111 protein-coding genes, 1 tRNA gene and 3 riboswitches (2 of these 115 cut by a window edge) are annotated in these 111,283 nt (G+C 69.3%); of the genes, 66 read left to right on the top strand and 46 right to left on the bottom strand.

The features are described from left to right. The 11 genes from GTO19_RS07640 to tolA all read left to right on the top strand — a co-directional run. A protein-coding gene (locus GTO19_RS07640) for a PilC/PilY family type IV pilus protein (RefSeq protein ID WP_291019931.1) crosses the window boundary here: on the top strand, positions 1–1,591 show its 3' portion. The gene continues 2,279 nt to the left of window position 1, outside the view; the window shows 1,591 of its 3,870 coding nt (coding positions 2,280–3,870); the start codon falls outside the window, past its left edge; its stop codon occupies positions 1,589–1,591. Continuing rightward, on the top strand, positions 1,588–2,052 hold the full coding sequence (locus GTO19_RS07635; protein ID WP_291019928.1) for a type IV pilin protein: 465 nt from the start codon (positions 1,588–1,590) through the stop codon (positions 2,050–2,052). The genes GTO19_RS07640 and GTO19_RS07635 overlap by 4 nt, the downstream gene beginning before the upstream one ends. A gap of 70 nt (positions 2,053–2,122) precedes the next feature. Then, positions 2,123–2,770, top strand: a complete 648-nt coding sequence (locus GTO19_RS07630; protein ID WP_291019926.1) for a riboflavin synthase — start codon at positions 2,123–2,125, stop codon at positions 2,768–2,770. Further along, complete coding sequence (gene ribBA / locus GTO19_RS07625; RefSeq protein WP_291019923.1) at positions 2,767–3,897, top strand: bifunctional 3,4-dihydroxy-2-butanone-4-phosphate synthase/GTP cyclohydrolase II; 1,131 nt, start codon at positions 2,767–2,769, stop codon at positions 3,895–3,897. Before GTO19_RS07630 ends, ribBA begins: the two co-directional genes overlap by 4 nt. A 29-nt stretch (positions 3,898–3,926) precedes the next feature. After that, positions 3,927–4,391: a 6,7-dimethyl-8-ribityllumazine synthase gene (gene ribH, locus GTO19_RS07620; protein ID WP_291019921.1), complete on the top strand. Its 465-nt coding sequence runs from the start codon at positions 3,927–3,929 to the stop codon at positions 4,389–4,391. Between the two features lie 4 nt (positions 4,392–4,395). Continuing rightward, positions 4,396–4,893, top strand: coding sequence for a transcription antitermination factor NusB (gene nusB / locus GTO19_RS07615; RefSeq protein WP_291019919.1), 498 nt, complete (start codon positions 4,396–4,398; stop codon positions 4,891–4,893). Next, the gene (locus GTO19_RS07610; protein WP_291019917.1) at positions 4,890–6,110 is read left to right on the top strand and encodes a pyridoxal phosphate-dependent aminotransferase; all 1,221 of its coding nucleotides are present in this window, start codon (positions 4,890–4,892) and stop codon (positions 6,108–6,110) included. Before nusB ends, GTO19_RS07610 begins: the two co-directional genes overlap by 4 nt. Further along, positions 6,107–6,535, top strand: coding sequence for a tol-pal system-associated acyl-CoA thioesterase (ybgC, locus tag GTO19_RS07605; protein WP_291019916.1), 429 nt, complete (start codon positions 6,107–6,109; stop codon positions 6,533–6,535). The genes GTO19_RS07610 and ybgC overlap by 4 nt, the downstream gene beginning before the upstream one ends. A gap of 54 nt (positions 6,536–6,589) precedes the next feature. Further along, positions 6,590–7,297, top strand: a complete 708-nt coding sequence (tolQ, locus tag GTO19_RS07600) for a protein TolQ (protein ID WP_291019915.1) — start codon at positions 6,590–6,592, stop codon at positions 7,295–7,297. A gap of 11 nt (positions 7,298–7,308) precedes the next feature. Further along, the gene (locus tag GTO19_RS07595) at positions 7,309–7,746 is read left to right on the top strand and encodes an ExbD/TolR family protein (RefSeq protein ID WP_291019912.1); all 438 of its coding nucleotides are present in this window, start codon (positions 7,309–7,311) and stop codon (positions 7,744–7,746) included. Between the two features lie 20 nt (positions 7,747–7,766). Next, a complete protein-coding gene (tolA, locus tag GTO19_RS07590; RefSeq protein WP_291019910.1) occupies positions 7,767–8,726 on the top strand; it encodes a cell envelope integrity protein TolA in 960 nt (319 codons plus the stop codon). Here tolA and GTO19_RS07585 read toward each other — a convergent pair whose 3' ends face one another. From GTO19_RS07585 to GTO19_RS07555, 7 genes are read right to left on the bottom strand one after another with little or no spacing between them, the layout of a single operon-like run. Further along, positions 8,727–9,113, bottom strand: a complete 387-nt coding sequence (locus GTO19_RS07585; protein WP_291019907.1) for a type II toxin-antitoxin system death-on-curing family toxin — start codon at positions 9,111–9,113, stop codon at positions 8,727–8,729. Next, complete coding sequence (locus tag GTO19_RS07580) at positions 9,110–9,334, bottom strand: AbrB/MazE/SpoVT family DNA-binding domain-containing protein (protein WP_291019904.1); 225 nt, start codon at positions 9,332–9,334, stop codon at positions 9,110–9,112. Before GTO19_RS07580 ends, GTO19_RS07585 begins: the two co-directional genes overlap by 4 nt. Before the next feature lie 56 nt (positions 9,335–9,390). Then, complete coding sequence (gene dnaE, locus GTO19_RS07575; protein WP_291019901.1) at positions 9,391–12,960, bottom strand: DNA polymerase III subunit alpha; 3,570 nt, start codon at positions 12,958–12,960, stop codon at positions 9,391–9,393. A 46-nt stretch (positions 12,961–13,006) separates the two neighbouring features. Continuing rightward, positions 13,007–13,702 carry a DUF599 domain-containing protein gene (locus GTO19_RS07570; RefSeq protein ID WP_291019899.1) on the bottom strand — a complete coding sequence of 232 codons (696 nt, stop codon included), beginning with the start codon at positions 13,700–13,702 and terminating at the stop codon, positions 13,007–13,009. A gap of 35 nt (positions 13,703–13,737) precedes the next feature. Beyond that, positions 13,738–14,292 (bottom strand): flavodoxin family protein, encoded by a 555-nt coding sequence (locus GTO19_RS07565; protein ID WP_291019897.1) that lies wholly within the window; start codon positions 14,290–14,292, stop codon positions 13,738–13,740. Between the two features lie 37 nt (positions 14,293–14,329). After that, the gene (locus GTO19_RS07560) at positions 14,330–14,737 is read right to left on the bottom strand and encodes a DoxX family protein (protein ID WP_291019895.1); all 408 of its coding nucleotides are present in this window, start codon (positions 14,735–14,737) and stop codon (positions 14,330–14,332) included. Positions 14,738–14,776: 39 nt separating this feature from the next. Further along, complete coding sequence (locus tag GTO19_RS07555; RefSeq protein WP_291019894.1) at positions 14,777–15,478, bottom strand: pirin family protein; 702 nt, start codon at positions 15,476–15,478, stop codon at positions 14,777–14,779. Between the two features lie 127 nt (positions 15,479–15,605). Here GTO19_RS07555 and GTO19_RS07550 point away from each other — a divergent pair, with 127 nt between their 5' ends. The 7 genes from GTO19_RS07550 (at position 15,606) to GTO19_RS07520 (ending at position 26,766) form a co-directional block, all read left to right on the top strand. Further along, positions 15,606–16,556, top strand: coding sequence for a LysR family transcriptional regulator (locus GTO19_RS07550; protein WP_291019892.1), 951 nt, complete (start codon positions 15,606–15,608; stop codon positions 16,554–16,556). Between the two features lie 25 nt (positions 16,557–16,581). After that, complete coding sequence (locus tag GTO19_RS07545; protein ID WP_291019888.1) at positions 16,582–17,673, top strand: NAD(P)/FAD-dependent oxidoreductase; 1,092 nt, start codon at positions 16,582–16,584, stop codon at positions 17,671–17,673. Between the two features lie 14 nt (positions 17,674–17,687). Continuing rightward, the gene (gluQRS, locus tag GTO19_RS07540) at positions 17,688–18,575 is read left to right on the top strand and encodes a tRNA glutamyl-Q(34) synthetase GluQRS (RefSeq protein WP_291019885.1); all 888 of its coding nucleotides are present in this window, start codon (positions 17,688–17,690) and stop codon (positions 18,573–18,575) included. A 414-nt stretch (positions 18,576–18,989) separates the two neighbouring features. After that, positions 18,990–23,978 carry a hypothetical protein gene (locus tag GTO19_RS07535; RefSeq protein ID WP_291019882.1) on the top strand — a complete coding sequence of 1,663 codons (4,989 nt, stop codon included), beginning with the start codon at positions 18,990–18,992 and terminating at the stop codon, positions 23,976–23,978. 68 nt (positions 23,979–24,046) lie between these two features. After that, positions 24,047–24,787 carry a tRNA (guanosine(46)-N7)-methyltransferase TrmB gene (gene trmB, locus GTO19_RS07530; protein ID WP_291019878.1) on the top strand — a complete coding sequence of 247 codons (741 nt, stop codon included), beginning with the start codon at positions 24,047–24,049 and terminating at the stop codon, positions 24,785–24,787. A gap of 22 nt (positions 24,788–24,809) precedes the next feature. After that, the gene (locus GTO19_RS07525; RefSeq protein WP_291019875.1) at positions 24,810–25,742 is read left to right on the top strand and encodes a pseudouridine synthase; all 933 of its coding nucleotides are present in this window, start codon (positions 24,810–24,812) and stop codon (positions 25,740–25,742) included. 127 nt (positions 25,743–25,869) lie between these two features. Beyond that, a complete protein-coding gene (locus GTO19_RS07520; protein ID WP_291019872.1) occupies positions 25,870–26,766 on the top strand; it encodes a hypothetical protein in 897 nt (298 codons plus the stop codon). A gap of 12 nt (positions 26,767–26,778) precedes the next feature. Here GTO19_RS07520 and GTO19_RS07515 read toward each other — a convergent pair whose 3' ends face one another. Together GTO19_RS07515 and GTO19_RS07510 are read right to left on the bottom strand one after the other, a co-directional pair. After that, a complete protein-coding gene (locus GTO19_RS07515) occupies positions 26,779–29,874 on the bottom strand; it encodes an FAD-binding and (Fe-S)-binding domain-containing protein (protein ID WP_291019870.1) in 3,096 nt (1,031 codons plus the stop codon). After that, on the bottom strand, positions 29,871–30,554 hold the full coding sequence (locus tag GTO19_RS07510; RefSeq protein WP_291019867.1) for a GntR family transcriptional regulator: 684 nt from the start codon (positions 30,552–30,554) through the stop codon (positions 29,871–29,873). Before GTO19_RS07510 ends, GTO19_RS07515 begins: the two co-directional genes overlap by 4 nt. 130 nt (positions 30,555–30,684) lie before the next feature. On the opposite strand from GTO19_RS07510, the gene GTO19_RS07505 reads away from it, so the two are divergent. From GTO19_RS07505 to GTO19_RS07480, 6 genes are all read left to right on the top strand, one after another. Then, positions 30,685–31,935 (top strand): aminotransferase class V-fold PLP-dependent enzyme, encoded by a 1,251-nt coding sequence (locus GTO19_RS07505; protein WP_291019864.1) that lies wholly within the window; start codon positions 30,685–30,687, stop codon positions 31,933–31,935. A gap of 79 nt (positions 31,936–32,014) precedes the next feature. Beyond that, complete coding sequence (locus GTO19_RS07500) at positions 32,015–33,031, top strand: TRAP transporter substrate-binding protein (RefSeq protein WP_291019861.1); 1,017 nt, start codon at positions 32,015–32,017, stop codon at positions 33,029–33,031. Positions 33,032–33,043: 12 nt separating this feature from the next. Then, entirely contained in the window at positions 33,044–33,580 is a 537-nt protein-coding gene (locus GTO19_RS07495; RefSeq protein WP_291019858.1) for a TRAP transporter small permease, read from the top strand. Continuing rightward, a complete protein-coding gene (locus GTO19_RS07490; protein WP_291019856.1) occupies positions 33,577–34,860 on the top strand; it encodes a TRAP transporter large permease in 1,284 nt (427 codons plus the stop codon). Before GTO19_RS07495 ends, GTO19_RS07490 begins: the two co-directional genes overlap by 4 nt. Next, on the top strand, positions 34,857–35,645 hold the full coding sequence (locus GTO19_RS07485) for an enoyl-CoA hydratase/isomerase family protein (RefSeq protein WP_291019854.1): 789 nt from the start codon (positions 34,857–34,859) through the stop codon (positions 35,643–35,645). Before GTO19_RS07490 ends, GTO19_RS07485 begins: the two co-directional genes overlap by 4 nt. Next, the gene (locus GTO19_RS07480; RefSeq protein WP_291019852.1) at positions 35,642–36,862 is read left to right on the top strand and encodes a CaiB/BaiF CoA-transferase family protein; all 1,221 of its coding nucleotides are present in this window, start codon (positions 35,642–35,644) and stop codon (positions 36,860–36,862) included. The genes GTO19_RS07485 and GTO19_RS07480 overlap by 4 nt, the downstream gene beginning before the upstream one ends. A gap of 13 nt (positions 36,863–36,875) precedes the next feature. Here GTO19_RS07480 and alaS read toward each other — a convergent pair whose 3' ends face one another. After that, the gene (gene alaS / locus GTO19_RS07475) at positions 36,876–39,500 is read right to left on the bottom strand and encodes an alanine--tRNA ligase (protein ID WP_291019850.1); all 2,625 of its coding nucleotides are present in this window, start codon (positions 39,498–39,500) and stop codon (positions 36,876–36,878) included. Between the two features lie 182 nt (positions 39,501–39,682). Here alaS and GTO19_RS07470 point away from each other — a divergent pair, with 182 nt between their 5' ends. Continuing rightward, positions 39,683–41,161 (top strand): NAD-dependent succinate-semialdehyde dehydrogenase, encoded by a 1,479-nt coding sequence (locus GTO19_RS07470; RefSeq protein WP_291019848.1) that lies wholly within the window; start codon positions 39,683–39,685, stop codon positions 41,159–41,161. Between the two features lie 8 nt (positions 41,162–41,169). After that, positions 41,170–42,777, top strand: coding sequence for a gamma-glutamyltransferase family protein (locus GTO19_RS07465; protein ID WP_291019845.1), 1,608 nt, complete (start codon positions 41,170–41,172; stop codon positions 42,775–42,777). A 36-nt stretch (positions 42,778–42,813) separates the two neighbouring features. Here the strand turns inward: GTO19_RS07465 and GTO19_RS07460 are convergent, their stop codons facing one another. Both GTO19_RS07460 and GTO19_RS07455 read right to left on the bottom strand, forming a co-directional pair. Further along, positions 42,814–43,254, bottom strand: a complete 441-nt coding sequence (locus tag GTO19_RS07460) for a TA system VapC family ribonuclease toxin (RefSeq protein ID WP_291019841.1) — start codon at positions 43,252–43,254, stop codon at positions 42,814–42,816. Then, the gene (locus tag GTO19_RS07455; protein WP_291019838.1) at positions 43,251–43,481 is read right to left on the bottom strand and encodes a CopG family transcriptional regulator; all 231 of its coding nucleotides are present in this window, start codon (positions 43,479–43,481) and stop codon (positions 43,251–43,253) included. The genes GTO19_RS07460 and GTO19_RS07455 overlap by 4 nt, the downstream gene beginning before the upstream one ends. A 208-nt stretch (positions 43,482–43,689) precedes the next feature. Here GTO19_RS07455 and GTO19_RS07450 point away from each other — a divergent pair, with 208 nt between their 5' ends. Next, entirely contained in the window at positions 43,690–44,457 is a 768-nt protein-coding gene (locus GTO19_RS07450) for an alpha/beta fold hydrolase (protein WP_291019835.1), read from the top strand. Between the two features lie 3 nt (positions 44,458–44,460). Here the strand turns inward: GTO19_RS07450 and GTO19_RS07445 are convergent, their stop codons facing one another. After that, positions 44,461–45,435 carry a LysR family transcriptional regulator gene (locus GTO19_RS07445; protein ID WP_291025854.1) on the bottom strand — a complete coding sequence of 325 codons (975 nt, stop codon included), beginning with the start codon at positions 45,433–45,435 and terminating at the stop codon, positions 44,461–44,463. Positions 45,436–45,527: 92 nt separating this feature from the next. Between GTO19_RS07445 and GTO19_RS07440 the strand changes: the two genes are divergently transcribed. The 7 genes from GTO19_RS07440 to GTO19_RS07410 all read left to right on the top strand — a co-directional run bounded on the left by GTO19_RS07440 (position 45,528) and on the right by GTO19_RS07410 (position 50,989). Beyond that, positions 45,528–46,772, top strand: coding sequence for a Rieske 2Fe-2S domain-containing protein (locus GTO19_RS07440; protein WP_291019831.1), 1,245 nt, complete (start codon positions 45,528–45,530; stop codon positions 46,770–46,772). Continuing rightward, a complete protein-coding gene (locus GTO19_RS07435) occupies positions 46,769–47,236 on the top strand; it encodes an aromatic-ring-hydroxylating dioxygenase subunit beta (RefSeq protein WP_291019830.1) in 468 nt (155 codons plus the stop codon). The genes GTO19_RS07440 and GTO19_RS07435 overlap by 4 nt, the downstream gene beginning before the upstream one ends. Before the next feature lie 31 nt (positions 47,237–47,267). Next, positions 47,268–48,251 (top strand): tripartite tricarboxylate transporter substrate binding protein, encoded by a 984-nt coding sequence (locus GTO19_RS07430; protein ID WP_291019827.1) that lies wholly within the window; start codon positions 47,268–47,270, stop codon positions 48,249–48,251. A gap of 9 nt (positions 48,252–48,260) precedes the next feature. Beyond that, on the top strand, positions 48,261–49,643 hold the full coding sequence (locus tag GTO19_RS07425) for an MFS transporter (RefSeq protein ID WP_291019824.1): 1,383 nt from the start codon (positions 48,261–48,263) through the stop codon (positions 49,641–49,643). Between the two features lie 13 nt (positions 49,644–49,656). Then, positions 49,657–50,514 carry a sulfurtransferase gene (locus GTO19_RS07420; RefSeq protein WP_291019821.1) on the top strand — a complete coding sequence of 286 codons (858 nt, stop codon included), beginning with the start codon at positions 49,657–49,659 and terminating at the stop codon, positions 50,512–50,514. Positions 50,515–50,542: 28 nt separating this feature from the next. Next, a tRNA-Gly gene (locus GTO19_RS07415) sits at positions 50,543–50,616 on the top strand. A 73-nt stretch (positions 50,617–50,689) separates the two neighbouring features. Next, entirely contained in the window at positions 50,690–50,989 is a 300-nt protein-coding gene (locus GTO19_RS07410; protein WP_291019819.1) for an I78 family peptidase inhibitor, read from the top strand. Between the two features lie 34 nt (positions 50,990–51,023). On the opposite strand, the gene dkgB is transcribed toward GTO19_RS07410, so the two are convergent. Both dkgB and GTO19_RS07400 read right to left on the bottom strand, forming a co-directional pair. After that, positions 51,024–51,827: a 2,5-didehydrogluconate reductase DkgB gene (gene dkgB / locus GTO19_RS07405; RefSeq protein WP_291019817.1), complete on the bottom strand. Its 804-nt coding sequence runs from the start codon at positions 51,825–51,827 to the stop codon at positions 51,024–51,026. Positions 51,828–51,851: 24 nt separating this feature from the next. Further along, positions 51,852–53,036, bottom strand: coding sequence for an MFS transporter (locus tag GTO19_RS07400; protein ID WP_291019815.1), 1,185 nt, complete (start codon positions 53,034–53,036; stop codon positions 51,852–51,854). Between the two features lie 102 nt (positions 53,037–53,138). Between GTO19_RS07400 and GTO19_RS07395 the strand changes: the two genes are divergently transcribed. The 3 genes from GTO19_RS07395 (at position 53,139) to GTO19_RS07385 (ending at position 56,096) form a co-directional block, all read left to right on the top strand. Beyond that, the gene (locus GTO19_RS07395; protein ID WP_291019813.1) at positions 53,139–54,041 is read left to right on the top strand and encodes a LysR family transcriptional regulator; all 903 of its coding nucleotides are present in this window, start codon (positions 53,139–53,141) and stop codon (positions 54,039–54,041) included. 256 nt (positions 54,042–54,297) lie between these two features. Next, positions 54,298–54,747 (top strand): hypothetical protein, encoded by a 450-nt coding sequence (locus GTO19_RS07390; RefSeq protein WP_291019810.1) that lies wholly within the window; start codon positions 54,298–54,300, stop codon positions 54,745–54,747. 68 nt (positions 54,748–54,815) lie between these two features. After that, on the top strand, positions 54,816–56,096 hold the full coding sequence (locus tag GTO19_RS07385; protein ID WP_291019808.1) for an FG-GAP repeat protein: 1,281 nt from the start codon (positions 54,816–54,818) through the stop codon (positions 56,094–56,096). Here GTO19_RS07385 and GTO19_RS07380 read toward each other — a convergent pair. The 3 genes from GTO19_RS07380 to GTO19_RS07370 all read right to left on the bottom strand — a co-directional run bounded on the left by GTO19_RS07380 (position 56,090) and on the right by GTO19_RS07370 (position 58,226). Continuing rightward, positions 56,090–56,671 carry a TMEM165/GDT1 family protein gene (locus GTO19_RS07380; RefSeq protein ID WP_291019806.1) on the bottom strand — a complete coding sequence of 194 codons (582 nt, stop codon included), beginning with the start codon at positions 56,669–56,671 and terminating at the stop codon, positions 56,090–56,092. The genes GTO19_RS07385 and GTO19_RS07380 overlap by 7 nt on opposite strands. 4 nt (positions 56,672–56,675) lie before the next feature. Beyond that, positions 56,676–56,855: riboswitch (yybP-ykoY riboswitch) on the bottom strand. Between the two features lie 26 nt (positions 56,856–56,881). Next, on the bottom strand, positions 56,882–57,517 hold the full coding sequence (locus GTO19_RS07375; protein WP_291019804.1) for a 3-oxoacid CoA-transferase subunit B: 636 nt from the start codon (positions 57,515–57,517) through the stop codon (positions 56,882–56,884). Between the two features lies 1 nt (position 57,518). Continuing rightward, on the bottom strand, positions 57,519–58,226 hold the full coding sequence (locus tag GTO19_RS07370) for a CoA transferase subunit A (RefSeq protein ID WP_291019801.1): 708 nt from the start codon (positions 58,224–58,226) through the stop codon (positions 57,519–57,521). A gap of 97 nt (positions 58,227–58,323) precedes the next feature. Here GTO19_RS07370 and GTO19_RS07365 point away from each other — a divergent pair, with 97 nt between their 5' ends. The 3 genes from GTO19_RS07365 to GTO19_RS07355 all read left to right on the top strand — a co-directional run bounded on the left by GTO19_RS07365 (position 58,324) and on the right by GTO19_RS07355 (position 59,459). Further along, complete coding sequence (locus GTO19_RS07365) at positions 58,324–58,878, top strand: PAS and helix-turn-helix domain-containing protein (RefSeq protein WP_291020135.1); 555 nt, start codon at positions 58,324–58,326, stop codon at positions 58,876–58,878. 78 nt (positions 58,879–58,956) lie between these two features. Further along, complete coding sequence (locus GTO19_RS07360) at positions 58,957–59,241, top strand: nucleotidyltransferase family protein (protein WP_291019799.1); 285 nt, start codon at positions 58,957–58,959, stop codon at positions 59,239–59,241. Positions 59,242–59,279: 38 nt separating this feature from the next. Continuing rightward, complete coding sequence (locus tag GTO19_RS07355; RefSeq protein WP_291019796.1) at positions 59,280–59,459, top strand: HepT-like ribonuclease domain-containing protein; 180 nt, start codon at positions 59,280–59,282, stop codon at positions 59,457–59,459. Positions 59,460–59,568: 109 nt separating this feature from the next. On the opposite strand, the gene iaaH is transcribed toward GTO19_RS07355, so the two are convergent. Then, on the bottom strand, positions 59,569–61,071 hold the full coding sequence (gene iaaH / locus GTO19_RS07350) for an indoleacetamide hydrolase (RefSeq protein ID WP_291019794.1): 1,503 nt from the start codon (positions 61,069–61,071) through the stop codon (positions 59,569–59,571). A 199-nt stretch (positions 61,072–61,270) separates the two neighbouring features. Here iaaH and GTO19_RS07345 point away from each other — a divergent pair, with 199 nt between their 5' ends. Further along, a complete protein-coding gene (locus GTO19_RS07345) occupies positions 61,271–62,008 on the top strand; it encodes a helix-turn-helix transcriptional regulator (protein WP_291019792.1) in 738 nt (245 codons plus the stop codon). A gap of 9 nt (positions 62,009–62,017) precedes the next feature. Here GTO19_RS07345 and GTO19_RS07340 read toward each other — a convergent pair whose 3' ends face one another. Together GTO19_RS07340 and GTO19_RS07335 are read right to left on the bottom strand one after the other, a co-directional pair. Further along, positions 62,018–62,980, bottom strand: coding sequence for a Bug family tripartite tricarboxylate transporter substrate binding protein (locus GTO19_RS07340; protein WP_291019789.1), 963 nt, complete (start codon positions 62,978–62,980; stop codon positions 62,018–62,020). A gap of 36 nt (positions 62,981–63,016) precedes the next feature. Next, complete coding sequence (locus tag GTO19_RS07335; RefSeq protein ID WP_291019786.1) at positions 63,017–63,403, bottom strand: carboxymuconolactone decarboxylase family protein; 387 nt, start codon at positions 63,401–63,403, stop codon at positions 63,017–63,019. Between the two features lie 101 nt (positions 63,404–63,504). Between GTO19_RS07335 and GTO19_RS07330 the strand changes: the two genes are divergently transcribed. Both GTO19_RS07330 and GTO19_RS07325 read left to right on the top strand, forming a co-directional pair. Then, a complete protein-coding gene (locus GTO19_RS07330) occupies positions 63,505–64,095 on the top strand; it encodes a peroxidase-related enzyme (protein ID WP_291019783.1) in 591 nt (196 codons plus the stop codon). Between the two features lie 116 nt (positions 64,096–64,211). Further along, positions 64,212–64,508 (top strand): DUF5666 domain-containing protein, encoded by a 297-nt coding sequence (locus tag GTO19_RS07325; protein WP_291019780.1) that lies wholly within the window; start codon positions 64,212–64,214, stop codon positions 64,506–64,508. 16 nt (positions 64,509–64,524) lie between these two features. On the opposite strand, the gene GTO19_RS07320 is transcribed toward GTO19_RS07325, so the two are convergent. Genes GTO19_RS07320 through GTO19_RS07285 form a run of 8 tightly spaced genes read right to left on the bottom strand, consistent with a single transcriptional unit; the run spans position 64,525 to position 72,369 of the window. Then, on the bottom strand, positions 64,525–65,778 hold the full coding sequence (locus GTO19_RS07320; protein WP_291019778.1) for a PQQ-dependent sugar dehydrogenase: 1,254 nt from the start codon (positions 65,776–65,778) through the stop codon (positions 64,525–64,527). 9 nt (positions 65,779–65,787) lie between these two features. After that, positions 65,788–66,741, bottom strand: a complete 954-nt coding sequence (locus GTO19_RS07315; protein WP_291019776.1) for an SMP-30/gluconolactonase/LRE family protein — start codon at positions 66,739–66,741, stop codon at positions 65,788–65,790. Between the two features lie 6 nt (positions 66,742–66,747). Beyond that, a complete protein-coding gene (locus GTO19_RS07310; RefSeq protein ID WP_291019774.1) occupies positions 66,748–67,707 on the bottom strand; it encodes a tripartite tricarboxylate transporter substrate binding protein in 960 nt (319 codons plus the stop codon). A 14-nt stretch (positions 67,708–67,721) separates the two neighbouring features. Next, positions 67,722–68,693, bottom strand: coding sequence for a tripartite tricarboxylate transporter substrate binding protein (locus tag GTO19_RS07305; protein WP_291019772.1), 972 nt, complete (start codon positions 68,691–68,693; stop codon positions 67,722–67,724). A gap of 42 nt (positions 68,694–68,735) precedes the next feature. Further along, positions 68,736–69,809 (bottom strand): cyclase family protein, encoded by a 1,074-nt coding sequence (locus tag GTO19_RS07300; protein WP_291019769.1) that lies wholly within the window; start codon positions 69,807–69,809, stop codon positions 68,736–68,738. 6 nt (positions 69,810–69,815) lie between these two features. Beyond that, entirely contained in the window at positions 69,816–70,748 is a 933-nt protein-coding gene (locus GTO19_RS07295; protein WP_291019766.1) for an NAD(P)-dependent oxidoreductase, read from the bottom strand. Next, positions 70,745–71,428 (bottom strand): RraA family protein, encoded by a 684-nt coding sequence (locus tag GTO19_RS07290; RefSeq protein WP_291019764.1) that lies wholly within the window; start codon positions 71,426–71,428, stop codon positions 70,745–70,747. Before GTO19_RS07290 ends, GTO19_RS07295 begins: the two co-directional genes overlap by 4 nt. 20 nt (positions 71,429–71,448) lie before the next feature. Further along, complete coding sequence (locus GTO19_RS07285; protein WP_291020132.1) at positions 71,449–72,369, bottom strand: tripartite tricarboxylate transporter substrate binding protein; 921 nt, start codon at positions 72,367–72,369, stop codon at positions 71,449–71,451. A gap of 170 nt (positions 72,370–72,539) precedes the next feature. Between GTO19_RS07285 and GTO19_RS07280 the strand changes: the two genes are divergently transcribed. Further along, positions 72,540–73,295: an IclR family transcriptional regulator gene (locus GTO19_RS07280; protein ID WP_291019761.1), complete on the top strand. Its 756-nt coding sequence runs from the start codon at positions 72,540–72,542 to the stop codon at positions 73,293–73,295. 24 nt (positions 73,296–73,319) lie between these two features. On the opposite strand, the gene GTO19_RS07275 is transcribed toward GTO19_RS07280, so the two are convergent. From GTO19_RS07275 to GTO19_RS07265, 3 genes are read right to left on the bottom strand one after another with little or no spacing between them, the layout of a single operon-like run. Continuing rightward, positions 73,320–73,742: a thioesterase family protein gene (locus GTO19_RS07275; protein ID WP_291019758.1), complete on the bottom strand. Its 423-nt coding sequence runs from the start codon at positions 73,740–73,742 to the stop codon at positions 73,320–73,322. Further along, positions 73,739–74,719: a DMT family transporter gene (locus GTO19_RS07270; protein WP_291019755.1), complete on the bottom strand. Its 981-nt coding sequence runs from the start codon at positions 74,717–74,719 to the stop codon at positions 73,739–73,741. Before GTO19_RS07270 ends, GTO19_RS07275 begins: the two co-directional genes overlap by 4 nt. Continuing rightward, positions 74,720–75,502: an SDR family oxidoreductase gene (locus GTO19_RS07265; RefSeq protein ID WP_291019751.1), complete on the bottom strand. Its 783-nt coding sequence runs from the start codon at positions 75,500–75,502 to the stop codon at positions 74,720–74,722. It lies immediately after the preceding gene. A gap of 133 nt (positions 75,503–75,635) precedes the next feature. Here GTO19_RS07265 and GTO19_RS07260 point away from each other — a divergent pair, with 133 nt between their 5' ends. The 5 genes from GTO19_RS07260 to gcvP all read left to right on the top strand — a co-directional run bounded on the left by GTO19_RS07260 (position 75,636) and on the right by gcvP (position 82,764). Next, positions 75,636–77,321 carry an electron transfer flavoprotein-ubiquinone oxidoreductase gene (locus GTO19_RS07260; RefSeq protein WP_291019748.1) on the top strand — a complete coding sequence of 562 codons (1,686 nt, stop codon included), beginning with the start codon at positions 75,636–75,638 and terminating at the stop codon, positions 77,319–77,321. A gap of 134 nt (positions 77,322–77,455) precedes the next feature. Beyond that, the gene (locus GTO19_RS07255) at positions 77,456–77,962 is read left to right on the top strand and encodes a hypothetical protein (RefSeq protein ID WP_291019745.1); all 507 of its coding nucleotides are present in this window, start codon (positions 77,456–77,458) and stop codon (positions 77,960–77,962) included. A gap of 63 nt (positions 77,963–78,025) precedes the next feature. After that, positions 78,026–78,122: riboswitch (glycine riboswitch) on the top strand. A 12-nt stretch (positions 78,123–78,134) separates the two neighbouring features. Continuing rightward, positions 78,135–78,238, top strand: a riboswitch (glycine riboswitch). Positions 78,239–78,295: 57 nt separating this feature from the next. After that, positions 78,296–79,432: a glycine cleavage system aminomethyltransferase GcvT gene (gcvT, locus tag GTO19_RS07250; protein WP_291019742.1), complete on the top strand. Its 1,137-nt coding sequence runs from the start codon at positions 78,296–78,298 to the stop codon at positions 79,430–79,432. A gap of 18 nt (positions 79,433–79,450) precedes the next feature. Continuing rightward, the gene (gene gcvH, locus GTO19_RS07245) at positions 79,451–79,828 is read left to right on the top strand and encodes a glycine cleavage system protein GcvH (RefSeq protein ID WP_291019740.1); all 378 of its coding nucleotides are present in this window, start codon (positions 79,451–79,453) and stop codon (positions 79,826–79,828) included. Between the two features lie 26 nt (positions 79,829–79,854). Then, positions 79,855–82,764, top strand: coding sequence for an aminomethyl-transferring glycine dehydrogenase (gene gcvP, locus GTO19_RS07240; RefSeq protein WP_291019737.1), 2,910 nt, complete (start codon positions 79,855–79,857; stop codon positions 82,762–82,764). A gap of 16 nt (positions 82,765–82,780) precedes the next feature. On the opposite strand, the gene GTO19_RS07235 is transcribed toward gcvP, so the two are convergent. Further along, positions 82,781–83,617, bottom strand: coding sequence for an Ivy family c-type lysozyme inhibitor (locus GTO19_RS07235; protein ID WP_291019734.1), 837 nt, complete (start codon positions 83,615–83,617; stop codon positions 82,781–82,783). A 108-nt stretch (positions 83,618–83,725) separates the two neighbouring features. Between GTO19_RS07235 and GTO19_RS07230 the strand changes: the two genes are divergently transcribed. Further along, the gene (locus tag GTO19_RS07230) at positions 83,726–85,660 is read left to right on the top strand and encodes a radical SAM protein (RefSeq protein ID WP_291019731.1); all 1,935 of its coding nucleotides are present in this window, start codon (positions 83,726–83,728) and stop codon (positions 85,658–85,660) included. Between the two features lie 6 nt (positions 85,661–85,666). On the opposite strand, the gene GTO19_RS07225 is transcribed toward GTO19_RS07230, so the two are convergent. From GTO19_RS07225 to GTO19_RS07210, 4 genes are all read right to left on the bottom strand, one after another. After that, positions 85,667–86,041 carry a type II toxin-antitoxin system VapC family toxin gene (locus GTO19_RS07225; RefSeq protein ID WP_291019728.1) on the bottom strand — a complete coding sequence of 125 codons (375 nt, stop codon included), beginning with the start codon at positions 86,039–86,041 and terminating at the stop codon, positions 85,667–85,669. Beyond that, positions 86,038–86,235, bottom strand: a complete 198-nt coding sequence (locus GTO19_RS07220; RefSeq protein ID WP_291019725.1) for a type II toxin-antitoxin system VapB family antitoxin — start codon at positions 86,233–86,235, stop codon at positions 86,038–86,040. The genes GTO19_RS07225 and GTO19_RS07220 overlap by 4 nt, the downstream gene beginning before the upstream one ends. Positions 86,236–86,325: 90 nt before the next feature. Continuing rightward, entirely contained in the window at positions 86,326–87,741 is a 1,416-nt protein-coding gene (locus GTO19_RS07215) for an NAD(P)-binding protein (RefSeq protein WP_291019723.1), read from the bottom strand. Between the two features lie 55 nt (positions 87,742–87,796). Beyond that, positions 87,797–88,621, bottom strand: coding sequence for a class I SAM-dependent methyltransferase (locus GTO19_RS07210; protein ID WP_291019721.1), 825 nt, complete (start codon positions 88,619–88,621; stop codon positions 87,797–87,799). Between the two features lie 202 nt (positions 88,622–88,823). Between GTO19_RS07210 and GTO19_RS07205 the strand changes: the two genes are divergently transcribed. Further along, the gene (locus tag GTO19_RS07205; RefSeq protein ID WP_291019719.1) at positions 88,824–89,825 is read left to right on the top strand and encodes an AraC family transcriptional regulator; all 1,002 of its coding nucleotides are present in this window, start codon (positions 88,824–88,826) and stop codon (positions 89,823–89,825) included. Between the two features lie 9 nt (positions 89,826–89,834). On the opposite strand, the gene GTO19_RS07200 is transcribed toward GTO19_RS07205, so the two are convergent. Next, entirely contained in the window at positions 89,835–90,830 is a 996-nt protein-coding gene (locus GTO19_RS07200) for a porin (RefSeq protein ID WP_291019716.1), read from the bottom strand. Between the two features lie 135 nt (positions 90,831–90,965). Between GTO19_RS07200 and GTO19_RS07195 the strand changes: the two genes are divergently transcribed. Continuing rightward, positions 90,966–91,208 carry a glutaredoxin domain-containing protein gene (locus GTO19_RS07195; RefSeq protein WP_291019713.1) on the top strand — a complete coding sequence of 81 codons (243 nt, stop codon included), beginning with the start codon at positions 90,966–90,968 and terminating at the stop codon, positions 91,206–91,208. A gap of 94 nt (positions 91,209–91,302) precedes the next feature. After that, entirely contained in the window at positions 91,303–92,409 is a 1,107-nt protein-coding gene (locus GTO19_RS07190; RefSeq protein ID WP_291019711.1) for a mechanosensitive ion channel family protein, read from the top strand. Positions 92,410–92,424: 15 nt separating this feature from the next. Here the strand turns inward: GTO19_RS07190 and GTO19_RS07185 are convergent, their stop codons facing one another. Then, complete coding sequence (locus tag GTO19_RS07185; RefSeq protein WP_291019710.1) at positions 92,425–93,090, bottom strand: DsbA family oxidoreductase; 666 nt, start codon at positions 93,088–93,090, stop codon at positions 92,425–92,427. A 76-nt stretch (positions 93,091–93,166) separates the two neighbouring features. On the opposite strand from GTO19_RS07185, the gene aroE reads away from it, so the two are divergent. From aroE to GTO19_RS07170, 3 genes are read left to right on the top strand one after another with little or no spacing between them, the layout of a single operon-like run. Beyond that, complete coding sequence (gene aroE, locus GTO19_RS07180; protein ID WP_291019708.1) at positions 93,167–93,988, top strand: shikimate dehydrogenase; 822 nt, start codon at positions 93,167–93,169, stop codon at positions 93,986–93,988. Between the two features lie 31 nt (positions 93,989–94,019). Next, complete coding sequence (gene aroQ, locus GTO19_RS07175) at positions 94,020–94,475, top strand: type II 3-dehydroquinate dehydratase (protein WP_291019706.1); 456 nt, start codon at positions 94,020–94,022, stop codon at positions 94,473–94,475. Next, the gene (locus GTO19_RS07170; RefSeq protein WP_291019704.1) at positions 94,472–95,362 is read left to right on the top strand and encodes an EamA family transporter; all 891 of its coding nucleotides are present in this window, start codon (positions 94,472–94,474) and stop codon (positions 95,360–95,362) included. The genes aroQ and GTO19_RS07170 overlap by 4 nt, the downstream gene beginning before the upstream one ends. Here the strand turns inward: GTO19_RS07170 and GTO19_RS07165 are convergent. Together GTO19_RS07165 and aroC are read right to left on the bottom strand one after the other, a co-directional pair. Further along, positions 95,319–96,503, bottom strand: a complete 1,185-nt coding sequence (locus GTO19_RS07165) for an MFS transporter (protein WP_291019702.1) — start codon at positions 96,501–96,503, stop codon at positions 95,319–95,321. The genes GTO19_RS07170 and GTO19_RS07165 overlap by 44 nt on opposite strands. Next, positions 96,490–97,590, bottom strand: a complete 1,101-nt coding sequence (gene aroC, locus GTO19_RS07160; protein ID WP_291019700.1) for a chorismate synthase — start codon at positions 97,588–97,590, stop codon at positions 96,490–96,492. Before aroC ends, GTO19_RS07165 begins: the two co-directional genes overlap by 14 nt. Positions 97,591–97,712: 122 nt before the next feature. Between aroC and GTO19_RS07155 the strand changes: the two genes are divergently transcribed. Then, positions 97,713–98,138: a cupin domain-containing protein gene (locus GTO19_RS07155; protein ID WP_291019698.1), complete on the top strand. Its 426-nt coding sequence runs from the start codon at positions 97,713–97,715 to the stop codon at positions 98,136–98,138. A gap of 102 nt (positions 98,139–98,240) precedes the next feature. On the opposite strand, the gene GTO19_RS07150 is transcribed toward GTO19_RS07155, so the two are convergent. Then, on the bottom strand, positions 98,241–98,678 hold the full coding sequence (locus tag GTO19_RS07150; protein ID WP_291019696.1) for a helix-turn-helix domain-containing protein: 438 nt from the start codon (positions 98,676–98,678) through the stop codon (positions 98,241–98,243). A gap of 116 nt (positions 98,679–98,794) precedes the next feature. On the opposite strand from GTO19_RS07150, the gene GTO19_RS07145 reads away from it, so the two are divergent. Beyond that, on the top strand, positions 98,795–99,286 hold the full coding sequence (locus tag GTO19_RS07145; protein ID WP_291019694.1) for a hypothetical protein: 492 nt from the start codon (positions 98,795–98,797) through the stop codon (positions 99,284–99,286). A gap of 97 nt (positions 99,287–99,383) precedes the next feature. Here GTO19_RS07145 and GTO19_RS07140 read toward each other — a convergent pair whose 3' ends face one another. Further along, a complete protein-coding gene (locus GTO19_RS07140) occupies positions 99,384–100,001 on the bottom strand; it encodes a YdeI family protein (protein WP_291019692.1) in 618 nt (205 codons plus the stop codon). Positions 100,002–100,512: 511 nt separating this feature from the next. Further along, the gene (locus GTO19_RS07135) at positions 100,513–101,172 is read right to left on the bottom strand and encodes a glutathione S-transferase (RefSeq protein ID WP_291019689.1); all 660 of its coding nucleotides are present in this window, start codon (positions 101,170–101,172) and stop codon (positions 100,513–100,515) included. Between the two features lie 143 nt (positions 101,173–101,315). On the opposite strand from GTO19_RS07135, the gene GTO19_RS07130 reads away from it, so the two are divergent. After that, positions 101,316–102,527, top strand: coding sequence for a polyhydroxyalkanoate depolymerase (locus GTO19_RS07130; protein WP_291019687.1), 1,212 nt, complete (start codon positions 101,316–101,318; stop codon positions 102,525–102,527). A 2-nt stretch (positions 102,528–102,529) separates the two neighbouring features. Here the strand turns inward: GTO19_RS07130 and GTO19_RS07125 are convergent, their stop codons facing one another. Beyond that, complete coding sequence (locus GTO19_RS07125) at positions 102,530–103,009, bottom strand: CBS domain-containing protein (protein WP_291019685.1); 480 nt, start codon at positions 103,007–103,009, stop codon at positions 102,530–102,532. A 93-nt stretch (positions 103,010–103,102) separates the two neighbouring features. Between GTO19_RS07125 and GTO19_RS07120 the strand changes: the two genes are divergently transcribed. The 5 genes from GTO19_RS07120 to dapA all read left to right on the top strand — a co-directional run bounded on the left by GTO19_RS07120 (position 103,103) and on the right by dapA (position 108,753). Continuing rightward, the gene (locus tag GTO19_RS07120) at positions 103,103–104,413 is read left to right on the top strand and encodes an O-acetylhomoserine aminocarboxypropyltransferase (protein WP_291019683.1); all 1,311 of its coding nucleotides are present in this window, start codon (positions 103,103–103,105) and stop codon (positions 104,411–104,413) included. Continuing rightward, entirely contained in the window at positions 104,413–105,231 is an 819-nt protein-coding gene (locus GTO19_RS07115; RefSeq protein WP_291019681.1) for an alpha/beta hydrolase, read from the top strand. Before GTO19_RS07120 ends, GTO19_RS07115 begins: the two co-directional genes overlap by 1 nt. Beyond that, on the top strand, positions 105,228–106,505 hold the full coding sequence (locus tag GTO19_RS07110; protein WP_291019680.1) for a cytochrome P450: 1,278 nt from the start codon (positions 105,228–105,230) through the stop codon (positions 106,503–106,505). The genes GTO19_RS07115 and GTO19_RS07110 overlap by 4 nt, the downstream gene beginning before the upstream one ends. A gap of 80 nt (positions 106,506–106,585) precedes the next feature. Continuing rightward, positions 106,586–107,815, top strand: coding sequence for an MFS transporter (locus GTO19_RS07105; protein WP_291019678.1), 1,230 nt, complete (start codon positions 106,586–106,588; stop codon positions 107,813–107,815). Further along, positions 107,812–108,753, top strand: coding sequence for a 4-hydroxy-tetrahydrodipicolinate synthase (dapA, locus tag GTO19_RS07100; protein ID WP_291019677.1), 942 nt, complete (start codon positions 107,812–107,814; stop codon positions 108,751–108,753). Before GTO19_RS07105 ends, dapA begins: the two co-directional genes overlap by 4 nt. Positions 108,754–108,780: 27 nt before the next feature. Here dapA and GTO19_RS07095 read toward each other — a convergent pair whose 3' ends face one another. Further along, positions 108,781–110,022, bottom strand: coding sequence for a YihY family inner membrane protein (locus GTO19_RS07095; RefSeq protein WP_291019676.1), 1,242 nt, complete (start codon positions 110,020–110,022; stop codon positions 108,781–108,783). A 38-nt stretch (positions 110,023–110,060) separates the two neighbouring features. Between GTO19_RS07095 and GTO19_RS07090 the strand changes: the two genes are divergently transcribed. Both GTO19_RS07090 and GTO19_RS07085 read left to right on the top strand, forming a co-directional pair. Beyond that, positions 110,061–110,507: a DUF2069 domain-containing protein gene (locus GTO19_RS07090; RefSeq protein ID WP_291019674.1), complete on the top strand. Its 447-nt coding sequence runs from the start codon at positions 110,061–110,063 to the stop codon at positions 110,505–110,507. Beyond that, positions 110,504–111,283 carry the 5' portion of an FAD-binding oxidoreductase gene (locus GTO19_RS07085; RefSeq protein WP_291019672.1) on the top strand. 642 nt of this gene lie beyond the right edge of the window, so only the first 780 of its 1,422 coding nucleotides appear in the window; the start codon lies at positions 110,504–110,506; its stop codon lies off the right edge, out of view. The genes GTO19_RS07090 and GTO19_RS07085 overlap by 4 nt, the downstream gene beginning before the upstream one ends.

Genomic DNA, 111,283 nt, shown 5'->3' with positions numbered 1-111,283 from the left:
GGGAGCTGCCTACATGGGGTACGACCTGCATGGAGATGTCGATGGCAAGATCAGCTACGCCAGCTTCCGCTCACAGGTGGACAGCGCGCCGAATGCCCTGGTGGTGGCCACCAACGCGGGCCTGGTGCACCTGCTGGACGCCAGCAAGGGCAAGGAACTCGGCGCCTTCATGCCCCGTCGCAGCATGGGCCGGCTGATCGGTCAGGCGGATCCGGACGCGCCCTTCCGCTACGTGCTCGACGGCCCGCTCTCACTCCACGACATCTACCACGAAGGTGCCTGGAAACAGATCGCCGCCGGTACAGGCGGGCGCGGCGCGCAGTTGATCTATGGCCTGAACGTGCCTCTCAATGGAAGTCAGCCGCGCACACCGTCGGCCAAGGACTTTCTCTGGGAAACCGGGGCGGATCTCATCAACGACGCGCCGTTCACGGCGGGGCACATGACGACGCCGATCCGGAGCGGGCAGACCGATAGCGGCGCATGGGTACTGATCACAACGACAGGTCACCACAATGGCGTTGCCAACGGCAAGGGCCACGGCCTGTTGGTGCTCGATGCCGCCACCGGCGCCGTCTTGCGCCGGCTGGCGCTGCCGACCGGTTTCGACGCCGGACGCGGCATGGGCGCCGTCTCCCTGATGTCGGACCATCGTCAGCGCATCGTGGCCGCCTATGCGGGCGATGCCAACGGTCAACTGTGGCGCTTCGACTTGCGGGGCCGTCCCACGGAATGGCGCGTTGCCTACGACAAGCCCTTGTTCGTCACCGAATACCGTCGCCCCATCTACGCGGGGCCGGCCTGGCAGCCTCACCCGCGCGGTGGCCACATCGTGGTGATCGGCACCGGCATGCTGCTCGATGACAGTGATCTCATCGCATCCACGCAGCCTGAAAGCATCTACGGCATCTGGGACCCGACGCCGCGGGACAAATCCTCGGACGGACGGAGTCTGGAGCCCGTCCAGGCGTCGGAGTTGCTGGAGCAGGCCGTGGAGTCGCTCGTCACAACGAGCGGTCAGAACAACTTCTTTGGCACCACGCGCCGCGTCATCGACTGGACCCGGCACCGCGGCTGGCGGCTGCAACTGGGCAAAGCCACACCAGGCGAGCGGGTCATCGAGCAAGTGGCCAACATCAGCACCAGCGTCAGCGTCACCACCGTCGGCATCGACCGGGGGCAGAGTGCAGCCGAAAGCTGCACGGACGACAGTGTGCCGCCGACCCGGACCTACATTCTCAATGCACTTGACGGCCAGGGCAGGCCGGCGTTTGACGTCGACGGGGACGGCAAGCTCGAACCCGCGTCCATGGTGGAAGTCCTGTCGGGCGGCTATCCACGAGGCCTGGCCTATCGCAACGCCACGCCATCGAGCGACGCCACGGCCAAGGTATTCGTGCACGACCTCAATCTGGGTTCACAAGGTGGCACCCTTGTCCCGCCGCCCGAATCGCCCGGGTCGACCGACTGCAAGGAGGTGGAAACCGAGGTCTATGGCACCAAGGACGGCAAATTCAAATTCAAAGTGCCGTGCAACAAAGTCCGTTCCTGGAGCCGCCAGCAATACCAACTCTCGAGGGTGCCGCAATGAAACCCTTGCGCGCCCAGCGCCGGCAGCCTTCCGGCTTCACCCTGCTCGAGCTGATGGTCACCTGTGCGATCGTCGCCATCCTCGCCAGCATCGCCTACCCGAGCTACACCGAGCACGTGCGCAAAGGCCGGCGCGCCGACGCACAGCGCGCCCTCGAAGAGGCCAGCCAGTTCCTGCGTCGCCGCTACAGCAGCATGGACACCCACGTGGGCGCGACCTTGCCCACGGCGCTCAGCCAAAGCCCGCGCGAGGGCTCCGCTGCCTACACCATCACCCTGGTCGAGGACGGCGCGGCTGTGGCCGCGGCCACCGAGGCGCACCGCTACACCCTGCGCGCCGTGCGCGCGGGCGCCATGGCCGATGACCGCTGCGGCGACCTCGATCTCGCCCACACCGGCGCGCGAGCGCAGCACAACGCCGCCGCGACTGCGGCACTCGCGGACTGCTTCCGCGGCAACTGACCCCGTGTCCTAGGGGGCTGCCGCCCCCCCCGCGACCGCCGGCCCTACCAAACCCTGCGAAAATAGCCGGATGTTCACCGGCATCATCACCGGCGTGGGGCGCATCGCCGACTCCCATGCGCTGGGCGGTTCTTTGCAGCACGGGCGGCGCCTCACCATCGAGGCCCCGGCCGGGTTTCTGGCCGACGTCGGCCTGGGAGACAGCATCGCCCTCAACGGCGCCTGCATGACCGTCACCACCCTCGACGCCCCGCAGAACCGCTTCACCATCGACATCTCCGCCGAATCGCTGGCCCGCACCGCCGGGCTCGACGCCGTCGGCGGCCGCCTGAACCTTGAAAAAGCCCTGCGCGCCCATGACCGCCTGGGCGGCCACATCGTCTCCGGCCACGTGGACGGCACCGGTACGGTGACCCGCTTCTCCCCTGTGGGCGAAAGCCACGAACTCGCCGTGCTCGCCCCGCCCGAACTCGGCAAGTACCTCGCCTACAAGGGCTCGATCACCATCAACGGCGTGAGCCTCACCGTCAACCGCGTCGCCGACCGGCCCGACGGTTGCGAGTTCAGCATCAACCTCATTCCCCACACGGTGCAGCACACCACGCTGGGCGACCTCGCCGCCGGCAGCACCGTCAACCTCGAAATCGACACCGTGGCCCGCTACGTCGAGCGCATGCTTGGCGCGGGCCTGCACCCGGCCAAGGAGGCCACACCATGAACGCCCCGGAAACCCTGGCCCCTGTGGCCATCTCCCCCGTCGAAGCCATCGTCGCCGACATGCGCGCCGGCCGCATGGTCATCCTCGTGGACGACGAGGACCGCGAGAACGAGGGCGACCTCGTGCTCGCGGCCGAGCACGTCACGCCCGAGGCCATCAACTTCATGGCCCGCTTCGGCCGCGGCCTGATCTGCCTCACGCTCACCAAGGAGCGCTGCGAGCGCCTGAACCTGCCGCCCATGGTGCCCCGCAACGGCACCAAGATGGGCACGGCCTTCACCGCCTCCATCGAGGCCGCCGAGGGCGTGACCACCGGCATCTCCGCCGCCGACCGCGCGCGCACCGTGCAAGCCGCCGTGGCGCCCAACGCCAAGGCCAGCGACCTGGTGCAGCCCGGCCACATCTTCCCGCTGCAGGCCGTGGAAGGCGGCGTGCTCATGCGCGCCGGCCACACCGAGGCCGGCTGCGACCTGGCCGCCATGGCCGGCTGCTCGCCCGCCGCCGTCATCTGCGAGGTGATGAAGGACGACGGCACCATGGCCCGCCTGCCCGACCTTCAGCAATTCGCCGCCGAGCACGGCATCAAGATCGGCACCATCGCCGACCTCATCGAGTACCGCAGCCGCACCGAATGCCTGGTGCAGAAGGTCGGCAGCCGCCCGCTCAAGACAGCCTTCGGCGACTTCACCGCCCACGCCTTCCGCGACCAGCCCAGCGGCGCCGTGCACATGGCCCTGGTGATGGGGCAGTGGCAGGCCGAGGAGGCCGTGCCCGTGCGCGTGCACGAGCCCCTGTCGGTGCTCGATGCGCTGGAGGTCGGCCGCGCCATGCACAGCTGGAGCCTGGAGTCCAGCCTGCGCCACCTGGCCAAGGCGGGCCGCGGCGTGGCCGTGCTGCTCAACTGCGGCGAAAGCGCCGACCAGTTGCTGGCCCAGTTCGACGGCACCGCGCGCTCGGCCCAGGCGCCCGAGCGCGGCCGCATGGACCTGCGCACCTACGGCGTGGGCGCCCAGATCCTGCGCGAATGCGGCGTGACCCGCATGGAGCTCATGGGCACGCCGCGCCGCATGCCGAGCATGCAAGGCTACGGCCTCGAGATCACCGGCTTCATCGGCCACCCCAACTGACCCCACACCCCACGGAAACGGACGCCCCCATGTTTGGCGCAGACAAAGGCACAGCCGACCTGCTCGACGGCAAACGCCTGCACATCGGCATCGTGCAGGCGCGCTTCAACGAAGCCATTACGGACACCCTGTTCAGCGCCTGTCAGGCCGAACTGCTCGCCCTCGGCGTGCAAGAGAAGAACATCGCCCACGTCAAAGTGCCGGGCGCGCTGGAGGTGCCCGTGGCCCTGCAGGCCATGGCCGAGCTCGACGAGTACGACGCCCTGATCGCCCTGGGCTGCATCATCCGCGGCGAGACCTACCACTTCGAACTCGTCGCCAACGAGTCCGGCGCCGGCGTCACCCGCGTCGCCCTGGACCACCAGATCCCCGTGGCCAACGCCATCCTCACCACCGAAAACGAGGCCCAGGCCCTCGCACGCCAGGTCGACAAGGGCCGCGACGCCGCGCGCGTGGCCGTTGAAATGGCCCTGGTGCTGGACCGCATTGGCTGATTCCATGAGCACCTCTCCCGATACCGCCTCCAACAAGCCGCGCAAGGCCGCCGACAAATCGGCCCGCACCCGCGCGCGCGAATTCGCCCTTCAGGCGCTGTACCAGCATCTGGTGGGCCGCAACCCGATCGATGACATCGACACCTTCACCCGCGACCTCTCCGGCTTCCACAAGTGCGACAGCCTGCACTTCGACGCCCTGGTGCGAGGCTGCATCGAACAGGCCGCCGAGCTCGACGCATTGATCACCCCACACCTGGACCGCCCGATGGCCGAGATCTCGCCCATCGAACACGGCGTGCTGTGGATCGGCACCTACGAGTTCCGCCAATGCCTGGACGTGCCCTGGCGCGTGGTGCTCAACGAGTGCATCGAACTCGCCAAGTCCTTCGGCGGCACCGACGGCCACAAGTTCGTCAACGGCGTGCTGCACCCGCTGGCCGAGCGCTTGCGCCCCGCCGAAGTGGCCGCCTCGCCGCGCGCCGGCGGCGCCCGCCGATGAGGGTCTCGCGCAGGGCCGAACGCATCGAGCCCTTCTACGTGATGGAGCTGGCCAAGGCCGCCACCCGCCTCGCGGCCGAGGGCGCTGCCGGCCAGCGCCCGATGATCTACCTCAACATCGGCGAGCCCGACTTCACCGCCCCGCCGCTGGTGCAGCAGGCCGCCGAGCGCGCCATCCGTGATGGCCGCAGCCAGTACACCCAGGCCCTGGGCCTGCCCGCGCTGCGCGAGGCCATCGCCGGCTGGTACGGCACGCACTTCGGCGCCACGGTCGATCCGTCGCGCATCGTCGTCACGGCTGGCGCCTCGGCCGCGCTGCAACTGGCCTGCCTGGCCCTGATCGACGCGGGCGATGAAATCCTCATGCCCGACCCGAGCTACCCCTGCAACCGCCAGTTCGTGCAGGCGGCCGAGGGCACGGCGCGCATGGTCCCCTGCGGCCCGGAACAACGCTTCCAGCTCAGCGCCGAGCAGGTGCGCACGCACTGGGGCGAACGCACGCGCGGTGTGCTGCTGGCCTCGCCGTCCAACCCCACCGGCACCTCCATTGCGCGCGACGAGTTGCAGCGCATTGCCGCCACCGTGCGCGAGCGCGACGGCGTCACGCTGATCGACGAGATCTACCTCGGTCTGAGCCACGACGCCGCCTTCGGCCAGACCGCGCTCACCCTGCCCGAGGGCCTGGGCGACACGGTCATCAGCGTCAACAGCTTCAGCAAGTACTTCAACATGACGGGCTGGCGCCTGGGCTGGCTGGTGCTGCCACCGGCCCTGGTGCCCGCGGTCGAACGCCTGGCGCAGAACCTCTTCATCTGCCCCAGCGCCATCTCGCAGCACGCCGCACTGGCCTGCTTCGAGCCCGACAGCCTGGCCGAGTACGAGCGCCGCCGCGCGGCCTTCAAGGCCCGGCGCGACTACTTCATCCCCGAACTCAATCGCCTGGGCCTCACCGTGCCCGTCATGCCCGACGGCGCCTTCTACGCCTGGGCCGAGGTGCGCGCCCTGTGCGAGCGCTGGGGCATCCCGCCGACGGCCGACACGCCCGAAGCCGGCGGCAGCTGGCCCCTGGCCTTCGAACTCATGCGCCGCTGCCAGTTGGCCGCCACGCCGGGGCGCGACTTCGCCCAGGCCGAGCCCGGGCGCTACCTGCGCTTCTCCACCGCCAACTCCATGGAGCAACTGCAGGAGGCCGTGGCGCGGCTGGAGGCGGCCTGGTGAGCGGGGACCCACTCACCACCCCCTTCGAGTGGCGCGTGCGCGTCTACTGGGAAGACACCGACGCTGGCGGCATCGTCTTCTACGCCAACTACCTCAAGTTCTTCGAGCGCGCCCGCACCGAATGGCTGCGCGCGCTCGGCGTCGAACAGCAGCGCCTGCGGGAGGCCGAAGGCGCCATGTTCGTGGTGAGCGCCACCGACGTGCGCTACCTGCGCCCCGCCCGCCTGGATGATTTGCTTCTGGTTACCGCCCAGGTCACGGAAGCGGGCCGCGCCTCGCTCACAATCGCGCAGTCGGCACGCCGGGACTCCCCGGCGGGGGACTTGCTGTGCGAAGGCACCATCCGCATTGGCTGGGTGGACGGCGGTACCCTGACACCCCGGCGCATGCCGCCTTCCCTGCGCCAGGCCCTGGGCCTGGGCTGAGCGCTGCACCGGTGACAGACCGAAACCTTTTTCACCTGTTCCGATCCCTGCACCATGACCCCAGAACTCTCCATCGTCCAGCTCATGCTCCACGCGACCTGGGTGGTCCAGGCCGTGGTCGCGCTGCTCGTGCTGATGTCGCTCATCAGCTGGGCCGCCATCTTCCGCAAGATGGGCACGCTCAAGCGCGTGCGCTCGCGCAACGAGGCCTTCGAGCGCGAGTTCTGGTCGGGCACCAACCTGAACGAGCTCTACGCCGCCGCGGCGCAGAACGCGCGCAGCGCGGGCCCCATGGAACGCATCTTCGCCAGCGGCATGCGCGAGTTCAACAAGCTGCGGGAGCGCCGCATCACCGACAGCGGGGCCCTGCTCGACGGCGCGCGCCGCGCCATGCGCGCCAGCTTCCAGCGCGAGCTCGACATGATGGAGTCCAACCTCTCCTTCCTCGGCACCGTCGCCTCCGTCGCCCCCTACGTGGGCCTGTTCGGCACGGTGTGGGGCATCATGCACGCCTTCACCGGGCTGGCCTCGCTGGCCCAGGTCACGCTGGCCACGGTGGCGCCCGGCATCGCCGAAGCCCTGGTGGCCACGGCCATCGGTCTCTTCGCCGCCATTCCCGCCGTCATCGGCTACAACCGCTTCGCGCACGACATCGACCGCGTGGCGAACAGCCTGGAGACCTTCATGGAAGAGTTCTCCAACATCCTGCAGCGCAACCTCGGTTCGCACCACCCGCAGGCCGCCACCGCGTCCACCTTCTGAGGCACTGAACCATGGCCAAGCTCGCCGCCCGCGGCCGGGGCCGCCGCACGATGAACGAGATCAACATGGTCCCGTTCATCGACGTCATGCTGGTGCTGCTGATCATCTTCATGGTCACGGCCCCACTCATCACGCCCAGCCAGATCGCCCTGCCCACCGTGGGCCAGGCCCAGCGCCAGCCCGACCGCTTCGTGCAGGTCACCATCGACAAGTCCGAGCAGTTGCGCGTGCGCGAAGGCAGCGCCAGCGGCGAGGGCGCGCTGGTGCCGCTGAACCTTCTGGCCGCTCGCGTGCTCGAACTGCAGGGCACGGGGGCCGACCAGGCCGGCGTGCCCGTGATCATCAGTGCCGACAAGACCGTGCAGTACGACGCTGTGGTGCGCACCATGAACGAACTGCAGAAGGCCGGCGTGCAGCGCGTCGGCCTGTCGGTGCAGACCACCCGCTGAGCCTTTGCCCGAACCACCCGATGCGATCCACCGCCGACCACCTCGACCTCGCCCCGCCGCCGCAAGGCCGCTGGGGCGGCGCGCTGGGCAAGGCCATCGGCGTGCACGCCCTGCTCATCCTGGCGCTCACCTGGGGCGTGAGCTGGCGCCGCGACGCCGACACGCCGGCCGTGGAGGCCGAACTGTGGTCGCGCCTGCCACAGCAGGCGGCGCCACGCGCCACCGCGCCACCGCCGCCGCCCAAGCCCGCACCGGTGCCACCGCCCCCGGCGCCTGTGCCGCCGCCGCCCCCTCCACCCGCACCGGCCCCCGCGCCGCGCCCGGCTCCGCCGCCCCCGCCCGCCCCGGCGCAGCAGCAGGCCGACATCGCGACACAGAAAGCCAAGGAGAAGGAAAAGGCGGAACGCGAACGCGCGGAGCGGCTGGCGGCCGAGAAGAAGGCGGCCGCCGAGAAGGCCGCCGCCGAAAAAGCCGCGGCGGAGAAGAAGGCCGCGGCGGACAAGGCCGCCGCCGAGAAGAAGCGCGCCGAGGCCGAGCGCCAGGAAAAGCTCGCCGAAGAAAAACGCGAAGCCCAGCGCAAGGCCGCGCAGGAAAAGCGCCAGGCCGAGCTGCAGGAGCAACTGCGCAAGGAGCAGCTCGCCCGCATGATGGGCCAGGCCGGCGCCAGCGGCTCGCCGCAGAGCACGGGCGCCGCCCAGCAGTCCAGCGGGCCTTCGGCCAGCTATGCCGGCAAAGTGGCCGCGCGCATCAAGCCCAACGTGGTGTTCACCGAATCCGCGCCGGGCAACCCGCGCGCCGAGGTCGAGGTGCGCGTGGCCCCCGACGGCACCATCACCAGCCACAAGCTCGTCAAGAGCAGCGGCAACGCCGCCTGGGACGACGCCGTGCTGCGCGCCATCGACCGCACCGGCACCCTGCCACGCGACGTCGACGGCCGGGTGCCGTCATCGCTCGTGATCGGCCTGCGGCCGCTGGACTGATCAGCGGCGCCGCTCGCTGTTTCGCCTGATCCACTCGGCGAGTGCCGGCTCCGGCACCGAGCCGTCGGCCACCCCCAGCATCGTCAACGTGGCTTCTGCCTGCGTGGCAACGAGACGATAACCGTTCAGATAGAGGAACAGACCCATCGCCAGGAAAGCGGCTCGCTTGTTCCCATCGACGAAGGCATGGTTCTTGGCCAAACCGAGCGCATAGCTGGCCGCCAGGTCGGCCACATCCGGCGATCCATATGAGGCCAGGTTCCTCGCCCGCCCCAGGGCGGATTCGAGGAGGCCTTCATCGCGGATACCCGCCCGTCCGCCATGTTCCGCCAGGCTTTCGTCGTGCAACAGCACCAGGGCACTTCTGTCCACCCAGCGCCAGTTCATTTGGCCAACTGGTGAAAGGTGTCTCGATAGTCCCGCATGAAGGCCCTGCCAGCCTCGATCTGCTCTTCGAGAGCAGGGTCATAAGGCGTCAGCACCAGCCCCTCGGGAGTCTCCGTGAGGAACACTGTCTGGCCTTTCTCAAGACGCAATTTGGCCAGTGCTTCCTTGGGCAGGATGACGCCCACGGAATTGCCGATCTGGGTGAGTTTGAGCGTGTGCATGGCGGCGCCTCATTCGTTATAACGAACGTAATACTACGTTCAATTGCCGCACCCCGTCAATCGAACACGATCTCCGCCCGCTGCTCGTGCGCCTGCGCCGTCCAACTCGCCAGCGCCGCGTCCGTGGGGAAGAACAGCGCCCGGTCATCCAGTTGCAGTTCACAACGCGCGCCGTCGCGCTGCAGCGCCAGGCGCACCGGCAGACCGCGCACGAACTCGCCCTGCTCGCTCATCTCGCGCCTGGGCGGAAACTCGCGCACCAGTTGCGCCACCGCCGGCGCGTGGCCGTTGACTGCCACCCGCAGGTACTTGCCGAAGCGGCAGCGCGCGCTGGCCAGATCCCAGATCTGCTGGATCTTCAGGCGCAGGCCACCCGAGAAGCGGTCTGGCTGGGCCACCGCCTGCACCACGATCAGCTCATCGTCCTTCAGCAGCGCGCGGTGCGCATTGATCAGGTTCTCGTCGGCGCTGGTCTCCAGCACGCCGGTCTTGTCATCGATCTTGAACAGCGCGAGCTTGCCGCGCTGGCCGTTGATGACGCGGAAGTCGGTGACGATGCCCGCGAGGATCACTGGGTCGCGGCTGTCCACCACGTCCACCAGGCGCGTGCGCGCGAAGCGCCGCACCTCGCGCTCCACCTCGTCGAACAGGTGGCCCGAGAAGTAGAAGCCGATCGCGCTCTTCTCCAGCGTGAGCTTTTCCTTCACGCCCCAGGGCAGGGTCGCCACCAGCTCGGGCTCCTGCGTGCTGGAGCCGTGGTCGTCACCGCCCAGCATGTCGAACAGCCCGCCCTGGTGCGCGTTGGCCTGCGTGGTGGCGGCGTACTCGAAGGCGATGTCCAGCGTGGCCAGCAGTTCGGCGCGGTTCAGGTGCAGGGCGTCGAAGGCGCCCGCCTTGATGAGCGCTTCCACCGTGCGCTTGTTGATGCGCGTGCGGTCCACGCGCAGGCAGAAGTCGAACAGGCTCTTGAACGGGCCGCTCTCGCCGCCATTGGGGCCTTCGCCGCGGCCTTCGCGGGCCGCCACGATGGCCTCGATCGCCTGCTGGCCCGTGCCCTTGATGGCGCCCAGGCCGTAGCGGATGAGCTTGTCCGTCACCGGCTCGAAGCGGTAGCCGCCGCGGTTCACGTCGGGCGGCTCGAAGGCCATGCCCATCTTCTGCGCGTCCTCGAACAACACCTTGAGCTTGTCGGTGTCGTCCATCTCCACCGTCATGTTGGCGCAGTAGAACTCCGCCGTGAAATGGACCTTGAGCCAGGCCGTGTGGTAGGCCAGCAGCGCGTAGGCGGCGGAGTGCGACTTGTTGAAGCCGTAGCCCGCGAACTTCTCCATCAGGTCGAAGATCTCGTCGGCCTTGTCCTGCGGAATGTTGTGGGTCTTGAGCGCACCGGCGCGGAATTTCTCGCGGTGCTCGGCCATCTCCTCGGCCTTCTTCTTGCCCATGGCGCGGCGCAGCAGGTCGGCGCCGCCAAGCGAATAGCCGGCCAGGATCTGCGCGATCTGCATGACCTGCTCCTGGTAGACCATGATCCCGTAGGTCTCGCTGAGCATGTCGGCCACGGCCGGGTGCGGGTACTCCACCGCCTCGCGCCCGTGCTTGCGCGCCACGAAGCTGGGGATCAGGTCCATCGGGCCCGGGCGGTACAGCGCGTTGAGCGCGATCAGGTCCTCCAGGCGCGTGGGCTTGGCGTCGCGCAGCATGCCCTGCATGCCGCGGCTTTCAAACTGGAACACGGCTTCGGTCTGCCCGCGCGAGAACAGCGCATAGACCTTGGGGTCATCGAGCCGCACGTCCTCGAAGCGGAAGTTCTCGCGGCCCTTGTGGCGCTTGACGATGAACTCGCGCGCGATCTCCAGGATGGTGAGCGTGGCCAGCCCCAGAAAGTCGAACTTGACGAGGCCGATGGCCTCCACGTCGTCCTTGTCGTACTGGCTCACAGCCGATTCGCTGCCCGGCTGCGCGTACAGCGGGCAGAAGTCGGTGAGCTTGCCCGGGGCGATCAGCACGCCACCCGCGTGCATGCCCACGTTGCGCGCCATGCCCTCGAGCTTCTGCGCCAGCTCGATGAGCGTCTTGACGTCCTCTTCCTGGCGCACACGCTCGGCCAGCACCGGCTCCATCTCCAGCGCGTAGTTGTTCTTGTCGCCTTCCTTCTTGGGCACGGGCGGGTACTGCAGCGTCACGCTCATGCCGGGCTTGTTGGGCACGAGTTTGGAGATGCCGTCGCAGAAGCCGTAGGACAGGTCCAGCACGCGGCCCACGTCGCGGATGGCCGCGCGCGCGGCCATGGTGCCGAAGGTGGCGATCTGGCTCACCGCGTCCTTGCCGTACTTCTGCTTCACGTAGTCGATGACGCGGTCGCGGTTGCCCTGGCAGAAGTCGATGTCGAAGTCGGGCATGGACACCCGCTCCGGGTTCAGGAAGCGCTCGAACAGCAGCTTGTACTGCAGCGGGTCGAGGTCGGTGATCTTCAGCGCATAGGCCACCAGCGAGCCCGCGCCCGAGCCCCGGCCCGGGCCCACCGGGCAGCCGTTGTTCTTGGCCCAGTTGATGAAGTCGCCCACGATCAGGAAGTAGCCCGGGAAGCCCATCTTCAGGATGGTCCCGATCTCGAACTCCAGGCGCTCGACGTAGCGGGGCCGCTGCCGCTCGCGTTCCGCCTCGTCGGGGTACAGGTGCTTCAGACGTTCCTCCAGGCCCTCGAAGGACGACTGGCGGAAGAAGTCCTCCATGGGCATGGGCACGCCGTCGATGAGCGGCGTGGGGAAGTTGGGCAGTTGCGGCTTGCCCAGCACCAATGTGAGGTTGCAGCGCCTGGCGATTTCAGCCGTGTTGGCCACGGCCGACGGCAGGTCGGCGAACAGCGCGGCCATGTCGGCAGCGGGCTTGAACCACTGCTCGCGCGTGAAGCGGCGCACGCGGCGGTTGTTGGCCAGGATTTCGCCCTCGGCGATGCACACGCGCGCTTCGTGCGCCTCGAAGTCGTCGGGCTCGAGGTACTGGACCGGGTGCGTGGCCACCACCGGCAGGCGCAGGCGCGCGGCCAACTGCGCGGCCGCCACCACGTGGCGCTCGTCGTCGGCGCGGCCGGCGCGCTGCACCTCGATGTAGAAGCGGTGCGGGAACAGAGCCGCCAGCGTCAGCGCCGTGTCGCTGGCGCGCTGGGCGTCGCCGGCCACCAGTGCCTGCCCCACGGGGCCGGCCTGGGCACCCGACAGCAGGATCAGGCCCGCGTTGAGTTCCTCGAGCCACTCGCGCTTGAGCACGGCCTGGTCGCGCACCACGTTGCGCGTCCAGGCGCGCGCCAGCAGCTCGCTGAGGTTGAGATAACCCTGCTTGTCCTGCACCAGCAGCAGCACACGCGGCAGCGGCGGCTGATGGGCACCGGGCATCGCATTGGGCGTCTCCTCGGTGAAGCCTTGCAGCAGCACCTCGGCACCGATGATGGGCTTGACGCCGGCGTCGCGCCCGGCCTTGTAGAACTTGACGGCGCCGAAGAGGTTGTTGAGGTCGGTGATGGCCAGGGCGGGCTGGCCGTCGGCCGCGGCGGCGGCCACGACCTCGTCGATGCGGTTGGTGCCGTCAACGACGGAAAACTCGGTGTGCAGGCGCAGGTGAACGAACATGCGCCTGATTCTAGAAGGGGCCTTCTGTCCCCTTTTCAGAGCCCGATCAGTCCTTGAGGATGTGCAGCACCTCGGAGCGGAACTCCCGGCTGTACAGAATGGCGGCCACCACGGCCGTGGCGATCACCATCGCCAGCGGCGAGACGAACCAGCCCAGCAGGGCGAATGAAAAGTAGTACGCCCGCAAGCCGTCGTTCATGGTCTCGGCCGCCGAGGCCACGAGCGAGGCCGCCCGGTCCACGTACGCGATGCGGTCGAATCGGCCAGACGCGAAGTCCTCGGGCGGCGGCATGGACCCGATCACCAGCGCCACGAAGGTGTACTGCCGCATCGACCAGGAAAAGCGGAAGAACGAGTACACGAAGATCGCCACCAGCACCAGGATCTTGAACTCGAAGACGATCAGCGTGGTCGCCTGCGCGAACGGGATCTCGCTCATCAGCTCGGTCGCCTTGTCGGTGGTGCCCAGCAGGGCGAACAGGGCACCGACGATCAGGATCGAGGTGGACGAGAAGAAGGCCGGCGTGGTCGACAGGTTCTGCGTGATGATGCCGTCGAGCATGCGCGGGTCGCGCTCGATGGCCTGCTCCATCCAGTAGCGGCGGTAGCGGTTGGTGGTGCGCAGCAGCGAGGGCCGGGTCTTGGCCCAGGCTTTGGCGAACACCGCGTAGCCGATCCAGATGGAAAAAAAGCAGACCAGCGCGAGCCAGTCTGCCCAGGGAAGGATGCTGAAGATCTTCATGAGGCCGCGATGCTACGCCTCATGAAGACCGGTGCTCAAGCCGTGAACCGGGCGGCCACCGCCGCGATGCGCTCACCGAACAGGCGCGCCGTCTCCAGGTCGCCCGGCAGCATGTCCTGCGCGCCCGCGTCGGACGGGCTTTGCGCGATGGCGCCGCTGTACGACACGAGGTAGTTCACGTCGTTGCGCTGCGCGCCCTTGGTGTTGGCCGGCATCAGGCCCTGGCTCACCCAGAGCATGCCGTGCTGCATGGCCAGGGTGAACAGCGCATTGAGCGTGGACTGCTTGTCGCCGTTCATGCCGGCGCTGTTGGTGAAGCCGGCGGCCAGCTTGTCCTTCCATTTCTGCGCGAACCAGGCCTTGCTGGAGGCGTCGGCGAACTTCTTGAACTGCCAGCTCACGCTGCCCATGTAGGTGGGTGTGCCGAAGACGATGGCATCGGCCGCATCCAGGGCTTCCCAGCCGCCCTCGGGGAGGTTGCCATCGGCGTCGATGGCGATGAGCTCTGCCCCCGCGCCGTCGGCCACCGACTGCGCCATGCGCTGGGTGTGGCCGTAGCCGGAGTGATAAACGACAACTACCTTGGTCATGGAATGGTTCGCAAAAAGTGTCAGGAAGGGAAGGCAATCAGCCGCCGCGCTTGGCGTCCAGGCTGAAGGCGCCGGCACCGTGGGCCGCGATCGCGAGCAGGCCGCCGACGACGGCGATGTTCTTGTAGAACATCAGCGACTGCATCATCTGCGCCTCGGCCGGCATGGACCAGAAGGCGTGGAAGAAGAACGAGGCCACCAGGGTGAACACCGCCAGCACCAGCGCGGCCGGGCGGGTGAACAGGCCGATGATCAGCAGGATCGAGGCGCCCACCTCCACCAGGATCGCGATCGCCGCGCCCACCTCGGGCATGGGAAGGCCGACCGAGCCGATGTAGCCGGCCGTGCCCGCGAAACCGCCGATCTTTGAAATGCCGGCGGGCAGGAACAGCAGGGCCATCAGCAAGCGGGCCAGCAGGGCGAAGGGGTTTTGCAGAGCGGTCATGGGAGGGTTCTCCAGGGTTGAAAAAGCGGTTGAGGGAAATCAGTGGGCCAGGTCGAAGACCAGCACCTCGGCGTCCTTGCCGTGCGCGAGTGTCAGCGAAGTCTCGCCGTCCATGACGGCAGCATCGCCGCCGGACAGCCGCTCGCCATTGACCTCGAGTTCACCGCGGACCACGTGCACATAGGTCTTGCGGCCGGCGGCCAGTTCGATGCTGGCGGTTTCCTCTCCGTCGAACAGCCCCGCGTACATGGCGGCGTCGGCGTGGATGGTGACCGAGCCGTCCTGGCCATCGGGCGAGGCCACGAGGCGCAGCCGGCCGCGCTTCTCCGCGTCGGCGAAGCCTTTCTGCTCATAGCTGGGCGGGATGCCGCGCTGGTTCGGCTCGATCCAGATCTGCAGGAAGTGCGTCGTGTCGTTGGGCGCATGGTTGAACTCGCTGTGGCGCACGCCGGTGCCCGCGCTCATGCGCTGCACGTCGCCGGGCGGGATGCCCTTGACGTTGCCCATGCTGTCCTGGTGCGCCAGGTTGCCCTTCAGCACGTAGCTGATGATCTCCATGTCGCGGTGGCCGTGCGTGCCGAAGCCGGTGCCCGGGGCGATGCGGTCCTCGTTGATCACGCGCAGGTTGCCCCAGCCCATCCAGGCGGGGTCGAAGTAGTCGGCGAAGGAGAAGGAGTGGTAGCTCTTGAGCCAGCCGTGGTCGGCGTAGCCTCGGGCGTCGGAGCGGCGGATCTGCATCATGGCGGTTGTCCTTTCTGCGTGGGGCCAGCGGGGCTGGCATGGGCTGAATTCTGGGCAAGCCACCCCCGCTCAGGGCCTCAGGGTTTTGATGGCATCATTCAAAATCTTTGAACACCAATACCCGCTGATGCCTGCACCCATCACCGCCCGCAGCGCCCTGTCGGCCGAGAACCTGGCCTTGGTGGAGGCCGTCTCGCGCCTGGGCAGCATGGCCGCCGCCGCGCGCGAGCTGGGCATGGTGCCCAGCGCCCTCACCTACCGCATCCGCCAGATCGAGGATGCGCTGGACGTGCTGCTGTTCGACCGCAGCGCGCGCCGCGCCGCGATCACCCCGGCCGGGTCCGAACTCCTTCGCGCGGGCGAGTTCCTGCTCAACGAATTCGACGCCGTGGCCCAGCGCGTCAAGCGCGTGGCCACGGGCTGGGAGCCGCAGCTCACCATCGCGGCCGACGCGCTGATCTCGCGGGCCACGCTGTTCGAGCTGTGCGAGTCCTTCTACGCCACCGGCGCGCCCACGCGCGTGCGGCTGCGCGCGGAAACCCTGTCGGGCACGCTGGAGGCCCTGCAGAACGGCCTGGCCGACCTGGCCCTGGGCGTGGCGGCCGATTCGGTGGGCCCGGGCCTGCAGGCCGCGCCGCTGGGCACGGCGGATTTCGTGTACGCGGTGGCGCCCCACCACCCCCTGGCACGATTGAACGAGACCCTGACCGAGGAGCACATGCGCCAGCACCGCGCCGTGGCCGTGGCCGACAGCACCCAGCGCGGACGCGGCGTGAGCCACAACCTGCTGCCCGGCCAGGACGTGCTCACCGTGCCCACCATGCAGCACAAGCTGGAGGCGCAACTGCGCGGCCTGGGTGCGGGCTTCCTGCCCACGGCGCTGGCCCAGCCCTACATCAATGCGGGGCGGCTGGTGGTCAAGCCCGTGCAGCAGGGGGAGCGCAGCTTTCGCGTGTCCTACGTCTGGCGGCAGTCGCGTCCTGCCGCGGACGGGGCGCGCGCCCTGCGCTGGTGGCTGGACCACCTCAAGCACGCCGGCACGCGCGAAGCACTGCTCGCTAACCATCACCAGAGCTGAACACCGCCGCTGCTACATTCACCAGATGAACTCGTCTACCGCTTCCCATCCGCGCGCTCCCTTGCATGTCGCCGTGGTGGGCGCGGGCATGGCGGGCGTCACCGCCGCGCGCACCCTGCTGCAGGCCGGCCACCGCGTCACGCTGGTCGACGCGGCCTCCACCGTCGGTGGGCGCATGGCCACGCGGCGCACCGAGTTCGGCGGCTTCGACCCGGGCGTGCAGTACTTCACCGTGCGCGATGCGCGCTTCGAACTGGCGCTGCGCGCCACCGCCACCCGCGCCGTGCGCGCCTGGAGCGCCAGCACCGTGCGCGTGCTGGACGAATTCGGCCACGTACTGGCCAGCGCCCCACCGCCCACCGAACCGCACTTCGTGGCCGCGCCGGGCATGAACGCCCTGGTCGCGCTGTGGGCGCAGCCGCTGCTCCAGCCCGAGCCGAACGGCCTGCCGCACGCGCAGGCGCTGATGGACACGCCGGTCTCGCACATCGAACGCGACGCCCTGCACCCCGAGCAATGGCAGTTGCGCACCGCCGACGCCGATGGCGGCCAGCGCGTGCTCGGCGGCTTCGACCGCGTGGTGCTCGCCGTGCCGCACCCGCAGGCGCACGCGCTGCTGCTGGCCTCGGGCCTGGCACCCGAACTGCGCGCCGCACTGGCGCCGGTGCACGTGGCGCCGTGCTGGACGCTCATGGTCGCCTTCCCGCAGGCCATGCAACCCGGCCTGTACCACCTGGGCCCCCAGTGGAGCGCGGCACGCAGCACGCACCACCGCATCAGCTGGCTCGCCCGCGAATCGAGCAAGCCTGCGCGCGACCCCATCGAGCGCTGGACGGTCCAGGCGAGCCCGGCCTGGTCCACCAAACACCTGGAAGACGACGCCGAGCGGGTGAAGGCCAAGCTCCTCAAGGGCTTCGCCGAGATCACCGGCATCCGCGCCACGCCGCCCTTCGCCGAGGTGCAGCGCTGGCGCTACGCGCAGACGCAGACCCCGCTGGGCCGCAGCCACCTGCTCGACACCCGGCTGGGCATCGGCCTGTGCGGCGACTGGTGCCTGGGGCATCGCGTGGAAGACGCCTTCGTCTCGGGGCTGGAGCTCGCGCTGGCGCTGGCCTGATCGCCCGGGCCCGCATGGCCTACCGCGGACGCTTCGCCCCCTCGCCCACCGGCCCGCTGCACGCCGGCTCGCTGGTGGCCGCGCTGGCCAGCTGGCTCGACGCGCGCGCCCACGGCGGCACCTGGCTCATGCGCGTCGAGGACGTGGACACGCCGCGCTGCATTCCCGGGGCCGACCGGCTCATCCTTCAACAGCTGGCCGCCTGCGGGCTGGCGAGCGACGAGCCCGTGGTCTGGCAATCGCAGCGCGACGCGCTCTACCAGGCGGCGCTCGACCGCCTCATCGCCCAGGGCGGCGCCTACCCCTGCGCCTGCTCTCGCCAGGACATCGAACGCGCCCTGTTGGCCAGCGGCGCGCCGCGCGAACGCCACCAGGCCGCCGTGTACCCCGGCACCTGCCGGCCAGAGAACGGCGGCCTGCAAGGCCGCGCGCCGCGCGCCTGGCGCTTTCGGGTGCCCGACGCGGCGCGGGTGGACTGGACCGACTGCCGTCTCGGTCCCCAGTCGCAGGACGTGGCGCGCGCCGTGGGCGACTTCATCCTGCGCCGCGCCGACGGCCTGTGGGCCTACCAGCTCGCCGTGGTGGTGGACGACGCGGCGCAAGGCATCACGCACGTGGTGCGCGGTGAGGACCTGGCCGACAACACGCCGCGCCAGATCCTGTTGCAACGCGCGCTGGGCCTGCCCACGCCGGCCTACCTGCACACGCCGCTGGTGCTGGGCGACAACGGCGAGAAGCTCAGCAAGCAGAACGGCGCGCAGGCGCTCGACCTGAGCGATCCGATGGCGGCGCTGAACGCGGCGGCGCGGGCGCTGGGCCTGCCGGCGCGCGGTGACGAACCGGACGCGGCCCTGCGCGGCTGGACAAGGGACTGGGCACTGTCCACGGCGCCCACGCGTTGAGGGTCAAGGGCCACGCCTTGCAAGCACGGCCCTTGCCGTGAGCTTTCCATGAGGAGCAAGCGCTCCCAGGGCGATCACACAGCCCCGCCCCCGTTCGTTGGGTCGCGCCTGGCCAAACGGCGCCCCCCGCTCCACAGGATCTTCGTCTTGAGTTCACGTCACACGATCGAATCAGCCACCCATCGGCCACCCCGCCCCCTCTCGCAGGCACCTCTGCGGCCGCCACAGCAACGGCAACCGCAACAGCCCGCCCCGCATCAAACACCTTCAACCGCATCAGACGACCGGGATCGCGCCCACACCCCTATGCCGAACCGGAGTGTTCGCCTGCATAGCACGATCGGTACGCGACGGTCGCAGGCGCCTGGCCAAACGGCTCTCGTCAGCCCCCGCGGCGGCAGCGCACGCCAGCGCTTGCTCGCAGGCGATCCACCCCTCCTGGCTCGCGACACCTCGTCACCGACACAGCCGAGCTTTCGCGTCGCGCACGACATCGATCCACAGCGGCACCATGCCCTCGTCGTCGAGGCCTGCGTCGAATGGTTCGCCTCGCCACAGGGCGTCGAAGAGGGCCTGGCGTTCATCGATGCCCTCATCGACCAGATCGGCGTGGTTCCCCTGAGTCAGCAACTGCTGGCGGAGCACGGCGCCCGCCTGCTCGAACACGCGCCACCGCCGTGGTCAGCGCCCCGCTTTCCCGCCATTGCCGAAGCCATCGAATGGCTCGGCAACTGCTTGACGCCACAGACACCGGCAGCGCTTCGGACACTGGTGCTGGCCGTGCACCCGGGCGCCGACGTCGCCGAACGTCTGCGGACGCTGCAAGCGCAGGTGGTGCAGCAGGAGCAATCGGGTCTGGCCTTGCCGCGCGACGAGGCCTTGCGTCTGGTGCGGCGCCTGAGCGAACAAGCCGAGGCGGCGCTCGCCCTGCAGGCCGACGCGCTCGTCAGAACCGCCGTGGACCTGGCGCAGCGCGTGGCCAATGCCTCTGCGCCTGCCGGCCAGGCGAACGACGCCGCGGTGCAGGCACTGGTCAACGTGCTGACCAGGGGCGTCCCCGCGCGGGTCGGTGCCCGCGCCGCGCAGCGGGTCTTCGACTGGCTTCTCGTGGACAGGACCGTGCCGGCCGGACAACCCGTGGGAATACGCCTCAAGCGCACGGCCATCGGCAACGACCTCCAGACCGCCCGCCAGCAGTTGCTGCAATGGATTCAGGAGCAACAAACGCGCAGCACCCATCCACTGCCCTGGCCCTGCCTGGTGGAACTGCTGGCCGAGGCGGGTCCCATCCTGCACTGGACGCCCAGCACGTCGGACTGGCTGCGGCTCTGCCAGGAAGAGGCCCTGCGCCACGGCAACCCGCAGCCGCTGCGCAATCTGCTCGTCACCCTCTTCGCCGATGGAAGCCAGGCAGATGCCGAATGGATCCGCGAATTGCTGGAGCGCCACGGTGAACCGGGCGTCGCAGCCGAGCACCGGGCCGAACTGCTCCACACCATCCTGCCGTTGCTGCCCCACCCCTACGACGATCCCCGGTTGCACCTGGCGGTGCGCCGCTTGATGGAAACCCTGCCCGAGGGCCGGGAGAAGAACGAGCTGCTGAATCAGCACGAGGCGCTGGTGAAGCCGGCGCGCGCCACGGGAAGCACGCCATCCAGCCACGTGGCCGGGCAACTTCAGGCGCGCGCCTTCGTGCCGGCGCCGGAAGACGCACTGCAAGCAGCGCTCAGGGACGACCCCGTCCTGCCCTCGATCGACCCCAACGCCTGGTTCGCCCCTTCATCCAGGGCAGACGTCGACCAGGCCTACGCCAAGCTGTTCGAGAACCACCCGGCGCCCATCCAGCTCAACACCGCCGACCCCGACGAGCCATTCGTGGTGCTGCAGGCCGACAGGCTCAAGGGACTGGCGACGGACATCACGCAGCTGTGCCACGACTGGTTTTGCACCGGGCGTGAGCACGACGCGATGGCATTGCTCGCCGCGGTGCTCTGCGCCATCCCCGACGCGGCCTGGCGGCGCAAGCTGCTGGAGGCGAACACGCGCGACCTGGCCAACTGCCCGGCAGCTGCCTGGGCCAAGGGCGAAGGGATCCTGCGCGTCGCTGGCGAACTGGCCACCGATGCCTGGTTTCAGGAGGACAGCCCGGCCCATGTGAACGGGGCGACGCGCCTGGTCTTGCTCAAAGCCCTGACGGGCCTCCATCCCCTGCCCGCCATCGCCTTCCTTGCCAGCGAAGTCCGTCACAGGCTCGAAGCGGCCTCGCCCGAACCGCTCCCGCCCGCCGACGCCAAACACCTCGCCGAACTGTTGAATCTTCTGCTGCCACTCGGCACGCAGCAAGGCGATGTGGACCTGCTCAAACGAACCCTTGCGTGGGCCCGAACGCTGGCCCACGGGTGCGGAACCGCGCCCAAGGGGCACCTGGCACTGCTGCAGGCACGCGTCAACCTCCTTTGCACAGCCTGCCACCAGGCCCTGGCGCAGTGGCATATCGACCGACTCTCGCCCTGGCTCACGCTGCGCTGGCAACACGGCAGGGGCAAACAAGCCGATTCACTGATCGCCATCCAGATCAAGACCCGCTGCGAGGCGCTCGACACGCCAGACAAGCGGGCCAGCGCCTTCGCCGCTCTGCTCGGCCTGATCGAGGGGCAGCTTCAGAACCCGCACGGTGCGCCCTGGCCGCAGCTGCTGCGCCTCCTCTCGGAGGCCACACCCGCCCTGGGGGCCACGCTCGATGCGTCCGACCATTGGCGTCTGAGCCTGCTGGAAGCCCATCGCACAGGCAACGTCCAGCCCTTGCTGTACCAGCTCGAGCACCACCAGTCGATCGACGAACCCGACAGCCCCTTGTTCTCCGACGTGCTCGCCGCGTGCGCCGCAGCGATCGTGAGCGATGCCGGGCGCGCCGCGCTGCTGCAAGCGGCCTGCGAGACCCTGCTCGACGCCTCGGCGAACGCCGATCCATCGCACCAGCCGCGACGCCTCTCTGCGCTTCGTGTGGTGCTCATGGACTGGATGCAAGGACAGATCCGCGAGGCGCAAGGCCTGTCGCTGGCGTCCATCCAGGCGCTGGCGCAAGCCACACCCTGGCTGCTCGAGGGCGACGATTGGCTGCGGCTCTGCCTGCTGGCGCTCACGCACCGGGCCGATCCGTCCTACCTCATCGACTGCCTGGAAAACGCCGAGCGCTTCGCCGAGTTCCTGGACGATGCGCTGTTTCGCCAAGTGCTGCGGCTGAGCCAGGAAATTTCGCTGAACAAGGCTTCGCTCCATCGCCTGCTCGACGCCGCCCAGGTCCTGGTCCAGCGGCACTCGACCGACGTGGCATTGCGCAGCGACTACACCCGCGCCGTCAACCGATCGCGCACGCCCCGCCAGGGCAACATGGACCCTGAGCAAGCCCTTGAAATGCTCTTCACCGGAACCGCCGCGCTCGTCGCTCCGCCGCCGGACCCGCTTCCCGCGGCATTCGCGCTTCGCCGAAGCTCGCTGACGGCGGACGAAGTGCAGGCCCTGATCGCGGTCTGCGACCACTGGGCCGGCCACTTCAAGGTTCAGGCCGTGCGAACCCTGCTCGACGCCGTGCTGCGAATCCCCGATCCGGCGCTGCACCGCCAACTGCTGACGCGCCATGCCGACGCCCTGGCCACACTGCTGCCCGATGCGACGCAGGCCGCCCAGTGGCAGGGTATCGTGGCCGCCATCGCCGAACTGGCGGCCAACGGCTGGGCCACGGCCGGCCACCCGCTCGAAACCGACCCGGCCACGCGACTGGTGCTCATGGCACTGGTGCGCTCCATCGACTGGGGCGACTACGCCAGCATCGAACTCCGGGCCATCGAACACCAGTTCAGGCACCTGCCGATCGAGCGGCTTCTCGAAGGAACAGGCGCGGCGCAGTTGGCCGTCGTCATACAGCTCGCCAAAGGCAGTGTCGCCAAGGGCGACACCGCCCTCGCCCGCCGCGCCATGGACATCGCCCGCTTGCTGGACGCCCGCCTGGCACAACGCCCCGACCACCCCCACGCCCGCCCCCTGCGGGACAAGGTGAAGGCCTTGCTGCAGGAAGTGCCGAAGTCCCAGTCGGAGAAAGCCCGAGCGGCCATGCGTCCCTGGTTCACCCTGAGCGCCCCCGGCACGGGGCACGCGCCGCTGAGGCTGCGGGTGAACCCGGACAACACGGCGCTCGCCCAGAGCGCCGACCGATCCGCCGCCTGGCACGCCCTGCTCCAATGGGTCCGCCTGGAACTGGAGAACCCACAGGGCACGCCGTGGCCGGAGCTGCAGGAGGCCATCGAGACCGTGGAGCGCACCTGGAAGCAGGGCCTGGACCCGAGACAATGGCTGGCCCTGGCGCTGAAGGAAACCGAACGCACGGGCAGCCTGTCGTCCCTGGACCGGCTGCTGGCCATGCAAGGCGGCACCCGGCTTGACGAGGCCATGCTGCGCAAACTGCTGGAGCTCGCCGGCGACGCCCGCTACCCCCTCAGCGGTCGAACGGCCCTGCTGCGGCACATCGTCGGCTTCCTGCCAGCCCACCAGCCCGGCAACTCGCTGCACGAGCACTTCATTCGCACGCTGTTCACCGTGCGCGACAACGCCGCTCGCACCCCGGTACTCAAGGCCTACGGGCGTCGACACCCGCAGGCCGAACGCGACGGATTCATCCCTCTGATCGAACTCATGTCCCGGCTGGGTGACGAGGCGCAGCGATCCAGCCTCGAGACCTGGACGCGACTGGCTGCCGTCCCACGGCCCGGCGCTTCCGTGGATTGGGCGCGCTGGCGCCGTCTGTGCCAGGCGCTGGCGGATCTGCTGGCCGCTCGCATCCAGGAAGTTCAGGCCAGCGAGATTCGCTCAACGAGCATGCAAAGCTTCCAACAGGCGTTCAACGATCGCATCGTTCTGGTTCTGCAGCGCTTGTCGAGCGCCGCCGAGGCCGATGACTCGACCACCGTTGACCGCCAGTTCGACCTGCTCCGCGAGCTCACGCAGGCCCTGCCGGCCGCGCACCGCCGGACCTTCCTGCAGCAACTCGACGCCAGCCTGAGCGGCCACATCGAACAGGCCATGTCGCCGAGAACGGACCAGGCGAAGCCGCCACTGCCCGTCAGGCTGCTGGCCATGCAAGGCGCCACGCGGGCCCTTGCCGCCCAGCTCAACGGCGACGCCATGCCCGCCGCCACCGCCGCGCGACAGGCCGCCGTGGAGCGCAGCGTGCACTTCTTCGCCCGCCTGTTCCATGCCGTCCTCGAACGAACGACAGCGGCCCCGAAGGGCGCGCACCCCCTCAAGCTGCTGCGCAGCGTCTACGACCACGAAGCGACGGTGTCACCGTTCCCCACCCGAGTGGCTGACACCCTGGAGGGCCTCTTCGCGCGGCACAAGCCCCGTTGACGCCGGCTTGCGGGCGCACGATCGCCCGTGAGGCCGAACGGTCGGCCACCTACAATCCCCGCCCGACCATGACCGACCCTCGCCACGCGCAGCCGCGCCCCTCCCCCGACGACGCGCCCTTCCTGCGCAAGATCAAGAGCTACGTGCTGCGCGCCGGCCGCACCACGGCCGCGCAGGCCAGGGCCTACGAGGTCTACGGCCCGCGATTCCTGCTGGACTACGCCCCCACGCTGCCCGAACGGCCCTTCGACGCCAAGGCCGCCTTCGGCCGCGAGGCCCCGCTGGTGCTGGAGATCGGCTTCGGCATGGGCGGCGCCACCGCCCACATCGCGAGCCTGCGACCGCAGGACAACTTTCTCTGCTGCGAGGTGCACGAGCCCGGCGTGGGCGCCCTGCTCAAGCTTGCGGGCGACGGCGGGCTCGAGAACATCCGCATCCTGCGCCACGACGCCGTCGAGGTGATGGACCGCATGCTCGCCGACGCCAGCCTCGATGGCGTGCACGTCTTCTTTCCCGACCCCTGGCACAAGACCAAGCACCACAAGCGACGCCTCATCCAGGGCCCGTTCGTGAACCGGCTGGCGCGCAAGCTCAAGCCCGGCGGCTACCTGCACCTGGCCACCGACTGGCAGCCCTACGCCGAACAGATGCTGGAGGTGCTGCGCGCCGAACCCCTGTTGCGCAACACCGCGGACGAGGCCCTGGGCGGCTACGCACCCAAGCCCGACTACCGCCCCCTCACCAAGTTCGAGAACCGCGGTCTCAAACTCGGCCACGGGGTGTGGGACCTCGTCTGGCGACGGGTCTGAAGCGCCACACCACCGGCCGCGCGTGGCGCACCGTCCCAAGAACCCCCTGATCCCCACGCGCGAGGGCGTGTCGCCCAGTTGCGTGGCCGTGCCCTTCACCAGGCCCGTGCCCTGGGCCTCGGTGCTGCAGTTCCTCAGTGAACGCCTGCCCGTGGTCGGCCCCGCCGAATGGGCGCAGCGCCTGGCGCGCGGCGAGGTGCTCGACGACGCCGGCCAGGCGGTGGCGCCCGACGCCCCCTGCGAGCCCGGCGCGCGGCTCTACTACTGGCGCCACCTGGACGACGAGGCACGGATCCCGTTCGAGCCCGACATCCTCTTCCAGGACGAGCACCTGCTGGTGGCCGACAAGCCGCACTTCATGCCCGTCACGCCCACGGGCCGTTACGTGCGCCACAGCCTCATGGTGCGGCTCAAGCAGCGCACGGGCATTCACACACTCAACCCCATCCACCGCATCGACCGCGAGACCGCGGGCCTGGTGGTGTTCAACCTCCGCCCGCAGGACCGCAACGCCTACCACGCGCTGTTCCGCGATCGCGTGGTGGAGAAGGCCTACGAGGCCATCGCGCCGCACGCCCCCGCACTGGCGATGCCACTCACCCGCCGCAGCCGCATCGAGGAGGACGTGGAGGCCTTCTTCCGCATGGTGGAGACCGAGGGCGAGCCCAACAGCGAGACGCGCATCGAGCGTCTGGAGGTGCGCGGCGCCTGGGCGCGCTACGACCTCAGGCCGCTCACCGGCAAGCGCCACCAGTTGCGCGTGCACCTGGACGCCCTGGGCCTGCCCATCGCGGGCGACCAGTTCTATCCGCGCGTGCGCCGCGGCCCCGGCGAGCCCGAGGACTTCGCCGAACCGCTGCGCCTGCTCGCGCGCGCCATTGCCTTCACCGACCCGGTGACGGGCCAGCCCCGGCGGTTCGAGAGCGCGCGCTCGCTCGACTGGCCACCCGCCTGACCGGCGGTCGCGCGCAGGCGCACGCGAGCCGGCGAAGGGGAACCACGGGTCAAGAAAGCGTCGAACCTGTCGACTTGAGTGGCAGGCCGCTCTCGCCTTTTTGTCCGCTGTCGCGCTTTCGTTTTACATGCCCCGCACCACCATCGACACGCCCCCCGCCGTCGTGCAGGCCCTCAACCACGACGGTGCCGTCCTCCCGCCCCGCAGCTCCTGCGATGTCTTCTCCAAGGCCGAGGCCAAGGTGCAATGCATGGTCTGCATCGCGCCGGCCATGAAACGCTCGGTGCCCCACGTGGTGGTGGTGCTCATGGGCGCCGACCGCCACGACCAGCGCGAGGCCGCCACGGTGCTGCAGCGCCTGCTGGGCGAAGGCTCGCCCAGCCCGGTCGACCTGCGCATCCTGCAATCCGGTGGCGTCACCTTGATGCTGGCGCCCTGGGCCGCGCGCGAGCTCGTGCGCGGCGTGGCCGATTCGGTGTCGGCGAGCTGGCACCCGCAGCGCGTCAGCGTGGACAGCGCCCGGCTCGACAGCGGCAACGTGGTCGTGGTGCCCGGGCCGGGCTCCCAGGGGGACATGGCGGTGGAAATCCGCCAGGCCCTGGAGTCCTTCGTGGCCGACAACGGCAGCCTCTGGGAACACGCTCGGCGCCTGCTCTCCAGCAAGGCCGAGCCCAAGCGCTGGGCCCTTCCGCTGGGCTGCAGCGTGGTCGAGCGCCACGAGGGCCGGCAGGTCTGCTGGGACATCGGCTTCGAGGACGTGAACAAGCTCGAGCGCGCGGTGGCGCTGGTCGACGCGCGCCTGTCCCTGGGCCGCGACCACCTGCTGCGCACCTGGGCCCCGGCCGACGAGGACGCGGTGGAAACGCGCCTGCCCTCGATCTCGCTCATGGCGCTGACGCCCTCGCGCGAAGCGCGCGCGCAACTGGCGCGCCTGCTGCGCAACGTGCTGTTCCAGATCGGGCGGCTGGGCTTCGTGGCCTCGCGGCCGGCGGACATGGGGGACACGATGGGGCAGCCGGGCTGACCCGGCAGACCCTCAGGCCAACTGCCGCGCCAGCAAGCGGCTCACGTGAACCGCCTCGCGCCGCGCGCCGTCGTGGATCTGGTGGCGGCAACTGGTGCCGTCGGCCACCACGATGGCGTCGGGCTGGGCCCGCACCGCGGGCAGCAGGCTCAACTCGGCCATCTGCATCGACACCGCCTGGTGCGCGGCCTCGTAGCCGAAGCTGCCCGCCATGCCGCAGCAACTGCTCTCGATCAGCGTGGGCTTCGCGCCCGGCACCCAGTTGAGCACCTCCATCGCGGGCGAGACGGCATCGAAGGCCTTCTGGTGGCAGTGGCCGTGCACCAGCACGGGCTGTGACACGGGCCGCAAGCGCGACTTGAGCGCGTCGAGCCGGCCGTCGCGCGCCTCGCGCGCCAGGAACTCCTCGAACAGCAGGGCCTGGTCCGCCACCACCTGCGCGCCCTCGCCCAGTCCCAGCACGAGGCATTCGTCGCGCAGCGTGAGCAGGCAGGACGGCTCCAGGCCCACGATGGCCAGCCCGCGCTCGGCCAGCGGCCGCAGGCTGCCCACCAGCTCACGCGCTTTCTCGCGCGCGGCGTCGACCATGCCCGCCGCCAGGTAGGTGCGCCCGCAGCACAGGTGACCGTCACCTTCTTGCTTCGCGGCCACGTGCACCGTGTAGCCCGCCGCCTGCAGCACGCGCACGGCATCGCGCGCGTTCTCGTCCTCGAAGTGGCCGTTGAAGGTGTCCACGAACAGCACCACGCCGCGCTCGGCGGCCAGCACCTCCTCGCGGGTGGCCGTGCGCGGCGGTTCGTTGAAGAAATGGCGGCGGCGCCAGGCGGGCAGGCTGCGCGCCGCGCTCAGGCCCAGCCAGCGCTCGCCCAGCGCGGCCAGCCAGGGCCAGCGGTTGCGCAGATTGAGCAGCGGCGCCAGCGGCGCCACGCGGCGCGCGTAGTCGGGCAGGTGCGCGATGAGCCGGTCCTTGAGCGAGTGCCCGTGGCGCGCATGGTGGTGGTGCAGCCACTCGAGCTTCATGCGCGCCATGTCCACGCCGGTGGGGCAGTCGCGCTTGCAGCCCTTGCAGCCCACGCACAGGTCCATGGCCGCGCGCACGGCCTCGCCGGTGAAGGCCTCGGCGCCCGACAGGCCGTCGAGCTGCCCGCTGAGCGCCAGCCGCAGGGTGTTGGCCCGCCCGCGTGTGAGGTGCTGCTCGTCGCGCGTGACGCGGTAGCTCGGGCACATGGTGCCGGCGTCGAACTTGCGGCAGTGCCCGTTGTTGTTGCACATCTCCACGGCCTTGGCCAGGCCCTGCGCAGGATCGCCTCCGCTGCCCGGGGCGCTGGTCTGCTCGGTCACCGGGTCGTTCTGCACGTTCCAGGCGCTCCAGTCCAGCGCGGTGCGGATGGGCACCACGCGGTAGCTGGGCGGGAAGCGCATGAGCCGGGTGTCGTCCATCCGGGGCGGGTCGACCATGCGGCTCGGGCACAGCAGGCCCTGCGGGTCGAAGCGCTGCTTGATGGCGCGGAAGGCCTCGTTCAGGCGCGGGCCGAACTGCCACCCGATCCACTCGCCGCGGCACAGGCCGTCGCCGTGCTCGCCGCTGTAGGCGCCCTTGTAGCGGCGCACCAGCGCGCTGGCCTCTTCGGCGATGGCGCGCATCTTCGCGGCGCCGTCCGTTCGCATGTCGAGGATGGGCCGCACGTGCAGCGTGCCCACCGAAGCGTGCGCGTACCAGGTGCCGCGCGAGCCGTGCCTGCGGAACACCTGCGTCAGCGCATCGGTGTACTCGGCCAGGCTCTCCAGCGGCACCGCGCAGTCCTCGATGAAGCTCACCGGCTTGCCGTCGCCGCGCAGGCTCATCATGATGTTCAGGCCTGCCTTGCGCACCTCCCACAGGTTCTTCTGCGGCGCGTCGTCCACCATCTCGACCACGCTGCCGGGCAGGCCCAGCTCGCCCATCAGGTCCACCAGTTCGCGCAGCTTGTGGCGGATGGCGTCCTTGCTCGGCCCGCTGAACTCGACGAGCAGCACGGCGTCGGGCTGGCCGCCCTTGATGTGCGGCGACAGCGCGGTGCGGATGGTGGGCGCGAAGGCGGGGTTCTTCAGCGAGAGCTCGATCATCGTGCGATCGACCAGCTCCACCGCCGTGAGCTGCCCCTGCGGCATGTTCTCGCCCAGCTTCACGATGTGCTGGGCGCTGTCCATGGCCTGGTAGAAGGTGGGGAAGTTCACCACGCCCAGCACCTTGGCCCTGGGCAGCTCGCTCAGGCGCAGGGTGAGCGATCGCGTGAGCGCCAGCGTGCCCTCGCTGCCGATCAGCAGGTGCGCCAGGTTGACCGAGCCATCGTCGGTGTAGGGCCTGGGGCTCTGGTTGCGAAAGACGTCGAGGTTGTACCCCGCCACGCGGCGCAGCACCTTGGGCCAGTGCGCGTCGATCTCGCCGGCGTGCTGCGCCGCCAGCTCGCGCACGAAGTCGCCGATGGCGCGCGCCTCGCCACTGGCGTCGGCGTAAGCGCCGAAGTCCAGCAGTTGCCCATCGGCCAGCCAGGCCTGCGCGCCCAGCACGTTGTGCACCATGTTGCCGTAGGCGATGGAGCGGCTGCCGCAGGAGTTGTTGCCGGCCATGCCGCCCAGCGTGGCCTGCGCGCTGGTGGACACGTCCACCGGGTACCACAGGCCCAGGGGTTTGAGCTGCGCGTTGAGGTGGTCGAGCACGATGCCCGGCTCGACCGTGGCCGTGCGGGCCTCGGCGTCCACCGCGAGCACGCGGCGCATGTGCTTGCTGTGGTCGATCACGAGGCCAGCGCCCACCGTCTGCCCGCATTGGCTGGTGCCGCCACCGCGCGGCACCAGCGGCACGCGCAACTGGCGGCAGACCTGCAGCGCGGTGGCCACGTCGTCCGCCGTGGCGGGCACGAAGACGCCCACCGGCATCTGCTGGTAGATGGAGGCATCGGTCGCGTAGCGCCCGCGGTCGGCGGGCGAGAACAGCACCTCGCCGCGCGTGTGCTGGCGCAGCTCGCGCGCCAGTTGCCCCGCCACCTCGCCGCCCACGCGCGCGGCCTGTTCGTAGGAGCGGTCGCCGTCGGCGCGGCCGAGGCCGATGGGGTCGGGTGCGTTCATGCGGGGCTGTCGTGGTGGGCGGCGCGCATCTGCTCGATGACGACGTCGCGTTTGTGGTGCAGGTGCTGCGTGAGCACGCGCGCCAGCGCCGCGCCGTCGCGCGCCTTGAGCGCGGCCACCATGGCCTCGTGCTCGGCGACCGCGCGCTGCCACTTCTCGCCGTCCTGGTTGGAGCGGAAGCGCAGGGCCTGCAGGCGCGCGTTGACCTGGTTGTAGGTGCTGGTGAGGACCGGGTTGCCCGCGGCCACATTGATCGCGCGGTGGATGGCGGCGTTGAGGCGGTAGTAGGTGGAGAGGTCGCGCCGCGTGTAGGCGGCCAGCATCTCGAAGTGCATGGCCTCGATCTCGGCCACCTCGGCGGCGCCGATGCGCTCGGCCGCCAACTGGCCGGACAGGGCCTCGAGCCCGGCCATCACCTCGAAGGTGTGGCGCACGTCCTCTTCATCAAGCTGCACCGCGACCGAGCCGCGGTTGGGCAGCAACTCCACCAGGCCCTCGGCCGCGAGCATCTTGATCGCCTCGCGCAGCGGCGTGCGCGAGATGCGCAGCGCCTCGCACAGGGCGCGCTCATTGAGCTTGGCGCCGGGCGGGATGTCGCCCTCCACCAGCATCTGCCGCAGGCGCGCGGCCACCTGTTCGTGCAGCACGGTGCGGGGGATGCTGGGGGCTTGGGAACTCATATGCGCAAATTTTGTATGCAAAAAAACAGCCGTCAATTGGGGCGTTTCCGGGTGATTCTAGGGCGATTGCCCTTGACATTTGAATTTTGAATACAAAAAATGCCCCAAGACCTTTCACCTGGCTTTCCACATGTTCACCACCGACGCCCACCCCACCGGCCGCCATTTCCTGCAGATCCCCGGCCCTTCGCCGGTGCCCGATCGCATCCTGCGCGCCATGAGCCTGCCCACCATCGACCACCGCGGCCCCGAGTTCGGGCGCCTGGGCCTGAAGGTGCTGGCGGACATGCAGAAGATTTTCAGGACGCGCCACCCGGTGATGATCTACCCCGGCTCGGGCACCGGCGCCTGGGAAGCGGCCCTGGTCAACGTGCTGAGCCCTGGCGACCACGTGCTGATGTACGAGACCGGGCACTTCGCCTTCCTGTGGAACCAGCTCGCCACGCGCCTGGGCCTCAAGACCGAGGTGCTGGGCCTGCCCGGCGCCGAAGGCTGGCGCCACGGCGTGCAGGCCGATCGCATCGAGCAGCGCCTCAAGGCCGACAGCGGCCACAGCATCAAGGCCGTGTGCGTGGTGCACAACGAAACCTCCACGGGCGTGACGAGCGACATCGCCGCCGTGCGCCGCGCCATCGACGCCGCGAAGCACCCGGCGCTGCTGCTGGTCGACACCATCTCGGGCCTGGCCGGCGCCGACTACCGCCACGACGAGTGGGGCGTGGACGTGACCGTCAGCGGCTCGCAGAAGGGCCTGATGCTGCCGCCGGGCATCGGTTTCAACGCGCTCTCGCCCAAGGCCATCGAGGCCAGCGCACGGGCCACCATGCCGCGCGCCTACTGGGGCTGGGCCGAGATGATCGAGATGAACAAGACGGGCTACTGGCCGTCCACGCCCAACACCAACCTGCTCTATGGCCTGAGCGAGGCCTGCGACATGCTGCTGGCCGACGGCCTGGAGCGCGTGTTCGCGCGCCACCAGCGCTGGGCCGCCGGCGTGCGCGCCGCCGTGCAGGCCTGGGGCCTGCCGATCCAGTGCGCCGACCCGGCGGTGTACTCGCCCATCCTCACCGGGGTGATGACGCCCGAGGGCGTGGACGCCGATGCGGTGCGCAAGCTCATCTATGAACGCTTCGACTGCTCGCTGGGCACCGGCCTGGGCAAGGTCAAGGGCCGCATGTTCCGCATCGGCCACCTGGGCGACAGCAACGACCTCACGCTGGTGGCCACCGTGGCCGGCTGCGAGATGGGCCTGAAGCTCGCCGGCGTGCGCCTCGCCGCCTCGGGCGTGCAGGCCCTCATGGACCACTTCTCGGCCCACCCGGGCGGCCTGCTGCAAGGCGCGCCCACCGCGAAAGAAAAGGCGCAGCCCGCGATGGCCTGAGCACCGACGAAGCGGCCCCGCAGCGTCCGTGGGCGGGGCCTGGCGTTTTCAGCGGACGACAACCACACAGGAGACAAGCATGCCAACTCGCCAACCTTCCCTGGCGGCCCTGACGCGACGGGCCCTCACCACCGCGCTGGGCTCCGCGGCGCTGCTGCTGGCCAGCGGCGCCGCGCACGCGCAGTTGGAGATCAAGCTGGGCCACGTGGGCGGGCCGGGCTCGCTGTTCGAGCGTTCGGCCAACGAGTTCGCACGCCTGGCCAACGAGCGCCTGGGCAACAAGGCCAAGGTGGTGGTGTTCGGCTCCAGCCAGCTCGGCGGCGACACGGAGATGATGCAGAAGCTGCGCCTGGGCACGCTGGAACTCTCCATTCCCTCGACGGTGATGTCCTCAACCGTACCGGCCTTCGGCATGTTCGAGATGCCCTACCTCGTGAAGAACCGCGATCACATGATGGCCATCGAGAAGGCCGTGGTCTGGCCCGCACTGGCGCCCATGGCCGACGAGAAGGGCTACAAGATCCTGGCCGTGTGGGAGAACGGCTTTCGCCACGTGACCAACAACGTGCGCCCCATCAACAAGCCCGAGGACCTGAAGGGCATGAAGCTGCGCGTGCCCCAGGGCGTGTGGCGCGTGAAGATGTTCCAGGCCTACGGCGCCAACCCCTCGCCGATGGCGCTCTCCGAGGTGTTCGTGGCGCTGCAGACCGGCGTGATGGACGGGCAGGAGAACCCGCTCACGCAGATCTACTCGTCCAAGTTCCAGGAGGTGCAGAAGTACCTCTCCATGACCGGCCACGTGTACACGCCGGCCTACCTGACCGCTGGCTCGCGCAAGTTCGCCTCGCTGCCGGCCGACGTGCGCGCCGTGCTCGAGAAGACCGCGAAGGACGTGCAGCCCTTCGTCTACAAGACCGCGGCCGAGCTCGACAAGGAGCTCGTCGACAAGATCAAGGCCGCCGGCGTGCAGGTGAACGACCCCGACAAGAACGCCTTCATCGCCGCCAGCAAGGCCGTCTACGCCGACTTCGGCAAGGAGGTGCCCGAAGGCGCCAAGCTGGTGGACACCGCCGTCGACCTCGGCGCAAAGTTCTGAGGCCGCGACACCGTGCTGCATTCCCTGCGACTCGCGTTCGAACGCACGCTCACGGCGTTCGTGATCTTCCTGCTGGGCTCGCTCGCGGTCATCGTCCTCATGGGCGTGGCCTACCGCAAGCTCGGCATTCCCATGGTCTGGTACGACGAGGTCGCCTCGATCGCGCTGGCCTGGCTCACCTACTACGGGGCCGGGCTGGCCGCGCTCAAGCGCTCGCACATCGGATTCCCCGGGCTGGTCAACGCCATGCCGCCGCACCTGCGCGTGCCCCTGGTGCTGCTGGGCGAAGGCATCGTGATCCTGTTCTTCGCCCTGCTCGGGTGGTTCGGCTACGAGGTGCTGGTGATCCTCGAAGGCGACGCCATGGTCAGCCTGCCCTGGGTGCCCACGCGCGTGACGCAATCGGTCATTCCGATCGGCTCGCTGGTCTTCATCGTGGCGCAACTGCTCACGCTGCCGGAGCTGCTGCGCCAGGCGCGTGGGGAAGGCGTGATCGATGCCGAGAAGCAGGAAATGCAACGCGAAATCGAAAAGGCAATGCAATCATGATGGCGCTCGGCATGTTCGTCGGCCTGCTGGCCCTCATCCTCATCAACGTGCCCATCGCCGTGGCGCTCGGCGCGGTGGCCATGGCGGCCATGGTGCTGCACGGCGGCATGGAGTCGCTGCTGGGCGCGGCCATCACCATGTTCAACGGCGCCACCAGCTTCCCGCTGCTGGCGATTCCGCTGTTCGTGCTGGCCGGCGCGATCATGAATTCCTCCAGCCTGTCGCGCCGGCTCATCGCCTTCGCCTCGGCGCTGTTCGGTTTCATCAAGGGCGGCCTGGCGATGGTCAACATCGGCACCTCGCTGTTCTTCGCCGAGATTTCCGGATCGGCCGTGGCCGACGTGGCGGCCATGGGTTCCATCCTGGTGCCCGCGATGAAGAAGAAGGGCTACCCCAAAGAATTCGCGGCCGCGGTCACCTCGTCCTCGGCCACGCTGGCGATCATCATCCCGCCCTCGATCCCGATGATCCTGTACGCGGTGATGGCCGAGGCCTCGGTGGTGCAGCTCTTCGTGGCCGGCATCGTCCCCGGCATCCTCGGCGGCGGCGGCATGATGGCCCTGGCCTATTGGTACGCCAAGCGCTACAACTACCCGGTGGAAGAGGTGTTCAGCTGGGCGCGCCTGAAGACCACCTTCAAGGACGCGGCCTGGGCCTTCCTGCTGCCGATGATCATCCTGGGCGGCATCTTCGGCGGCGTGGTCACGGCCACCGAAGGCGCGGCGCTGGCGGTGCTGGCCGCCCTGTTCATCGGCGGCGTCATCTACCGCGAGCTGAACCTGAAGCACCTGTACGAATCCATGGTCGAAGGCAGCGTGCAGACCGCCGTGGTGATGCTGCTGGTGGCGGCCTCCGCCCTGCTCGGCCACCTGCTCACCGAGCAGCAGATGCCGCAACAGCTGGCGGCCTGGATCGCCTCGCTCACCGACAACAAGTGGGCGGTGCTGGCCATCCTCAACATCTTCTTCCTGGTGGTCGGGCTCTTCCTGCACTCGGCGGCGGCGATCATCCTGGTGGTGCCGATCGTGATGCCGCTGGTCAAGGCCGTCGGCATCGACCCGGTGCACTTCGGCCTCATCGTCACCCTCAACCTGGGCATCGGCCAGCAGACGCCCCCGGTGGCCAGCGTGCTGGTCACGGCCTGCTCCATCGCCAAGGCCGACATGTGGAAGGTGACGCGCGTGAACCTGCCCTTCATCGGCGTGCTCATGGCCCTGCTGCTGCTGGTGACCTACGTGCCGGCGGTGCCGATGTTCCTGGTGGACGTGTTCTACCGATGAGCAGCGACGACCACAGCGGCCGCGTCGGGCTGAGCATCGACGCCGGCATCGCCACGCTGGTGTTCGACCGCCCCGCGGCGCGCAACGCCATGACCTGGACCATGTACCAGCAACTGGGCGAAGCCTGCGAGCGGCTGGCGAACGACGCCACGGTGCGCGCCGTGCTGCTGCGTGGCGCAGGGGGGCAGGCCTTCGTCGCCGGCACCGACATCGCGCAGTTCGCGGACTTCCGCGACGGCGAGGACGGCATCGCCTACGAGCGGCGCATCGACGCGGGCATCGCGCAACTGGCCGGCCTGCCCATGCCCACCATTGCCCTCGTGGAAGGCTGGGCCGTGGGCGGCGGCCTGGCCATCGCCACCGCCTGCGACTTCCGCCTGGCCACGCCAGGCGCGAAGTTCGGTGTGCCGATCGCGCGCACCCTGGGCAACGGCCTGTCGATGGCCAACATCGCGCGGCTGCGCGCCGCCTGGGGGCACGAGCGGGTGAAGCGCATGCTGCTGCTGGCCGAGATGGTGCCGGCCGAGGAAGCACTGGCCTGCGGCTGCCTGCACGCCGTGGTGACGCCCGAGGCGCTGGGCGAGGAAGGCCTGGCCCTTGCGAAGCGGCTGGCGGCGCTGGCGCCGGTGACGCAGCGCGTGAGCAAGGCCGCGCTGCAGCGCCTGGCCGTGCACGATCTGCCCGAGGGAGACGACCTCATCCGCGCCGTCTACGGCAGCGCCGATTTCCGCGAGGGCGTGCGCGCCTTCATCGACAAACGCCCGCCAGTCTGGAAGGGACAGTGAACACGCAGCGGCCCGTTTCCGCCGGCCCGCTGGCCGGTCTGCGCGTACTCGAACTCAGCCAGATCATGTCGGGCCCCACCTGCGGCCTGCTGCTGGCCGACCTGGGCGCCGAGGTGATCAAGATCGAGAAGCTGCCCGGCGGCGACGACTCGCGCGGCTACCGCGACCCGCAGGTCAATGGCGTGTCGGCGCCGTTCATGATGCTCAACCGCCACAAGCGCGGCCTGGCGCTCAACCTCAAGCTCGAGCGTGGCCAGCAGGTGCTCAAGCGCCTGGTGGAACGCGCCGACGTGCTGGTCGAGAACTTCCGCCTGGGCACCATGGACAAGCTGGGCCTGGGCTACGACGCGCTGGCCGCCATCAACCCCGGCCTCATCTATTGCGCCATCACAGGCTACGGGCGCACCGGGCCCTACGCCGACAAGGGCGGCTTCGACCTCATCGCGCAGGGCTTCGCGGGGCTGATGTCGATCACCGGCGAGCCCGGCAGGCCCCCGGCCAAAAGCGGCAGCGCGGTGTCGGACATGAACGCCGGCATCCTCGCCACCGTGGGCATCCTGGCGGCGTACATCCACCGCCTGAAAACCGGCCAGGGCCAGATCGTCGACACCTCGCTGGCCGACGCCGCCTTGCAGCAGACCTACTGGCACGCGGCGGTGTGGTTCGCCACGCAGCGCTCGCCGCAGCCCACGGGCTCGGCCCACCTGCTCACGGCGCCCTACCAGGCCTTCGAGGCCAGCGATGGCTGGATCAACATCGGCGGTGCCAACCAGGCCAACTGGGAGCGCATCTGCGAGGTGCTGGGACACCCTGAATGGCGCGAGGACCCGCGCTTCGCCACCAACAGCGAGCGCATGGCGCACCTGGACGAACTGGTGGACCGGATCAACGCCGTGGTGCGCACCCGCAGCCGCGCCGAGTGGCAGGCCGCCTTCGACACCGCCGGGGTGCCGGCCGGGCCGGTGCACAGCATCGGCGAGGCCCTGAGCCACCCGCAGACCCTGGCGCGCGGCATGGTGGTGGAGACCGTGCACCCGCAGGCCGGGCCCACGCGCGGCGTGGGCTGCCCCATCCACTTCAGCGCCACGCCCACGCCGGCCAGCACGGCGGCGCCGCTGCTGGGGCAGCACACGCGCGAACTGCTGCGCGAGGCCGGCTACGGCGATGCGCAGATCGATGCGCTGATCGACGAAGGGGTGGTGGCGCAGGCGGCCTGAGGGCCGCGGCGGGTCAGACCCGCTCGGCCACCCAGCCCTGCACGGAATCCAGCGCCTTGCCCAGCCCGCTCGGGTCGGTGCCGCCGGCCATGGCCATGTCGGGCTTGCCGCCGCCCTTGCCGCCCACCTGCTGGGCGACGAAGTTCACCAGATCGCCCGCCTTGAGCTGGCCCACGCGGTCGGCCGTGACGCCGGCGGCGAGCTGCACCTTGCCTCCGTCCACGGCCGCCAGCACGATGGCCGCGCTCTTGAGCTTGTCCTTGAGCTTGTCCATGGTGTCGCGCAGGGCCTTGGCATCGGCGCCGTCGAGCGTGGCGGCCAGCACCTTCAGGCCCTTCACGTCGACCGCGCGGCCCAGCAGCTCGTCGCCCTGGTTCGAGGCCAGCTTGCCCTTGAGCGCGGCGATCTCTTTTTCCAGCGCCTTGATCTGCTCCAGCGTCTGACCGACGCGCGTGGTGAGCTCGGCCACCGGCGCCTTCAGAGCGCCCGCGGCCTGGGCCACGGTGCGCTCCAGCGACTGCAGGTAGGCCAGCGCGTTCTCGCCGGTGACCGCCTCGATGCGGCGCACGCCGGCGGCCACGCCGCCTTCGCCCACGATCTTGAACAGGCCGATGTCGCCGGTGCGCTGCACGTGCGTGCCGCCACAGAGCTCGCGGCTGCTGCCGATGTCGAGCACGCGCACGGTGTCGCCGTATTTCTCGCCGAACAGCATCATCGCGCCCGTCTTCTGCGCCGACTCGATGTCCATCAGGCGCGCCTGCGTGGCCGCGTTGGCCAGGATCTCGGCGTTGACCAGGGCCTCGATGCGGCGGATCTGCTCCTCCGTCAGCGGCGCGTTGTGCGCGAAGTCGAAGCGCGTGCGCTCGGCGTTCACCAGCGAACCCTTCTGCTGCACGTGATCGCCCAGCACCTCGCGCAGGGCCTTGTGCATGAGGTGGGTGGCGCTGTGGTTGCGCACCGTGGCGGCGCGTTGGGCCGTGTTCACGCGCGCGGTGACGCTGTCGCCCACCTTGAGCGTGCCCTGCGACAGGCTGCCGTGGTGGCCGAACACGTCGGCCTTGATCTTCTGGGTGTCGGCGACGTCGAAGCGCGCGCCCGAACCCGCGGCGATCTCGCCCTGGTCGCCCACCTGGCCGCCCGCCTCGGAATAGAAGGGCGTGCTGTCGAGCACGACCACGCCGTTCTGGCCCGCGCGCAGTTCCTGCACCGCCGCGCCTTCCAGGTACAGCGCCACCACCTTGGCCGGCGCCTCCAGGGCCTCGTAGCCCACGAAGGCATTGCCCGCGCCGCTGTACTCCAGCGCCTTGTCCATCTTGAACTTGCCGGCGGCGCGCGCCTGCGCCTTCTGGCGCTCCATCGCGGCATCGAAGCCGGCCTCGTCCACCGCCACGCCGCGCTCGCGGCAGACGTCGTTGGTCAGGTCCAGCGGGAATCCGTAGGTGTCGTGCAGCTTGAAGGCCACCTCGCCGGGCAGCACCTTTTGATCACCGGCGAGCGCGGCGTCGAGGATCTCCATGCCGTTGGCGAGCGTCTCGTAGAAGCGCTCCTCTTCGGCCTTGAGCACCTCGGTGATGCGCTGCGCCTGCTTCGCCAGGTTCGGGTAGGCTGCGCCCATCTTGTCCACCAGCACGGGCACCAGCTTGTGGAAGAACGGCGTCTTCTGGCCCAGCTTGTAGCCGTGGCGGATGGCGCGGCGGATGATGCGGCGCAGCACGTAGCCGCGGCCTTCGTTGCTGGGGATCACGCCGTCGCTCACCAGGAAGGCGGTGGCGCGGATGTGATCGGCGATGACCTTGAGCGAGGGGTTGGCGAGGTCGGTGGTGTGCGTCTCGCGCGCGGCCGCCGCGATCAGCGCCTCGAAGATGTCGATTTCATAGTTGCTGTGCACGTGCTGCAGGATGGCGGCCAGGCGCTCCAGGCCCATGCCGGTGTCCACGCAGGGCGCGGGCAGTTTCACCACGCTGCCGTCTTCCTTCATGTCGAACTGCATGAACACGTGGTTCCAGATCTCGATGAAGCGGTCGCCGTCTTCGTCCGGGCTGCCCGGCGGGCCGCCGGGAATGTGCGGGCCGTGGTCGTAGAAGATCTCCGAGCAGGGGCCGCAGGGGCCGGTGTCGCCCATCATCCAGAAGTTGTCGCTCTTGTACTTGCCGCCTTTGTTGTCGCCGATGCGGATCACGCGCTCGGGCGGCAGGCCGATCTCCTTCGTCCAGATGTCGAAGGCCTCGTCGTCGTCGATGTAGACGGTGGCCAGCAGGCGCTCCTTGGGGAGTTTGTAGACCTCGGTCAGCAGCTCCCAGGCCCACTCGATCGCCTCGCGCTTGAAGTAGTCGCCGAACGACCAGTTGCCCAGCATCTCGAAGAAGGTGTGGTGGCGCGCGGTGTAGCCCACGTTCTCCAGGTCGTTGTGCTTGCCGCCGGCGCGCAGGCAGGCCTGCACCGAGGCCGCGCGCACGTAGGGGCGCTTGTCGGTGCCCAGGAACACGTCCTTGAACTGCACCATGCCCGAGTTGGTGAACATGAGCGTGGGGTCGTTGCCCGGCACCAGGGGGCTGGACGGCACCACCGTGTGGCCCTTGGAGGCGAAGAAGTCCAGGAAGCTCTTGCGGATGTCGGCGACGGAGACGGGGGCGGTCATGGGGGCCTGTCGGTGAGGGTCGGGTCGGTGGGGGTCGGGCGCGTGCCATGCACGCGAACCCGGTATTTTCCAACATGCCGAAGGACTATGCTCATGCGCTGAAACAGGCGCACAATCGCCCCATTTATTTAATAAGTTAAATTTCCTGCTTTCCCGCCACGCGCGACCCGACGGAGACCCCCATGGACATGAAAACCTCCCCCCTGGCCCTGCTGAAGGACCCCAGCCTGCTCAAGACCGACGGCCTGATCGACGGCCAGTGGGTCAAGGGCGGCGCCCGCTTCGACGTGAACGACCCCGCCACCGGCCTGAAGCTGGCGGACGTGGCCAACCTGGGCCCCGCCGACGCCGAGGCCGCCATCGCCGCCGCCGACAAGGCCTGGCCCGCCTGGCGCGCGCGCAGCGCCAAGGAACGCGCCAACCTGCTGCGCAAGTGGTACGACCTGCTGATGGCCAACCAGGAAGACCTGGGCCGCATCCTCACCGCCGAGCAGGGCAAGCCCTTCGCCGAGGGCAAGGGCGAGATCGCCTACGGCGCCAGCTTCGTGGAGTGGTTCGCCGAAGAGGCCAAGCGCGTCAACGGCGAGACCCTGCCCACCTTCGACCCCAACCGCCGCCTGCTGGTGCTCAAGCAGCCCATCGGCGTGTGCGCGGCCATCACGCCCTGGAACTTCCCGCTGGCCATGATCACGCGCAAGGTCGCGCCGGCCCTGGCCGCGGGCTGCCCGGTGGTCATCAAGCCGGCCGAGCTCACGCCGCTGACGGCCCTGGCCGCGGCCGAGCTGGCCATGCGCGCGGGCATTCCGGCGGGCGTGCTCAACGTCATCACCGCCGACTCGCAGCAGAGCATCGCCGTGGGCAAGGCCCTGTGCGCCAGCGACACCGTGCGCCACCTGAGCTTCACCGGCTCCACCGAGGTCGGCCGCATCCTCATGGCGCAGTGCGCGCCCACGGTGAAGAAGCTGAGCCTGGAGCTCGGCGGCAACGCGCCCTTCATCGTCTTCGACGACGCCGACGTCGATGCGGCCGTGGAGGGCGCGCTGGCCAGCAAGTACCGCAACGCGGGCCAGACCTGCGTGTGCGCCAACCGCTTCTACGTGCAGGCGGGCGTGTACGACGAGTTCGTGAAGAAATTCGCCGCCAGGGTCAAGGCCTTCAAGGTCGGCAACGGTTTTGAAGACGGCGTGGTGCAGGGCCCGCTGATCGAGGACGCGGCCGTGGAGAAGGTGCAGCGCCATGTGGACGACGCGGTGGCCAAGGGCGGCACCGTGGTGGCCGGCGGCAAGAAGCTGCAGGGCCAGTTCTTCGAGCCCACGGTGGTGGCTGGCGCCACGCCCGACATGCTGTGCGCGCGCGAGGAGACCTTCGGCCCCTTCGCGCCGGTCTTCAAGTTCGAGTCGGAGCAGGAGGCGATCGACGCCGCGAACAACACCGAGTTCGGCCTGGCGAGCTACTTCTACAGCCGCGACGTGGGCCGCATCTTCCGCGTGAGCGAGGCGCTGGAGTACGGCATGGTCGGCATCAACGTGGGCATCCTGGCCACCGAGCACGTGCCCTTCGGCGGCGTGAAGCAGTCCGGCCTGGGCCGCGAGGGCTCGCACCATGGCATGGACGATTACGTCGAGATCAAATTCCTGTGCCTGGGCGATGTTCTGAAGTGACACACCCGATGCGCTTCACCTGGAACAACCCCTACCCCGTCTCGCGCGCGCCGGTGATGGCGCGCAACGTGGTGGCCACCACGCAGCCGCTGGCCGCGCAGGCCGGGCTGCGCATGCTGCTCAAGGGCGGCAACGCCATCGACGCGGCCATCGCCACCGCCGCCGCGCTCACCGTGGTGGAGCCCTGCTCCAACGGCCTGGGCAGCGACAACTTCGCGATCGTGTGGGACGGCGAGCGCCTGCACGGCATGAACTCGTCGGGCCTGTCGCCGGCGGGCTGGAGCACGGACTACTTCGAGCGCAAGCACGGCGGCCAGATCCCGCTGCGCGGCTTCGACGCCGTGACCGTGCCGGGTGCCGTGGGTGGCTGGGCCGCGCTGTCGGAGCGCTTCGGCGCCCTGCCTTTCGCCGACCTGATGGAGCCCGCCATCGAACTCGCCGAGCGCGGCCACGCGGTGGCACCGGTGATCGCGCACAAGTGGGCGCAGGCCGTGCCGCTGCTGCACGACAAGCCCGGCTTCGCCCAGGCCTTCCTGCCGCACGGCCGCGCACCGCAGCCCGGTGAGCGCTTCAGCTTCCCCGACGCCGGCCGCGCGCTGCGCGCCATCGCCGACACGCGCGGCGAAGCCTTCTACCGCGGCGAGATCGCCGCCGCCATCGACGCCTTCGCGCGCGAGCACGGCGCGCAACTGCGCGCCAGCGACCTCGCCGCGCACCAGGCGCTGTGGGTCGACCCCATCGCGGTGAACTTCGCCGGCCACACCGTGCACGAGCTGCCACCCAACGGCCAGGGCATCGCCGCGCTGATGGCGCTGGGCATGCTCGAACAGCTCGACATCGGCCGTTTCGAGCCCGACAGCGTCGAAGGCCAGCACCTGCAGATCGAGGCGATGAAGATCGCCTTCGCCGACACCTACCGCTGGGTGGCCGACGAGCGCTTCATGACCGAGGTGCGCGCAGCCGACCTGCTCGACCCGGCTTACCTGCGCGAGCGCGCGACGCTCATCGACCCCACGCGCGCCATCGACCCCGGCCCGGGCCAGCCGCCGCGCGGCGGCACGGTCTACCTCACCACCGCCGACGCGCAGGGCCGCATGGTGAGCCTGATCCAGTCCAACTACCTGGGCTTCGGCAGCGGCGTGGTGGTGCCAGGCTGGGGCGTGAGCCTGCAGAACCGCGGCCACGGCTTCACGATGCAGGACGGCCACCCCAACCAGGTGGCGCCGGGCAAGCGGCCCTTCCACACCATCATTCCGGGCTTCGTCACGCGCAACGGCCAGCCCGTGATGGGCTTCGGCGTGATGGGCGCCAACATGCAGCCGCAAGGCCACGTGCAGACCCTGGTGCGCATGCTGGTGCACGGCCAGCAGCCGCAGGCCGCCAGCGACGCGCCGCGCTGGAAGTGGAGCAAGGGCCTGGACGTGGACTTCGAATCCACCATGGCCCCCCCACTGCGCGACGGCCTCAAGGCCCTGGGCCACCGCTTCGAACCCACCGCCGACACCTACCTCGATTTCGGCAGCGGCCAGTTCATCGCGCGGCTGAGCGACGACATCGAGGACGGCTACGTGGCCGCGAGCGACTCGCGGCGGGATGGGCAAGCGGTGGGGTTTTGAGGCGCTCCAGCCGGGGCACGCCAGGATCGGCCCCGGTCATTGGATCGGGATGAGTTCGAGCGCGCCATCCCCTTCGCGGACGACATCGGTGGCCAGTTTCTGATCCATCGTCGCGAGGCGACCGCGATGGGCGTGTGCCAAGGCGAGCAAGTAGCTGTCGGTCACGCGAGCATGGCTGCTCAGCAGTTGGGTTGCGAACAAGGACTCATCGGCAATGCTGAGCTTGTCGGGCCAGAACCGATGCCCTGGCAAACCACGGATGGCCATGAGCGAGGGAAGGACAGCGCTGGGTGGCCCCGGTGAGTTGGGGTATTTCGGGTGACCAACGATGCGGACAAGGCCGTTCTCGGTGAGTGGACAGGTGGCAAAGGCCTTGTGGCCCACGCGGTGGAACCAGTCGTGTGCAGCGTCATGCTGGACATGGGCCGGGTCGACGAGCGCGATCAGGACATTGACGTCCAGCAAATACGCCGTCACGGCAACTCGTCACGCAGCTGGTTGACGAGTTCCGGCGTCACGGTAGCGCCGCCGCGCTTGGGCAACAGCGGCACGCCATTGCGTTGTGCCCGCGCCGGGCGCGAGGCCCGCTCCAGCCCCTGACGGGCCAATGCGGAGATCACTTCGCCCACCGATTTGTGCTCGCGCTCGGCGAGGTACCTGGCCGTCGCCAGGATGTCGTCGTCAATGGCCAGCGTGGTTCGCATCGTCTTCTCCTGATGCTTTGCATCATACATCACGCATCAACCGATGTGTCCGAGGAAGCCCCTCTTGCGCACACGCCCCTCCCATCTCTTGGGCCGCTTCGCCGGCGGCTCCGCTCGCGCGAAGCGATATCGCGTATCGCACCGAGCGATGCGCCTGCGCCACCCGGGCCCGTAGACTGCCGCGTTCCCTCTTACGACGCGGCAGACCATGAACACCAGCCAGGACGGACAAGGACCCACGGTGGTTCTGAGCCACGCACTCGCCCTCGACCGCCACATGTGGGACGAGATCACGGCCCTGCTCGCCCCGCGCTACCGCGTGGTCCGCTACGACCACCGGGGCCACGGCCGGGGCCCCTCTCCCGAAGCGCCCTACAGCATCGACGACCTCGCCGACGACGCGGCCGAGGTGATCCGCTCGGTCTCGTCCACACCCGTGGTGTTCGCCGGTCTGTCGCTCGGGGGCATGGTGGGGCAGGCCCTGGCGGCACGCCACCCTTCGCTGCTGCGCGGCCTGGCGGTGATCAACTCCGCCCCGCACTACGCCGACCGCACGCTGTGGGACACACGCATCCAGGCCGTGCGCACCACCGGCATGCCCGCCGTGGCCGATGCGTCCATCGACCGCTGGCTCACGCCGGCCTTTCGCCAAAGCGCCGCGGGCCAGGCCGTGGCCGCGCGCCTGCGCCAGACCCTGCTCGACACCGACTCGCTGGGCTACGTGCGCGCCTGCGAAGCCATCGCCGCCATGGACCTGCGCGCCGGTAACCGGCGCATCACCACGCCCACGCTGATCGTCGCGGGGCGGCACGACCTGGCCACGCCGCTCGCGCAGTCGCAGGCCATCGCCGCCGACATCGCGGGCGCTCGCATCGTCGAGGTGGAGGCCGCGCACATCAGCGCGGCCGAATGCCCGGATGAACTTGCCCGCGTGCTGGACGATTGGATGCGCACGCTGCCCGCCGTGGCGGGCTGAGCCTCATTCCCGAGGCGCGTTGGCCGCGCGGCCATTGCGGTCATACGCCCGCGCCTGCAGGCGCGGAAACTCGCGGATCAGCGCCTGGCGCAGCCACTGGTTGGCCGGGTCGGAATGCGCGCTGCGGTGCCAGTACAGGTTGGCCTGAAACGTGGGCGGACGAAACGGCAGTTGCACCTGCCTGATGCGCGGGTGGTCGATGATGAAATCGGCCAGGGCCTGCGGCACCACGGCCACCGCGTCGCTCTCGGCCACGATCACCGGCACGCTCATGAAGTGCGGCGTGCGCAGCACCACGTCGCGCTGCAACTGGCGCCTCTGCAGGAAGCGGTCGAACACCTCCTGGCTGCGGCCGGTGGCCTCCACCACCACATGCGGCAGGCGCGCGAACTGATCCGGTGTCATGCGCTCGCCCAATTCCGGGTGGCGCGCGGCGGCGATGCAGGCGAAGGAGTGCAGCGCGATGCGCCGGTGCATGAAGGCCGAGCCCTTGATGTCGGGGTAGAAGCCGGCCGCCATGTCCACCTCGCCCGCGGCCATGGCCTCTTCCAGTTCGCGCGGCGACATGAACACCGAACGCAGGCTCATGCGCGAGGCGGTTTCCTTCAGCGCCCGCAGCGCGATGGGCAGGTAGATGCCCTCGGCGATGTCGGTGAGCGCGATGCGGAACTCGCGCGTGGAGGTGGTGGGGTCGAACACCGGCGGCTTGAGCACCTCGGCGTCCACCGACCGCATGATGCCGCGCACCGAATCGGCCAGGCTGCGCGCGCGGCTGGTGGGCTCCATGCCCGTGGCGCCGCGCAGGAACAGCGGGTCGCCCAATTGCCGGCGCAGGCGGGCCAGGGCCGTGCTCAGGCCGGGCTGGCTCATGTTCAAGGCCTGCGCGGCGCCACCGACGCTCTTCGCTTCGTACACCGCGAGAAACACCCGCAACAGGTTGAGATCGAATCGGGGTGTGGCGTCTTGTCCCATCTGCATTCCAGATATCGCTGATCGCCTTCATCTTATCGACTTATGGATGCTGCGTCCCTAGCATCCGCTGCTCCCATCCCTTCGAGCCCCCACGAGACATGGAAACGACCCCTTGCGATCTGCGCTGGCCCGCCGGCGGCGCCACGCGTGTGCCCTACCGCGTCTTCTCCGACCCGGCCATCTACCAGATGGAACAGGAGAAGATCTTCCGCGGCCCGATCTGGCACTACCTGTGCCTGACGGTGGAGGTGAAGAACCCCGGCGACATCCGCACCTCGTGGATCGGCGACACGCCCATCATCGTGACGCGCGACGAGAACGGCGAGCTGCACGGCATGGTCAACCGCTGCGCGCACAAGGGCGCGCTGGTGTGCCTGAAGGAGCGCGACAACAAGAAGTCGCTGACCTGCGTCTACCACGCCTGGAACTACAAGCTCGACGGTCAGTTGCGCGGCGTGGCCTTCCAGAAGGGCGTCAAGGGCAAGGGCGGCATGCCCGAGGACTTCGACGTGTCGAAACACCGACTGCAGCCGATCCGCGTGTCGGTGGTGGCGGGCATCGTCTTCGGCACGTTCTCGGACGAGGCGCCGCCGCTGGAGGAGTTCCTGGGCGATCGCATCACCGCCTTCCTCAAGCGCAACATGGACCACCCCTTGAAGATCCTCGGCACGCACAGCCAGATGATCCACAACAACTGGAAGCTGTACGCCGAGAACGTGCGCGACTCTTACCACGCGACGCTGCTGCACACCTTCTACACCACCTTCAAGGTGAACCGCCTCGACATGGACGGCGGCATCATCCTGTCGGAGAAGAAGTGGCACCACATCAGCTACAGCAAGCGCGCCACGCTGGACGCCGCGGCCGAGTACACGAGCGCGGACGTGCACTCCGCCAAGTACAGCTCCGAGCTCGACGGCCCGCAACTGCTGCAGGCCTGGGACGGCTTCGACGACCAGATCACGCACAGCATCCAGACCATCTTTCCCACCCTGGTGAGCCAGCTCACGCTGAACTCGCTGGCGGTGCGTTTCGTGGTGCCGCGCGGCGTGGACAAGACCGAGCTGTACTGGGTCTTCCTGGGTTACGAGACCGACACGCCCGAGCAGGAAAAGATGCGCGTGATGCAGGCCAACCTCACCGGCGCGGCGGGCCTCGTCGCGCTGGAAGACGGCTGCATCAACTCCTTCGTGCAGCGCGGCACGCGCGGCTCCGACGACAAGGCCTCGTTCATCGAGATGGGCGGCAGGCTCGCCGAGTCGAACGAGTCCTCGCGCGCGACCGAAGCGGCCGTGCGCGGCTTCTGGCATGGCTACCAGACCATCATGGGGTTCCACGAATGAGCGGCAGCACGGACGAGATCGCCGACTTCCTGGAGCGCTACTGCCACACGCTCGACGATGGCCTGTTCGAGGACTGGAGCGCCTACTTTGAAGAAGACGCCAGCTACTTCGTGACCACGCGCCAGAACGTCGAGGCGAACATGCCCATCGGCATCGTGCTGTGCGAAGGGCGCGGCATGATGGACGACCGCATCAAGGCGCTGCGCATCGCCAACATCTTCGAGAACCACACCCACCGCCACGTGGTGGGGCGTCCGCTGATCGAACCGAAGCCCGACGGCCAGTGCGCCGTGCGCTCGTCCTTCGTGATCTACCGGACCATGCACACCGGCCAGACCGAGGTCTTCGCGACCGGTCGCTACGACGACGTGCTCAAGCCGGGCCCCCAGGGATGGCGAATCGCGCAAAGACGCGTTGTGCTGGATTCGCGGATGGTCGACACCTTGATGGTCTATCCGCTCTGATCGCCCCTGCAACATTCCGGAGACACACCCCATGACACCCACGCTCTCGCGCCGCCTCGCGGCACTGGCGCTGCTTGGCGCCGGCCTTTCGCTCACGAGCCCATTCGCCCTGGCCAACGAGCCCTGGCCGACGAAAGCGATCCGCATCGTCGTGCCCTACGCGCCGGGCGGCATCGGCGACATCGTCGCGCGCATGATCCAGCCCGCGCTGCAGGACGGGCTCAGGCAGCCGGTGATCATCGAGAACAAGCCGGGCGCGGCGGGCAGTCTGGGGACCGAGTACGTGGCCAAGGCCGCGCCCGACGGCTACACCCTGCTGCTGGCCCTGGCCGCGCCGCAGACGCTGAACCAGTACATCTTCAAGGTGGGCTACGACGGCGTGAAGGACTTCGCCCCCATCACGCTCATCAACACCAACCCGCTGGTGCTGATGGTCAACCCCTCGCTGCCGGTGAACAACTTCCAGGAGTTCGTGGCCCACGCCAGGGCCAACCCGGGCAAGCTCAACTTCGGCGGCGCGGGCGGCCTCACGCAGTTCGCGGGCGAAATCCTCAAGCACCAGTTGGGCCTGAAGATGGTTCACGTGCCCTACCGCGGCGGCGCGCCCGCCGTGGCGGCGGCCGCGGCCGGCGACGTGCACATGAGCTTCGCGAACTACTCCGACGCGCTGACCTGGATGCAGTCGGGCAAGCTGCGCCCCATCGCACTCACCAGCGCGCGCCGCTACCCGCAGACGCCCGACATCCCCACCATTGCCGAGTCGGGCGTGCCCGGCTTCGACGTGACCGGCTGGAGCGGCCTGTTCGCACCCGCCGGCACGCCACCCGCCGTGGTGGAGCGCATCGCCAGCGTGCTGCGCCCGGCCCTGCAGACGCCCGAGATGCGCAAGCGCATGGAGACCGTGGGCGCCGAGCCCGGCGGCAACTCACCGGCCGAGTTCGGCAGGCAGGTGGCGGACGACGCGCGCAAGTGGTCGGAATTCGTCAAGACCAGCGGCATCCAGGTCACGCAGTAAGCTCGCTGCATGGTCCACCCGCCCCAGCGCCTGCTCCCCCTCACCGTGGGGCTGGCCTTTTTCATGGAGCAGCTGGACTCGACCATCATCGCGCCGGCCATCCCGGACATCGCGGCCAGCCTGGGGGTGGACCCGCTCAGCCTGAACCTCACGATGACGGTCTACCTGCTGTGCAGCGTGGTCTTCATCCCCACGGGCGACTGGCTGGCCTCGCGCTTCGGCACGCGCACGGTATTCCAGGCCGCGCTGGCCGTCTTCGCGCTCAGCTCGCTGATGTGCGCGCTGTCCACCAGCCTGCCCATGCTGGTGGCGGCGCGCGCCATCCAGGGTGCCTCGGCCGCGCTGATGGTGCCCGTGGGCCGCACGTCCATCGTGCACGTCACGCCCAAGCCGCAACTGGTGAACGCGCTGGCCTGGATGATCACGCTCGCCATGGCCGGCCCCATGCTGGGCCCGCCGCTGGGCGGCCTGCTCACCACCTGGCTGTCGTGGCACTGGATCTTCCTCATCAACGTGCCCATCGCGCTGCTGTGCCTGCTGGGCTCGCTGCGCGCCTTCCCGCAGATCCGCCAGAGCGCCGACGGCCGCTTCGACGCGCTGTCCTGGCTGCTGCTGGGTGGCGCGCTGGCCATCGTGGTGGTGCTGCTGGAGGGCGTGCGCGAAGGGCGCCAGGACCTCGTCGTCTGGCTGGTGCCGATGGCGCTGCTGGTGCTGGCCTACTGGCAGCGCAGCCGCCGCGCGCGCCTGCCCATGCTGGATTGGTCGCTGCTGCGCGTGCCGACCTTCGCGGCCTCCTTCTGGTCGGGCTCGCTGCTGCGCGTGGGCTACGGCGCCCTGCCCTTCCTGCTGCCGCTGATGCTGCAACTGGGCCTGGGCTACACGCCGGTGCAAAGCGGCCTGGTGCTGCTGGCCAGCGGCGTGGTGTCCATGCTCACCAAGACCCAGACCACGCCCATGCTGCGCCGCTGGGGCTTTCGCCGCGTGATGCTGGTCAACGGCTCGCTGTGCGTGGCCGGGCTGGTGGTGTGCGCGCTGTTCCGCGACCACTGGGGCCTGGGCGCCATCGCGCTGGCCGTGTCCATCGCGGGTTTCTTCCGCGCGGTGCAGTTCAACGCCGTCGCGGCCATCGCCTACGCCGAGTTGCCGGCGCAGCGCATCGGTGCAGCCACCACGCTCAACACCATGGTGTGGCAGCTCGCCATCATGGTCGGCATTTCGCTGTCTTCGGTGGTGGTCACGCTCGCGGCGCGCGCCGCCGGCCGGGCCGAGGCCGCGCCGCTGGACTACGGCATCGCCTTTCTCGTCCTGGCCTTCATCGGCGCCCTGGCCACGCCCGCCTGCCGGCACCTGCCGCGCGATGCGGGCAGCCAACTCAGCGGCCACAAGGCCTGAACCCCTTCTCTCCATGAACCCCAGCACCCTCATCAGCGCCAGCGAGCTCGCCCAGGCCCTGCGTTCTCCGCAACCCCCGGTCGTGCTCGACTGCAGCAGCGAACTCGGCGACGCCGACGCCGGCGTGCGCGCCTACGAAGCCGGCCACATCCCCGGCGCGCACCACGTGCACATGCACCACACCCTGTCCGGCCCGCGCAGCGGCGACAACGGACGCAACCCCTTGCCCGACCCACTGCTGTTCATGCAGGCCATGAGCGCGCTGGGCATCGGCACCGACACCCGGGTTGTGGCGTACGACGGCAGCGCTGGCGTGTACGCCGCGCGCCTGTGGTGGACGCTGCGCTGGATCGGCCATGAAGCCGTGGCTGTGCTCGATGGCGGCCTGGGTGCATGGAAGGCGGCCGGGCAAGCCGTGAGCACCGAAGCACCGCCCCGCCCCAGGCCTGCGCCGCTGAAGGCTCGCCCCTCGCTGGAGAAGACCGTCAGCTACGAGCAGCTGCGCGCCAACATCGACGCGCCGCGCTGGCTGGTGCTGGACGCGCGCGCGCCCGACCGCTTCCGTGGCGAGAACGAAACCGTGGATCCGGTGGGCGGGCACATCCCTGGCGCGCGCAACCGCCTGTTTCGCGACAACCTGCAAGCCGACGGCCGATTCAAACCCGCCGCGCAGCTGCGCGCCGAGTTCGAGGCCCTGCTCGATGGCCGCTCGCCCGAGGCCATCGTGAACCAGTGCGGATCGGGTGTCAGCGCCTGCCACAACCTGCTGGCCATGGCCGTGGCGGGCCTGGGCGGCGCCGCGCTGTACCCGGGCTCGTGGAGCGAGTGGTGCGCCCGCCCGGGCGCCCCGATCGCGACCGGGGCGGACTGAGCGCGAGACGCTAGAATCCGCCCCTGCTGCGGGTGTAGTTCAATGGTAGAACGGCAGCTTCCCAAGCTTCATACGAGGGTTCGATTCCCTTCACCCGCTCCACCGCCTCCGCGCGCGAACGCCGGCCCCCACGACCGTTGACGTTCGCCCACACCTCACCAGGGAGGGCACCCCAATGAAACCGACATCCCTCGCCGCCGGCGCCGCCGCCTTGCTCTGCATGGGCCTCGCGGCCTGCCAGAGCCCGGCCCAACCCGCGCCGGGCGGCCCCGCCAGCCTGTGCCGCCCCGACGCCGCGCAAGCCCTCGTCGGCAAGCCCGCCGTCAGCGACGCCGATGCCCGCCGGCTCACTGGCGCCACCCTCGTGCGGCAGATCCAGCCCGGCCAGGCCGTGACGATGGACTTCCGCCAGGAGCGGGTCACCATCGAGACCGACACCAAGTCCGGCAAGATCGTTCGCGCCGCCTGCGGCTGAGGCCCCGCCGGGCCAGGCCCCGGCGGCGCGCCCCTCAATCCCACGCGGGCGCCAGCCCTTGCGGGTTCACCTCGCGCCCATTGCGCTCCAGCGCCACGATGCGCGCCATGTCGTCGTCGTCCAGCCGCAGTTGCTGTGCCAGCAGGTTGCTGGCCAGGTGCTCGCGCTTCGTGGACGAGGGAATCACCGCGTAACCCAGGCGCAGCGCCCAGGCCAGGGCCACCTGCGCGGGCGTGGCGCCGTGCTTCGCGGCGATGGCGGCGATCACCGGGTCCTTGAGCACCTTGCCGTAGGCCAGGGTCATGTACGAGGTGGGCGTGATGCCTTGCGAGTGCAGGAAGCTGGCCAGGGCGCGGTTCTGCAGGTAGGGGCTCAGCTCGACCTGGTTGGTGGCGATGGCGTCAGCGCCCAGCCGTTCGATGGCCTGCTGCGTCAGCGCGATGTTGAAGTTGGAGACGCCGATCAGGCGCGTGAGCCCCTGCGCTTTCGCGTCGGCCAGGGCCTGCAGCGTGTCTTCCAACGGCACGCCACTGCCCGGAGCCGGCCAATGGATGAGCGTCAGGTCGACCCGCTCGGTGCGCAGCTTGCGCAGGCTCTCGCGCAGGCTGGGCGCCAACTGGTCCTTCGCGGCGTGGTCCACCCAGATCTTGGTGGTGATGAAGACCTGCTCGCGCGGCACGCCGCTGTCGGCGATGGCCTGGCCGACCTCGGCCTCGTTGCCGTAGATCTGCGCGGTGTCGATGGCGCGGTAGCCGAGTTCCAGCGCCTGGCGCACGGAGTCGATGACGGTCTGACCCTTGAGACGGAAAGTGCCAAGGCCGAAGGTTGGGATGTTCATGGCGATGTCCTTGTGAAAACCGGTTCAGGCACAGGCGGCCTGCGTGTGGGGCAAACGGCGGTCCAAGCGTCCGCTGAGCACCGTCAGCCCATAGGCCGCCAAGGTCACGAGCGCCGCGATCCAGGGCGTGTGCGCCAGCCCCAGGTGCGCGATCACCTGACCGCCGGCCCAGGCGCCGCCCGCGATGCCCAGGTTGAAGGCCGCGATGTTGAAGCCCGAAGCCACGTCCACCGCCTCGGGCGCAAAACGCCGCGCCTGCTGCACAACGTACACCTGAAGCCCCGGCACATTGCCGAAGGCCACACCGCCCCAGGCCAGCACCGTCAGCGCCACCAGCCAGGGGTGCGGCGCAGTGAAGTTGAGCACCAGCAGCACGGCGGCCAGCAGCAGGAAGATGGTCTTGAGCGCACTCACCGGCCCGGCGCGGTCCGCCAGGCGGCCGCCCCACACATTGCCGACGGCCACTGACACGCCATAGAGCAGCAGCAACACGCCCACCAGGTTCGGGCTGAAGCCGGCGATGTCCTGCAGGATGGGCGCCAGGAAAGTGAAGGCGATCATCGAACCGCCGTAGCCCACGGCCGTCATCGCATAGACCAGCAGCAGGCGCGGCTGCAGCAGCACACGGGCCTGACGGCGCAGCGGCGCGGGCGGGGCCTGCTCGATGCCGCGCGGAACGAAGGCCAGCGCCCCGATCAGCGCCACCAGGCCGAAGAGCGAGACCACGAGAAAGGTGGCGTTCCAGCCGAAGCGCTGGCCGATGAAGGTGCCCAGTGGCACGCCGGTGACGAAAGCCACCGTGAGGCCGCTGAACATGGTGGCGATGGCGCTGGCCGCCTTCTCGCGCGCCACCAGGTTGGTGGCGATGATGGAACCCACCGAGAAGAACACGCCGTGCGTGAGCCCCGTGAGCATGCGCGCCACCACCAGCGTTCCGTAGCCCGGCGCCTGCCAGGCGATCAGGTTGCCCAGGGTGAACAGCGCCATCAGGCCGACCAGCAAGGCCTTGCGGGGCAGGCGCCCGGTGAGCGCGGTGAGCACCGGCGCGCCCACCGCCACGCCCAGGGCATAGAGACTGACGAGCAGACCGGCCGAGGGCACGCTCACGCCGAGGTCGGCGGCGATGGTCGGGATCAGCCCGACGATGACGAATTCGGTGGTTCCGATGGCGAAGGCGCTGATGGTCAGCGCCAGCAAGGCAAGGGGCATGGCGGCTCCGCGTTGGGGGTGAGGAATGGCGCGCAGTCTCGTCCGTTTGCGCTTGCATAAAAAGCCGTCTATAAGCCAAATAATATTGATCCGGAATCAATAATGAAAACCACCCTGGACGAAATGCAGGCCTTCACCCGCGTGGTGGACACCGGCTCCATCACCGCCGCCGCCGAGCAGTTGGGCCAGACCGTCTCGGGCGTGAGCCGCGCACTGGGCCGGCTCGAGCGCAAGCTCGCCGCCACCCTGCTGCGGCGGACCACACGGCGCCTGGAGCTCACCGAAGAAGGCGAGGCCTTCCTGCAGCACGCGCGCGCCATCCTCGCCTCCGTGGACGAGGCCGAGGAACAGATGGCTGCACGCCTGGAACAGCCCTCGGGCCGCCTGCGCGTGGACGCGTCCACGCCCTTCATGCTGCACGTCATCGCCCCACTGGCGGGCGGCTTCCGCGAACGCCACCCGCAGGTGTCACTGGAGCTGCACAGCAACGAAGGCTTCATTGACCTGATCGAGAAGCGCACCGACCTGGCCTTTCGCATCGGGACCTTGAAGGACTCGACGCTGCGCGCGCGGCCCATTGGCACCAGTCGCCTGCGCGTGCTGGCCAGCTCGGGCTACCTGAAGCGGCACGGCACGCCCACCAAGGTGTCGCAGCTCGCGCGCCACTCGCTGCTGGGCTTCACACAGCCCGAGACGCTGAACGACTGGCCGCTGCGCGACGCCGACGGCAACACCCTGCACATCCGCCCGAGCATCGCCTCATCCAGCGGCGAGACCCTGCGGCAGCTGGCGCTGGCGGACGCCGGCATCGTCTGCCTGTCCGACTTCATGACGCGCGAGGACCGGCAGGCCGGCCGGCTGGTGCCCCTGTTCGCGCGCCAGACGCTGGACGTGCGCCAGCCGATCAACGCCGTGTACTACCGCAACACGGCCCTGGCCTCGCGCATCAGTTGCTTCATCAACCACGTGGTGGCGCAGCTCGGACCGCGCGCGTTCGACGACTGAGCGCTTGCGCCGCTTGCCACGTCGGCGCCCGACGCCAGCGGGACACGGGTGCGTCGGCGTCGGCACGGTCGAGTGCGGCGATGAGGGACGAGGCGCACCTTGGGTCTCGCATACCCCCCTGACCACCAATGCAATGCCCTACGGCCAAATTGCTAGGCCAGCTGCATGTGGCCGTTAGGCAGTCCGGCGAATGGTGGCCTGTCTGGCCCTCGCATTCAATGGTTCGCCCTCCCTTCTTCTTCAGCGAAACACTGACATGAACATATTCAAGATCAAGCGTTATGCGGCCATCGCCGCGCTGGGCGTAAGCGCCTGTGCACTGATCGCCTGCGGCGGCGGCGGTAGTGGAGGCGGCGGTGGTGGAGGCGGAGGCGGTGGTGGTGGAGGCGGTGGTGGCGGTGCCGACACACCATCGGCCCCCACGCTGAGCCTGACACCACAGAGCACCAAGACCTTCCATTTCAGCTGGGCGCCGGTGAGCGGCGCCACGCGCTACGTGCTGCTGGAGGACCCGGATGGCGGCTCGGGCTACCAGCCCGTGCCAGATGGCGACCTGCCCGCCGACACCAGCACCTACGACCACGCGGTGTTCCTGCCGGCGCGTGTGAACGCGCGCTACGTGCTGCAGGCCTGCAATGCCGCGGCTGCGCGGACTCGGCGGCTGTCGGCGTGTCGGGCAACCTGGCGGCGGCCACGGGCTATGTAAAGTCATCCAGCCAAACAGAGAACGGCCGCTTCGGCCTCAGCGTGGCGCTTTCGCGCGATGGCCAGACGATGGCCATTGGCAACAACAGGGACGCGGTCCACGTGTTTGCGCGCCATGGTGGCGCCTGGGTACAGCAAGCCCTGGTGACCGGCGCCAACACCGAAGCGGGCGATGGATTCGGCAGCTTCGCGGTGGCCCTGTCGGGCAACGGCGACGTGCTGGCGGTCGGCGCCAAGGGCGAAGACAGCGAGGCCAACGGCGTCAACAGCATCGACCCGGCCGACAACTCCCTGCACGAAAGCGGGGCGGTCTATGTATTCAGGCGCCAGGGCACAAGCTGGGCCCAGGAAGCGTATGTGAAAGCCAGCAACTCCGGTGCGGACGATGGGTTTGGCCACAGCCTGGCGCTGTCGGCCAACGGCACCACCCTGGCGGTGGGCGCCATCGGTGAAGACAGCAACGCCATGGGCATCGGCGGCAGTCAGGCCGACAACAGCGCCACCGACAGCGGCGCCGTCTACGTGTTCTCGCACGACGGCAGCGCCTGGGCGCAGCAAGCCTATGTCAAAGCGTCCAACACGGGAGCGGGCGACGTCTTCGGCCGATCCGTCGCCCTCGCCGCCGACGGCAGCACCCTGGTCGTGGGCGCCGACCGCGAGGACAGCAACGTCACCGGCACGGCCGGCGGCAATCAGGTCGACAACAGCGCCACCGACAGCGGTGCCGCCTATGTCTTCACGCGCAGCAGCGGCACCTGGAGCCAGCAGGCCTATCTGAAGGCCTCCAACACCGCCGCAGGCGATGCCTTCGGAGGGGTCGTCGCCCTGTCCGCCGATGGCAACACACTGGCTGCATCGGCCTATGCCGAACAGATCCTCACCGGTGCCGTCTATGTGTTCACGCGCAGCGGCAGCGACTGGACGCAGCAGGCCTCTCTGAAGGCATCCAATCCTCTCAGCAATCGATTCGGCGCCGGCATGGCCCTGTCACCCGACGGCCTTACGCTGGCCGTGGGCGCCCCCTTCGAGCGCAGCGGTGCCATCGGCATCAACGGCAATCAGGCCGACAGCAGCGCACCGGACAGCGGCGCCGTGTATGTCTTCGTCCGCAGCGGCGGCAACTGGGCACAGCGGGCCTACGTGAAAGCCCCCAACACGGACGCGGATGACCGGTTCGGTGGCGGCCAGGGCCTCGACTTCTACGGTGTGGGCGGCCTGGCACTCGGCGGCGAAGGCAAGGCGCTCACCCTGGCCGTCGGCTCGATCCAGGAAGACAGCAACGCCACCGGCATCAACGGCAACCAGGCCGACAACAGCCTCAGCAACAGCGGCGCCGTCTACCTCTACTGAGCCCCCAGCAGCGTGTTCGCGCCCCACAGCGCGAACACGCCCAGCGCCGCGAAGATCAGCGCCGCGACCGCGTGCACCACCTTGATCGGCACGCGCCGCGTGATCGCGTCGCCGAAGAACACCACCGGCGCGTTCGCGATCATCATGCCCAGCGTGGTGCCGATCACCACGGCGAACAGCGGCTCGTACTGCGCACCCAGCGCGATGGTCGCGATCTGCGTCTTGTCGCCCATCTCCGCCAGAAAGAAGGCCCAGGTGGTGGCAGCGAACACACCCAGTCCGCGAGAAGCCTTCACCTCATCCGCATCGAGCTTGTCGGGGATCAGCATCCACACCGCCATGGCGACGAAGGACAGGCCCAGAACCCAGCGCATCACCGTGGGGCCCACCGCGGCCATGATCCACGCCCCGGCCGCGCCCGCGAGCGCGTGGTTGAGCAAGGTGGCGACGAGGATGCCCGCGACGATGGGCCAGGGGCGCTTGAATCGCGCGGCGAGCACCAGCGAGAGCAATTGCGTCTTGTCGCCCATTTCGGCGAGCGCGACGATGCCGGTGGACAGGAGGAAGGCTTCCAAGGAGAACTCCAACGGCCGGCGTAAAAAAACCAAAGACCGCAGCGCCTCCCCGGCGCGTGCGGAGGCGGTGCGGTCAAAGGTCTTGCCAGGCTGGAAGGCTGTTCGCGCCATGGCCTGCGGGCCAAGTGTGTTGACGCGAACCCCGGCGCATGGCGCCGGACGGCTACTCCCCAATGACGGGTGCGGGCGGCAGTATACCCGCCACCGGTATCAGACCAGGGTCACGCCGGTCTTGGACTGGATGAACTCGCGCGTGACGCCGGGCGCCAGCTCCACGAGCTTCAAGCCCTGCGGCGTCACGTCCATCACGCCCAGGTCGGTGATGATGCGGTCCACCACGCCCACGCCCGTGAGCGGCAGCGTGCACTTGGGCAGGATCTTCAGGTCTTCGGTGCCGTCCTTCTTCTTCGCCACGTGCTCCATCAGCACGATGACGCGCGGCACGCCGGCCACGAGGTCCATGGCGCCGCCCATGCCCTTGACCATCTTGCCCGGGATCATCCAGTTGGCGAGGTCGCCCTTCTCGCTCACCTGCATGGCGCCCAGGATGGACAGGTCGATCTTGCCGCCGCGGATCATGGCGAAGCTGTCGTGGCTGCCGAAGATCGACGAGCCCTTGATGGTGGTCACCGTCTGCTTGCCGGCGTTGATGAGGTCGGCGTCGACCTCGTCCTCCGTCGGGAAGGGGCCGATGCCCAGCATGCCGTTCTCGCTCTGCAGCCACACCTCTTTGGTGCCGGTGTGGTTGGCCACCAGGGTGGGGATGCCGATGCCGAGGTTAACGTAAAAGCCGTCCTCGAGCTCTTGCGCCGCGCGCGCGGCCATCTGGTCTTGGGTCCAGGGCATATCAACCTCCCGCTTTCTCGGTGATGGTTCGCTTCTCGATGCGCTTCTCCGGGCTCGCGTTGTGCACGATGCGGTGCACGTAGATGCCCGGCAGGTGGATCTGGTCGGGGTGGATGTCGCCGGTCTCGACGATCTCTTCCACCTCGACGACGCAGACCTTGCCCGCCATGGCCACGGCGGGGTTGAAGTTGCGCGCGGTGTAGCGGAACTGCAGGTTGCCGCTCTTGTCGGCGCGGTGCGCCTTCACCAGCGACACGGCGGGCACCAGCGAGCGCTCCATCACGTAGGTCTCGCCATCGAACTCGCGCAATTCCTTGCCCTCGGCCACCAGGGTGCCCACGCCGGTCTTGGTGAAGAAGGCAGGGATGCCCGCGCCGCCGGCGCGCAGCTTCTCGGCCAGCGTGCCCTGGGGCGTGAATTCGAGTTCGAGTTCACCGGCCAGGTACTGGCGCTCGAACTCCTTGTTCTCGCCCACGTAGCTGCTGATCATCTTTTTGATCTGGCGCGTGTCGAGCAGCTTGCCCAGGCCGAAGCCGTCCACGCCCGCGTTGTTGGAGATGACGGTGAGGTTCTTGACGCCGCTGTCGCGCAGGGCGTCGATGAGGGCTTCGGGGATGCCACACAGGCCGAAACCGCCCACGGCCATGAGCTGGCCATCGGCGACCACGCCCTGGAGCGCGGCGGCCGCGCTGGGGTAGATCTTGTTCACGGGGATTGCCTCCGGAAGGTCTTGCTTGCTGGGGATGCGGAAAACCGCAACGATACTACGTAGCGGCTTACGTAGTATTTCGTAAAGGGCAACCATGATGGACATCGATTACCGGCTGGCCTTCGACCTGGCGCCCGTGGGGCTGGCGCTCTCGCGCGAGCGCTTCATGGTGGACTGCAACCAGGCCCTGTGCGAGATGTTCGGCGCCACGCGCGAACAGCTGGTGGGGCAGAGCTTCCAGATCCTCTATCCCAGCGCCGACGAGTACGAGCGCCTGGGCGCGCGCATGGCGCCGCTGTTGGGGCGCAGCGGCACCTATGCAGACAACCGCATCATGAAGCGCGTGGGCGGGCGCCAGGCGGGCGAGACCTTCTGGTGCCACGTGACGGGGCGCGCGGTGGACCGCCACGCGCCGCACGCGGCGGGCATCTGGAGCTTCGAGGACCTGAGTTCGCACCGGCCGGTGCGAGCCTCGCTCACGGCGCGCGAGCGGGAGGTGGCGGCGCTGATCATGGACGGGCTCACGAGCAAGCAGATCGGCAAGCTGCTGGCGATCAGCCACCGCACGGTGGAGGTGCACCGGGCGCGCTTGATGCGCAAGTACCAGGCGCACAGCACGCCTGACCTGGTGCATCGGTTGATGGTGGGGTAACCCTCTGGCGGCCCTGAGCGCGGATACCGGGGCTCCGAGCGCCTTTGCGGACCGAACGCCCGCCGCTACACTGGCCGGGTGCATGCATTGATCGAATCCCACCGCGAACAACTGTTGTCGCTGGCGCGTCGCCGCGGCATCACCAGTGTTCGCGTCTTTGGTTCCATGGCCCGAGACCAGGCGCGCGACGACAGCGACGTGGACCTGCTGGTGACTCTTGCCCCCGGGACCAGCGCTCTTGCGCTCGGCGGCCTGTTGCTGGACGCGCAGGACCTGTTGGGACGGCCGGTGGACATCGTCACCGAAACCGGTCTTCACCCCGCGCTGCGCGACCGGGTGCTCGCTGACGCGGTGGCCTTGTGATTCCCGATTGGGACAGCGACCGAATCCTTCTCGCGCACATGCGCGAATGCATTCGGCGCATCCGCGAGTACACCCGGGATGAGCAGGCTCACTTCGAGGCGTCGCGTCTGGTCCAGGACGCGGTGATCCGCAATCTCCAGACCCTCATCGAACAGGACTTGCCAGCGCTGACCGCGGCCCTGGAGCGCATGCAGACACGCATGGGCGAACGGCCCTGAGGTCATCAAGCTGCGCGCTTGCTTGACGACGAATTCACAGTGCGCGTCGGTGTCCTGGCCGCGAGGCGCCCGAGCGAAACACACCGGCCAACAATCGGGCCGACAAAAGTCACCGCCCCGCCGGCACCCGCCCCAGCAGCCGTTCGATCGCCATCCCCAGCGACACCAGCCGCCGATCGCTCCCCGCCGGCCCGTCCAGCTCCAGCCCCACCGGCAGACGAGAAGAAGCGCCCAGGCCCACCGGCACCTGCACCCCCGGCAGCCCCGCGTTGCTCCCGGGGTCGGTGTTCTGGATGAACAGGCCGAATGTCTCCACGCTGCTGCTCTGCGGCCCCGCGTCGGCTGCCACCCGCGGCACCGTGGGGAACACCAGCGCGTCGATGCGGTGCTGCGCGAAGGTGTCCGCATAGAGCTTGATGAGCGCCGGCCGGTGCGTCGCCATCGCGGCGCGGTACACCGGCTCGGTGTCGGTCAGGCCCGCGGGCGCTGGCAGCTTGCGCGGTACCACCAGGGCCTCGTACGTCCCTTTCACGTCCGGGCTGGCGATGCCAGCGACCAGCTGCTGCAGGCTCACACCGGTGCCGCGCTCGCGCAGGTACTTCACCATGTCGTCGTGGGCCTCGTACATCGCCACGGGGAAGCCCACCATGCCGTTGAGCTGCATCAGCGTGGGCATGGGCACGTCCACCACCGTCACGCCCGCGCCGCGCAGGCGCACCAGCGCGGCATCGAAGGCGGCGCGGGTGTCGGCGTCCAGGTTGGCCATGAAGGCCTGCGACAGGCCCAGGCGCACACCACGCAGATCGGCCGCGGCGACCGGCGCGCCGCCCGCGATGACGCGGTCCATCAGCTCCACGTCGTTCATCGACACCGCCATCGGCCCTGCGGTGTCACGCGTGTGCGAGATGGGTGCGATGCCGGTCTGCGCATAGCGCCCCATGGTGGGTCGCAAGGACGCACAGCCGTTGAGCGCGCACGGCAGGCGCACCGAGCCGCCGGTGTCCGTGCCCAGCCCGGCCGGTGCCATGCGGCTGCCGATGGCCACCGCCGTGCCCGATGAGGAGCCGCCCGCCATCTTGGAGGGGTCGTAGGCGTTTCGCACACCCGGCTGCGGCCCGGTGTTGTAGGCCGGGTTGAAGCCCGAGATGCCGAAGGCCAGTTCGTGCATGTTGGTCTTGCCCAGCACCACGGCGCCGGCTTCGCGCAGTTTCGCCAGCACGGGGGCATCCGCCTTGGGCACGAAGTTCTTGAGCGCGGGCGTGCCCGCCGTGGCCGGCAGGCCGGCGGCCTCGATGTTGTCCTTCACCACGATGGGTACGCCCTGCAGCGGCAGGCAGGGCGCGCCACTCGCCCGGCGGGCATCGGCCGCGCGCGCCGCCGCCAGGGCGCCGGGCTCGTCGAGCGTGACGAAGGCGTTGAGCGCGGTGCGTGCCTTGGCGCGCTCCAGGTAGGCGCGGGTCAGCGCCTCGCTGCTCACGCGGCCGCTGCACACCGCGGCGGCGGCTTCGCTGGCGGTGAGCGCCGTCAGATCGGGCACGGGGCCGCCGGTGCTGGCGCAGCCGGCGAGCGCGGCGGCCAGGGCCAATGAGGACAACAGGGGAAAGCGGCGCATGGCAAAAGCTCCGGAAGTGGACGACATGGCCGGCGACTGTGCGCCCGCGCGCGCCCGCCGTCTGTCCTGAGGATTGATGACAGACCCGCCACAACCCCCCGTCCGGCACGGCGCTTGCACCGCTGTGCCGTGCCCCCTCACTTGCCCGGATTGACCCGCCCTGCCCCGCGCGCTACGTTCACGCCACTCCCCGCCCGCCATGCACCTCTCGCCCACCGAACAAGGCCAGCTCGCCGCCTGCTTCGCCCTGCTGGCGCAGGACCTGAACGAGCGCGACATCCGCGCGCGCCTGGGCGAGCAGTTGCTGCACCTCTTTCATGCCCAGCACTTCGCGTCCTACGTGTGGGACGAAGCCGCCAACCGCTTCGACCACGGCCTGGCCATCAACATGGACCCGGCCAACCTGGACCGCTACGACGCCTGGTACCAGTTCCGCGACCCGATCACCTTCCGCCTGCAGCAGCGCCGCCAGGCCACGCTGGTGAGCGAGGTGATGCCGCGCGCCGAGCTGCTGCGCTGCGAGTTCTTCAACGACTTCCTCGCGCGCGACGGCCTGCACTGGGGCATCAACCTGCACGCGTTCGACGGCGGCAAGGCGCTGGGCGACCTGCGCATCTGGCGCGGCCGCCAGGGCCGCGAGTTCGGCGCGCACGAGCGCGAGCTGCTGCAGTTCATCGAGCCGGCCTTCTCGGCCGCGCTGCGCCGCGCGCGCGACGCGCGCCGGCCCGACCCCGCCGTGAGCGACGCCGCGCTGGCCCTGCTGAGCCCGCGCGAGACCGCCGTGGCGCGCTGCGTGGGCCAGGGCCTCACCGACAAGGAAATCGCGCGCGAGCTGGGCATCGGCCTGCCCAGCGTGCGCACCTACCTGCAGCGCGTGTTCGAGAAGCTGGGCGTGCACCGGCGCGCGGCGCTGGCGCGGGTGGTGGACAGGCTCTGAGCCTCCGCCTCACTGCGGCTGGTACCCGCTGTCCTTGATGATGCGGGCCCAGACCTCGCGGTACGCACTCTCGCGCTTGCCCAGTTCCGCGCCGCTCATGTAACCCACCGTCAGCCCCATGGCCGAGAGCTTGTCGCGCACGTCGGGCATGGCGATCACCTTCTGCACCGCCGCGCCGAGTTTGTCCACCGCCGCCGCCGGCGTGCCGGCGGGCGCGAAGATGCCGTAGTACGGCACGTCTTCGAATCCCTTGATGCCGAGCTCGCTGAAGGTCGGCACCTCGGGCAGTGCGGCCTGGCGCTGGGTGCCCATCACGGCCACCACGCGCAGCTTGCCGGCCTTGTGGTTCTCGATGAAGTCGGGCACCGATCCCACGCCGGCCGGGATCTGGTTGCCCAGCATGTCGCCCATCATGGGCGCACTGCCGCGGTAGGGCGCGGCCACCAGGTCCAGGCCGTATTGCTTGCCGATGACCTGCACCGCGAACTGCGGCGTGGAGGCTGGCGCGGGAATGCCCACAGTGCTCTTGCCGCCGGCGGCCTTCACGCTGTCGATCCAGGTCTTGAAGTCGCGCGCGGGCGTGCCGCCGGACAGCGCCACGGCGTTCACGAAGGTGGCGAAGCCGGCCACGGGCACGAAGTCCTTCGACGGATCGAAGCCCGGGTTCTTCATGGTCAGCGGCAGGATGCTCACGCTGTGGTCGTGGCTCAGGAAGACCGTGCTGCCATCGGCCGGCGCGGCCTTCAGGGCCTGGCCCGCGAGCTGGCCGCCCGCGCCGGGCTTGTTCTCCACCACCACGGAGGTGCCCAGTTCGGTGTGCAGCTTCTCGGCCAGGATGCGCGCGATGGCGTCGGTACCGCCACCGGGCGGGAAACCCACCAGGATGCGGACATTGGACTGCGCGTGCGCGAAGCCGGCGGCCAGGGCCAGGGTGGCGGCGATGGCCGCGCGGCGGGACAGGATGGGGTTCATGCGGTGGGTCCTCCAGAAGAAAAAACGGGTGATGGGTCAGGCGCCTTCGCCATCGACGACGCTGGCGGCGGTGCGGAAGGCCTCCACGGCGGTGGGAATGCCGCAGTAGGCCGCTGCGTGCAGCAGCACCTCTTGCAATTCCTGGGCCGTGGCGCCGTTGTTGAGCGCACCACGTACGTGCCCTTTCAGCTCGTGCTGCTTGCCCAGTGCGGCCAGCATGGCCACGGTGATGAGGCTGCGCGTCTTGAGGTCCAGCACGCCGCGCTGCCACACGTCGCCCCAGGCCCGGCGCGTGATGTGGTGCTGCATGGGCTCGGTGAACGGCGTCATGCCGCCGAAGGCCTTGGCGACGAAGTCGTCGCCCATCACTTGCGTGCGCATGGCCAGGCCACGCTGGAATTCGGGGTCGTCGGGCAGGTTCATGGAGAGGGCCTCGCGGCATGTGGTTCGATGACGAGCGCAACGATACCGCAGGCCTCGCCGATACTCGGCGCTGGCCGAACCCCATGACCAGGAGACACACCATGCCCCAGAAAAACCGCTACCCCCTGCCCGACCTCAACACCCTGCCCGAGGACATCCAGGCCCGCATCCGCGAGGTGCAGGAGAAGTCCGGCTTCATCCCCAATGTGTTTCTCGCGCTGGCGCGCCGGCCCGCCGAGTGGCGCGCCTTCTTCGCGTACCACGACGCGCTGATGCTCAAGGAGACGGGCAGCCTCACCAAGGGCGAGCGCGAGATGATCGTCACCGCCACCAGCGCGGCCAACGGCTGCCTTTACTGCGTGGTGGCGCACGGCGCCATCCTGCGCATCTACGAGAAGAAGCCGCTCGTGGCCGACCAGGTGGCGGTGAACCACCGCAAGGCCGACATCACGCCGCGCCAGCGCGCGATGCTCGACTTCGCGATGAAGGTCTGCCTGCGTTCCAACGAGGTGGACGACGCCGACATGGACGCCCTGCACGCGCACGGCTTCGACGACGAGGACATCTGGGACATCACCGCCATCACCGCCTTCTTCGGCCTCTCGAACCGCATGGCCAACGTCACGGGCATGGCGCCCAACCCCGAGTTCTACCTGCTCGGACGCGTGCCCAAGGCCAAGTCGGCCGCGTGAACCCGGCCCTGTAGGACAAGGCCTCGTTTACGGACGGACACGGCAGAACCGCCGCAAATGGCGGCACGATGCGTGCAGCTCGATTCATGAGCGCACCATCACTTAGGAGGTTCACCATGTCCACCCACCACAAGTTCCGCACGCACGCCTTCCTGCTGGCCTCGGCCCTGGCCCTGGGCGTGGGCGCCGCGCATGCGGAAGACATGAAGGGTCGCATCCAGTCCATCGACAAGACCGCGCGCAGCTTCACCATCGCCAGCGAGGTGATCTACGTCACCGACAAGACGGACTACGAGAACGACTACAAGCGCTTCGAAGACCTGCGCGAGGGCCACTACGTGGAAGTGGACATCGAGCGCCGCGATGGCCGCCTGTACGCGGACGACATCGAGTTCAAGAAGAGCAAGCAGTAAGACCGGTGGGCGGCGCTCACGCGTTCACGCGCAGCAGCCGCCCGCTGTCGGTCAGCAGGTACAGGCGCCCGTCCGGGCCCTGCTGCACGTCGCGGATGCGTTCGCCCAGGGAGGCCAGGAAGCGCTCGCGGCCCACCACCGTGTTGCCGTCAAGCTGCAGGCGCCACAGGGCCTGGCCCGCCAGCGCGCCAACGAACAGGCTGCCCTGCCAATGCGCGGGCCCGCTGCCGGTGAAGAAGGTCATGCCGGCGGGCGCGGTGGAGCTCTTCTGACCGGACGTCCAGGGCGTGCCATCGCGCGTTTCCCACACCGACACCGGTTGCTCCATGCCGGCCTTGGCCGTGCCCTCGCCCCACTGGGTGGTGGTGCCGTACTGCTGGCCGTGGCTGATGACGGGCCAACCGTAGTTGAGACCCGCGAGCACTCGGTTGATCTCGTCGCCGCCCTGCGGTCCGTGCTCGCTGATCCACAGCTCGCCCGTGCCCGGATGAAGGGCGGCGCCTTGCGGGTTGCGGTGTCCGTAGCTCCAGAAGTGCGCCTGCGGGCCGATCGCCGCGAAGGGGTTGCCCGGCGCGGGATCGCCGTCGGTCTCGATGCGCGCCACCTTGCCGTTGCCCCGTGAAAGGTCCTGCGCGAACGGGGCCTGGTCGGCGTTCTGGCGGTCGCCCAGCGTGACGAACAAGTGGCCGCTGTTGTCGAACACCAGCCGCGAGCCGAAGTGGCCGCTGCTGGCCACCTTGGGCAGTTGGCGGTAGATCACCGTGAGGCCGACCAGGCTCGATGAGCCGGTGTCGAGTTCGGCGCGCGCCACCGCGGTGCCGTTGATGGAGGCGTTGCCGGGATCGACCTCGGAAAACGTGAAGTAGACGCGCCGGTTGGCCGCGAAGGACGGGTCGAGGGCGACGTCGAGCAGGCCGCCCTGCCCGCCCGTGCTCAGACCCGAGGGCAGACCCGAGATGGACTGGCGCGTGGACCCGTCGGCCGACAGCAGCCACAACTGCCCCGTGCGTCCCGTGATCAGCATGCGGCCATCGGGCAGGAAGGCCAGGCCCCAGGGATTGGACAGGCCCGCGGCCACTTCGGTCACGGTGACCGGCGTGGTGGTGGGAATGAAGGCCGGTGTGTTGCCCGAGCCCGGAGGCTGGCTTCCACCGCCACCACCCGGCTCACCGGAGTCCCCACCGCCGCCGCCCCCGCAGGACCACAGCGCGCCGCACAGCCCCAGCGCAACGAGGGCGTGGCTCAGACCTGGGAGGGGAAAACGGACCATCGGTCCATGCTAGGCCCCATCGCCGCCCGGGGATGCAAGCATTTGTGACCCGCGCGCGAGCGGCAGGCCCGGTGCCGACATGGCCACGCGCAGCACCGAACCGCTCACCGATTCCGTGCAGTACAAGGTCTTGCGCTCGGGCCCGCCAAAGGCCACGTTCGTCAGCGACGCGCCCGCCGGGCTGCGGATCACTTCCACCGGCTCGGCGCGCGCATTCAGCACCCAGGCGTAACCCAGGCCCGGGTTCGCCACGATCACGCGGCCCAATGCGTCGACCGCCAGGCCGTCCGGCCCGCTGGGCCCGTACGAAGTGAAGAAGGCGCTGACCTTGGACACGCTGCCGTCCTCGAGCAAGGGCACGCGCCACACCGCGTTGCCCCGCGTCACGCCCAGGTACAGCACGCGCTCGTCGGGCGACAGCGCCACACCGTTGGGGCTGGGCACGTTGGACAGCAGCAGGTCGAGCCGCCCATCGGGCCGGAGGCGGTACAGACGCCCGGTCGGGTCGTGCAGGCCGGTCTGGCCCTGGTCGCTGAAGTACAGGTTGCCCCGGGTGTCGAAGACCAGGTCGTTGATGCCCTTGAAGCGCTCGCTGTTTCGGCGCTCCAGGTAGGGCCTCACGGCGCCGCTGGCGAGTTCGCACGCCATGAGCCCGTTGCGGTAGTCGGCGATGAGCAGCTCCCGCTCGTTGAGAAACTTCATGCCGTTGGGCTCGCCGTCGTATTCCGCCACCAGCGACCAGGCGCCGCTCGCGTCGACACGGAAGATGCGGCCGAACGGGATGTCGGTCACGTACAGATTGCCTGCCGCATCGAACACCGGCCCTTCCAGGAAGCTGTCGGTCACCTGCCCCGGGCGGTTCGCCTCGCCCCAGCTCGAGCGGCTGTCCGGGCGCCGGAAGCTGTCCGGCAGTCGGGTGAAGACCTCGGCGTCGCGCAAGGCGGGGGGGTGCGGCAGGAACATGGCTTCTTACTGCTTCTCGAACGCGGAATGGGCCGCGATCTTGCCCCAATACGCCGTGCGGTCCTTGAGGTTGCGCGCGAAGGTGGCCGCGTCCCAGTGGCCGGGCTCGGCCGCAATGCCTTCGGCATAGGCCTTCATGTCGGCCGAGGCCATGGCGGTGGCGATCTCCTTCTGCAACCGGTCCATCACGTCCTGCGGCGTGCCTTTGGGCGCCCACAGGCCGGTGAAGTTGATGACACCGAAGTCCTTCACGCCCGCCTCGGCAAACGTCGGCACCTGCGGCAGCGCCGGCAGGCGCTTGTCGCCGCTGATGGCGAGCAGGCGGATGCGGTTGCCCTTGACCGGGCCGATGACGCCGGGCGTGGACGCGATCTGGTAGTCGATGGTGGCGCTGAGCAGCGCCTGCGTCGCCTCGCCCGCGCCCTTGAACGGCACGTGCAGGAAGCGCGCACCGGTGGCGATGCCCAGGGCTTCGCTGGCGAAGTGCGGCATGGTGCCGGGGCCGCCCGTGCCATAGCTCAGCTTGTTCGGTTCGGCCTTGGCGGCACGCAGCATCTCGTCGAGCGACTTGTACGGCGACTCGGCGCGCACCGCGACCGCCATGGGCGCGAACACGAAGGCGCCCACGGGCTCGAGGTCCTTGTCGTGGTCGAAGGGCAGCTTCTTGAAGATGTGCGGCAGCAGCGCAAAGGTGGTGTCGTTGGCCACCAGGGTGTAGCCGTCGGGCGCCGAGCGTGCGGCCGCGGACACGCCGATGGTGCCTGTGGCGCCGGGCCGGTTGTCGACGATGAAGCTCTGCCCGGTCTGCTCCTGCAGCTTGGCGGCCATCTTGCGCGTCACGGCATCCACCGCACCACCGGGTGCGTAGGGCACGATGATCCGCACGGTCTTGGTCGGCCAGTCCTGGGCGTGGGTGGCCGAGGCGGCCAGCATCAAGGCAATGGCCAAGAGGTGTCGGGTGTTCATGGGGTGTCTCCTGTTCAGTCGATGGTGATGCGGGCGGCCTTGATCACACGCGCCCACTTGGCGGTTTCTGCGGCCACGAAGTCGTCGAGTTCCTTCGCGCCACCGCTCGCGGGCAGCGCCCCCTGGCCCTGCAGCCGTTCGCGCATGGCGGGCGATGACAACACCTCGCGCATCTCGGTTTCCATGCGTCTGACGATGTCGGGCGGCGTGCCGGCGGGCGCGAAGATGCCGTTCCATTCGTAGGCACTGAAGCCCTTGAGGCCGGTCTCGGCGATGGTCGGCGTCTCGGGCATGCCCTCCAGGCGGCTGTCGTAAGCGGTGGCCAGCGCCTTGATCCGCCCCGCCTTCACCAGCGGGCCCGACGCGGTCACGGCGCTGAACATCAGATCCACCGTGCCGCCCGACAGATCGGTGAGCGCCGGGGCGCCACCGCGGTAGGGAATGTGCACGATGGCCAGGCCATGGCCTTGCTTGAAGAGTTCGCCGCTCAGGTGCGCGGCGCCACCGTTGCCCGCCGAGGCGTAGGACAGCTTGCCCGGGTTGGCTTTGGCGTACGTCACCAGCTCGGCCACGCTGTTGAAGCGCGAGTTGGCCGGTACCACCAGCAGGGTCGGGATGCGCGCCACCATCGCGATGGGCACGAAGTCCTTGCCATAGCTGAAGCCGAGCTTGGGGTAGAGCGAGGGATTGACCGCGAAAGCCGTGGCGTCGTACAGGAAGGTGTGGCCATCGGCGGGCGCCGAGGCCACGGTCATGGCGCCGATGGTGCCGCCCGCGCCGGGCTTGTTCTCCACGATCACCGACTGCTTCAAACGCTGCGTCAGCTCGGTGGCCACCGTGCGCGCCAGCGCATCGGCCGCGCCGCCGGCCGCGTAGGGCACGACGAAACGGATGGGTTTCTCGGGCCAGGCCGCGCGGGCCGCAGGCGCCGACAATGCGGCGGCCGCGAGGCAGGCGGTCAGCAGGTTCTTGAGGCCTTGTCTCATGGGTGTCTCCTTGTGGTGAAGGGCTGGGAGAGCCCGGGGGTGTCAAACCGTGGCGATGGGCGTGGCGGGCGAACCCACCGCGCCCGGCAGCCGCAAGGGCGGCGCCGTGAGCAGGAAGCGGTGGCGCGCGTGCGCGCGCAGCCAGCGGGCCAGCGCCGTGAGGTACCAGAGCTCACCGAGGTGAATGCCGTTCTTGAACAGACAGTGCTCATGCAGCGGCAAGCGCGGCTGGCGCAGCGCGGGGCCGCCCGCGGGCCGGGCCAGCTTGGGCACCACCAATTCCACCGCGGGGTTGTCGGCGAGCAGGCAGGCCAGCTTCACGTCGACGATCCAGTTGAGCAGCCGGCTGTCCCAGCCGTCGAGACCGCTGCCCGTGGCGTGCAGGGTCTGCAGATCGGGCTGGCGGTTCATGGCCAGCAGGGTGTCGGCAAAGCCGGTGTGCAGGCACACCATGTCGCCGCTCTCCACCTCGATGCCGTCGGCCTCGAGGATGCGCATCAGCGCGTCGTAGCCCACGGCCTGGCGGCGGCGGCCCAGGTGGTGTTCGAGGTCGATCATCACGCCCCGGCCCTGGGCGCCGTGCTCCGCGAGGTGTTCGATGCCCAACGCATCGGCCTGCGGCCCGGGGTAGCGCGCGAAGGCCTGCGTGGCCTGCGGGTCTTCGGCGCCGGGCCGGATGTGTTCGCCCGCCCGGTAGCCGTTGTAGAACACCGCCTCGGCCACGCCGTCGCCGTCGGCGTCGAACAGGCTGCCCATGTGGGCCAGGCTGTCCCACTGCGTGGAGTACTGCAGGCTGAGCAGGGCCACGTCGTCGTTGACCACGTCCGTGAGCTCGGGGTCTTCCGACGCGTAGGACCAGCAAAAGCCCTGCTGGCCGGCGCTGGCGCCGTTGCGGATCACCGAGAAGCGCTGCGGCGGCTGGCGGCGCGGGTTCATGCTGGCGCCACCAGGCAGGTCAAGCGGCAGCGAGAGGCAGAAGCTCAGGCCCTCGCGCACCTCGGCCACACCTTGCAGCACCTTCTCGCGCGTCACCAGGTTCATGCGGCCGCGCTGGTCGTCCGGGCCGAACTCCCCCCAGCGCGCGCCCTCGGGCGCGTGTGTCCAACGTCGGGCCATGGCGGGTCAGGCGTGCAGCACCGACAGCACGTTCTCGGCCGCCGCCACGCCCATCTTGACGTAGGCGTCCGACGTCACGCCGCCGATGTGGGGACTGAGGATGATGCGTTCTTCGCCGTGGAAGGGATGACCCGCCGTCATGGGCTCGACGGCAAAGCTGTCCAGGCCGGCGCAGGCCACCTGGCCCGAACGCACCGCGTCGAGCAGCGCGGGCTCGTCGATCAGCCCCCCGCGCGCGGTGTTCACCACGATCACGCCGGGCTTGCACAGGGCCAGGCTCTCGCGGTTGAGCAGGCCGCGGTTGTCCGCGGTGAGCGGGCAATGCAGTGAGATCGCGTCCGACTCGCGCCACAGCGTGGCCAGGTCCACGGCCTCGATGCCGGCGGGCAGGCTTTTCGCGAACGGATCGAAACCGATCACGCGCATCTCCATGGCCAGGGCCATGCGCGCGAAGCGTTGGCCGATGGCGCCCAGGCCCACCAGGCCCACGGTGCGCCCCGCCAGCTCCACGCTCTTGTGCGTGGCCTTGTCCCACCAGCCCGCATGCATGCGGGCGTTGAGCCGGGGCACGGATTTGGCACAGGCCAGCAGCAGCGCCAGGGCCTGCTCGGCCACCGCCGCGGCGTTGGCGCCCACGGCGGCACGGACTTCGATGTGGCGCGCCTGGGCCGCCACCTTGTCGATGGTGTCGGTGCCGCTGCCGTGCTTGGAGATCACGCGCAGCGCGGGCGCCGCGTCCATGGCGGCCGCGCCCACCTTGCCGTAACGCACGATGATGGCCTCGGGGTTGTGCGCCTGGCACAAGGTCACGATGTCCTCGTCGGTGGGCGTCTTGCCCGCGTAGACGATGTGAAAGTCGCTCAGCAGAGCCAGTGCCTGCGGGGCCAGGTCGGCCGCGGTGACCAGCAGCGCGGGCTTGAGTGCCACGGCATGGCTCACAGCCGCTCTCCTTCCTTGAGCACCCCGGCGGCGCGCAGTGCGGCGTCGAGCCACTTGGCGGCCGTGTCACCCTGCTGGATCGCGGCGATGCGCGCGGCCTCGTCCTTCACCTTCCTGTCGGCCAGCGGGATCAGCGCGGCCACGGCCTCGCGCTCGATCACCACCACGCCGTCGGCATCGCCCACGACCAGGTCGCCGGGGCGCACGGTCACGCCACCCACCGACACCGGGTGGCCGATGCGGCCCGGCACCAGCTTGGTGGGGCCATTGGGGTTGGTGCCCACGCTGAACACCGGAAACCCCATCTCCTCGATCTCGAGCGAGTCGCGCACGGCGCCGTCAACCACCACGCCCGCGATGCCCAGCTTCTGGCAGGCGGTCATCATGATGGTGCCCATGAGCGCGGCGGTCTGGTCGCCCTTGCCATCGATCACGAGCACGTCGCCCGGTTTCGCCAGCGACATGGCCGCGTGGATCATGAGGTTGTCGCCGGGACGAACCTCCACCGTGAACGCCGTGCCCGCCACTTGCATGCTCGGGCGCAGCGCGCTGATGCGGCCGTGCAGCGCGCCGCGGCGGCCGTTGACGTCGGCCAGGATGGCGGCCTGAAAGGCGCCCGCCTGTTGCACCAGTTCGGGAGACACGCGATCGAAGTCGCGCACGATATCGGGAAGGGACACGGTGGTTTCCTGAGGGTGGGTCAATCGATCTTGGCGCCCGAGTCCTTGACGACCTTGCCCCAGCGGACGATGTCGTCACGGATCAGCTTGCCGAACTGCTCGGGCGAGCCACCCAGCACGTCGGCGCCCTGGTCACTCAACTGCTTCTGCAGCGCGGGGGTCTGCAAGGCCTTGTTGATCTCGGTGTTCAAGCGGCCCACGACGTCCGCGGGCAGGTTGGCCGGGCCGAGCACGCCGAACCAGGTGACGGCCTCGAAGCCCTTGTAGCCAGACTCGGCGATGGTGGGCGCGTCCGGCAGGTCGTCCACTCGCTTGAGCGAGGTCACCACCAGCGGGCGCAGCTTGCCGTTCTTGATGTGGCCCAGCAGCGTGGGGATGGACGAGACATAGACCTCCACCCGCTCGCTCATCACGTCGTTGATGCCCTGCGCCGCGCCCTTGTAGGGGATGTGCATCAGCTTGATGCCGGCCTCGCGCTGGAACAGCTCCATCGCCAGGTGGGCCACCGTGCCGTTGCCCGAAGTCGCGAAGTTGATCGAGCCGGGCTTGGCCTTGGAAGCCGCGACGATGTCGGACAGGGTGCGGTACTTCGAGTTCGTCGCCACCACCAGCGTCAGCGGCGCGCTGGCCACCAGGGAGATGGGCGTCAGGTCCTTGACCGGGTCGTAGGGCAGCTTGTCGTACAGGGTGGCGTTGATCGCCAGGTTGCTGGTCTGCCCGAGCACGAGGCTGTGGCCATCGGGGGGTGACTTGGCGACGTTGTCGATGCCGATGTTGCCGCCCGAGCCCGGGCGGTTGTCGATCACGAAGTTCCACTTCGTGGCCTCGGTCATCTTCTGCGTGAGTTCGCGCCCGATCAGGTCGGTGCCGCCGCCGGCCGGGAACGGCACGACGAAGCGGATGGGCTTGTTGGGCCAGGCCTGGGCGTGGGCGCTGCCCATGAAGGCAGCGGCGAAGGTGGTGGCGAGGGCGAGCCCCGTGACGGTGCGGCGGGTGATGTTCACTGTCTTGTCTCCATCGTTGTGCAGCGATCGCTTTCGCTGTGGCCCGGATTCTGGACAAGGGTTGCGCTCCGTACAATGCCGTTGCGCACAACGAAACGAGGTGCAGTATGCGAAACCCCGACGACAACGAAGAAGCCGGTGGCCCGGGCGGCGTGACCGCCGTGACGCGCGCGCTCTCGCTGATGGAGGCCTTTCAGGCCGGTGAATCGACGCTCTCGCTCGCCGAGCTGAGCCGGCGCACCGGCATCCACAAGACCACCGTGCTGCGGCTGGCGCGCACGCTCGCGCTGTCGCACTACATGGTCCAGGAGGACGACGGGCAATGGCGCCTGGGCCCGGCCACCGGCTGGCTGGGCGCGCGGTACCAACGCGGGTTCGACGTGAACCTCGTCGTGGAGCCGGTGTTGCGCGAGCTGGTGGCGCTCACCGGGGAAAGCGCCTCGTTCTACGTCAGGGAAGGGTCGATCCGCGCCTGCATCTCACGCGTCGAAGGCCCGCATTCGGTGCGGCACCACGTGCGCATCGGCGAGCGGCTGCCGCTGGACAAGGGCGCGCCCGGGCGCGTCATCCTGGCCTTCAGCGGCGAACGGGGCGAACCCTACGAAAGCATCCGCAAGCGCGGCTACCACCTCTCGCTGGGCGAACGCGAGCCCGAGGTGTCGAGCGTGGCCGCTCCGGTGTTCGGCCTGAGCTGGCGCCTGCTGGGTTCGATGTGCATCTCCGGCCCGAGCTCGCGCCTGCAAAAGAGCAAGCTCGACAAGTACGCGCAGCACGTCATCCGCGCAGCGAACGAACTGTCGTACGCCCTGGCGGGAAGCCGTTCGGCGAACACGCCGCCCGTGGTCTCGAACTGGCATCCGTGAGCGGGCTGGCGCGCCGCTCGCGGATCAGCCCTCCAGGTGCTGGCGCAGCAAGGGCGGGATCGGAGCCGACTTCTGCTGCGGGAAGTTCACCCACACCGTGGTGGCCCCGCCCGAGGCGTAGACCGTGTCGGGGTCGTCGGCGCGCGTGAGCGTGCACCAGCTCTCGAAGCTGCTGCGGCCCGCGTCGCTCACGTACATGGTGGCGATCACCTCGCCCGGGAACTCGAGCTGTTTGTGGAAGGTGCAGAAGGCGTTGATGATCACCGGGCCTTCGCCGCGCGGGTCGGGTTCGCAGCCGATGGAATGCATCCAGTCGATGCGGATGGTTTCCAGGTAGCGGAAGTAGACCGTGTTGTTCACGTGTCCCATGGCGTCCATGTCGCCCCAGCGGATGGGGATGCGCATCTGGTGGACCTGTTTCTTCTTCTCGGGCAGTTCGAATTTCATCGGTGGGCGCGGATGGAGGCGAGGATGCCCAGCACGAACAGCGCGCACGCCAGCCACTGCACGGCGGCGGGCCACAGGCCGTTCCAGACGAAGGTGTAGAGCAGACCGAACACGGTCTCGCTCACGATGAGTTGGCCCGCGAGGCTGGGGCTGAGCCGGCGGCTGGCCATGTTCCACAGCACCGAGGCGACCCAGGCCGCGCCGATGCCGGTGACCAGGCTCACCACCACGAACAGGCCGACGCGCGGCTGCGCGATGAGCTCGGCGGGCGCGCTGCCCGCCACCGCCGCGATGCCGATGGCACCCAGCCCGGCGGCCACGCCCAGCCAGTTGGCCCACAGCGTGGAGTTGACCTCGGGGTGGCGCGCCAGCCAGCGGGCGTTGAGCAGGCCGAAGGCCGTCCACGACGCCGTGGCCAATGCCGCGAGCAGCACGCCCAGCCACAGCCTGGAACCGGCGCCTGCGCCGCCACCGTGCGCGCTGGACTGCATCATCAGCGCGATGCCCGCGGCCGTGAGCAACAGCCCCGGCAGCAGCGCGCGCCAGCGCAGGCCCTGCGGCTTGCCCAGCAGCATGACCCACAGCGGAATGGTGCCGATGATCAGCACCGGCAGCGCCGCCCCCGCGGCCTGGATGGCCAGCACCAGCAGCAGGTAATAGCCCGTATAGCCCAGCAGGCTCAGGCCCAGTGCGGCCCAGGCCTGCGGCGCCGTGGGCCAGCGCGCCTCGCCACGCAGCGCGGCCCACAGCAGCAGCACGATCGACAGCAGCCCGCAGGCGAGGAAACGGCCCACGGTGAGATCGACCGTGCCGAACTCGGGCAGGACCAAAGGGGCGACGAACGTGGTGCCCCAGAAAGCGCCAGCCCCGAGGCCAGCGAGGACCCCAACCCCGGACACACCGCGGAACGGGCTTTGCCCGGCCGCAGGTGTTGCCCCTCGGGGGGTGACGCCGAAGGCGGCGCGGGGGGTGCCCATCTACGCACCGAAGCCGTCGTCGGCCGCGATCACGGCGCCGTTGACGAAATGGCTTTCGTTCGAGCACAGCATCACCAGCAGCGCGTCCAGGTCGCTGGCCTGGCCCAGGCGTTTGCGCGGCGTCATCTCGATGAGCTTCTTCCCTTGCTCGGTCTGCCAGTGCTCGTGGTTGAGTTCGGTGTCGATGTAGCCGGGGCAGATGGCGTTGACGTTGATGCCGAAGCGGCCCCACTCCACCGCCATGGCCTTGGTCATCTGCACCACGGCGGCCTTGCTCATGCAGTACACGCCGATCTGCGGCAGCACCTTCAGCCCGGCCATGGACGCGATGTTGACGATGCGCCCACCCACAAAGGTGCCCGGTGCCGCGCCCTTGGCGCGCGCGATCATGCGCTTGCCCACCTCTTGCGCCACGAAGAAGGCGCCTTTGGTGTTGGTGTCGAAGACGAAGTCGTAGTCGGCCTCCGTCACGTCCTGCAGGCGCTGCGTGGTGCTCACGCCCGAGTTGTTGACCAGGATGTCGATGGGACCGACCTCGGTCTCCGCGTGCGCGATGGCGGCCTTGATGGAGGCCAGGTCGGTCACGTCGAGCGCCACCACGTGCGCCGCGCCGCCCTCGGCCTCGATGTGCGCGCGCAGGTTCATGAGTCGGTCGGTGCGGCGGCTGGCCAGCACCACGGCCGCGCCGGCCTGGGCCAGGGTCTTGGCGAACTGCGCGCCCAGTCCGCTGGACGCGCCAGTGACGAGGGCCACGCGGCCCGAGAGATCGAGGGTGTAGGCCATGCTGAGGCTCCCAAATGTGAACGGTCGTTCGATTTTGTGCGCTCGCCGCATAAAATGCGGTCCACTCCGGGACAAGAGCCCTTCGCAAAGGAGAGCGGCCGGAGGCTGTCAAACATTATGAGCGAGACCCCCCATGACGCATGACGAGATCCTGGCCCGGTTCGGCCCCCGCGAAGCCATGGAATACGACGTGGTCGTGGTCGGCGCCGGCCCTGCCGGCCTGTCCACCGCCATCCGCCTGAAGCAACTGGCCGCCGAAAAAGGCACCGAGGTCAACGTCTGCGTACTGGAGAAAGGCTCCGAGCCGGGCGCGCACATCCTCTCCGGCGCCGTGATGGACCCGCGCGGCATCAACGAACTGTTCCCCGACTGGAAGGAGCGCGGCGCGCCGCTGAACCAGCCCGTCACCGGTGATGACTTGCTCATGCTCAGCGAGACGGGGTCGAGCCGCACGCCCGACTTCCTGATGCCGCGCAACTTCCACAACGACGGCTGCTACGTCATCAGCCTGGGCAATGTGGTGAAGTGGCTGGCCGAGCAGGCCGAGGCACTGGGCGTGGAGATCTTCCCGGGCTTCACCGCCGCCGAGATCCTCTACAACGACGATGGCTCGGTGAAAGGCGTGGCCACCGGCAATCAAGGCATCGGCAAGGATGGCGAGCCCACCGAGGCCTTCCAGCTCGGCATGGAACTGCACGCGAAGTACACGGTGTTCGCCGAAGGCGCGCGCGGCCACCTGGGCAAGCAGCTCATCGGCAAGTTCGACCTCGACAAGGGCAAGGACCCGTCGAGCTGGGCGATCGGCGTGAAGGAGCTGTGGGAGATCCCGGCCGACAAGGCCAGGCCCGGCCTGGTGGTGCACACCGCCGGCTGGCCCATGACGGACGACACCTTCGGCGGTGGCTTCCTCTACCACCTGGAGGACAACAAGGTCACGCTGGGTTTCGTCATCGGGCTGGACTACAGCAACCCCTGGCTCTCGCCCTTCGAGGAGATGCAGCGCTGGAAGACGCACCCGGCCATCAAGGCGCACATCGAGGGCGGCAAGCGCCTGGGCTACGGCGCGCGCGCCATCAACAACGGCACGCCGCAGGCCATGCCCAAGACCGTGTTCCCCGGCGGCGCGCTGGTGGGCTGCGACGCGGGTTACCTCAACGCCGCGCGCATCAAGGGCAGCCACGCGGCCATCAAGAGCGGCATGCTGTGTGCCGAGGCCGCGTACGAGGCCGTGACCGCCGGCCGCTCCAGCGACGAATTGAGCGCCTACCCCGCCGCCTTCGAGAAGAGCTGGCTGCACGAGGAACTCTGGCAGACGCGCAACTTCAAGGCCTGGTTCAAGAAGGGCCCGCTCATGGGCAAGCTCATGACGGGCATCGAGCAGTGGCTGCTGCCCAAGATCGGCGTGAGCGCCCCGCCCTGGACCCTGCACCGAACCAAGCCCGACCACGAGTACCTGAAGCCGGCCGACCAGATGCCGAAGATCGCCTACCCCAAGGCGGACGGTGTGCTCACCTTCGACCGGCTCTCCAGCGTCTTCGTCTCCAACACCAACCACGAAGAAAACCAGCCCGCGCACCTGACGCTGAAGAACAGCACGGTGCCGGTGCAGGTGAACCTGGCGACGTACGCGGGTCCCGAGAGCCGCTACTGCCCGGCCGGCGTGTACGAATTCGTGAAGACCGACACCGGCGAGGACCGCCTGCAGATCAACGCGCAGAACTGCGTGCACTGCAAGACCTGCGACATCAAGGACCCGACGCAGAACATCGTCTGGGTGACGCCCGAGGGCGGCGGCGGGCCGAATTACGCGGGGATGTGAGCGCCCGTGGCGTGACGTCCCTCACGCGATCCCCGAGAGGCCGCCCACGGGCGGCCTTTTTGCGTCCGCTGTAACGCAACCGTCATCCGGCCTGCCCAGAGTGCTGCTTATTCTGCAGCACCCTGCGAAACGCCATGCTCATCAAGACCGACAAAGGCCGCAGCGAACTCCTGCCCGGCCAGCGCACGCTGGGCCAACGCGAGCGCGCCATCCTGCTCGTGGCCGACGGCCGCAAGTCCACCGATTCCCTCAACGCCCTCTTCCACGGCGAAGGCCGCGCGATGGTGGAGGCGCTGATCGCCGGTGGCTACCTCATCGAACAGGCGCCCGCGGCACCACCCGCGCGCCCGGTGCCTCCGCCGCCGCGCGGTTCGGTCGATACCTTCAGCGGCCCGCGCTCCCTCGCCAGCGCGCGCATGTTCCTGTTCGACCTGTCGGACCGCATGTTCGCCGCGCGCGACCGCGCCCTGGCCGACCGCTTCCGTCAGGCGCTGCGTGAAGCGCGTGACGCGAACAGCATGATGACCGTGGGCCAGGAGATGCTCACCGAGATCGAGCGCGTCGCGGGGGCGGAACGCGCGGCGTCGATCCGTGAGCGCCTGGCGAAGGTGCTGCCGGAGTCGGCGCTGCAGGAAGCCTGAGCGGCCCGCCCCGGCGCGGATCAGGGTCGGGCGCCGTGCACGCCGGCTTCCCGGCTAGAATCCGCCGCATTGTCAGGAGAGCGTTCCTTCGAGGAACCGCCGAAGGCGCAGGAGGCTGGAACGGCCCCGAACGCTCAGGCAAAAGGACTGGCAGACGCCCGCCGAACGGCAGGCGATCCCCCCTGGAGAGAGGCCCCACCCGATGGGGTCCACCGAAGGAGCAAGCGCGGCATCGCCCGCGTGAATCTCTCAGGTAAAGCGGACAGTGGGGCAGCGCACGGATGAGCCCGTGTCCCGCCCCGCGAGGGGCCTGCCCCCGCCAGCGAGCCCGCCTTGTCCGCCTCCGACGCCTCCTCCGATCTCCTTCAGACCCCGCTGCACGCGCTGCACCTTGAACTGGGCGCGCGCATGGTGCCTTTTGCGGGCTACAGCATGCCGGTGCAATACCCGGCGGGCCTGATGGCCGAGCACCTGCACACGCGCAGCGCCGCCGGCCTGTTCGACGTCTCGCACATGGGCCAGCTGCGGCTGATCGGCCCCGACGCGGCCGCCGCCTTCGAAAGCCTGATGCCGGTGGACGTGATCGGCCTGGCGCCCGGCAAGCAGCGCTACGGCCTGCTGCTCACCGACGAGGGCACGGTCATCGACGACCTGATGTTCGTGAACCGGGGCGAGGATCTCTTCGTCATCGTCAACGGCGCCTGCAAGCACGGCGACCTCAAGCACATCGCCGATCGCATCGGCGCGCGCTGCACCATCGAGCCGCAGTTCGACCGCGGCCTGCTCGCGCTGCAGGGCCCGCAGGCCGTAGCGGCGCTGCAGCGCCTGGTGCCCGGCGTCGAGAAGCTGGTCTTCATGACCGGTGGCTCCTTCGCCTGGCAAGGCCAATCGCTCTTCATCACGCGCAGCGGCTACACCGGCGAGGACGGTTTCGAGATTTCCCTGGCCGCTGCCGACACCGAGGCCTTCGCGCGCGCCCTGCTCGAACAGCCCGAAGTGAAGCCCGTGGGCCTGGGCGCGCGCAACTCGCTGCGCCTGGAGGCCGGCCTGTGCCTCTACGGCAACGACATCGACACCACCACCACGCCCGTGGAGGCCGCGTTGAACTGGGCCATGCAGAAGGTGCGCCGCACGGGCGGCGCACGCGCGGGCGGCTTCCCCGGCGCCGATCGCGTGCTGGCGCAACTCGACGGCACCACGCCGCCGCAGCGCGTGCGCGTCGGCCTGATCGCCCGGGAACGCGTACCGGTGCGCGAGCACACCGAATTGCAGAGCGAGGCCGGCGAGCGCCTCGGTGAAGTCACCAGCGGCCTGCTCGGCCCCAGCATCAACCAGCCCATCGCCATGGGCTACGTGCCACCGGCCTTCGCCGCCGTGGGCACGCGACTGAACGCCATGGTGCGCGGCAAGGCCGTGCCCATGCAGGTATCCGCCTTGCCCTTCGTCCCCAACCGTTACCACCGTGGCTGAACGCCCAGGAGACCGACCATGACCGTCAAATACACCCCCGATCACGAGTGGATCCAGCTCGAGGACCACGAGGCCGCCGTCGTCGGCATCACCCTGCATGCGCAGGACGCGCTGGGCGATGTGGTGTTCGTCGAACTGCCCGAGGTGGGCCGAAGCTACGCCAAGGGCGAGGTGGCCGGTGTCGTGGAATCGGTGAAAGCCGCGGCCGACGTCTACATGCCGCTGGACGGCGAAGTGACCGAGGTCAACGAGGCCCTGCGCGCCGACCCTTCGCTGGCCAACAGCGACCCGCTGGGCAATGGCTGGTTCTTCAAGGTCCTCATCAAGGACATGAGCCAGTTCGATCCGCTCATGGACGAGCCGGCCTACCAGAAGTTCGTCAAGGACAACGCCTGACCTTTTCTCCGCCACCGAGGCCCGCCATGCTCATGCCCTCCGTCAAGCCCCTGGGCGAACTCGAGAACCCCAGCGAGTTCGTCGCGCGCCACATCGGCGTCACCGAAACCGACGAACGTCACATGCTCTCGGTCATCGGCGAGGCCTCGCGCCGCGCGCTCATCGACAGCATCGTGCCGCGCGCGATCGCGCGCCGCCAGGGCATGCAATTGCCTGCGCCGCTCACGGAGGCCGCCGCGCTGGCCGAACTCAAAGGCATTGCGCAGAAGAACAAGCTGCTCAAGAGCTTCATCGGCCAGGGCTACCACGGCACGCACACGCCGGGCGTCATCCTGCGCAACATCCTGGAGAACCCGGCCTGGTACACCGCCTACACGCCCTACCAGGCCGAGATCTCGCAGGGCCGCCTGGAGGCGCTCCTCAACTTCCAGACCATGGTGACGGACCTGACGGGCATGGCCATCGCCAACGCGTCCATGCTCGACGAGGCCACGGCCGCTGCCGAGGCCATGACGCTGGCCAAGCGCTCGGTGAAAGCCAGGGGCAATGCCTTCGTGGTGTCGGGCGACGTGCACCCGCAGACCATCGAGGTGATCCAGACGCGAGCGGCGCCACTGGGGCTCGAGGTGCGCATCGCCATGTCGGGCGAGGAATGGAATTCGATGCTCGCGGCCGATGATTACTTCGCCGCCTTCACGCAGTACCCCGCCTCCAGCGGCTGGCTGCACGACTGGACGCAGGACGCCGCCGCCGTGCATGGCAAGCAGGCCGCCTTCATCGTCGCCGCCGACCTGCTGGCCCTGACGCTGCTCAAGCCGCCCGGCGAGATGGGCGCCGACATCGTCGTCGGCACCACGCAGCGCTTCGGCGTGCCCATGGGCTACGGCGGCCCGCACGCCGCCTACATGGCCTGCCGCGACGAGTTCAAGCGCAGCCTGCCCGGCCGCCTGGTGGGTGTGAGCGTGGACGCGCACGGCAAGCCCGCCTACCGCCTGGCCTTGCAGACGCGCGAGCAGCACATCCGCCGCGAGAAGGCCACCAGCAACATCTGCACCGCGCAGGTGCTGCTCGCGGTGATCGCCGGCATGTACGCCGTGTACCACGGCCCGCATGGGCTCAAGCGCATCGCGCAGCGCGTGGCGGCCTACACCGCCATCCTGGCCAAGGGCCTGGCGCAACTGGGCTACACCGACACGCACCACGGCGAACAGGGCGTGTTCGACACCGTGTGCCTGCACACCGACAAGGCACGGACGGACGCCATCGCCGCGCGCGCCGTCGCCCATGGCGCCAACCTGCGCAAGGCCTGGGACGAGTACCTCATCGTCACCCTGGACGAGACCACCACGCGCGAGGACATCGTGCTGCTGTGGCGCATCTTCGCCAAAGACGGCCAGGCCCTGCCCTCCTTCGACGCCTTCGAGAAAGGCGTGGAGCCGCTGATCCCCGAGGCCCTGCGCCGCAGCAGCGCCTACCTCACCCACCCGGTCTTCAACACGCACCACAGCGAGACCGGCATGCTGCGCTACATCCGCATGCTGTCCGACAAGGACCTCGCACTGGACCGCAGCATGATCCCCCTGGGCTCCTGCACCATGAAGCTCAACGCCACCAGCGAGATGATCCCCATCACCTGGCCCGAGTTCGCCAACGTGCACCCCTTCGCGCCCGCCGACCAGCGCGAGGGCTACACCCTGCTCGACCAGCAGTTGCGCGACTGGCTGTGCGAAGCCACGGGCTACGCCGGCATCAGCCTGCAACCCAATGCGGGCTCGCAGGGCGAGTACGCGGGCCTGCTCGTCATCCAGGCCTGGCACCGCTCGCGCGGCGAAGGCCACCGCAACATCTGCCTCATCCCCAGCAGCGCGCACGGCACCAACCCCGCCAGCGCGCAGATGGTGGGCATGCAGGTGGTGGTGACCAGGTGCGACGAGAACGGCAACGTGGACCTGGCCGACCTGAAGGCCAAGTGCGAGCTGCATTCGAAGAACCTGGCCGCGGTGATGATCACCTACCCCAGCACGCACGGCGTGTTCGAGACGCAGGTGAAGGAACTCTGCGCCCTGGTGCACCAGCACGGCGGCCGCGTCTACGTGGACGGCGCCAACATGAACGCCCTGGTGGGCGTGGCCGCACCCGGCGAGTTCGGCGCCGACGTGTGCCACCTCAACCTGCACAAGACCTTCTGCATTCCGCACGGCGGCGGCGGACCCGGCGTGGGGCCGATCTGCGTGGTGGAGGACTTGGTGCCCTTCCTGCCCGGCCACGCGGCGGGAGGCCTGCCGGTCAATGGCGTGGGGGCCATCTCGGCCGCGCCACTGGGCAATGCGGCCGTGCTGCCCATCTCGTGGATGTACATCCGCATGATGGGGGCCGAGGGCCTGCAGCGCGCCACCGAGGCCGCCATTCTCTCGGCCAACTACATCAGCACCCGTCTGAAAGACCACTTCCCCACGCTGTACGCCAGTGCCAACGGGCACGTCGCGCACGAGTGCATCCTGGACCTGCGCGACCTCAAGGACAGCAGCGGCGTGATGGCCGAGGACGTGGCCAAGCGCTTGATCGACTACGGCTTTCACGCGCCCACGCTGTCCTTCCCGGTGGCCAACACGCTGATGGTGGAGCCCACCGAGAGCGAGACGCTGGAGGAGATCGACCGCTTCATCGACGCCATGATCGCCATCCGGGAGGAGATCCGCCGCATCGAGAAGGGCGAATGGCCGCAGGACGACAACCCGCTGAAGCACGCGCCGCACACCGCGGCCAGCCTGCTCAAGGGCGAGTGGACGCACGCCTACCCGCGCGACGCGGGCGCCGCCGTGCTCGACACGCGCGCGCACGCCAAGTACTGGCCGCCGGTGGGCCGCGTGGACAACGTCTACGGCGACCGCAACCTGTTCTGCAGCTGCGTGCCGATGGGGGATCTGGCGGATTGAGTGGCTAGCCAGGGCCTCAGCGCCCCTGACCCCACTCCCGCCGCCAGATCGCGTTCAGGTCGATAAGCAACGGTCCGGGCGGCGAGCCGAAGGTCTGGGTCTTGCCCTTCTGCTGCAACAAGCCATACACGCGGCCCTGCGCCGCGTCGTACAGCAACACGGCGTTGTTGTCGCCGCAGTCGTGCGGCTGGCAGAACGCGGCCACGGTGTAGTTCACGCCGCCGATGCGCTGCTGCCGCAGGTCGGGCGCGGGGCCGTTCATCTCGCTCAGCCAGGGTATTCGCGACAACGGCCCGAGCGCGCGCCGGTAAGCGGGCTTGAAGCGCGGGTCGCGGATCAGCTCCGAGGGGTGCTTCGCTGTGCCCGGCGCCACGGGCGCGCGGGCCGCGGCTTCGGCCTGTTTCGCTGCCTGCTGGTCGGCCACCGCCTGGCGGTTGGCGGCCTCGTTGCAGTGGCGGAACTTCGCCTGGCCCAGGGCGCCCAGGTTCGCCATCACGGTGCGGTCGCCATCGAGCGAGAGGTACTGCCCCTTGCCGTCGGCGTTCACCAGGGCAATCACCTCGTGCCGCCCCTGCACCTGGCCCAGCAGCGCCACGCGAAAATCGGGCGGTGGATTCCGGCCGAAGTAGCTGAACGCCGAATCGAGCGTGCCCACGGTGATGCGTTGATTGCCCTGCTCGATGCGCATCTGTCGCGCCTCGACCAGCACGCGCGGCGACTCGGCCTTGGCGCAATCGAGCGCGTAGCGCCCGCCGAACATCGCCAGCGCATCGGGTCGCAGACCCTGGGCGCCAGCGGCACCTGCCATGGTCAGCGCCGCCATGGCGAGCATGGTTCCGGACAGTGTCGACATGGTCCACCTCCTGCGGCGCGATCCTAGGCTTGCCGCCGGGTGAGCGTCCACTCCCAAACGAGGGCCGGGCGCCCCGCCGTACACTGCCCGCCGACCCCACGCCTTGCCATGACCGCCTCCGCTTTTCGCGTGCTCAGCGTCATCCCGCCGATGACGCAGCTCAACACGCCCTACCCCTCCACCGCGTACCTCACGGGCTTCCTGCGCTCGCGCGGCATCGACGCGGTGCAGACCGACCTGGCGCTGGCGCTGGTGCTCAGGCTGTTCACGCCCGCCGGGCTGGACGCGATCCGCGAACGCGCCCTGGCGCAGCCCGAGGCACGGCGTTCGGCCAGCGTGCACGCCTTCCTGGACAACTTCGCGCGCCACCGCCGCGCCATCGGGCCCACCATCGCATTCCTGCAAGGGCGCGACAGCACGCTGGCGCACCGCATCGCCGCGCGCGAGCTGCTGCCCGAAGGCCCGCGTTTCGCCGCGCTGGACCAGTACGACCACCTGAACGACGACGACAGCGGCGACCCGCTCGGCTGGGCCTTCGGCGCACTCGGCACGAACGACCGCGCACGCCACATCGCCACGCTGTTCCTGGACGACCTGGCCGATGTGATCCGCGACGCCGTGGACGAGCGCTTCGCCTTCGTGCGCTACGGCGAATCGCTGGCCAGCAGCCAGCCCAGCTTCGAGCCGCTCGCGCAGGCCCTGGCCGCGCCGCCCACCCTGGTGGACGACACGCTGCAGGCGCTGGCACTCGCGGCCGTCGAGCGGCACGCACCGCAACTGTTGCTGCTCTCGGTGCCTTTCCCGGGCGCGGTCTATGGCGCGCTGCGCATCGCGCAGGCCGTCAAGGCGCGCTGGCCGGACATGCCCATCGCGCTCGGTGGCGGCTACGTCAACACCGAGCTGCGCGAGCTGAAGGAAGCGCGCCTGTTCGACCTCGTCGACTACGTGACGCTGGACGCCGGCGAGCGACCGCTGCTCGCGCTCATCGAACACCTGCAGGGCCAACGCGGTCCGCAACGGCTGGTGCGCACCTTCCGGCGCGACGACGCCGGCGCCGTGAAGTACGTCAACCTCGCCGAACCCGACGTGCCCTTCGAAGACGTGGGCACACCCACCTGGGACGGCCTGCCCCTGCACGACTACCTGAGCCTGCTCGACATGCTCAACCCCATGCACCGGCTCTGGAGCGACGGGCGCTGGAACAAGCTGACGGTGGCGCACGGCTGCTACTGGAAGAAGTGCAGCTTCTGCGACGTGGGGCTGGACTACATCGGCCGCTACGAAACCGCCGAGGCGCGCACGCTGGTGGACCGCATCGAACGCATCGTCGACGAAACGGGCCAGACGGGCTTTCACTTCGTCGACGAGGCCGCGCCGCCGAAGGCCCTGAAAGCCCTGGCCGAAGAGCTGCTGCGCCGCGACCTGGCCATCAGCTGGTGGGGCAACATCCGCTTCGAAAAAACCTTCACCCCCGAGCTCTCGCAACTGCTGGCCGACAGCGGTTGCATCGCCATGAGTGGCGGGCTCGAGGTGGCGAGCGACCGCCTGCTCACGCTCATGAAGAAGGGCGTGACGGTGGACCAGGTGGCGCGCGTCACCAAGGGCTTCAGCGACGCGGGCATCCTGGTGCATGCCTACCTGATGTACGGCTTTCCCACGCAGACCGTGCAGGACACGGTGGACGCGCTGGAGTACGTGCGCCAGCTTTTCCTCAACGGCTGCATCCAGAGCGGCTTCTTCCACCGCTTCTCCTGCACCGTGCATTCACCGGTGGGCCTGAACCCGGGCGATTACGGCATCGAACTGATCCCGCTGCCGCCGGTGAGCTTCGCCAAGAACGACGTCGGCTTCATCGACCCCACGGGCGTGGACCACGACGCCCTGGGCATCGGCCTGCGCAAGGCGCTCTACAACTACATGCACGGCACCGGGTTGGAGGAAGACGTGCGCGCCTGGTTCGAGCATTTGCCGTTTCTGGTGCCGCGCACGACGGTGAAGAAGCACTTCATCGACCGCGCGCTCACCCGGCGGGCAAGCGTTTGACGGACGTCAATGGCGGCTCGGCGAGGCAGCCACACCCAGTGTCTGAGCCAGAGCCGACAGGCGCTTGTCGTTCGTCCATAGCCGCGCCCCGGGCGTCAAACGAACGGACGCCAGAAGATGGGCGTCGATCCAGCCGATGCCGCGACCAAACAAGCGGTGCTGTTCAATCAGGAGCATCACCTCGTCGTCCGCGGCCACCACGGCCATGGGCAGCGCCTGCAAGGATTCGATGATCGCGCCACGTTGCCGCAGGCTGCCCAGGCCAACCTCACCCACCACCGAAGGATGGCTCAGCACCTCGCCGCGTTCCAGCAGACCCACCAGGCGTTGATCGCCGCTGCGCAGATGGTCGATCCAGACCGAGGTGTCGACCAGAATCATTTCGCCGCCGAGCCGCGACGCGGGGCGGCTCTTGCCTTCGGCTCGGTACCGCCCAATCGAGCCAGGCGGCGCGCACTCTCCCGCTGGATCAGCGCCTGCAAGGCTTCGCGAACCAGGGCCGTGCGCTCCTTGAGGCCAGTCAGTTGCTGGGCACGGGCCAGCAACTCGTCGTCCAATGCCAGGGTGGTTCGCATGCGGTGCCTCCTTGAAGTCGAGGCATCGATTCTGGCATCAATTGATGCCGTATGAAAGCATCAAGCCTTGCGCCAGTTCGAGGACGCCGGTCATGCGGGCGATGGTAGCGCTGAGCGCAGCAACTCCGCCATGCGCTCCAGCCCAGCCGCGCGCGCACGCCGCAGCCTCGCTTGCAGCTCGCCCCAAGCGGGGTCGGCCTCTTTCGCCGCCTGCTCGAACAAGGCGCTGTAGGCCTCCAGCCGGCTGTGGCGGAACCAGTCCTGCAGTTCGGGGCGTTGCGCCCAGGCCAACTGGTTGCGCGCGGTGTGCAAGTGCATGCGCAGCCAGTCGAGCGGCTCGTTGGGTATGGGCACCGGCGCGCTCAGGGCATTGCGCTGCTCGTCGTCCAGCGGGCTGAGCGCCAGGTGCGCGACGAAGGCGGCGCTGAAGGTGGGCGAGCAGCGGCGCACGTACTGCGGCACGATGCGCTCGCCCTGGAAGATCGGCTCCATCGGGCCACGCGGCAGGCCCCCCGCGCTGCAGTGCACATGCACCTGCTGTGTCGAGGTGGCGATCTCGCCCCGATCCAGCACGATGCGATCGCGCTCGATGGCGCGCACATGGCCCAGGCGCACCACGCGGCGGATGCGGCGCAACTGCGCCAGCTCGGCTTCGCTGAGGATGGCGCATCGGAACATCGTGGGCTCCACGCCGGTGTCGATGCGTTGCAGCAGGCGCGCCGCTTCGAGCCGTTCGAACAACTCCGACAAGGAGCCCGCATCGCGAGCAATCTCCAGCTCGTTCACCATCGCGGCCAGGGTCGGCAGGGCGAAGGGCGCGGCCGGCTGCACGTTGGCGCGGTTGAGCACCCAGGCCTCGCGCGGGCGGATCCAGGTGATGGTGTCCGGGTCCACGCCCCGCCCCAGCAGCCACAGGGCCGTGTCCATGGCCGTCTTGCCGCCGCCCACGATGACGAACCCTGCCGCCGGCTCGCGGTGGTGCACCAGTTCGGTGGGTGTGAGGCAGCGCACGCCCTCGGCCACGGCGAAGCGCGGCCCGTGCGTGGCCGGCACCTGGGTATCGGCCCGTGACGCGTCCACCCAGCGCTGGCTGGCCACCAGCGGCCGGCGCTCGCCGTTCACGAGCGAGACCGCCACGCCCTGCGCGTCCACGTCGTGCAGCGGCAGCCAGTGCACGCGCCCGCTGGCCAGCAGGCGATCATTCAGCACGCGCTGGTAGTAGTCGAGGATCTCGGCCCCGCTGGCCAGCTCGTGCAGGCCCCGGTTGAGCCCGGTCTCGTCGATCCGTCCGCTGCCCAAGGGCATGGAGTTCACGCCGTAGATGGCCGAGGGGCCGTGCAGGCGCACGAAGGGGTAGGCGTCGTTCCAGTGGCCGCCGGGGTGGGCGCGGCGGTCCACCAGGACCACGCGGGCCTCGCTCTCGGTCACCAGCGTGTCGGCCAGGGCCATGCCCACGGCGCCCGCGCCGACGACCACGTAATCGGCGGTCAGGGGGGGAAGGTTCATGTCGGTCTCCTGAGGCCCCGCGCGGCGGGGCCTTGTGCAGCGTTCGGCCAGTCGATCAGGCCCTGGTGATCACGACTTCGAAGTACTCGCTGGGCACCACCAGCGACCCCGGTGCGGTGTTGAGTTCGTCAAGCAGCGCGGTGATCCCGCGTTCCAGCGAGGCAGCGCCCGCGGCGTCCAGCGCGGCAAAGGCCTTGTGCGTGGGACCGTACAGCTCGCGGAACACCTGCACCCAGTGCGCCGCCGAGCGGTAGCGGAAGTTGAAGTGCCGACGCTCGCAGCGGATGTTCGCCGCCTGCGCGCCGAAGAGCTCCACGATGTGCGGCTCGGTGCCCCACAGCGAGGGCGGCTGCACACCCGCAGGCGGCGGCACGTGCGCGCCGATCACCTTGAACAGGCGGCCGATGAAGCCGGCCGGCGTCCAGTTGGCCAGGGCGATGCGGCCCCCGGGGCGGGTCACACGCAGCATCTCGCTGGCGGCTTGCTGGTGATCGGGCGTGAACATCACGCCGAAGGTGGACAACACCACGTCGAAGCTCGCGTCGCCGAAGGGCAGCGCCTCGGCGTCGGCGGTCTGAAACTGCACGTTCAGGCCCTCCGCCTGGGCGCGCGCCCGTCCCTTGTCGAGCAGGGACTGCACATAGTCGGTGGAGGTGACCTTCGCGTGGCGGCGCGCGGCGGCCAGGGTGGCGTTGCCGTTGCCAGCGGCCACGTCGAGCAGGGCCTCGTCGGCGCGCACGTCGGCGGCTTCGGCGAGCGTCTCGCCGACGATCTGCAAGGTGGTGCCGATGGCGGCGTAGTCGCCGCTGGCCCAGGTGGCCTGCTGGCGCAGCTTGATGGCGGTGAAGTCGGGGGCGGGGGTGTCGATGACGGCGTTCACGGGAAAGCTCCTCAGTCTGGGGGATGGTCGGATCGGGGTATCGGCCGGGTTTGCGCCGATGGAGGTGATTCTTCGAATTCGCGCCCGTTGACGCTTTCCCCGGCGTCGGGCAAATTTGCTCGCGCGTCCGCCGAACCGCCGTGGGCCCGGCGGGGACGCTGCAACGGGCTCACACCACCCCAGCCGCCGCGCGGAGGTCCCCGTGAGCCACGACCCCTTGTCCGATGTGCTTCGCAGCGTGCGCCTGCGCGGCGCGGTCTTCTACTACGTCAGCTTCAACGGCGACTGGGCGGCCGAGACCCCCGCCTCGCCGCTGCTGGCCAGCGCCCTCATGCCCGGCGCCGACCACGTGCTCGCTTACCACCTGTTCGTGCGCGGCGAAGGCTGGGCCGCCGTGGACGGCGTGCCCCCGGTGCGCATGAGCGAAGGCGACATCGTGATGTTCCCGCGCGGGGACCTGCACGTGCTCTCCAGTGCGCCCGGCCTGCGCGCCCAGGCCGACGACAGCGACTGGCGCTTCACCACCCGCAACGACCCCAAACCCATTGCCGTGGCCTACCACCGCGGGGTGCTGCGCCCCGGCTCACCCGGTCCGGCAGACGACGCGCGCACCGTGGTGGTGTGTGGCTTCGTGGCCTGCGACACACGACCTTTCAACCCGCTGGTGAATGCCCTGCCGCCGGTGATGCACCTGAAGGCGGGTGAGCTGGGCCCGTGGACCATGCAACTGCTCGACCAGGCCGTGGCCGAGTCCCGCGAGCACCGCGCGGGCAGCGCGGCCGTGCTGGAGCGCGCCAGCGAATTCGTGTTCGTGGACGCCGCGCGCCGCTACCTCGACGGCTTGCCGCCGGGCAGCGCCGGCTGGCTGGGCGCGCTGCGCGACCGGCATGTGGGCCAGGCCATCCGCCTGCTGCACGAGCGCCCGGCCGACCCGTGGAGCGTGGAGGACCTGAGCCACCAGGTGGGCCTGTCGCGATCGACCCTGCACGAGCGCTTCGTCGAACTCACCGGCCAGGCGCCCATGCAGTACCTCGCCAACTGGCGCATGCAATTGGGCGCCAGCCTGTTGCGGCAGGGCCAGGCCAAGGTGGCCACCATTGCTCAGGACGTGGGCTACGAATCCGAGGCGGCTTTTGCGCGCGCCTTCAAGCGCATGACCGGGCAGCCGCCCGCGGCCTGGCGAAGGGCGCAGGCGGCGGCTTGAGCGCACCGATCAGAAGCGGTGCCGAATGCCCAGCGAATAGCCGTTGCCGCTCGACAGGCCGTCGACCTTGTCGCTCATGGCCACGGCGTACAGCTCGGTGCGGCGAGAGAGGTTGTAGAGGTAGCCCAGCGACAGGGTCTTGCGCTCGGCGCCCACGCGCGGGTCCATGGTGCCGTACTGGGCGACGAAGGCGCCCGCGCCCAGCGGCACGCGCGCGCCCAGACCGGTGATGTCGGTCTTGTTGTTGGTGGTCTCGTTCTTCACCTCGCCGTACTGCAGGAAGGCCTTGAGCACGCCGAAGTCCCAGGACGCACCGAACTGGGTGGTTTCGGTGTCCTGCACCGGTGCGGCCGCGTCCTTCTTCACGGTCTGATGCACCGCGGTCACCGCCAGCGGGCCGCCCGCGTAGCTCAGGCCCGCGCTCCAGTTGCCGCCGTTGCTGCCTTCCTTGAAAGCCGAGCTGGCGCCGAAGCGGAAACCGCCCAGACTGGGGCTGGCGTAGGCGATCGCGTCGCTCCAGCCCGTGTCGCCCGTGACCGCGCCCTGCCCGCCCGCGAAGTAGTGGCGGATGCTGGGCGAGTAACCGAAGGAGTCGCCGAAGGCGTTGAACATCAGCGTGGAGACGAAAAGCTGCGTGGTGTTGCGGCCGAAACTCAGCGTGCCGTATTCCTTGTGCGCCAGGCTGACGGACGACGTGCGCGCGAAGAAGGGGTCACCGCCGAAGCGGCCGGCCTCGCCAACGTCCGCGCGCATGAAGGACTCGATGCGGAACTGCGCCGACAGGCCGCCGCCCAGGTCTTCCGTGCCACTGAAGCCGAAATAGCTGGTGGTCATCTTGCCGCTGTCCACGCCGCTGATGGATGTGCCGCCCGGGTTCTTGGTCGAACCGACGCTCATGTCGACGAGACCGTAGACCTGCACCGCGCTCTGGGCGTTTGCACCAAGAGCGGTCAGGCCCAACAAGGCAATGGCGAGCATGCTGCGCTTTTGAAAGCGCTTGTTCATTTGGTTCATGGAATTGGAGACGATTGTTGTGTGGAGAGATGAGCCTCTGGCCCAACGACGGAACGGCCCGCTGCAAGCGTCTCGGGCCGCTTCACTCAAAGCACATCGCGTGCCCGGGCCCTACACTTGCTCCCCATGAGCCTCAAGATCACCGTCTATTCCAAGTCCGCCTGCCCGCAGTGCGAATCCGCCAAGATGCTGCTGAAGTCCCGCTCCATGGACTTCGAGGAGATCCGCATCGACGACGAGGCCGAGCGCCTCGCCTTCTTCGAGAAGTGCGGTCCCTCGGTGCGCCAGATGCCGCAGATCTTCATCAACGACCAGCGCGTCGGCGGCCTCGCGGGCCTGCAGGCCGCGCTGGTGCAACTGGGCCGCTGACGGCACCGCGCCCGCGGCACACCGCGCGTGTGCTGCGGTTTTCAAAGCACCCAGGCTTGCGTGCGATTTGGTTCGCTGGTTACCCTGCCCACGCATGGACGCACTGAACTGGTTGCCCGCCCCCTTCCTGGCCTGGCTGCCCTCGCTGGGCAGCATGCTCATCGGCGTGCTGATCGCGGGCCTGGGCTTTCGCATCGGCGAGCGCATCGTGCGCCGCGCCACGCGCGACGCGCCCGTGGCGGCCAGCGTGGCCCGGGCCATCCGCGCGCCAGCGCAATGGGGCCTGCCGCTGTTGCCCATCAACGCCGTGCTGCAAGGCACGCCGGCCGAGACGCCGGGCCTGGGCATGGCCCAGCAGCTCTGTGCCCTGCTGCTGATCGGCGCGCTGACCTGGCTGGTGTCCAACGCCGTGCGCGGCGTGGCACAGGGCGTGATCGATGCGAACCCCACCACCGTTGCCGACAACCTGGAAGCGCGCCGCATCCAGACGCAGACGCGGGTGCTGGCGCGCACGCTGCAGGGCCTGGTGTGGCTGATCGGACTGTCGCTGATGCTGATGACCTTTCCGCAGGCGCGTCAGATCGGCACCAGCCTGCTGGCCTCGGCCGGGCTGGCCGGCCTGGTCGCGGGTTTCGCTGCGCGCCCCGTGCTGGGCAATCTCATCGCGGGCCTGCAGATCGGCCTGAGCCAGCCGATCCGCCTGGACGACGTGGTCATCGTCGAAGGCGAATGGGGCGTGATCGAGGAGATCACCGGCACCTACGTGGTGGTGCGCATCTGGGACCAGCGCCGCCTGGTGGTGCCGCTGCAGTACTGGATCGAGAAGCCCTTCCAGAACTGGACGCGCACCACGTCCGAACTCATCGGCACGGTGTTCCTGTGGGTGGACTACCGCACGCCGCTGGCCCCGCTGCGCGAGGCCTTGCAGCGCATCTGCGAGGCCTCCGCGCACTGGGACAAGCGCCTGTGCCTGTTGCAGGTGACGGAGGCCGGCGAGCGTGCCTTGCAATTGCGCTGCCTGGTGACCGCCGCCTCGGCAGGCGCGGCCTGGGACCTGCGCTGCGAGGTTCGCGAGAAGCTGGTGGACTTCCTGCAGCGCGAGTACCCGCAATACCTGCCGCGCCTGCGCGCCGAAGTGGCGGTGGACCCGGCGCCCGCGGAGGGCGCCGCGGGCGACGGCCGCGCGCCGCCGCTGGCTTGAGCGGCGCCCGGCCGATCAGCCCGCCTGAGCGGCCGCGATCTGCCGCAGCGCCTGCTCGAACACCGCCGCCGGCTGCCCACCCGAGATGAGGTGTCGGTCGTTGATGATCACCGCCGGCACCGAATGGATGCCGTGCGACAGGTAGAACTGCTCACGCTCGCGCACCTCCTGCGCGAACTCGTCGCTGGCCAGAATGGCCTGGGCACGCGCTTCGTCCAGCCCGGCCTCGCGCACACAGGCCAGCAGCACGTCGTGGTGCCCCATGGCCTCGCTGCGCGTGTGGCAGGCGGCCAGCAGCGCCTGTTTCAAGGCCGCTTGCTGGCCGGGGGCGCCCTCTTCGGCCGCCCAGTGCAGCAGGCGGTGCGCGTCGAAGGTGTTCCAGATGCGGCCACGCCCGGCCGGGTTGAAGGTGAATCCCACCTCGGCCCCGCGCGCGGCGATGGTCTCGCGGATCTTCGCCTGCTGCTCCGGCGTGCTGCCGTACTTCTCGGTCAGGTGCTCGCCGATGTCCTGGCCCTGCGCGCCCATCTGCGGGTTGAGCTCGAAGGGCTGGAAGCTGATGTCGGCGGCGACCTCGCCGTCGAGCCGGCGCAAGGCCTGCTGCAGCCCGCCCAGGCCGATGGCGCACCAGGGGCAGGACACATCCGAGACGAAATCGATTTTGAGGCGTGGGGTGTTCATGGGGCGGCATTGTCCCGCCGGCCGCTGCGAGACAATGCCCGACGCCCCCAAGACCCTGCCCGCCACAAGCCCTCCCATGACCGACCGCTACGCCGTCATCGGCCACCCGATCTCGCACAGCAAGTCCCCGCAGATCCACACCGCCTTCGCCCAGGCCACGGGGCAGGACATCGCCTACACCGCCATCGAGGCGCCGCTGGACGGCTTTGCGGCCACGGTGCGCGCCTTTCGCGAACAGGGCGGGCGCGGGGTGAACGTCACCCTGCCCTTCAAGCTGCAGGCCTGCGAATTCGCCACTGACCCGAGCGAGGCCGCGCGCCTGGCCGGCGCGGCCAACGCGCTTCGCTTCGACGGCGAGCGGGTGTTCGCCGAGAACTTCGACGGTGTCGGCCTCGTCAACGATGTCCAGCGCAACCTCGGCCATGCGCTCAAGGGCCGGCGCGTGCTGCTGCTGGGTGCGGGCGGTGCCACGCGCGGTGCGCTGCTGCCCATCGCGCAGCAGGGGCCCGCCGTGCTGGCCGTGGCCAACCGCACTGCCGACAAGGCGCATGCGCTGCGCGGCGACTTCGCGGCACACGCCTCGATACAGAGCGGCGGCTACGCCGAACTCGCGGGCGAGTCTTTCGACGTGATCATCAACGCCACCTCCAGCGGCCTCGTGGGCGAATCCCTGCCCCTGCCGGCCGGCCTTTTCGCACCGGGCGCGCTCGCCTACGACATGGTGTACGGACGGGGTCTGACCCCATTTCTTCGGCAGGCGCGAGAGGCGGGCGTGACGGCCCTGGCCGATGGCGTGGGCATGCTGGTGGAGCAGGCGGCCGAGGCCTTCGCATGGTGGCGCGGCGTGCGGCCGGACACGCGGGAGGTGATCGCCCGGCTGTCGGTGCCACTGGTTTAAAGTTGACGGAACAACACAGGGAGACGCCCCCATGCCCGCCATCCTGCTGCTCAACGGCCCCAACCTGAACCTGCTCGGCACGCGCGAGCCGGGCACCTATGGCGCCGCCACCCTGGCCGACGTGGAGGCCAGTTGCCGCGCAGCCGCCGAGCGCCTGGGCCACACACTGGAGGCACTGCAAAGCAACCACGAGGGTGCGCTGATCGATGCCATCCACGCGGCGGGCCGGCGCTTCAAGGCCGGTGAGCTGCTGGGCGTGGTGATGAACCCCGGCGCCTACACCCACACCTCCATCGCGCTGCACGACGCCATCGCGGGCGTCGCACCGCTGCCGGTGATGGAAGTGCACATCTCCAACGTGCACGCGCGCGAGGCCTTCCGGCACCACTCCTGCATCTCGCCGGTGGCGGCGGGCATCGTGGTGGGCTTTGGGGTCGCGGGCTACGAACTCGCGATCGACGGGCTGGTCCGCAAGGCCGGCCGGTGAAGACCCGCCACTTCGCCCAGCTCGTCGGCTTGTCGGCGCTCTGGGGTTCCTCCTTCCTGTTCCTGCGCATCGCCAGCCCGGCGCTCACGCCGCTGCCGCTCGCGGGGCTGCGCGTGGCCCTGGCCATGGTCACGCTGACGCTGGTCATGCGCCTGCTGCGCCAGCACTGGCCCTGGCGCCACTGGCGCGAGCTGATGCTGCTGGGCCTGCTCACGGTGGTGATGCCCTTCCTGCTCTACGCCTGGGCGCTGCTGTACCTGCCCGCCGGCTACAGCGCCCTGCTCAACACCACGGCGGTGCTGTTCGGCACCCTGGCCGCGGCCTGGACGAAGGAGGACACGCTCACGCCGCACAAGGTGGCCGGCTGCGTGCTGGGCTTCATCGGCGTGGGCCTGGTGGTGCAACTGGGGCCGGTGCAGCTCGACGCGCCCACCATCGCGGCGGTGCTGGCCTGCATCTTCGCCTCGGCCTGCTACGGTTGTTCCACGCCGCTCATGAAGCGCGCCACCACGCGCATGGAGCCCCTGGCCATCGCCACCGGCATTCACGCCACGGCCGCGCTGTTCCTGGCGCCGGGCGCGATCTGGGCCTGGCCGCAGGCCAGTTTCACCCCGCAGGCCGTGGCCGCGCTGGCCGTGCTGGGGCTGGTCACCTCGGGCCTGGCGCACTGGATCCACCTGCGCGTGCTCCGGCACGTCTCACCCGTGGCGGCCATCAGCCCGGCCTTCATGATCCCGATCTTCGGCGTCACCTGGGGCCACGTCTTCCTGGGCGAAGAACTCTCCAGCGGCCTGTTCCTCGGCGGCGCGCTGGTGCTGGTGGCCACCGGGCTGGTGACGGGCTTCAACCCTTTCCGCCGCTGGCTCGCGACAACGCCCGCACCCTGAGCGCGCAAACCACCGCCGCCAGGCCGCAAAGCGCGGCAAGCCAGAACACGCTGGGCAGCCCGAAACGGCTGGAGACCAGCCCGCCCAACAGCCCACCCGTGACGCCCGACAGGCCGTAGCCCAGTACCGCGTACAGCGCCTGCCCGCGCCCGCGCAGGCGCCCGGGAAAGTGCTCGCTGATCCAGGCGATGCACACCGTGTGGTGCGCCGCGAAGGTGATGGCGTGCAGCAGCTGCGCCAGTGCCAGCAGCGGCCACAGCGAGGCCAGCCCTGCCGTGACCGACATGCGAAACGCCATCAGCGCGGCGGCCAGCACCAGCCAGCCAGGCAGGCTGAGCGCGGGCATCCAGCGCCCCTGCGTCAGGAACCAGCCGATCTCCACCAGCACCGAGGCCGCCCAGAAAGCCCCGATGGCCGACTTGGGGTAGCCCAGCGCGTCCAGGTGCAGCGAGAAGAAGACGTAGATGAAGACATGCGCGAGCACGTGGAAGAACACCGCCGCAAAGAACCAGCGCATGCGTGGTTGGCGCAGCACGGGGCCGATGGGCTCGGCCTTCTCGTGGTGAGCGGCGCTATCACGCGCGTCGGGCAACAGCCAGGTGCTCAGCGCCACGGCGGCCAGGCTGAAGCTGGTCCAGGCGGCGAAGCTGCCCATGCCGAAGGCCTGGAACCACGCGCCCGCCGCCAGCACCGTGATCAGAAAGCCCAACGAGCCCCAGACGCGCACGCGGCCGTAGCGGCGCACGTCCAGGCGGCCGTTGCGGCTCACTTGCTGGGCCAGCACGGCCTCGCTCATGGGCATCATGCCGCTGGTGTGGGTGAACATCAGCAGCAGCACCACGAACAGCACCGGGCCGCTCAAGTCGAACCACAGACCCAGCGAGCACAACAGCGCCACGCCGGCGCCGATGCGCAGCAGGCGCACGCGCTCACCGGTGTGGTCGCTCAGCCAACCCCAGCCGTAGGGCGCGAACAGGCGCGTGGCCGACTGAACGGAGGTGAGCACGGCGATGGCCAGCAGGCCGAAGCCCAGGTCCTTCAGCCAGAGCGGCAGGTAGGGGTTGAAGAAGCCGATGTGGGCGAAGTAGCTCGCCGAGAGCGCGGCGAAAGGCAGCAGCCGGCCGCGTTCAGCCACGGCCACGCGCGGCGATGTCCGGCGTGTCGGTGCGCACGTCGCCGCACTGCGCGCGGTGCAGCAGCGCGTGGTCCATCACCACCAGCGCCAGCATGGCCTCGGCGATGGGCGTGGCGCGGATGCCCACGCAGGGGTCGTGGCGGCCCTTGGTGATGACTTCGGTGCTCGCACCGGCGAGGTCGATGCTCTCGCGCGGCACCAGGATGGAGCTGGTGGGCTTGATGGCGATCTGCACCTCCAGGTCCTGCCCGGTGCTGATGCCGCCGAGCACGCCGCCAGCCTTGTTGGCCGCGAAGCCCTCGGGCGTGAGGCTGTCGCCGTGCGTGCTGCCGAAATCGGCCACGCTGGCGAAGCCGGCGCCGATCTCCACGCCCTTCACCGCGTTGATGCCCATCATGGCGTGGGCGATGTCGGCATCGAGCCGGTCGTACAGCGGCTCGCCCAGGCCCACGGGCATGCCGGAGGCGGTGACGCGCAGGCGCGCGCCGCAGGAGTCGCCGCGCTTGCGCAGGGCGTTCATGTAGTCCTCGATGGCGGAGACGTCGGCCACGGGCGCGAAGAAGGGGTTGTTGGGCACGTGGTCCCAGCTCTCGAAGGGAATCACCACCTCGCCCACCTGCACCATGCAGCCGCGGAAGCTGGTGCCGAACTTCTGCGCCAGCCACTTCCTGGCCACGGCGCCGGCGGCCACGGTAGGGGCGGTAAGGCGGGCGGAGGATCGGCCGCCGCCCCGCGGGTCGCGGATGCCGTATTTCTGCCAGTAGGTGTAGTCGGCGTGGCCGGGGCGGAAGGTCCTGGCGATCTCGCTGTAGTCCTTGCTGCGCTGGTCGGTGTTGCGGATGAGCAGGCAGATGGGGGTGCCGGTGGTTTTGCCCTCGTACACGCCGCTGAGGATCTCGACCGTGTCGGGCTCGTTGCGCTGGGTGACGAACTTGCTGGTGCCGGGACGGCGGCGGTCCAGGTCGCCCTGGATGTCGGCCTCGGACAGGTCCATGCCGGGGGGGCAGCCGTCGATGACGCAGCCGATGGCGGGGCCGTGGGATTCGCCGAAGTTCGTGACCCGGAACAGGGTGCCTAGGGTGTTGCCGCTCATAGGGCGCCGATTATCGGCGAGGGGCCTGGCGGGCCCCGGTCGGGGTGCCGACCGGAACGCTTCGTGCTTCGTGCTGCATAGCAGCAAATCCACTGCTGTCACGCCCCAGAAAGGAGCACGCCATGCTGGACCGGACCGGAACCCTGTTCTCCCACGTCAAGCCCGCCGACACGTCCTACGAGGGCGGCGGCCTGCGCGATTTTTTCCTCTACCGAGACCTGGGCATCGCCAAGGCCACGCACGGGAAAGTGATCGCGCACCTGGTGAAGGCCAACCTGCCGCCGGAGGAAGGCACGGGCTGGCACCGCCACGAGGCGGACTTCCAGATCGTGATCATGCTCAAGGGCTGGGCGCGCTTCATGTACGAGGACCAGGTGACGCTGGTGGAAGCCGGGGACTGCGTGCACCAGCGGCCGGGGGTGCGGCACTTTCTCTTCGACTACTCGCCGGACATGGAGTACCTGGAGATCGTGTCTCCGGCGGATTTCAAGACGGTGGACGTGGATCCGGTTTGTGAGATTCCGAAGCCGACGCCCTGGACGTCCTGATTTTTCGTGCCTGCTGGTTTGGCGGGTGTCAGGCGAGGGGCTGTGCCCGGGGTGGCTTCACTGCAGCGCCCCTCGCCTGACGGCGAACGGGTGGGCGCTCCGTCATTCGGGGGCGTGGCGGGGAACGGACAGGAGCTCTTCGAGCGACAGGTGCAGCGCCACAGCCAACTTGGCGAGCGTGTGCAGCGAAGGGTTTCGCGCCTGACGTTCGATGTGGGCGATGACGTACATGCTGACGCCGGACTGCTGACCCAACTGCTCCTGGGTCAAATTCAGATGCTTCCGCGCTGCCATGAGGTTCAGTGCCAGCACCTCCTCAATCAAGCTGGCGCCCTCATCTCGGGTGACGGGCCTCGCCGTGAAAAGCGAACTGGTCGTGACACCCAAGGCCTCAGCCATCTTGTCGACGGCACTCAAGGTCAACTTGGAGCGCCCCTTCTCCAGGTTGGCCACGAAGGTCCGGCTCAACTGCGCTTGTTCGGCCAATGCACGGATGCTCCAGTTGCCCTTCGCGCGGAGAGCGATGACGTTGGCGACCAATTGGTCGAACGGATCAGCGGATTGAGGGGCGGGATGGGTCACCCCAAAAGTGTTTGCCTGCTGCTCAGGAACCCGGCATTCCTGAGGCAGAATGAAGCATCTTTCAGGGAGCATCCATGTTCATCACCGCCAACGGCTCCGCTTCATTCCTCCATCCCTCCAACGTCACGCGCCAGCAGCAACACTGGACCGTCGCCACCCGCGCCCTGGAGGCCCCGTGGTACCTGTTGGTCTACGACGTGACGTGCCACAGACGCCGTCGCGTATCGCAGACGTCCCTGGTGGCATGGGACGAGACGCTGGTGGACATGCTGGCCAGGATTCCCGCGGCCGATGTCACCGGCATTGGCCGCCTCGATCGGCGCCATGGGGCCGGCCCTTGCTGGAGCCTCCGGTGGGTTGACGCCTTGTGGCAGCCCGCACCCAATGAAGCGCGGGCGGTGGGGCCCTTGCTGCTCAAGCTCGGCGACGATCCGCAGGTGCGCGATGCGTTGCTGCGGCCTGTGGGGGACATGCAAGGCAGGCGCCTGCTGTACATGTCATCGCATGACTCGTCATCGGGAACTTCAACGCCATTGCTTCTTGAGCCGTACACCCTTGAGCCATGAGCCTCAGCAGCCACCTGAAATCCTGGGCCAAGCGAGTCAAGCGCGATGGCGTGACGCTGTGGTTTGCAGCAAGGAACCCGCGCCCCGACCCTCGCGGTCATGCCTTGGCACCGGGCTTGACGTTGTGGATGGTCTCGCCGCGCGCGAGCATCTCCACCAGCTGGGCGATGCGCCTGGCGCGCGTCTCGGCCTTCACGGCCGTCTGTATGCGCCACAGTATGGCGTAGCGATTGGCCGCGTTGATCGTTGCAAAGAAGGTCTTGGCCCTGGGCTCGGCTTCCAGCGCGGCCAACAGATCTTCCGGCACCGCGGACGTGCGCGCTCCGTCGTAGGCCTGCGCCCAGCGTCCGTCGGCCTTGGCGGCCTCGATCTGCGCGTAGCCCGGCGCCTTCATGCGGCCCGCCTCGATGAGGGCCGCGACCTTGTCGACGTTGATCTTCGACCAAACGCTGCGCGCGCGCCGCGGCGTGAAGCGCTGGAGAAAGTGCTGGTCGTCAAGGCCCTTCTTCTGGCCGTCGATCCAGCCCCAGCAGAGCGCGACCTCCACCGCCTCGGGGTAGGTGACGCTGGGTTCATTGGCGCCCCGCTTGGCGATCTTGAGCCAGAGCCCATCGGAGGTGGCGTGATTCTTCTTCAGCCAGGTCTCGAAAGCCTTGGCGCTGTTGAACAAGGTCGGGGAGGAGTCGGGTTGGATGGCGGATTTGGCGGTGGGCATCGCATGGAGTGTGCTGCAAGAGAGCCAGCGCGGTTCGCTGCACAGTGGCATGCACCTTGGTGCATCGACACTGCTTGGCCAGAGCCTCGGCATCCGGTCGCGATGCCTGCGAGTAGTCGTATATGAACGGCTGGTCTTGGCCGAATGGCGCCATCCTATTCGACGAAAACCGACCCTTCAATCGCCAGACCCGCACCCCGCCCCGCTCGCCCACCCGCCCCTGGCCGAGGGCTTGGGCTGTGCCGCTGGGGGCGCCTATGCGCTGCCGAGGAGCGCAGGGCAGCCGGCCCGCGCGCGCAGCGCGCTTCGTGAACTGATTGGCGGCATCTGTTTGAACGGAGCGCGCGAAGCGCGCGCAGTGAGTTATGCCGCGGGCCGGCTGCCCGAGCACCGCAGGGGACCCTTCGCGAAGCGAAGGGCTGCGCATTTGAAGCCCCCAGCGGCACAGCCCAAGCCCTCGGCCCGCCAGCCAAGGAACGAGCGAAGCACCCTCAAGGACCGGGGGATCAGATCAGAACTCCGCGTCCAACTCATCGATCTCATCCGGCTCCGCTTCCGCAGCGGAAACCCATTCCTTCATCGCCGGCAGATCCATCACCGTGTCGCAATACGCCACACACACCGGATCCAGCGCCACCTCATACGTGATGAAGCGCGTCACCACCGGCGCGAACATGGCGTCTGCGATGCAAGGCTTGGCACCGAAGAGGTACGGGCCCCCATACGAAGCCAGGCACTCCGTCCAGATCGCCTCGATGCGGTCGATGTCCGATTGCGCCCGGCTCCACAGCTTGAACCCCGGAAAGTGCCCCTTGATGTTCATCGGCAGCGACGAGCGCAGCGCCGTGAAGCCCGAGTGCATCTCCCCGCAGATCGAGCGGCAGTGCGCCCGCGCCGCCCGGTCCGCCGGCAGCAGGCCGGCGTTGGGCTTGATCTCGTTCAGGTATTCGCCGATGGCCAGCACGTCCCACACATGCACCTTCTCGTGCACCAGGGACGGCACCCGCATCGACGCCGACAGCAGCAGCATCTCCGCCCGCACCGACGGGTCGTCCGGCGGAATCACCTTTTCGGTGAACTTCAGCCCCGCCAGCTTGCACATGAGCCAGCCGCGCAGCGCCCAGGCGCCGTAGTTCTTGCTGCTGATGGTGAGTTCCGCGGTGCTGGCCATGGGGCGTCTCCGGTGAGTGCCCACGCACTCAGCAAAGCCTGTGCCATCTGGTGAAACCGCGCAGGCACCGCCCCGGTGCACCGCGCGGCTGGCCCGGGACTTGCCTGCACCCGGCGCATCCCTCCACAAGAGGCACGACGCCCATGCTGTACCAGGCCTACCAGACCCAGTCCGACCTGCTGTCGCCGCTCCGACTGGCCGCCCAGTCCCTGGCCTCCGCCTTCTGGGTGCCCCGAACCGAGCGCACCTGGCTGCGCCAGATCGCCGCCGCCTGCGACCTGATCGCTCGCCTGCGCCTCACCCACAGCCGCCCGCCCTACGGCATCGGCGAGGTGCTGGTGAATGGCGAGCCCGTGGCCGTGGACGAGAAGCTCGAACTCACCCTGCCCTTCGGCAGCCTGCTGCACTTCGCCAAGCGCACGGCCGAGCCGGGCCCGCCGGTGCTGCTGGTGGCGCCGCTGTCGGGCCACTTCGCCACCCTGCTGCGCGAAACCGCGCGCACCCTGCTGCAGGACCACGACGTCTACATCACCGACTGGCACAACGCGCGCGACGTGCACCTGCGCCACGGCGCCTTCGGGCTGGACGACTACATCGACTACATGATGCGGTTCTCCGAAGCCATCGGCCCGGGCCACCACGTGATCGCGGTCTGCCAGCCTTGCGTGGCCGCGCTGGCCGCCACCGCGCTCATGGCCGAGGACGAACACCCCGCCACGCCCGCCAGCCTGACGCTGATGGCCGGGCCGGTGGACTGCCGCGTGAACCCCACCGAAGTGAACCGCCTGGCCACCGGCAAGCCCATCGAGTGGTTCGCCAAGAACCTCATCAGCCACGTACCGCTGCCGCACGCGGGGCACATGCGCCGCGTGTACCCGGGCTTCGTGCAGCTCACGGCCTTCATGAGCATGAACCCCGAGCGGCACCAGCAGTCCTTCCGCACCATGGCGGAGCACTTGGTGGAAGGCCGCGTGGAGGAAGCCCGCACCATCCAGGACTTCTACGAGGAGTACCTGGCGGTGAACGACCTGCCGGCCGAGTTCTACCTGGAGACGGTGGAGAAGGTGTTCCAGACCTTCGATCTGGCGCGCGGCGAGCTGATGTGGCGCGGGCGGCGGGTGAACCCGGCGGCCATCCGCCGCACGGCGCTGATGACGGTGGAAGGGGAGCGCGACGACATCTGCTCCATCGGCCAGACCGTGGCCGCGCAGGACCTGTGCACCGGCATCCGGCCCTACCACAAGACGCACCACATCCAGACGGGTGTGGGGCACTACGGGGTGTTCAGCGGGCGGCGCTGGAACTCACAGATCTACCCGCGCGTGCGCGAGCACATCCACTCCGCGATGGGCTGAGTTCAGCGCGCCGCGCGCAACTGCGGCGGCGGGTCCGCGGGCGTCTCTTCCTCGGGCCAGTCGCGGATGTAGGCCTTGAGCATCCTGTTCTCGAAGTTCTGGCTGTCCACCACGGCCTTGGCGACGTCGTAGAAGCTGATGACGCCCATGAGCATGCGGTTGTCCATCACCGGCATGTAGCGGGTGTGCCGCTCCAGCATCATGGGCCGCACCTGTTCGAGTTCGGTCTCGGGCGTGCAGGTCATGGGGTGGTCGTCCATCACCGTGCGAACGATGCGCCCGCCGAGCTGGCCGTTGTTGGTGGCCAGGGTTTCGATGAGCTCGCGGAAGGTCAGCATGCCCACCAGTTCGCCGTGTTCCATCACGGCCAGCGAGCCGATGTCGTACTGCGCCATGGTCTGCACCGCCACCTCGAGTCGCTCGTCGGGCGAAATGGTGTACAGCGTGCCGCCCTTGACGCGCAGGATGTCGCTGACTTTCATGATCGGTCTCCTCGGGAATGTGTCGCTTCCGCTCAAGGCGGGTGGGCCAATATAGCCCACAATGCCCCGGAAATCACAGAGGAGACCGTTCCCATGGCAGGCCACGCCGACCCCGGCTTCGACACGCTCGCGCTGCACGCGGGCGCTGCGCCCGACCCCGCCACCGGCGCGCGCGCGGTGCCCATCCACCTCACCACCTCGTTCGTCTTCGAGTCCAGCGACCACGCGGCCTCGCTGTTCAACCTGGAGCGCGCGGGCCACGTCTACAGCCGCATCAGCAACCCCACCAACGCGGTGCTCGAGGAGCGCATCGCCGCGCTGGAGGGCGGCGTCGGCGCCATCGCCACCGCGAGCGGCCAGGCGGCGCTGCATCTGGCCGTCGCCACGCTCATGGGTGCGGGTTCGCACATCGTGGCCAGCACGGCCCTGTACGGCGGCAGCCAGAACCTGCTGCACTACACGATGCGCCGCTTCGGCATCGAGACCACCTTCGTGAAGCCGGGTGACATCGACGGCTGGCGCGCGGCCATCCGCCCCAACACCCGCCTGCTGTTCGGCGAGACCGTGGGCAACCCGGGCCTGGACGTGCTGGACATGCCCACGGTGGCGCAGATCGCGCACGAGGCCCGCGTGCCCTTGCTCGTGGATTCAACCCTCACAACCCCTTACCTGGTCAAGCCGCTGGAGCTCGGCGCCGACCTCGTCTACCACTCGGCCACCAAGTTCCTCAGCGGCCACGGCACGGTCATCGGCGGGGTGCTGATCGACGGGGGCAGCTTCGACTGGGACGCCGCGGGTCACTTCCCCGAGTTCAGCGCCCCCTACGAGGGCTTCCACAACATGGTGTTCACCGAGGAATCCACGGTGGGCGCCTTCCTGCTGCGCGCGCGGCGTGAGGGCCTGCGCGACTTCGGTGCCTGCATGAGCCCGCACAGCGCCTGGTTGATCCTGCAGGGCATCGAGACCCTGTCGCTGCGCATGGAGCGGCACATGGGCAACACCGAGAAGGTGGTGCAGTTCCTCGCCAGCCACCCGCTGGTGGGTCGCGTGGGCCACCCGCTGATCGAATCGCACCCCAGCCACGCGCTGGCCGAGAAGCTGCTGCGCTTCGGCGCGCGCGGCGCGGGCTCGGTGTTCAGCTTCGACATCAAGGGCTCGCGCGCGCAGGGCCGCGCCTTCATCGAGGCGCTCAAGCTCTTCAGCCACCTGGCCAACGTGGGCGACTGCCGCTCGCTGGTGATTCACCCGGCCAGCACCACGCACTTCCGCATGAGCGACGAGGCATTGGCGGGCGCGGGCATCGGGCCGGGCACGATCCGCCTGTCCATCGGGCTGGAGGATGCCGACGACCTCATCGATGACCTCAAACGCGCGCTGAAGGCCGCAGAAAAGGCAGGTGCCTGATGGAACTCACCGTCAACGGCGCCAAGACCTACTGCTACACCGGCGGCAAGCCCTTCGACGCCGCCAAGCCCACCGTGGTCTTCATCCACGGCGTGCTCAACGACCACAGCGTCTGGGCCCTGCAAAGCCGCTACCTGGCCAACCACGGCTTCAACGTGCTCGCGGTGGACCTGCCGGGCCACGCGCGCAGCCAGGGCGAAGCACCGGCATCGGTGGAGCAGGCGGCCGATTTCATCGCCGCCCTGCTCGACGCAGCCGGCGTGCAACGCGCCGCGCTGGTGGGCCACAGCTGGGGCTCGCTGATCGCGCTGGAGGCGGCGGGCCGGCTCAAAGAGCGCGTCACGCACGCGGTGCTGGTGGGCACGGCCTACCCGATGAAGGTCTCGCCCGCGCTGATCGAGGCCTCGCTGAACGAACCCGAGAAGGCGCTGAAGATGATCAACGTGTTCAGCCGCAGCACGCTGGCGGCGCCCCCGTCGGCGCTGGGCCCGGGCACCTGGGTGTACGGCGCCAGCATGGCCCTGGGCCGCCGCGTGCTGCGCAGCAACCCCAAGGTGAACGTGTTCCACCGTGGCTTCGTGGCCTGCGACACCTACGCCAACGGCGAGTCCGCCATGAAGGCCCTCACCTGCCCCGTGCTGTTCGTGCTGGGCGCGCAGGACCAGATGACGCAGGCCAAGGGCGCGAAGACGCTGATCGACACCGCGAAGGCCGCCGGCAAGGCCTTCAAGGTGGAGACACTGCCCGTGGGCCACCACCAGATGACCGAAACCCCCGACGCGACGCTGTTCGCGATCCGCGATTTCCTGCAAGCATGAGCATCACGCCCGACGACATCACCCCGCCCATGGCGGCCGACCGCGCCCAGGCCATCGCGCAGGCCTTCGACCTGCGCGCCCTGCCGCCCGACTTCTTCACCAATCCCTACCCCGTGTACCGCGCGCTGCGCGAGCAGGATCCGGTGCGCCGCATGCCCGATGGCTCGGTCTTCCTGACGCGCTGGGCCGACCTGGCCGCCGTGTACCGCGACGCGGCCTCGTTCAGTTCCGACAAGCACGTGGAGTTCGCGCCCAAGTACGGCGCCGGCACGCCGCTGTTCGAGCACCACACCACCAGCCTGGTGTTCAACGACCCGCCGCTGCACACGCGCGTGCGCCGGCTCATCATGGGCGCGCTCACGCGCCGCGCCATCGCCGACATGGAGGCCGGCCTGGTCGAGCTGGTGGACCGCCTGCTCGACAGCATCGCCGCGCACGAGGGCGGTGACCTGATCGAGGACTTCGCGGCCGCCATTCCCGTGGAGATCATCGGCAACCTGCTGGGCGTGCCGCACGCCGAGCGCGGCCCGCTGCGCGACTGGTCGCTGGCCATCCTGGGCGCGCTGGAGCCCACCATCACCCCCGCGCAGGCCGAACGCGGCCACCGCGCCGTGACGGAAATGTGCGACTACCTGCGCACCCTGGTGGCGGCGCGCCGCCAGGCGCCCGGCGACCCGGAGCGCGACGTGCTCACGCGCCTGATCCAGGGCGAGGCCGACGGCGAGCAACTGAGCGAGGTGGAGCTGCTGCAGAACTGCATCTTCCTGCTCAATGCGGGGCACGAGACCACCACCAACCTCATCGGCAACGCGCTGGTGGCGCTGCAGGAGCACCCCGCCGTGCGCCAGCAACTGCTGCAGCGCATGGGTGGCGAGGACGAGGTGGCCGTGCTCGACCGCGCGGTCGACGAGTTCCTGCGCTACGAGTCGTCCAACCAGCTGGGCAACCGGCGCGCGGTGAAGGACGTTCGCATCGGCGACCTGGAGCTGCCGGCGGGCACGCTGGTGACGCTGTGCATCGGCGCGGCCAACCGCGACCCGGCGCAGTTCGCCGAACCCGAAGCGCTGGACGTCGCGCGCGAACCGAACAAACACCTGGCCTTCGGCTTCGGCATCCACCAGTGCGCGGGGTTGAGCCTGGCGCGGCTCGAAGGCCGCATCGCCATCGGGCGCTTCCTGCGGCGCTTTCCGGGGTATCGCTTGACGGCAGCGCCCACGCGGGGCGGGCGGGCGCGCTTCCGGGGGTTTCTGGCGGCGCCGTTCGCGGTGGGGTGATGGCACCTTCATGAATCACCCACTGACATAGTCGAATCTGATCGCTAGCATCGCGCTCCTTGATTTGGGGAGAGGAGCGCATGAAGCCGGAACATCCTGCTGGCACGACCGCACCGCCCTCGCACTATGTCGATGCGTCGGCACGCCTTCGCTTCTGGCTGCTGTGCGCGAGCACCTTCCTCATTTTCCTGAGCAACTCGGCCACCGCCTTGCTCGCGGTGCTCTTTGAGCAAGCCGGCCACAGCGACTTGGCGGTCGGCCAGCTTCTGGCGGTCTACGGCCTCGGGGCCCTGGCCGGCATCCTGGCCTCCGGCTTCGTCGCCCGCAGCCTCGGCGCACTCACCACCGCGCGGCTAGGCACAGCGCTCATGCTGGGCAGCTACCTCAGCTACGCCCTGAGCCTGCACAGCTTCCCCCTGGCGTTGGCTTCACGCCTGACCCATGGCTTCGCCTACGGCCTGATGCTTGCGCCGGCCATGCTGCTGGCCAAGGCACAGCTCTCACCGCGCTACTTCGTCACGCTCTTCGGCGTGTACGCCAGCATGATCCCCTTGCCCAACGCCTTCGGGCCTTCAGCGGCGGCCTGGCTGCTGGAGCGCCTCGGCACTGACGGCTTCTTCGTCCTGAGCGCGGTGCCCATGGCACTCGGCGTGCTGGGCCTCCTGTGCGTGCGCCATGCGCGGCCACACCGCACGCTCGCGCCGCACTGCCGGTACGGCCAGCTGATCCGGCACGTGGCCCTGCAAAAGCTCTGCGCCATCGTGTGCATTGTTGGCCTCATGTTCGGCGTCGTACCCAGCTACATGGCCTCGTTCCTGATCGCACACGGCATCCCGCTGGCGGCGTTCTTCACCACGTTCTCCACCACCATGTTTGCCGGCCGCTTTCTGGTCGCGCCCTTGATCGAGAAACTGCCGCATGGCGGTGTGGTGGGCGCGGGCATTCTGGCGATGGGACTGGGCTTCCTGGTGCTGGGCCATGCCCCCACCCTCCCGCACGCGCTGGCGGCCGGCGTGTCCTTCGGTCTGGGTTACAGCCTGTGCTACCCGCGCCTGAGCGCGATGCTGGTCGCGTCCTTCGCGGACAACGAGCGCGAAAAGCCTCTGGCACTGTTCAACATGGCTTTCGTGGCCGGAACCTACGCCATTCCCTGGCTCGTCGGCGCCCTCCACAGCCACATCCCCCTGACGAACATGCTGCTGATCCTGGGACTGGGAGCGGCGGGCCTGGGCCTGGCGCAACTGGCCACCGCCCTGTTCCGCCCTTCGGCGGCCAAACCCCTCGTTCACACACGCGAACCTCACAGATGAAGAACGGCCTGCACCGCTTCCAGGGGTCGATGACCGCCCTGGTCACCCCGTTTCAAAACGACGGGCGTCTGGATCTGCCCGCACTGGCCGCACTGGTGGATTGGCAGATCCGCGAAGGCACCCAGGCACTGGTTCCCGCGGGTACCACGGGCGAGACATCGACGCTCGATCACGACGAGCACCGGCAAGTGATCGAAACCTGCATTGAGGCTGCCAATGGACGTGTGCCTGTCATCGCTGGCACCGGGTCCAACAGCACCCGGGAGGCGGTCGATCTGGCGCGGCATGCGCAGGCGGCGGGCGCCGACGCAGTGATGGTGGTCACGCCGTACTACAACGCACCCACGCAGGAAGGCCTGTACCAGCACTTCAGGCGCGTGGCCGAAGCGGTTTCAGTACCCGTCTTCATCTACAACATTCCTTCGCGTTCGGCCGTGGACATGGCGCCGGCCACCATGGCGGCCCTGGCTCGCGACTTGCGCAACATCGTCGGCGTGAAAGACGCGACCGGTCGGCTCGAACGTGTTGACGAACAACGCGAGGCCTGTGGACCCGACTTCATTCAACTGTCCGGCGAAGACACCACTGCCCTGGGGTTCAACGCGCATGGCGGACGGGGCTGCATCTCCGTCACGGCGAACGTGACGCCCGGCTTGTGCGCCGCGTTTCAGCGGGCCCTTCTGATGGGCGATTTCAAGGCGGCGCTGACGCTGCATGAACGCCTGCTGCCCTTGCACCAGGCGCTGTTCATCGAACCGGGTGTGTGCGGCGTCAAGTACGCGCTATCCACGCGTTACCCATGGTCGAACGTGGTGCGACTTCCCCTGGTACCTGTGACGGCTGCAACGCAGCGCGCGATCGATCTCGCCATGCAAGGCCTGGATCTGCACGCCGACTCCCTGCCGCAGACCGGCGCCCACGCCAGGCTGCGTCGGTGACTGCCTGGCGAGGCACATCGAAGCGCCTCAACGCAGCATCATCGGCTCCGGCAGCGCCTCCGCCACCGTCATCCCCGCCCAGCGGCTCTGGTCCCACAGCCGCGCCGTGGTGCCCTGGCGCGCCAGCAGCAAGCGCTCCATCAAGGGGCCCAGCGCGGTTTGCGTGGGGTCGATGAGCAGCACATAGCGCTCGCCCTCCTCGTCCAGCCGCCCCAGCCAGTCGAGCGCGACCAGCGCCGCCACCGGTTCTTCCAGTTGCAGCGCCTCCACGCGCAGCGAGGCGGCAAGCGCCTCCAGGCTCTGGCCGCGTGGCGCATCCGTGCGCGCAGCGCTGAGTTGCGCCAGCACCTCCAGCGCAAGCTGGAAGCTCCAGCCCGGCGAATCGCCCCGCCGTGCCACGCCTTTGAGCAGGCTGGGCAGGTAGGCCGCGATCACCGCGCCCAGCAGCACGATCACCCAGGCCAGGTAGATCCACACCAGCAGGATGGGCGCCGTGGCGAAGGTGCCGTACAGCACCGAGAAGGTGGGCACCTGCTTGAGGTACCAGGCCAGCAGTTCCTTGGCCAGTTCCAGCGCCACGGCGGCGAAAAAGCCGCCCACCAGCGCGTGGCTCCAGCGCACGCGCGTGTTGGGCACGTAGCGGTACAGCGCCGCCAGGCCGCCCGTCACCAGCATCAGTTGCGCCGAGTCGAGCAGGAAGCCCAGTGGCGCGGGCAGCGCTGCCACGCTGCGCGCGTTGCCGATGGCGTAGGTGGTGGCCGCCGTGCTCACCGTCAGCAGCAGCGGCCCCAGCGTGAGCACCGCCCAGTACACCAGGACGCGCTGCGTCACCGGACGCGGCTGGCGCACGCGCCAGATGTCGTTGAGCTTGCGGTCGATGGTGAGGATGAGCGCCAGCGCCGTGACCAGCAACGCCAGCGCGCCGGCCCCGCCCATCTGCGTGGCCTTGGCCGCGAACTGGTTGAGGTACATGAGCACCGGGCGCGCGATGCTTTCGGGTACCAGGCTTTCGACCAGGTTGCGCTGCAGGCTGCGCTGCAGCCGGTCGAACATGGGAAAGGCGCTGAAGATGGCCAGTGCCACGGTGAACAGCGGCACCAGCGAGATGGTGGTGGTGAAGGTGAGGCTGCTGGCGGTGATGCCGAGGCGGTCTTCCCGAAAGCGCTCGCGCAGGGTGATGGCCGTGGTGCGCCATGGAAAACGCAGCGCGCCGTTCCAGACGTCGCGCGCCAGTTCGCGCAAGGTGTCGAGCCGCTCGGACAAGGTCATCCCGGTATCATGCCAGCCTCGTTTTTCGTCGGGCCGCCATGTCTTCCCCAGCTTCCGCCACGGCCGCGCGCGTGGCCCTCACCCGCCGCCTCGCGGCGGCCAGTCTCGTCGGCCTGATCGTGCTGGGCCTGGCCTGGGAACTGTGGCTCGCCCCGCTGCGCGAAGGCGGCTCCTGGTGGGCACTGAAGGTGCTGCCGCTCACCCTGCCGCTGGCCGGCGTGCTGAAGAACCGCATGTACACCTACCGCTGGCTGAGCCTGCTGGTGTGGCTGTACTTCACCGAGGGCGTGGTGCGCGCCACCAGCGGCGAAAGCGCCATGTCCACCACATTGGCCGCCGGGCAGACCCTGCTGTGTCTGCTCTTGTTCGTGGCCTGCGCGCTGCACGTGCGGCTGCGTCTGCGCGCCGCCGGACCCGAGGCCGTGGCGGCCGATGTGGCCGCCGCCAACGAGGCCGCCGACCGCGCGCTGGCCGACAAGCAATGAACGATACCCTGCTGACCGCTTTGCGCGAGGCCGTGGGCGCCGCCCACGTGCTCACCCGAGACACCCACGACCTGGCCGCCTACGAACGCGACTGGCGCCAGCGCGCCCACGGCCGATCGCTGGCGGTGGTGCGTCCGGGCAGCACCGCCGAGGTGGCCGCCGTGGTGCGGGCCTGTGCCGCGCACGGCGCGAGCCTGGTGCCCCAGGGCGGCAACACCGGCCTGGTGGTGGGCTCGGTGCCCGATGCATCGGGCACGCAGGTGGTGCTGAGCCTGCAGCGGATGAGCGCCGTGCGCGCCATCGACCGCGCCAACCTCACCATGACGGTGGAGGCCGGCTGCGTGCTGCAGGCCGTGCAGCAGGCGGCCGAGGCGCAGGGCCTCCTGTTCCCCCTGAGCCTGGCGGCCGAAGGCAGTTGCACCATCGGCGGCAACCTGGCCACCAATGCCGGCGGCACGCAGGTGCTGCGCTACGGCAACGCGCGCGAGCTCTGCCTGGGCCTGGAGGTGGTGACACCGCAGGGCGAGGTGTGGAACGGGCTCACCGGCCTGCGCAAGGACAACACCGGCTACGACCTGCGCGACCTGTTCGTCGGCAGCGAGGGCACGCTGGGCGTCATCACGGCGGCCACGCTCAAGCTCTACCCGCAGCCGGCGGCCACGCTCACGGCCTGGGCCGCGGTGCCCACGCTGCAGGCGGCGGTGGACCTGCTGGGCCTGGCGCAGCAGCGCCTGGCGGCGGGGCTCACCGGCTTCGAGGTGATGGGTCGGTTCGCA

The sequence above is a fragment of the Hydrogenophaga sp. genome, assembly GCF_011772445.1.
Classification (GTDB): Bacteria; Pseudomonadota; Gammaproteobacteria; order Burkholderiales; family Burkholderiaceae_C; genus Hydrogenophaga.
Note: the sequence above shows the minus strand (reverse complement) of the source record. Positions and strands in the feature narration are given on the sequence as shown.

Bases quoted from the DNA above. Each gene is read 5' to 3' on its own strand.
- GTO19_RS07635 (WP_291019928.1), top strand. From the start codon at position 1,588: ATGAAACCCTTGCGCGCCCAGCGCCGGCAGCCTTCCGGCTTCACCCTG.
- GTO19_RS07630 (WP_291019926.1), top strand. From the start codon at position 2,123: ATGTTCACCGGCATCATCACCGGCGTGGGGCGCATCGCCGACTCCCAT.
- ribBA (WP_291019923.1), top strand. From the start codon at position 2,767: ATGAACGCCCCGGAAACCCTGGCCCCTGTGGCCATCTCCCCCGTCGAA.
- ribH (WP_291019921.1), top strand. From the start codon at position 3,927: ATGTTTGGCGCAGACAAAGGCACAGCCGACCTGCTCGACGGCAAACGC.
- nusB (WP_291019919.1), top strand. From the start codon at position 4,396: ATGAGCACCTCTCCCGATACCGCCTCCAACAAGCCGCGCAAGGCCGCC.
- GTO19_RS07610 (WP_291019917.1), top strand. From the start codon at position 4,890: ATGAGGGTCTCGCGCAGGGCCGAACGCATCGAGCCCTTCTACGTGATG.
- tolQ (WP_291019915.1), top strand. From the start codon at position 6,590: ATGACCCCAGAACTCTCCATCGTCCAGCTCATGCTCCACGCGACCTGG.
- GTO19_RS07595 (WP_291019912.1), top strand. From the start codon at position 7,309: ATGGCCAAGCTCGCCGCCCGCGGCCGGGGCCGCCGCACGATGAACGAG.
- tolA (WP_291019910.1), top strand. From the start codon at position 7,767: ATGCGATCCACCGCCGACCACCTCGACCTCGCCCCGCCGCCGCAAGGC.
- GTO19_RS07585 (WP_291019907.1), bottom strand. From the start codon at position 9,113: ATGAACTGGCGCTGGGTGGACAGAAGTGCCCTGGTGCTGTTGCACGAC.
- GTO19_RS07580 (WP_291019904.1), bottom strand. From the start codon at position 9,334: ATGCACACGCTCAAACTCACCCAGATCGGCAATTCCGTGGGCGTCATC.
- dnaE (WP_291019901.1), bottom strand. From the start codon at position 12,960: ATGTTCGTTCACCTGCGCCTGCACACCGAGTTTTCCGTCGTTGACGGC.
- GTO19_RS07570 (WP_291019899.1), bottom strand. From the start codon at position 13,702: ATGAAGATCTTCAGCATCCTTCCCTGGGCAGACTGGCTCGCGCTGGTC.
- GTO19_RS07565 (WP_291019897.1), bottom strand. From the start codon at position 14,292: ATGACCAAGGTAGTTGTCGTTTATCACTCCGGCTACGGCCACACCCAG.
- GTO19_RS07560 (WP_291019895.1), bottom strand. From the start codon at position 14,737: ATGACCGCTCTGCAAAACCCCTTCGCCCTGCTGGCCCGCTTGCTGATG.
- GTO19_RS07555 (WP_291019894.1), bottom strand. From the start codon at position 15,478: ATGATGCAGATCCGCCGCTCCGACGCCCGAGGCTACGCCGACCACGGC.
- GTO19_RS07550 (WP_291019892.1), top strand. From the start codon at position 15,606: ATGCCTGCACCCATCACCGCCCGCAGCGCCCTGTCGGCCGAGAACCTG.
- GTO19_RS07545 (WP_291019888.1), top strand. From the start codon at position 16,582: ATGAACTCGTCTACCGCTTCCCATCCGCGCGCTCCCTTGCATGTCGCC.
- gluQRS (WP_291019885.1), top strand. From the start codon at position 17,688: ATGGCCTACCGCGGACGCTTCGCCCCCTCGCCCACCGGCCCGCTGCAC.
- trmB (WP_291019878.1), top strand. From the start codon at position 24,047: ATGACCGACCCTCGCCACGCGCAGCCGCGCCCCTCCCCCGACGACGCG.
- GTO19_RS07520 (WP_291019872.1), top strand. From the start codon at position 25,870: ATGCCCCGCACCACCATCGACACGCCCCCCGCCGTCGTGCAGGCCCTC.
- GTO19_RS07515 (WP_291019870.1), bottom strand. From the start codon at position 29,874: ATGAACGCACCCGACCCCATCGGCCTCGGCCGCGCCGACGGCGACCGC.
- GTO19_RS07510 (WP_291019867.1), bottom strand. From the start codon at position 30,554: ATGAGTTCCCAAGCCCCCAGCATCCCCCGCACCGTGCTGCACGAACAG.
- GTO19_RS07505 (WP_291019864.1), top strand. From the start codon at position 30,685: ATGTTCACCACCGACGCCCACCCCACCGGCCGCCATTTCCTGCAGATC.
- GTO19_RS07500 (WP_291019861.1), top strand. From the start codon at position 32,015: ATGCCAACTCGCCAACCTTCCCTGGCGGCCCTGACGCGACGGGCCCTC.
- GTO19_RS07490 (WP_291019856.1), top strand. From the start codon at position 33,577: ATGATGGCGCTCGGCATGTTCGTCGGCCTGCTGGCCCTCATCCTCATC.
- GTO19_RS07485 (WP_291019854.1), top strand. From the start codon at position 34,857: ATGAGCAGCGACGACCACAGCGGCCGCGTCGGGCTGAGCATCGACGCC.
- alaS (WP_291019850.1), bottom strand. From the start codon at position 39,500: ATGACCGCCCCCGTCTCCGTCGCCGACATCCGCAAGAGCTTCCTGGAC.
- GTO19_RS07470 (WP_291019848.1), top strand. From the start codon at position 39,683: ATGGACATGAAAACCTCCCCCCTGGCCCTGCTGAAGGACCCCAGCCTG.
- GTO19_RS07465 (WP_291019845.1), top strand. From the start codon at position 41,170: ATGCGCTTCACCTGGAACAACCCCTACCCCGTCTCGCGCGCGCCGGTG.
- GTO19_RS07455 (WP_291019838.1), bottom strand. From the start codon at position 43,481: ATGCGAACCACGCTGGCCATTGACGACGACATCCTGGCGACGGCCAGG.
- GTO19_RS07450 (WP_291019835.1), top strand. From the start codon at position 43,690: ATGAACACCAGCCAGGACGGACAAGGACCCACGGTGGTTCTGAGCCAC.
- GTO19_RS07445 (WP_291025854.1), bottom strand. From the start codon at position 45,435: ATGCAGATGGGACAAGACGCCACACCCCGATTCGATCTCAACCTGTTG.
- GTO19_RS07440 (WP_291019831.1), top strand. From the start codon at position 45,528: ATGGAAACGACCCCTTGCGATCTGCGCTGGCCCGCCGGCGGCGCCACG.
- GTO19_RS07435 (WP_291019830.1), top strand. From the start codon at position 46,769: ATGAGCGGCAGCACGGACGAGATCGCCGACTTCCTGGAGCGCTACTGC.
- GTO19_RS07430 (WP_291019827.1), top strand. From the start codon at position 47,268: ATGACACCCACGCTCTCGCGCCGCCTCGCGGCACTGGCGCTGCTTGGC.
- GTO19_RS07425 (WP_291019824.1), top strand. From the start codon at position 48,261: ATGGTCCACCCGCCCCAGCGCCTGCTCCCCCTCACCGTGGGGCTGGCC.
- GTO19_RS07420 (WP_291019821.1), top strand. From the start codon at position 49,657: ATGAACCCCAGCACCCTCATCAGCGCCAGCGAGCTCGCCCAGGCCCTG.
- GTO19_RS07410 (WP_291019819.1), top strand. From the start codon at position 50,690: ATGAAACCGACATCCCTCGCCGCCGGCGCCGCCGCCTTGCTCTGCATG.
- dkgB (WP_291019817.1), bottom strand. From the start codon at position 51,827: ATGAACATCCCAACCTTCGGCCTTGGCACTTTCCGTCTCAAGGGTCAG.
- GTO19_RS07400 (WP_291019815.1), bottom strand. From the start codon at position 53,036: ATGCCCCTTGCCTTGCTGGCGCTGACCATCAGCGCCTTCGCCATCGGA.
- GTO19_RS07395 (WP_291019813.1), top strand. From the start codon at position 53,139: ATGAAAACCACCCTGGACGAAATGCAGGCCTTCACCCGCGTGGTGGAC.
- GTO19_RS07390 (WP_291019810.1), top strand. From the start codon at position 54,298: ATGAACATATTCAAGATCAAGCGTTATGCGGCCATCGCCGCGCTGGGC.
- GTO19_RS07385 (WP_291019808.1), top strand. From the start codon at position 54,816: ATGGCCATTGGCAACAACAGGGACGCGGTCCACGTGTTTGCGCGCCAT.
- GTO19_RS07375 (WP_291019804.1), bottom strand. From the start codon at position 57,517: ATGCCCTGGACCCAAGACCAGATGGCCGCGCGCGCGGCGCAAGAGCTC.
- GTO19_RS07365 (WP_291020135.1), top strand. From the start codon at position 58,324: ATGGACATCGATTACCGGCTGGCCTTCGACCTGGCGCCCGTGGGGCTG.
- GTO19_RS07355 (WP_291019796.1), top strand. From the start codon at position 59,280: ATGCGCGAATGCATTCGGCGCATCCGCGAGTACACCCGGGATGAGCAG.
- iaaH (WP_291019794.1), bottom strand. From the start codon at position 61,071: ATGCGCCGCTTTCCCCTGTTGTCCTCATTGGCCCTGGCCGCCGCGCTC.
- GTO19_RS07345 (WP_291019792.1), top strand. From the start codon at position 61,271: ATGCACCTCTCGCCCACCGAACAAGGCCAGCTCGCCGCCTGCTTCGCC.
- GTO19_RS07340 (WP_291019789.1), bottom strand. From the start codon at position 62,980: ATGAACCCCATCCTGTCCCGCCGCGCGGCCATCGCCGCCACCCTGGCC.
- GTO19_RS07335 (WP_291019786.1), bottom strand. From the start codon at position 63,403: ATGAACCTGCCCGACGACCCCGAATTCCAGCGTGGCCTGGCCATGCGC.
- GTO19_RS07330 (WP_291019783.1), top strand. From the start codon at position 63,505: ATGCCCCAGAAAAACCGCTACCCCCTGCCCGACCTCAACACCCTGCCC.
- GTO19_RS07325 (WP_291019780.1), top strand. From the start codon at position 64,212: ATGTCCACCCACCACAAGTTCCGCACGCACGCCTTCCTGCTGGCCTCG.
- GTO19_RS07320 (WP_291019778.1), bottom strand. From the start codon at position 65,778: ATGGTCCGTTTTCCCCTCCCAGGTCTGAGCCACGCCCTCGTTGCGCTG.
- GTO19_RS07315 (WP_291019776.1), bottom strand. From the start codon at position 66,741: ATGTTCCTGCCGCACCCCCCCGCCTTGCGCGACGCCGAGGTCTTCACC.
- GTO19_RS07310 (WP_291019774.1), bottom strand. From the start codon at position 67,707: ATGAACACCCGACACCTCTTGGCCATTGCCTTGATGCTGGCCGCCTCG.
- GTO19_RS07305 (WP_291019772.1), bottom strand. From the start codon at position 68,693: ATGAGACAAGGCCTCAAGAACCTGCTGACCGCCTGCCTCGCGGCCGCC.
- GTO19_RS07300 (WP_291019769.1), bottom strand. From the start codon at position 69,809: ATGGCCCGACGTTGGACACACGCGCCCGAGGGCGCGCGCTGGGGGGAG.
- GTO19_RS07285 (WP_291020132.1), bottom strand. From the start codon at position 72,369: ATGGGCAGCGCCCACGCCCAGGCCTGGCCCAACAAGCCCATCCGCTTC.
- GTO19_RS07280 (WP_291019761.1), top strand. From the start codon at position 72,540: ATGCGAAACCCCGACGACAACGAAGAAGCCGGTGGCCCGGGCGGCGTG.
- GTO19_RS07275 (WP_291019758.1), bottom strand. From the start codon at position 73,742: ATGAAATTCGAACTGCCCGAGAAGAAGAAACAGGTCCACCAGATGCGC.
- GTO19_RS07270 (WP_291019755.1), bottom strand. From the start codon at position 74,719: ATGGGCACCCCCCGCGCCGCCTTCGGCGTCACCCCCCGAGGGGCAACA.
- GTO19_RS07265 (WP_291019751.1), bottom strand. From the start codon at position 75,502: ATGGCCTACACCCTCGATCTCTCGGGCCGCGTGGCCCTCGTCACTGGC.
- GTO19_RS07260 (WP_291019748.1), top strand. From the start codon at position 75,636: ATGACGCATGACGAGATCCTGGCCCGGTTCGGCCCCCGCGAAGCCATG.
- GTO19_RS07255 (WP_291019745.1), top strand. From the start codon at position 77,456: ATGCTCATCAAGACCGACAAAGGCCGCAGCGAACTCCTGCCCGGCCAG.
- gcvH (WP_291019740.1), top strand. From the start codon at position 79,451: ATGACCGTCAAATACACCCCCGATCACGAGTGGATCCAGCTCGAGGAC.
- gcvP (WP_291019737.1), top strand. From the start codon at position 79,855: ATGCTCATGCCCTCCGTCAAGCCCCTGGGCGAACTCGAGAACCCCAGC.
- GTO19_RS07235 (WP_291019734.1), bottom strand. From the start codon at position 83,617: ATGTCGACACTGTCCGGAACCATGCTCGCCATGGCGGCGCTGACCATG.
- GTO19_RS07230 (WP_291019731.1), top strand. From the start codon at position 83,726: ATGACCGCCTCCGCTTTTCGCGTGCTCAGCGTCATCCCGCCGATGACG.
- GTO19_RS07225 (WP_291019728.1), bottom strand. From the start codon at position 86,041: ATGATTCTGGTCGACACCTCGGTCTGGATCGACCATCTGCGCAGCGGC.
- GTO19_RS07220 (WP_291019725.1), bottom strand. From the start codon at position 86,235: ATGCGAACCACCCTGGCATTGGACGACGAGTTGCTGGCCCGTGCCCAG.
- GTO19_RS07215 (WP_291019723.1), bottom strand. From the start codon at position 87,741: ATGAACCTTCCCCCCCTGACCGCCGATTACGTGGTCGTCGGCGCGGGC.
- GTO19_RS07200 (WP_291019716.1), bottom strand. From the start codon at position 90,830: ATGAACAAGCGCTTTCAAAAGCGCAGCATGCTCGCCATTGCCTTGTTG.
- GTO19_RS07195 (WP_291019713.1), top strand. From the start codon at position 90,966: ATGAGCCTCAAGATCACCGTCTATTCCAAGTCCGCCTGCCCGCAGTGC.
- GTO19_RS07190 (WP_291019711.1), top strand. From the start codon at position 91,303: ATGGACGCACTGAACTGGTTGCCCGCCCCCTTCCTGGCCTGGCTGCCC.
- GTO19_RS07185 (WP_291019710.1), bottom strand. From the start codon at position 93,090: ATGAACACCCCACGCCTCAAAATCGATTTCGTCTCGGATGTGTCCTGC.
- aroE (WP_291019708.1), top strand. From the start codon at position 93,167: ATGACCGACCGCTACGCCGTCATCGGCCACCCGATCTCGCACAGCAAG.
- aroQ (WP_291019706.1), top strand. From the start codon at position 94,020: ATGCCCGCCATCCTGCTGCTCAACGGCCCCAACCTGAACCTGCTCGGC.
- aroC (WP_291019700.1), bottom strand. From the start codon at position 97,590: ATGAGCGGCAACACCCTAGGCACCCTGTTCCGGGTCACGAACTTCGGC.
- GTO19_RS07155 (WP_291019698.1), top strand. From the start codon at position 97,713: ATGCTGGACCGGACCGGAACCCTGTTCTCCCACGTCAAGCCCGCCGAC.
- GTO19_RS07145 (WP_291019694.1), top strand. From the start codon at position 98,795: ATGTTCATCACCGCCAACGGCTCCGCTTCATTCCTCCATCCCTCCAAC.
- GTO19_RS07140 (WP_291019692.1), bottom strand. From the start codon at position 100,001: ATGCCCACCGCCAAATCCGCCATCCAACCCGACTCCTCCCCGACCTTG.
- GTO19_RS07135 (WP_291019689.1), bottom strand. From the start codon at position 101,172: ATGGCCAGCACCGCGGAACTCACCATCAGCAGCAAGAACTACGGCGCC.
- GTO19_RS07130 (WP_291019687.1), top strand. From the start codon at position 101,316: ATGCTGTACCAGGCCTACCAGACCCAGTCCGACCTGCTGTCGCCGCTC.
- GTO19_RS07125 (WP_291019685.1), bottom strand. From the start codon at position 103,009: ATGAAAGTCAGCGACATCCTGCGCGTCAAGGGCGGCACGCTGTACACC.
- GTO19_RS07120 (WP_291019683.1), top strand. From the start codon at position 103,103: ATGGCAGGCCACGCCGACCCCGGCTTCGACACGCTCGCGCTGCACGCG.
- GTO19_RS07115 (WP_291019681.1), top strand. From the start codon at position 104,413: ATGGAACTCACCGTCAACGGCGCCAAGACCTACTGCTACACCGGCGGC.
- GTO19_RS07110 (WP_291019680.1), top strand. From the start codon at position 105,228: ATGAGCATCACGCCCGACGACATCACCCCGCCCATGGCGGCCGACCGC.
- GTO19_RS07105 (WP_291019678.1), top strand. From the start codon at position 106,586: ATGAAGCCGGAACATCCTGCTGGCACGACCGCACCGCCCTCGCACTAT.
- dapA (WP_291019677.1), top strand. From the start codon at position 107,812: ATGAAGAACGGCCTGCACCGCTTCCAGGGGTCGATGACCGCCCTGGTC.
- GTO19_RS07095 (WP_291019676.1), bottom strand. From the start codon at position 110,022: ATGACCTTGTCCGAGCGGCTCGACACCTTGCGCGAACTGGCGCGCGAC.
- GTO19_RS07090 (WP_291019674.1), top strand. From the start codon at position 110,061: ATGTCTTCCCCAGCTTCCGCCACGGCCGCGCGCGTGGCCCTCACCCGC.